General features: G+C 45.5%; 89 protein-coding genes (1 of these 89 running past the window's edge). 37 read left to right on the top strand and 52 right to left on the bottom strand.

What is annotated here, in order from left to right:
* Positions 1–136, bottom strand: partial view of a glycosyltransferase gene (locus tag QUA44_RS10220; protein ID WP_333250161.1) — the beginning only. Its footprint begins 977 nt before the window's first position; 136 of the gene's 1,113 nt are visible here — the first part of the coding sequence; it begins with the start codon at positions 134–136; its stop codon lies beyond the left edge, outside the window.
* 477 nt (positions 137–613) lie between these two features.
* On the bottom strand, positions 614–2,086 hold the full coding sequence (locus QUA44_RS10215) for a site-2 protease family protein (RefSeq protein WP_333250162.1): 1,473 nt from the start codon (positions 2,084–2,086) through the stop codon (positions 614–616).
* Between the two features lie 33 nt (positions 2,087–2,119).
* On the opposite strand from QUA44_RS10215, the gene QUA44_RS10210 reads away from it, so the two are divergent.
* From QUA44_RS10210 to QUA44_RS10195, 4 genes are all read left to right on the top strand, one after another.
* Positions 2,120–2,794 (top strand): MBL fold metallo-hydrolase, encoded by a 675-nt coding sequence (locus tag QUA44_RS10210; RefSeq protein WP_333250164.1) that lies wholly within the window; start codon positions 2,120–2,122, stop codon positions 2,792–2,794.
* A gap of 153 nt (positions 2,795–2,947) precedes the next feature.
* Positions 2,948–3,508: a sugar O-acetyltransferase gene (locus QUA44_RS10205; protein WP_333250166.1), complete on the top strand. Its 561-nt coding sequence runs from the start codon at positions 2,948–2,950 to the stop codon at positions 3,506–3,508.
* Between the two features lie 296 nt (positions 3,509–3,804).
* Entirely contained in the window at positions 3,805–4,269 is a 465-nt protein-coding gene (locus tag QUA44_RS10200; RefSeq protein ID WP_333250168.1) for a hypothetical protein, read from the top strand.
* 1,041 nt (positions 4,270–5,310) lie between these two features.
* Positions 5,311–7,611: a cache domain-containing protein gene (locus QUA44_RS10195; protein ID WP_333250169.1), complete on the top strand. Its 2,301-nt coding sequence runs from the start codon at positions 5,311–5,313 to the stop codon at positions 7,609–7,611.
* A 278-nt stretch (positions 7,612–7,889) separates the two neighbouring features.
* On the opposite strand, the gene QUA44_RS10190 is transcribed toward QUA44_RS10195, so the two are convergent.
* On the bottom strand, positions 7,890–8,489 hold the full coding sequence (locus tag QUA44_RS10190; protein WP_333250171.1) for a cytochrome b/b6 domain-containing protein: 600 nt from the start codon (positions 8,487–8,489) through the stop codon (positions 7,890–7,892).
* 197 nt (positions 8,490–8,686) lie between these two features.
* On the opposite strand from QUA44_RS10190, the gene QUA44_RS10185 reads away from it, so the two are divergent.
* Entirely contained in the window at positions 8,687–9,262 is a 576-nt protein-coding gene (locus tag QUA44_RS10185) for a manganese efflux pump MntP family protein (protein WP_333250173.1), read from the top strand.
* Between the two features lie 102 nt (positions 9,263–9,364).
* Positions 9,365–9,919, top strand: coding sequence for a glutathione S-transferase family protein (locus QUA44_RS10180; RefSeq protein WP_333250175.1), 555 nt, complete (start codon positions 9,365–9,367; stop codon positions 9,917–9,919).
* A gap of 84 nt (positions 9,920–10,003) precedes the next feature.
* On the opposite strand, the gene QUA44_RS10175 is transcribed toward QUA44_RS10180, so the two are convergent.
* The 3 genes from QUA44_RS10175 to QUA44_RS10165 all read right to left on the bottom strand — a co-directional run bounded on the left by QUA44_RS10175 (position 10,004) and on the right by QUA44_RS10165 (position 12,005).
* The gene (locus QUA44_RS10175; RefSeq protein ID WP_006634808.1) at positions 10,004–10,141 is read right to left on the bottom strand and encodes a photosystem II reaction center protein K; all 138 of its coding nucleotides are present in this window, start codon (positions 10,139–10,141) and stop codon (positions 10,004–10,006) included.
* 63 nt (positions 10,142–10,204) lie between these two features.
* Entirely contained in the window at positions 10,205–11,332 is a 1,128-nt protein-coding gene (tgt, locus tag QUA44_RS10170) for a tRNA guanosine(34) transglycosylase Tgt (protein WP_333250177.1), read from the bottom strand.
* 223 nt (positions 11,333–11,555) lie between these two features.
* Entirely contained in the window at positions 11,556–12,005 is a 450-nt protein-coding gene (locus QUA44_RS10165) for a hypothetical protein (RefSeq protein WP_265235369.1), read from the bottom strand.
* Between the two features lie 259 nt (positions 12,006–12,264).
* On the opposite strand from QUA44_RS10165, the gene cobS reads away from it, so the two are divergent.
* Entirely contained in the window at positions 12,265–13,062 is a 798-nt protein-coding gene (gene cobS, locus QUA44_RS10160) for an adenosylcobinamide-GDP ribazoletransferase (RefSeq protein WP_333250179.1), read from the top strand.
* A gap of 282 nt (positions 13,063–13,344) precedes the next feature.
* On the opposite strand, the gene QUA44_RS10155 is transcribed toward cobS, so the two are convergent.
* The 5 genes from QUA44_RS10155 to QUA44_RS10135 form a co-directional block, all read right to left on the bottom strand.
* On the bottom strand, positions 13,345–20,625 hold the full coding sequence (locus QUA44_RS10155) for an amino acid adenylation domain-containing protein (RefSeq protein ID WP_333250181.1): 7,281 nt from the start codon (positions 20,623–20,625) through the stop codon (positions 13,345–13,347).
* Between the two features lie 153 nt (positions 20,626–20,778).
* Positions 20,779–21,654, bottom strand: a complete 876-nt coding sequence (locus tag QUA44_RS10150; protein WP_333250183.1) for a cupin-like domain-containing protein — start codon at positions 21,652–21,654, stop codon at positions 20,779–20,781.
* A 284-nt stretch (positions 21,655–21,938) separates the two neighbouring features.
* Positions 21,939–27,020 carry an aminotransferase class III-fold pyridoxal phosphate-dependent enzyme gene (locus QUA44_RS10145; RefSeq protein WP_333250185.1) on the bottom strand — a complete coding sequence of 1,694 codons (5,082 nt, stop codon included), beginning with the start codon at positions 27,018–27,020 and terminating at the stop codon, positions 21,939–21,941.
* A 174-nt stretch (positions 27,021–27,194) separates the two neighbouring features.
* Positions 27,195–30,605 (bottom strand): amino acid adenylation domain-containing protein, encoded by a 3,411-nt coding sequence (locus QUA44_RS10140; RefSeq protein WP_333250187.1) that lies wholly within the window; start codon positions 30,603–30,605, stop codon positions 27,195–27,197.
* Positions 30,606–31,285: 680 nt separating this feature from the next.
* On the bottom strand, positions 31,286–33,037 hold the full coding sequence (locus QUA44_RS10135) for a hypothetical protein (RefSeq protein WP_333250189.1): 1,752 nt from the start codon (positions 33,035–33,037) through the stop codon (positions 31,286–31,288).
* A 374-nt stretch (positions 33,038–33,411) separates the two neighbouring features.
* Here QUA44_RS10135 and QUA44_RS10130 point away from each other — a divergent pair, with 374 nt between their 5' ends.
* Positions 33,412–33,630, top strand: a complete 219-nt coding sequence (locus QUA44_RS10130) for a hypothetical protein (protein ID WP_333250191.1) — start codon at positions 33,412–33,414, stop codon at positions 33,628–33,630.
* Between the two features lie 62 nt (positions 33,631–33,692).
* The gene (locus QUA44_RS10125; protein ID WP_333250192.1) at positions 33,693–33,905 is read left to right on the top strand and encodes a hypothetical protein; all 213 of its coding nucleotides are present in this window, start codon (positions 33,693–33,695) and stop codon (positions 33,903–33,905) included.
* A 179-nt stretch (positions 33,906–34,084) separates the two neighbouring features.
* Here QUA44_RS10125 and QUA44_RS10120 read toward each other — a convergent pair whose 3' ends face one another.
* From QUA44_RS10120 to QUA44_RS10105, 4 genes are all read right to left on the bottom strand, one after another.
* On the bottom strand, positions 34,085–34,495 hold the full coding sequence (locus QUA44_RS10120; protein ID WP_333309668.1) for an MgtC/SapB family protein: 411 nt from the start codon (positions 34,493–34,495) through the stop codon (positions 34,085–34,087).
* Positions 34,496–34,586: 91 nt separating this feature from the next.
* Positions 34,587–35,243 carry a hypothetical protein gene (locus QUA44_RS10115; RefSeq protein WP_333250196.1) on the bottom strand — a complete coding sequence of 219 codons (657 nt, stop codon included), beginning with the start codon at positions 35,241–35,243 and terminating at the stop codon, positions 34,587–34,589.
* 258 nt (positions 35,244–35,501) lie between these two features.
* The gene (locus QUA44_RS10110; RefSeq protein WP_333250198.1) at positions 35,502–36,467 is read right to left on the bottom strand and encodes a BadF/BadG/BcrA/BcrD ATPase family protein; all 966 of its coding nucleotides are present in this window, start codon (positions 36,465–36,467) and stop codon (positions 35,502–35,504) included.
* Positions 36,468–36,539: 72 nt separating this feature from the next.
* On the bottom strand, positions 36,540–36,896 hold the full coding sequence (locus QUA44_RS10105) for a zinc ribbon domain-containing protein (RefSeq protein ID WP_333250200.1): 357 nt from the start codon (positions 36,894–36,896) through the stop codon (positions 36,540–36,542).
* 216 nt (positions 36,897–37,112) lie between these two features.
* On the opposite strand from QUA44_RS10105, the gene QUA44_RS10100 reads away from it, so the two are divergent.
* Together QUA44_RS10100 and QUA44_RS10095 are read left to right on the top strand one after the other, a co-directional pair.
* On the top strand, positions 37,113–37,439 hold the full coding sequence (locus QUA44_RS10100) for a phasin family protein (RefSeq protein ID WP_333250202.1): 327 nt from the start codon (positions 37,113–37,115) through the stop codon (positions 37,437–37,439).
* Between the two features lie 283 nt (positions 37,440–37,722).
* On the top strand, positions 37,723–38,310 hold the full coding sequence (locus QUA44_RS10095) for an FKBP-type peptidyl-prolyl cis-trans isomerase (protein ID WP_333250204.1): 588 nt from the start codon (positions 37,723–37,725) through the stop codon (positions 38,308–38,310).
* Positions 38,311–38,503: 193 nt separating this feature from the next.
* Here QUA44_RS10095 and dnaB read toward each other — a convergent pair whose 3' ends face one another.
* From dnaB to QUA44_RS10075, 4 genes are all read right to left on the bottom strand, one after another.
* Positions 38,504–42,061 (bottom strand): replicative DNA helicase, encoded by a 3,558-nt coding sequence (gene dnaB, locus QUA44_RS10090; RefSeq protein ID WP_333250205.1) that lies wholly within the window; start codon positions 42,059–42,061, stop codon positions 38,504–38,506.
* 144 nt (positions 42,062–42,205) lie between these two features.
* Entirely contained in the window at positions 42,206–42,664 is a 459-nt protein-coding gene (rplI, locus tag QUA44_RS10085) for a 50S ribosomal protein L9 (RefSeq protein ID WP_333250207.1), read from the bottom strand.
* Between the two features lie 361 nt (positions 42,665–43,025).
* Positions 43,026–48,128: a PAS domain-containing protein gene (locus QUA44_RS10080; protein WP_333250209.1), complete on the bottom strand. Its 5,103-nt coding sequence runs from the start codon at positions 48,126–48,128 to the stop codon at positions 43,026–43,028.
* 21 nt (positions 48,129–48,149) lie between these two features.
* Positions 48,150–48,362: a hypothetical protein gene (locus tag QUA44_RS10075; RefSeq protein ID WP_333250211.1), complete on the bottom strand. Its 213-nt coding sequence runs from the start codon at positions 48,360–48,362 to the stop codon at positions 48,150–48,152.
* Between the two features lie 630 nt (positions 48,363–48,992).
* On the opposite strand from QUA44_RS10075, the gene QUA44_RS10070 reads away from it, so the two are divergent.
* The gene (locus QUA44_RS10070; protein ID WP_333250213.1) at positions 48,993–49,832 is read left to right on the top strand and encodes a glycosyltransferase; all 840 of its coding nucleotides are present in this window, start codon (positions 48,993–48,995) and stop codon (positions 49,830–49,832) included.
* Positions 49,833–49,834: 2 nt separating this feature from the next.
* Here the strand turns inward: QUA44_RS10070 and gloB are convergent, their stop codons facing one another.
* Positions 49,835–50,608: a hydroxyacylglutathione hydrolase gene (gloB, locus tag QUA44_RS10065; RefSeq protein ID WP_333250215.1), complete on the bottom strand. Its 774-nt coding sequence runs from the start codon at positions 50,606–50,608 to the stop codon at positions 49,835–49,837.
* A 645-nt stretch (positions 50,609–51,253) separates the two neighbouring features.
* On the opposite strand from gloB, the gene galE reads away from it, so the two are divergent.
* The 11 genes from galE to QUA44_RS10010 all read left to right on the top strand — a co-directional run bounded on the left by galE (position 51,254) and on the right by QUA44_RS10010 (position 63,900).
* Positions 51,254–52,252: a UDP-glucose 4-epimerase GalE gene (gene galE / locus QUA44_RS10060; protein WP_333250219.1), complete on the top strand. Its 999-nt coding sequence runs from the start codon at positions 51,254–51,256 to the stop codon at positions 52,250–52,252.
* Positions 52,218–53,093 carry a hypothetical protein gene (locus QUA44_RS10055; RefSeq protein ID WP_333250221.1) on the top strand — a complete coding sequence of 292 codons (876 nt, stop codon included), beginning with the start codon at positions 52,218–52,220 and terminating at the stop codon, positions 53,091–53,093. The genes galE and QUA44_RS10055 overlap by 35 nt, the downstream gene beginning before the upstream one ends.
* A 9-nt stretch (positions 53,094–53,102) precedes the next feature.
* The gene (locus QUA44_RS10050; protein WP_333250223.1) at positions 53,103–53,921 is read left to right on the top strand and encodes a hypothetical protein; all 819 of its coding nucleotides are present in this window, start codon (positions 53,103–53,105) and stop codon (positions 53,919–53,921) included.
* Positions 53,922–54,202: 281 nt separating this feature from the next.
* The gene (locus QUA44_RS10045) at positions 54,203–55,354 is read left to right on the top strand and encodes a glycosyltransferase family 4 protein (protein WP_333250224.1); all 1,152 of its coding nucleotides are present in this window, start codon (positions 54,203–54,205) and stop codon (positions 55,352–55,354) included.
* A gap of 92 nt (positions 55,355–55,446) precedes the next feature.
* The gene (locus QUA44_RS10040) at positions 55,447–57,450 is read left to right on the top strand and encodes an ABC transporter ATP-binding protein (protein WP_333250226.1); all 2,004 of its coding nucleotides are present in this window, start codon (positions 55,447–55,449) and stop codon (positions 57,448–57,450) included.
* A gap of 63 nt (positions 57,451–57,513) precedes the next feature.
* On the top strand, positions 57,514–58,713 hold the full coding sequence (locus QUA44_RS10035; protein WP_333250228.1) for a glycosyltransferase family 4 protein: 1,200 nt from the start codon (positions 57,514–57,516) through the stop codon (positions 58,711–58,713).
* 118 nt (positions 58,714–58,831) lie between these two features.
* Complete coding sequence (locus QUA44_RS10030; protein ID WP_333250230.1) at positions 58,832–59,782, top strand: glycosyltransferase family 10 domain-containing protein; 951 nt, start codon at positions 58,832–58,834, stop codon at positions 59,780–59,782.
* 11 nt (positions 59,783–59,793) lie between these two features.
* Positions 59,794–60,645 (top strand): formylglycine-generating enzyme family protein, encoded by an 852-nt coding sequence (locus tag QUA44_RS10025; protein ID WP_333250231.1) that lies wholly within the window; start codon positions 59,794–59,796, stop codon positions 60,643–60,645.
* 93 nt (positions 60,646–60,738) lie between these two features.
* The gene (locus tag QUA44_RS10020; protein ID WP_333250233.1) at positions 60,739–61,713 is read left to right on the top strand and encodes an Npun_R2821/Npun_R2822 family protein; all 975 of its coding nucleotides are present in this window, start codon (positions 60,739–60,741) and stop codon (positions 61,711–61,713) included.
* Positions 61,710–62,582 (top strand): Npun_R2821/Npun_R2822 family protein, encoded by an 873-nt coding sequence (locus tag QUA44_RS10015; protein ID WP_333250234.1) that lies wholly within the window; start codon positions 61,710–61,712, stop codon positions 62,580–62,582. The genes QUA44_RS10020 and QUA44_RS10015 overlap by 4 nt, the downstream gene beginning before the upstream one ends.
* Before the next feature lie 295 nt (positions 62,583–62,877).
* A complete protein-coding gene (locus tag QUA44_RS10010) occupies positions 62,878–63,900 on the top strand; it encodes an Npun_R2821/Npun_R2822 family protein (RefSeq protein WP_333250237.1) in 1,023 nt (340 codons plus the stop codon).
* Positions 63,901–63,914: 14 nt separating this feature from the next.
* On the opposite strand, the gene QUA44_RS10005 is transcribed toward QUA44_RS10010, so the two are convergent.
* The 5 genes from QUA44_RS10005 to QUA44_RS09985 form a co-directional block, all read right to left on the bottom strand.
* A complete protein-coding gene (locus QUA44_RS10005; RefSeq protein ID WP_333250239.1) occupies positions 63,915–64,865 on the bottom strand; it encodes an NAD-dependent epimerase/dehydratase family protein in 951 nt (316 codons plus the stop codon).
* A 171-nt stretch (positions 64,866–65,036) separates the two neighbouring features.
* Positions 65,037–65,519 (bottom strand): hypothetical protein, encoded by a 483-nt coding sequence (locus tag QUA44_RS10000; RefSeq protein WP_333276487.1) that lies wholly within the window; start codon positions 65,517–65,519, stop codon positions 65,037–65,039.
* Positions 65,520–65,581: 62 nt separating this feature from the next.
* Positions 65,582–67,258, bottom strand: coding sequence for an AarF/ABC1/UbiB kinase family protein (locus QUA44_RS09995; RefSeq protein ID WP_333250242.1), 1,677 nt, complete (start codon positions 67,256–67,258; stop codon positions 65,582–65,584).
* Between the two features lie 136 nt (positions 67,259–67,394).
* Complete coding sequence (locus QUA44_RS09990; RefSeq protein ID WP_333250244.1) at positions 67,395–67,550, bottom strand: hypothetical protein; 156 nt, start codon at positions 67,548–67,550, stop codon at positions 67,395–67,397.
* A gap of 211 nt (positions 67,551–67,761) precedes the next feature.
* Positions 67,762–68,919 (bottom strand): DegT/DnrJ/EryC1/StrS family aminotransferase, encoded by a 1,158-nt coding sequence (locus QUA44_RS09985; RefSeq protein ID WP_333250246.1) that lies wholly within the window; start codon positions 68,917–68,919, stop codon positions 67,762–67,764.
* A 121-nt stretch (positions 68,920–69,040) separates the two neighbouring features.
* Between QUA44_RS09985 and QUA44_RS09980 the strand changes: the two genes are divergently transcribed.
* Positions 69,041–69,826: an ABC transporter permease gene (locus tag QUA44_RS09980; RefSeq protein ID WP_333250248.1), complete on the top strand. Its 786-nt coding sequence runs from the start codon at positions 69,041–69,043 to the stop codon at positions 69,824–69,826.
* Positions 69,827–70,006: 180 nt separating this feature from the next.
* A complete protein-coding gene (locus QUA44_RS09975; RefSeq protein ID WP_333250250.1) occupies positions 70,007–70,645 on the top strand; it encodes a Uma2 family endonuclease in 639 nt (212 codons plus the stop codon).
* A gap of 59 nt (positions 70,646–70,704) precedes the next feature.
* On the opposite strand, the gene QUA44_RS09970 is transcribed toward QUA44_RS09975, so the two are convergent.
* From QUA44_RS09970 to QUA44_RS09950, 5 genes are all read right to left on the bottom strand, one after another.
* Complete coding sequence (locus QUA44_RS09970; RefSeq protein WP_333250252.1) at positions 70,705–72,594, bottom strand: hypothetical protein; 1,890 nt, start codon at positions 72,592–72,594, stop codon at positions 70,705–70,707.
* Between the two features lie 159 nt (positions 72,595–72,753).
* Complete coding sequence (locus tag QUA44_RS09965; RefSeq protein WP_333250254.1) at positions 72,754–73,428, bottom strand: nitroreductase family protein; 675 nt, start codon at positions 73,426–73,428, stop codon at positions 72,754–72,756.
* Between the two features lie 163 nt (positions 73,429–73,591).
* Positions 73,592–74,575: a GntR family transcriptional regulator gene (locus QUA44_RS09960; protein WP_333250258.1), complete on the bottom strand. Its 984-nt coding sequence runs from the start codon at positions 74,573–74,575 to the stop codon at positions 73,592–73,594.
* A 209-nt stretch (positions 74,576–74,784) separates the two neighbouring features.
* Positions 74,785–76,392 (bottom strand): adenylate/guanylate cyclase domain-containing protein, encoded by a 1,608-nt coding sequence (locus QUA44_RS09955; RefSeq protein WP_333250260.1) that lies wholly within the window; start codon positions 76,390–76,392, stop codon positions 74,785–74,787.
* A 136-nt stretch (positions 76,393–76,528) separates the two neighbouring features.
* Positions 76,529–77,917, bottom strand: a complete 1,389-nt coding sequence (locus QUA44_RS09950) for an aminopeptidase P family protein (RefSeq protein WP_333250262.1) — start codon at positions 77,915–77,917, stop codon at positions 76,529–76,531.
* A gap of 396 nt (positions 77,918–78,313) precedes the next feature.
* On the opposite strand from QUA44_RS09950, the gene QUA44_RS09945 reads away from it, so the two are divergent.
* Complete coding sequence (locus QUA44_RS09945) at positions 78,314–78,757, top strand: DUF4332 domain-containing protein (RefSeq protein WP_333225969.1); 444 nt, start codon at positions 78,314–78,316, stop codon at positions 78,755–78,757.
* A 71-nt stretch (positions 78,758–78,828) separates the two neighbouring features.
* Positions 78,829–79,188 carry a Spx/MgsR family RNA polymerase-binding regulatory protein gene (locus QUA44_RS09940; RefSeq protein WP_333250264.1) on the top strand — a complete coding sequence of 120 codons (360 nt, stop codon included), beginning with the start codon at positions 78,829–78,831 and terminating at the stop codon, positions 79,186–79,188.
* A gap of 2 nt (positions 79,189–79,190) precedes the next feature.
* On the opposite strand, the gene QUA44_RS09935 is transcribed toward QUA44_RS09940, so the two are convergent.
* From QUA44_RS09935 to QUA44_RS09900, 8 genes are all read right to left on the bottom strand, one after another.
* Complete coding sequence (locus QUA44_RS09935) at positions 79,191–79,640, bottom strand: GNAT family N-acetyltransferase (protein WP_333250266.1); 450 nt, start codon at positions 79,638–79,640, stop codon at positions 79,191–79,193.
* Positions 79,630–81,240: a cyclic peptide export ABC transporter gene (locus tag QUA44_RS09930; protein ID WP_333250268.1), complete on the bottom strand. Its 1,611-nt coding sequence runs from the start codon at positions 81,238–81,240 to the stop codon at positions 79,630–79,632. The genes QUA44_RS09935 and QUA44_RS09930 overlap by 11 nt, the downstream gene beginning before the upstream one ends.
* A gap of 220 nt (positions 81,241–81,460) precedes the next feature.
* On the bottom strand, positions 81,461–82,231 hold the full coding sequence (locus QUA44_RS09925; RefSeq protein ID WP_333250270.1) for a class I SAM-dependent methyltransferase: 771 nt from the start codon (positions 82,229–82,231) through the stop codon (positions 81,461–81,463).
* Positions 82,228–82,827 carry a Uma2 family endonuclease gene (locus QUA44_RS09920; RefSeq protein ID WP_333250272.1) on the bottom strand — a complete coding sequence of 200 codons (600 nt, stop codon included), beginning with the start codon at positions 82,825–82,827 and terminating at the stop codon, positions 82,228–82,230. Before QUA44_RS09920 ends, QUA44_RS09925 begins: the two co-directional genes overlap by 4 nt.
* Positions 82,828–82,980: 153 nt before the next feature.
* Complete coding sequence (locus QUA44_RS09915; protein ID WP_333250326.1) at positions 82,981–84,552, bottom strand: NAD(P)H-quinone oxidoreductase subunit N; 1,572 nt, start codon at positions 84,550–84,552, stop codon at positions 82,981–82,983.
* A 330-nt stretch (positions 84,553–84,882) separates the two neighbouring features.
* Positions 84,883–85,227 carry an anthrone oxygenase family protein gene (locus QUA44_RS09910; protein ID WP_333250274.1) on the bottom strand — a complete coding sequence of 115 codons (345 nt, stop codon included), beginning with the start codon at positions 85,225–85,227 and terminating at the stop codon, positions 84,883–84,885.
* Between the two features lie 201 nt (positions 85,228–85,428).
* Positions 85,429–85,947 carry a GNAT family N-acetyltransferase gene (locus QUA44_RS09905; protein ID WP_333250276.1) on the bottom strand — a complete coding sequence of 173 codons (519 nt, stop codon included), beginning with the start codon at positions 85,945–85,947 and terminating at the stop codon, positions 85,429–85,431.
* A 96-nt stretch (positions 85,948–86,043) separates the two neighbouring features.
* Positions 86,044–86,448 carry a hypothetical protein gene (locus QUA44_RS09900; protein WP_333250278.1) on the bottom strand — a complete coding sequence of 135 codons (405 nt, stop codon included), beginning with the start codon at positions 86,446–86,448 and terminating at the stop codon, positions 86,044–86,046.
* 650 nt (positions 86,449–87,098) lie between these two features.
* Here QUA44_RS09900 and topA point away from each other — a divergent pair.
* Entirely contained in the window at positions 87,099–89,816 is a 2,718-nt protein-coding gene (gene topA, locus QUA44_RS09895; protein WP_333250280.1) for a type I DNA topoisomerase, read from the top strand.
* 257 nt (positions 89,817–90,073) lie between these two features.
* Entirely contained in the window at positions 90,074–91,042 is a 969-nt protein-coding gene (locus tag QUA44_RS09890) for a hypothetical protein (RefSeq protein ID WP_333250282.1), read from the top strand.
* 1,177 nt (positions 91,043–92,219) lie between these two features.
* Here QUA44_RS09890 and QUA44_RS09885 read toward each other — a convergent pair.
* From QUA44_RS09885 to QUA44_RS09870, 4 genes are read right to left on the bottom strand one after another with little or no spacing between them, the layout of a single operon-like run.
* The gene (locus QUA44_RS09885; protein ID WP_333250285.1) at positions 92,220–92,591 is read right to left on the bottom strand and encodes a hypothetical protein; all 372 of its coding nucleotides are present in this window, start codon (positions 92,589–92,591) and stop codon (positions 92,220–92,222) included.
* Between the two features lie 45 nt (positions 92,592–92,636).
* A complete protein-coding gene (locus QUA44_RS09880; RefSeq protein WP_333250287.1) occupies positions 92,637–92,996 on the bottom strand; it encodes a DUF433 domain-containing protein in 360 nt (119 codons plus the stop codon).
* 58 nt (positions 92,997–93,054) lie between these two features.
* Positions 93,055–93,414: a DUF433 domain-containing protein gene (locus tag QUA44_RS09875; RefSeq protein ID WP_333250289.1), complete on the bottom strand. Its 360-nt coding sequence runs from the start codon at positions 93,412–93,414 to the stop codon at positions 93,055–93,057.
* A 21-nt stretch (positions 93,415–93,435) separates the two neighbouring features.
* Positions 93,436–93,606: a hypothetical protein gene (locus QUA44_RS09870; protein ID WP_333250291.1), complete on the bottom strand. Its 171-nt coding sequence runs from the start codon at positions 93,604–93,606 to the stop codon at positions 93,436–93,438.
* Positions 93,607–94,099: 493 nt separating this feature from the next.
* Between QUA44_RS09870 and QUA44_RS09865 the strand changes: the two genes are divergently transcribed.
* From QUA44_RS09865 to QUA44_RS09845, 5 genes are all read left to right on the top strand, one after another.
* Positions 94,100–94,342 (top strand): hypothetical protein, encoded by a 243-nt coding sequence (locus QUA44_RS09865; protein ID WP_333309658.1) that lies wholly within the window; start codon positions 94,100–94,102, stop codon positions 94,340–94,342.
* A gap of 535 nt (positions 94,343–94,877) precedes the next feature.
* Positions 94,878–96,167 (top strand): ATP-binding protein, encoded by a 1,290-nt coding sequence (locus tag QUA44_RS09860; RefSeq protein ID WP_333250295.1) that lies wholly within the window; start codon positions 94,878–94,880, stop codon positions 96,165–96,167.
* 7 nt (positions 96,168–96,174) lie between these two features.
* Positions 96,175–96,609, top strand: coding sequence for a hypothetical protein (locus tag QUA44_RS09855; protein WP_333250297.1), 435 nt, complete (start codon positions 96,175–96,177; stop codon positions 96,607–96,609).
* 466 nt (positions 96,610–97,075) lie between these two features.
* Positions 97,076–99,553, top strand: coding sequence for a phosphoketolase family protein (locus QUA44_RS09850; RefSeq protein ID WP_333250299.1), 2,478 nt, complete (start codon positions 97,076–97,078; stop codon positions 99,551–99,553).
* 354 nt (positions 99,554–99,907) lie between these two features.
* Positions 99,908–100,546, top strand: coding sequence for a histidine phosphatase family protein (locus tag QUA44_RS09845; protein WP_333250301.1), 639 nt, complete (start codon positions 99,908–99,910; stop codon positions 100,544–100,546).
* 41 nt (positions 100,547–100,587) lie between these two features.
* On the opposite strand, the gene psaK is transcribed toward QUA44_RS09845, so the two are convergent.
* The gene (gene psaK / locus QUA44_RS09840) at positions 100,588–100,908 is read right to left on the bottom strand and encodes a photosystem I reaction center subunit PsaK (protein ID WP_333250303.1); all 321 of its coding nucleotides are present in this window, start codon (positions 100,906–100,908) and stop codon (positions 100,588–100,590) included.
* A gap of 210 nt (positions 100,909–101,118) precedes the next feature.
* On the opposite strand from psaK, the gene QUA44_RS09835 reads away from it, so the two are divergent.
* On the top strand, positions 101,119–102,330 hold the full coding sequence (locus tag QUA44_RS09835; protein ID WP_333250305.1) for an acetate kinase: 1,212 nt from the start codon (positions 101,119–101,121) through the stop codon (positions 102,328–102,330).
* Between the two features lie 274 nt (positions 102,331–102,604).
* Here QUA44_RS09835 and QUA44_RS09830 read toward each other — a convergent pair whose 3' ends face one another.
* Positions 102,605–108,118 (bottom strand): AAA family ATPase, encoded by a 5,514-nt coding sequence (locus tag QUA44_RS09830; RefSeq protein WP_333250307.1) that lies wholly within the window; start codon positions 108,116–108,118, stop codon positions 102,605–102,607.
* A gap of 1,030 nt (positions 108,119–109,148) precedes the next feature.
* On the opposite strand from QUA44_RS09830, the gene bchB reads away from it, so the two are divergent.
* Positions 109,149–110,675 (top strand): ferredoxin:protochlorophyllide reductase (ATP-dependent) subunit B, encoded by a 1,527-nt coding sequence (gene bchB, locus QUA44_RS09825; RefSeq protein WP_333250309.1) that lies wholly within the window; start codon positions 109,149–109,151, stop codon positions 110,673–110,675.
* Between the two features lie 331 nt (positions 110,676–111,006).
* On the opposite strand, the gene QUA44_RS09820 is transcribed toward bchB, so the two are convergent.
* From QUA44_RS09820 to QUA44_RS09795, 6 genes are all read right to left on the bottom strand, one after another.
* The gene (locus QUA44_RS09820; RefSeq protein WP_333250310.1) at positions 111,007–111,390 is read right to left on the bottom strand and encodes a DUF5615 family PIN-like protein; all 384 of its coding nucleotides are present in this window, start codon (positions 111,388–111,390) and stop codon (positions 111,007–111,009) included.
* Positions 111,387–111,647, bottom strand: coding sequence for a DUF433 domain-containing protein (locus tag QUA44_RS09815; RefSeq protein WP_333250312.1), 261 nt, complete (start codon positions 111,645–111,647; stop codon positions 111,387–111,389). The genes QUA44_RS09820 and QUA44_RS09815 overlap by 4 nt, the downstream gene beginning before the upstream one ends.
* A complete protein-coding gene (locus tag QUA44_RS09810) occupies positions 111,644–111,946 on the bottom strand; it encodes a hypothetical protein (protein WP_333250314.1) in 303 nt (100 codons plus the stop codon). Before QUA44_RS09810 ends, QUA44_RS09815 begins: the two co-directional genes overlap by 4 nt.
* Before the next feature lie 67 nt (positions 111,947–112,013).
* A complete protein-coding gene (locus tag QUA44_RS09805; protein WP_333250316.1) occupies positions 112,014–112,631 on the bottom strand; it encodes a Uma2 family endonuclease in 618 nt (205 codons plus the stop codon).
* Positions 112,632–112,816: 185 nt separating this feature from the next.
* Positions 112,817–113,446 (bottom strand): Uma2 family endonuclease, encoded by a 630-nt coding sequence (locus tag QUA44_RS09800; RefSeq protein ID WP_333250318.1) that lies wholly within the window; start codon positions 113,444–113,446, stop codon positions 112,817–112,819.
* A 136-nt stretch (positions 113,447–113,582) separates the two neighbouring features.
* On the bottom strand, positions 113,583–113,789 hold the full coding sequence (locus tag QUA44_RS09795) for a hypothetical protein (RefSeq protein WP_333250327.1): 207 nt from the start codon (positions 113,787–113,789) through the stop codon (positions 113,583–113,585).
* 181 nt (positions 113,790–113,970) lie between these two features.
* On the opposite strand from QUA44_RS09795, the gene QUA44_RS09790 reads away from it, so the two are divergent.
* Positions 113,971–114,153, top strand: a complete 183-nt coding sequence (locus QUA44_RS09790; RefSeq protein WP_190659196.1) for a ribbon-helix-helix domain-containing protein — start codon at positions 113,971–113,973, stop codon at positions 114,151–114,153.
* A 274-nt stretch (positions 114,154–114,427) separates the two neighbouring features.
* Here the strand turns inward: QUA44_RS09790 and QUA44_RS09785 are convergent, their stop codons facing one another.
* Together QUA44_RS09785 and QUA44_RS09780 are read right to left on the bottom strand one after the other, a co-directional pair.
* A complete protein-coding gene (locus QUA44_RS09785; protein WP_333250320.1) occupies positions 114,428–115,015 on the bottom strand; it encodes an NACHT C-terminal alpha/beta 1 domain-containing protein in 588 nt (195 codons plus the stop codon).
* Between the two features lie 13 nt (positions 115,016–115,028).
* Positions 115,029–115,343: transposase (locus QUA44_RS09780; RefSeq protein ID WP_333250322.1), on the bottom strand; the 315-nt coding region annotated here is incomplete at its 5' end.

Below are 115,343 nucleotides of genomic sequence, written 5' to 3'. Positions count from 1 at the left end.
ACTGGGTTACATCGCGGGCAGATGGTACCAAAAGTTGTGCGTTGCAGGTTCGTACAACAATATTTTCTAATTCAAAAACTGTGTCCCAGAATACAGTTGACCATAAAGCCCGTGAAGAAACTACAAAAATATTCATAGCTAGATTTGAATTTTATTAAATGAACCCGCAGATTATACCAAAGACGAGGGGATTAGGGTAAATTCCATCGTCCTGGACGCAACAATCCTATGAATACAACCGCGGGGGGATTGCCCCTACAAAACGCTATATGTAGAGGCTTTGCGTCCAGGACTGTTTAATTAAATTTGGAATGCCAATTCCCTTGAATCGAGTTCCCAATTTACCTAGCTACTAGCTAGCAAATCTAGCCGATCGCACTTGCCGATCGCACTTATGGCAGCACTTGCAGTGGGTGAATATATCCCTTGGCAGGTGAAAATCACACATCTCTGGTCTCAATGTCAATATTAATTATGAATTTTTTACAATATGTATTTTGCCGCGCTCGTCCCGATCGCGTCTAGAAAGAGCGGGTCAATAAATGCTAAAGTCCCTAGGATTTATGAACCTTTTCCTTCTTCCTCTTTCCCCTTCCCCTTCCCCTTCTTCAGGCTAAACATTTAACCACTCAAGGAGAACCCTGGGCGCCGGCAACAAAATCATTAACAAAAGCCCGATCGCCAGCAACCCCAAAAAATCCCGCCGATTATCCAATTCACTGACATCATTCAACGCCGGTTCGTCGTTTAGTGGCGTCAAAAACAAAATAATCGCCCACAGCAGTAAACCCTGTTCCAAAAAAGAAAGCAGCAGCATACAAAGTCTAGCAACTTGCCCGATCGCCATACTCGCTCGCTGGCCGAACATCGCGTGCACGATGTGCCCGCCGTCGAGTTGTCCCACCGGCATCAAATTAAACGCCGTCACGATCAAACCCAAATAACCCGCCACCGCTACCGGATGCAAATCGATCGCAGTTTCCGCATTTAAAGCACCACCCAAGGTTAACTTGCTCAACAAAGTCATCAGCAGCGAAAAACTGGGTTTGAAAGAGTCAAAATTTAACATTCCCGACTTTTCAGACAGCGGTATAATAGTCGAATGATTCAAACCCCAAATCAACAACGGCAGTGTCGCAACTAAACCCGCAAGCGGCCCGGCAATGCTAACATCAAATAAAGCTCGGCGGTTGGGAATTGGGCTCCGTATTTGAATGAAGGCGCCAAAAGTTCCCAAGAAAAAAGGAATCGGAATAAAATAAGGCAAAGTCGTGCGAATTTGGTAAAACCGGGCAGCTAAATAGTGGCCGGATTCGTGAATTCCTAAAAATGTAATTAGAGCCAGCGAGTAAGGCAAACCCTGCAACAATATTGACGGGTTGGACTGCAAAGCTTGTTCAGTAACTCCGGCAAGTCGCGCCCCGACAAGCGTAGTCGTAAAAACCGTGATCAGCAGCAAAGCTAATGCGAAAAATGGCCGGGTTACAGATTCGGTTTTGACAGGAGTTTCCCCTGATTGGTGGCTGGGATTGGGAACTATAGCAAAAAAAGGTTGACCGCTCAAGCTGTTTTGAAATACTACTAAAAAGCGATCGCCAAAAAGCCTCTCCACATTCTCCCGAATTGCCTGATAAGCAGCCTCCGGGTTCGTCCGCAACTGTCCGCGACAAATTACAGCCTGCGGCCGAAATTCCAAATCTCGCAAAAAGTAAATTGACCAAGGAAAACAATCGCGCAAACTCGCTTCTTCTGCTGCATTGATCGGGCGCACTGGCGGTTTTGGCTTTACAGATTCAGTCTCCGAGCCTGCTACCTGCTCAGCAGTTTCGGCGGTAATTTTCTGGCGCCCCAACTGTACCAAAAACCAATACAAAAAAGGGCAAACCAGAAAAGGTATAATTACCAACTCCGGCGGTACAGTTTTGCTGCTACCGTAAACTAAAATCCAACCACCCCAAATCAGCGCGGGCGCCATCATTACCAGCCACAGCAGCCATATCGGAGTCCTGGTGATGCGGCTGGTGCCGTTCTGCAACAAGTAGTACGATATCAGCCCCAATACGAACAACCATAGTAAAAAGAACATAATATTTATCCCATTCCCTTCTGAAATACTTCCTTGAAACAACAGAGTTTAGTCTCCAAACAACCCAGGCCCGTGCTCGACAATATCCTTGCTTTCCCGCCTAACCGGGAAACTCTGGGTGCAACAGCCTATTTCATTGTAGAAAACCAAACTAACATCCTGGTGGATTGTCCCGCTTGGGATGAGATTAACCAAACATTTTTGCGGGAACACGGCGGCGTGCGACTGCTGTTTCTCAGCCACCGTGGCGCTATCGCCAAGGCGCGGGAGATTCAGGAAGCCACGGGGTGCGAGATCCTGATTCAAGAACAGGAAGCTTATTTACTGCCGGGTTTGAAGGTGACGGTTTTTGAGCGAGAATTTGTTGTGAGCGATAGAATCAAAGCATTTTGGACTCCTGGCCATTCTCCTGGTTCCTCTTGCCTTTATGATAGTGGCAGCGGTGGAGTGCTGTTTTCGGGTAGGCACTTGCTCCCCAACCGAGAAGCAGCCCCAGTACCGCTGTGGACGGCAAAAACTTTTCACTGGCCCCGGCAAATTAACAGCGTGAAGTCAATTATCGATCGATTTTCGCCGGAAACTTTACAGTATATTTGTCCCGGTGCAAATACTGGTTTTTTGCGGGGAAAAGGATCTATCGATCGAGCTTTTGAGCAATTAGCCTATCTGGATTTAGCTGTTTGTTTGCAGTCAAAACCTCAACCCTAAATGTATGCTGCAACATCAAAAAATGATCTGACGCGCTAATTATAGCGGTAAGGTGCGCCCTTACGCACCCTACATTATTCTTCAGTCTCTTAGAGAGGAAGTTCGTTGGTGAAGTAGCGGTTTCAACCGCTGATTCTTACCGTGGAAAAAACTGTGGAAAAAACCGAAAAACAAAAAATGCTCGCAGGCGAATTGTATTTAGCTGCTGATGAGCAATTAATTTTAGAGCGCCAGCGAGCCCGCCGCCTCGCCAGAACCTACAATTCTACCCGCGAAGACGAGCCAGAGAAACGGTTAGAAATTCTCGCAGAATTGTTCGGTGCAGTTGGGCAAAAAGTTGAAATCGAGCCGCCTTTCTACTGCGACTATGGCAGCAATATTTATGCTGGAAACGGATTGTATATGAATTTTGGCTGCGTGATTCTCGACTGCAATCGAGTTAACATTGGCGAGAATTTGCTGTGTGGGCCCAACGTACAAATTTACACCGCTCTTCACCCCACAGACCCGGAAATTAGACTTTCTGGCCGAGAACTCGCCGCTGAAATTAATATTGGCAATAATGTTTGGATTGGTGGCGGCAGTATTATTTGTCCAGGAGTCACTATTGGCGACAATAGCACGATCGGCGCAGGCAGTGTTGTTGTCAAAGATATTCCCGCAAACGTCGTGGCGGCGGGGAATCCTTGCCGAATCATCCGGCATCTACCTTGATGTGGTACGATCGACACACTCGTGCGATCGGCTCCTTGGAGCTTAACCAAAAAATTTTAGGTTTAGAACAGACGGTTTGAGATTTTTCACGTAAAATCCCCGAAAAAAACCGTGCGATAAATCTAAAATCTCAAATCTCAAATCGCTTAATATCAAATCCGTTAGCATCGGAATAGTAAATTCGAGTTGACTGTTGACGCCGTGAACAGTCAACAGTCAACAGTCAACATCATTCCGGTGTAACCGGAAATGATATAATTTCTCGTTCCCGGTTTCCACACTACCAAGCTTTTCTTATGACGACTGCAACAGTTTATCCCAACGCTCCTGATCTCTGCACCGACGACTACATAGCAGTCGGTGTAGCTACCTGCTTCATCAAAGAAGAAGGCGAAGTTTTTGAAGTGCAAGTAATCGAAGCTATTCCCTCAGCAGCTTTGGAAGCAATTTTGAAGGGAATTCCCACATCTTATTTAATGATTTGCGGGACGACTTTGGGAGCAGTGCTCGACGGCGAAACACCCAAAATGTTGCCAGAATTCCCGACATCAGCTCAGTTTAGCGAAGAATTTGGCTTTCGGGCGATCGCCGCAGCCCGCACTTACAAAATTCGCCCCCAAGCCCAAGTTCACATTCCCTTGGGAACAGTTCGCAACGACTTTACTTATTCCTTAGAACGCAAAAGAGTGCTCAACTCCGAGCGCGTCATTCGCACTGAAGACAATGTGAAACAGCACGAACACACTCACAAGGTTCTTTAAACAAATCCCGCAACTGGGGCAATTTAGCAGTGCCTCAGCCAGCGGATGCACCGAAAATAGTTTTGATTATTGAGATGTAAATTAAAGATTTAACAAATTTTTCCTTCATTAATAATGAAGGGAAAATTTTTAATATTTCGTTACTAAGGAATGAGAATTAAATAACTTCCACAAGTTTGTGGGATGGGCGTCCCGCCCGTCCTTTTTGGACTGGCGAAACGCCCATCCCACAATAACAATTAAAATTGTAAGTTATTTAATTCGCGCTCCTAAGCAATACTGCGGACAGTTTTTGATTGCCAAAGCACAGGGGATTTAAGCCCCCACCTTTAGGTGGATTGTTTTTAGGCAGGGGCTTAAATCCCCTGCCTAAAAACTTCGCACTCCCAAGTCAACTGTCAACTGTCAACTGTTAACAACCGCATAATAAGGGTTTCAAGGCAATTCGGCAATCGAACTATCAACGGAAGAGCTATGGTTTCAGAGTAGGAACTAAAAACAGTCTGGACTATTGATTAAGACACACACCAAACATCTCAACCTAAAATGTCTACTGCTCACATCACCTAAATAACATCAATTATTAACAACTGTAAAAAATAATTAAGTAGTTGATAAAAGTTTTTAATTTGTCAAAAATGTGGTATGATATTATTCCTGTTTAAGAAAGTGATATCAAATCGGATATCATCAGAATTAATATTACCCACCGCCAGGACACGGTAGCGCCGTGTCCCTACAATTAATCTGGGTAGGGAAACGGCACTGCCCTGTCCTTTATATCATAAGGAGTGCAACCGGAAACGATAGGAGCCGCTCGGCGGGAAAAAATGAAAAAATCCCCGCAATTATTGAATGCTAGTAGTTTAAGACTACTGGCCGGCGGGCGAGTAGATCGTAGGTGAGCTAAGGATTTCAATCTCACAAATTGGTCAAACCATGGGAAGCTTTGCGAGAGTAAAGTGGTGGAAATTAACTCGACTATTGCCAGCGGGATTAAAGGGCGAATACCATCTTGGGTACCAAACTGCGCTCTTAATTTTGGGGGGAACAGTTCTGGCAGCTAGCATCACTGGTTGTATTAGCTATCAAAGCGTTCACCGCTTGATTATCACCAAAAGCGAGCGAAATGCTTTGTTAGAAGTTAGGGAGCGGGCTAACAAGATCGATCGCTGGCTCGGCACTAGAAAGGCTGAGATCGAAATCCTCGCCAACACTACTCCCGTTCGTTCGATGAATTGGTCAGTGGCAGAGCCTTATTTAAAATCCGAAGTAAATCGACTGCAAGAATTCCAGCACTTCGCATTAATTGAACCCGACGGTTCTTATTTCACCACAAAAGTCGGCAGAGCGTTGATTAATGTGAGCGACCGCCAACACTTTAAAAAGGCAATGGCTGGGGAAGTCTATGTTTCAGATCCTACCATTTCTCGAACGCTCAAAGGACAAAGTATTGTTCCCATTTCGGGTCCGGTGTGGTCAAATTCGGCAAATTCTATTGATAAAACAGCACAAAAGCCGATCGGAGTAATGAACGGCGTCATTAGCATCGACCGAATTGCCCAAGTAGTAAGAAATCTGGAATATGGCCCTGGGACTTACGCTTTTGTTCTCAATTCTCAAGGAGTGCCGATTGTGCATCCCGACGCTCGATTAATCGGAAATATCGACAATTCTGCTCCCAGTCTTTTAGAGTCCGCAGATGCTAATTTGGCAAATGTAGCCCGGGAGATGGTTTATCAAAAAACGGGCATTGTGCTGACTCAAATCAACGACGCCAGAGTTTATGTTGCCTATCTTCCTTTAGAACAAGCTGAATGGTCGATCGCCCTCGTAATTCCCCGCGACAATCTCGAAAAAGAACTCCTTCCTTTCAAGATACTAGCAGTAGCCGCCGGCGTACTTGCCGCCGCAGCTATTTTGGCAGCAATTGTGGCGCTCAAGCTGTTTGCCCTAAATTGCATTCGCAGTCGCACAGAAGGCCTTCTCCACCGCTTGACCGGCCGCATTCGCGCTTCCTTGCACCTCGATCGCATCCTCCAAACTACAGTAGACGAACTCGGTACTTTACTGAAGCTTGATCGAGCAATTTTCGCATGGTACGACCCCCGACAAGATACTTTAGAATTTGGCTGGGAATATTGCCGGGAAGGTTTGCCGGCGGGTTTGGGAATCTTTGGTGTTCCAGGTGAGCCCTCTGGAGATTTAGCTGCACGGCTTCACCGCTGCGAAACGATACTGCTACATAAAACCGCCGCCCCTGATACCACAGCGTCTGAGGAACACGCCTATATCGAACTCACAAATAGTCACTACGCAGCAGTACCCGTACTAACTCAGAATCATCGGCTTGGATATCTGTTCGCCTGTGCAAATCGGCGGTTTGCGACTCCCGACGAAGTGGAAGTTTTGGAAGCAATTGCAGACTCGCTGGCGATCGCAATTTCCCAATCCCAACTCCAAGGGCAAATTCAAGAAGAACTCAAACTTTTGGAAGAAGTATTAGCCAAACTCAGAATCACCGAAGAGCATTTAGTACAAAGCGAAAAAATTACAATAGTGGGTCAACTAGCCGCCGAAGTTGCCCAGCAAATTAATAACCCGATTAACTTTATTTACGGCCGCCTGATTCACCTCAACGATTATATCAAAGATTTGCTCCATATAATTCGCCTCTATCGAGAACAATATCCCGAACCTGTGCCAAGAATTGCCAAAAAAATAGAGACTTGCGACTTAGATTTTATCAGCCAAGAGTTGCCGCAAATCCTCAATTTTTTGAAAACAGGAGCCGATGGCATTCGCCAGATAGTCCTGGCTTTGCGAAAATTTTCACTTCCTGACGAAGCCAACAAAGAACACGCCAACCTAAATGAAAGTATCGACAATATTTTGCTGTTGCTAGCGAGCCGGCTGGAGCAAAAAATATTAGTAGTCAAGGAGTACCACAACCTGCCACCAATTTTGTGTTATCCCGGTCAACTGAGCCAGGTATTCGCGAGCCTAATCAGCAATGCTATAGATGCAGTTAAAAGTATTGATAACTCGGCTCAAATTATTACAATCAAAACCGATATTGTCGAGGAATATACAGGCAGATTTATTGTTGTATCGATCGCCCACAATGGATCTATAATTCCACCGGAAATTCAACCCAGAATATTTGACCAGTGCCATACTAAATCCTTTAAAAATTTTGCAGGGCTGGAGTTGTCGGTTTGCTATAAAATTATTGTAGAATTGCACGGCGGCCGCCTTACAGTTGAATCTCCAGTGCAACCTAAAATTAAATCTCAAACTGGGGGCGGTGCTGAGTTTATGGTAAAATTGCCGATCTTTTGATATCGCATTTTGCCACCAGGGAAACCCGTCGCAAATCTTGCTAGCAAGCAGCGCGAAAAGCTTAATTTCGATTTGTAGTGAGGACTTTAGTCGTCATAAAAAAGAGGGCTGAATTCCTCACTACAAAGCTAATGATCATTTGTTAACAAAAATTGATAGGATAGGATTAGGGAAATAATAAAGGTGCAACCACAGCAAACAACCAGCCTCCCATTACCAAGACTTCCCCAACAATTAATAAAATATTTCTGTTCATTTTCAAATTAAGCATTTTCACATTAAGAGCGATCAACCAAAGAGCGAATTTTCTTCCACCAAGCAGTCGGCGAATCTTCCGGGCGATATGCGGCATCAAACATCGACAAAATTAGCGGCAAACCCCCCACCTTCGCACTCATCAACAAGTGCATTGCCAGACAAAATACCAATACCACCCAACCAGAAGCGTGTAAATAATACCAAACCTGCGTCAATTCCCCAGCCGGCAGCCATTCTTCCTTAACCATACTGCCAGAAGCGATCGCCCAAGTCAGTGCCAGCAACATCAACGTATTCACAATCCGGTGCAAACTGTACCACCAAATCGGTTTTCCCAACTGCGTTAGTTTCCCAAAAGAATCCGGCTGCACCAAGCGTTTTTGACCTGCGTGGAAACTATACAATGCAAAAGCCGGCATTATTCCTAACAGCAACATCTTGCCAAAAGTGCCGTGAATCCCGATAATATCTGCAATCTCAGGCACGGGTACTTTGCCAAACCGCCCATCGTAGGTGTTGTAAACCACAAATGCGCTCAAAATTGCTAAAAGGGCGATCGCAGCATTAACACCGTGCAGTAACCTGAGCAGCAGTGGCTGGTACAATCTAGATTGCGGCATCGTTAATTGTGCTAGTTGATAAATAATCTTTTACATAATACAGCTAAGCACAGATTTTTTCAACCCTGGCCAATTGTGAAATAAATGTGAGAATAAAATGAAAAAATTATGATAAAAACGCAATATTATCAAAGTTTAGTGTAAACTAAAATTGTCAAGAGGAACACTTTGTTTATAACACCGAACACTTTACAAAAATGGATGCAGCCACTACCATCTTACTTTCCTTGGGACTAGCAGCAGATGCTTTTGCTGTCGCTGTTTCCAGCGGTTTAGCAATCAAACACATGAAGGTGAATAAAGCTTTAAAAATTGCCTTATTTTTCGGAGGTTTTCAAGCTTTAATGCCCGTCCTAGGATGGTTGATCGGTCTTAGTTTTAGTTTTTGGATAACACCGATCGACCATTGGATAGCTTTTGGACTTTTGAGTTTCATTGGCGGGAGAATGATTTATGAATCGCTGCAAAGCGAAGAAAGCGAGAAAAAGTTCAATCCCTTAGATACAGGGACTTTGATAACGCTGTCGGTAGCGACGAGTATCGATGCCCTCGCAGTTGGCCTCGGATTTGCTGTCCTGAAAGATTCTATTGTTCTTGCGGTGACTGCGATCGGATTTATTACTTTCTTTTTAGCCTTTGCAGGCGTGTTTATCGGGCACAAGTGCGGCAACTTGTTTGCTAATAAGATTGAGATTTTGGGCGGAGCAATTTTGATTTTTATTGGCAGCAGAATCTTGTTTCTGCACTTGACAGAAGTGCCATTAGTCAGTTGACAGTTGACAGTTGACAGTTGTCAGTTGATAGTTGACAGTTGATGGTTGATGGTTGACCAAAAATGCTATAACAGCAATATTGCGTTAAAGGATAAAAATTCCGTGCTGAAACTTTATGGCGGAGCCCGCAGCAGGGCGTCAATAGTCCAGTGGTATCTAGAAGAAATAGCGGTTCCCTACGAATTCGTCATGCTGGATATGCAAGCAGGGGCACACTTGCAGCCAGAGTATCTCGAAATTAACCCGATCGGCAAAGTACCCGCGATCGCCGACGGAGATTTTAAACTTTGGGAATCCGGCGCAATTCTGCTGTATTTAGCTCAAAAATATGGTAAAATGCCAGACACTTTGGAGCAGCAAGCTCAAATCGTGCAGTGGGTCATGTTTGCTAACGCCACCCTCGGGCCGGGAATATTTACAGAAGCAAGTCGCGATCGCGAAACTCCCAAGTTGTTAAAACCGTTAAATGAAATCTTCGAGAAACAGCCGTTTTTAATGGGTGATGAATTTGGCGTCGCCGACGCAGCAGTCGGGTCAATTTTAGCCTACATTCCGATGATGCTAAAACTAGACCTCAGTGCTTATCCGGCCGTTGTAGATTACATCAAGCGGATCTCAGAAAGACCGGCATTCAAAAGTGCGATCGGCGGTAGCTGAAGTCAGAAAAAACAACGAAACAAAACTTAATAGCTAAAAGCAGGGGCAATGTGTGAATTGCCCCTGCTTTTGAGGAAATCAAACTTATCTAAATCCGACAGCCGCCTGCCAAACAAAAGCCAGCAGCAAGAAAAATACGGGAATGACCGGCAAAACATTAACCAAAGGCTCAAAAATCGAATAAGCTTCGGGCAGTTTTGCTAAGAGTAATGCAGCTTCCATGAATCAACCTACCTATCCAACAGAATTTTCATAATTGTCGCATATCTTCACCCAAGGCAATCATTATCGATCGACACTCGGTGTCAGCCAGTAGGCAAACTCTTCGGTAAATCGATCGGCCAAAATCGCCTCCCGCATTTTTCCAGTAAAGCGAATCAACTCCGTGACGTTGTGCAGCGCCAGCAAAGTATAGCTGAGTGCCTCCTTCGCCCGCGCCAAATGGGCCAAATAAGCCCGACTGAATTTTTGGCAGGTATAGCAAGGACAAGACTCATCCAGGGGAGCAAAATCCTCCCGAAACCGAGCATTTTTCAAATTCCAGCGTTCCCCGCGCACAAAAGCCGTCCCGTGGCGGCCCAGCCGAGTCGGAATCACGCAGTCAAACATATCTACGCCACTCGCTACAGCCAGCGCCATTTCCCGATAGGTGCCAATTCCCATCAAATAACGAGGTTTATTTGCCGGCAACAGGGGCGCAGTAACTCTCACAATCTCTGCGATCAAATCCCCCGATTCCCCGACGCTAACCCCGCCGATCGCATAACCGGGCAAATCTAAGTCTACCAACTGGTTCGCCGCGCGCGATCGCAAATCGGGGAAAACACCCCCCTGCACGATGCCGAACAAAGCTTGATCCGGGCGCGAGTGAGCCTGCATACAGCGCTGCAGCCAGCGGTAAGTGCGATTTGTCGCCGCCTCCACCTCGTCCCGTGTAGCGGGGTAAGGCGGACACTCATCAAAGGCCATAATCACGTCAGCGCCCAACTCGTTCTGAATCTCGATCGACTTTTCCGGCGTTAAATTAATGATGCGGCCGTCGCGAGGAGCTCGAAAAGTCACCCCATTCTCAGAAATAGTCCGCATTTGGCTCAAGCTAAACACCTGAAAGCCGCCCGAATCCGTCAGAATCGGGCCCGGCCAAGCCATAAATTTGTGCAATCCGCCAGCGCCTGCGACAATTCGTTCCCCCGGCTGCAAGTGCAAATGATAAGTATTCGCCAAAACCATTTGAGAACCTGCGTCTTCAAGATGTGCCGGGGTCAAGGTTTTGACATTAGCCAGCGTCCCCACGGGCATAAATTTAGGCGTTTCCACAATACCGTGGGGAGTGGTAAAAACCCCTGCACGTGCTTGAGTATGGCTGCAGTTAGCCTTACATTTAAAAGAAAATCTCCCGTTGTCTTCAGTCATTAGTCTCCGTCGATCGTTAACCGCTACTGGGCAGTCGTTGTTATCTAACCTATTCTTATGGAGATTGAGACAAAAAACCCATGACTGAGCCCAAAAACGGAGACAAGCCCGGACTTCTCTCATAGATGACCAAAAATTTTAGACCAAAATTTAATCTCCCAGATTCATCTTTCGAGTAAATCTAAAATCTAAAATCTAAAATCTAAAATCGATTGACTGACGATTAAAACGGAGAATCATCCTCATCCAATTGCAGATCCCAGTTCCCTGAGAGTACCTGATCGACAACTGCATCCAAAGCCGCAGCATCCAAATTCCGGGCGACTTGCTCTTGCAAAGGATTGGAGAGGGGAATTAAACGCAACTGTCTTCCGTCTTGAATCAGGTCAAAATAAGCACCCTCATCAGGGGACTGTTTCAGTTCTAGGTAATCAAAACTATACACGTTCAAATAAAGCGCATGGTTGGCAATCAGGGTAGAACGGTGGGGGTTGGCGAAGACTTCGAGCACGTACCCTTCGCCTTCGCTGTAAATCTTGCCATCTTGGATGTGAAGGTAGCGGACACGTCCTAAATCAAACAGCAATCTTTTGATATCGCGCTTGTTGACGACAATGCCTGTATCGATGATGCAAGGAGCAACTACCCTGTTATTCAATTGGTCGTGACTCATGGATTAAAAGCCTCTGTTGTAGTATGTTCCCGTCTTGGAAATCAGGGAGTTAGCTAGAATTCTTGGGAAGGGAAACGCGGATCTTCAGTTTAGTCATTTTAGATACGGAGCTTCGGGAGCGCTGCCGGCAGAGGTTTTCCGGGGAAAATATCTCGGACAGGAGGAATGCCCGATCCAAAAAACTAGGGTGTTACAGCTCCAATTCTGGCACACGCTAAGGGATTGACAACTGCATATCAGATGAAAAATTTTCTATCTTATGGTGGATGATAAATTGGTTCGCTCTACGATCGACTTTTTCCGGAATCAAGGCGCTGCCATTGCAGCCGCAGTCGCGTTTTATACTTGTTTGCCGGTGCCGATGTCTTGGACTTTGGAGTTTCGGGGCATTGCTCGCTTGGCTCCGGCGATCGGGCTTTTGATTGGCGGGATGCTGGGACTGGCAGATCTTGGGTTGCAGTTGTTGGGTATGCCTGCCCTGACTCGATCGGCCTTGGTGGTAGTTTTGGGCATTGCCATCACTGGCGGGCTGCACCTAGATGGAGCAATGGACGCGGCGGACGGGCTGGCTGTCCCCGACCCGGTACGCAGGCTGGAAGTGATGCGGGATAGCGTTACAGGGGCTTTTGGGGCGATGGCTGCGATCGCGATCGTCCTGCTGAAAACTGCGGCTCTTTCGGACTTGAATCACTATCGGTGGCTGGCTTTGATGGGTGTGGCGGGTTGGGGGAGGTGGGGCCAACTGGTGGCGATCGCCCGCTATCCCTATCTCCGCCCGGAGGGTAAGGGAGCTTTTCACAAAGAATCGATTTATTCTCCGTTTGATTTTATCCCAGGAGTGCTGTTGCTGCTGAGTTTGAGCGTGCTGCAAGTTGTCTTGTCGGGCGATCAGTGGCTGTTGGCAGTGGGGATGGCTTTGGGCGGAAGTGCGATCGGAATTTTTGCCGGAGCCTGGTTTAACCACCGTTTGGGCGGCCACACGGGGGATACTTACGGTGCTGTAGTCGAGTGGACGGAGGCTTTATTGCTGTGTCTTTTGGCGGCCTTGGAAGGTTAAACAGTTGACAGTTGAAAGTTGACAGTTGACAGCGAGTTTTTAGGATGGGGATTTCAACAATTAATATCAAATCCGGTAGCATCGGAATTGTAAAATCGAGTCATATAAAATCCGCCCTTAATAGTCCTGTATTCATCTCTCTCTAATCTTCCTCTGTGTTCTCAGCGCCCTCTGTGGTTAAATCATTCCGATGCAACCAGAAACGATTTGATAGTTGATAGTTCACAGCGAAAATTAGATCGGAGTTTTTGCTGTGAACTATCAACTGTCAATTGTCCAACGTTAACCTTGAGCCCGATCGACCGCAGCCTGCAATTTTTCCCCCAGTATCCGAACGTGAGGTTCTTTTAACATCCCAAGGTGGTCGCTAGGGATCTCGTGAATCTCTATTCCTCCAGCAACTACCTCGCCCCAACCCAATGCGGGATCGGCATCAAACAAGATGGCACTCTCAACCGCTTTGAAGATAGTCGCTCCACCCGAGTAAACTCCTGCTACATAGTGTCTCAATGCCTCTTCATTGAGTTCTCGATGAGTGAAGTTTTCCAGCTCGATCGGCAAGGGACGGCCGATCGCTTGGTAAAACTTAGAAGAAATCCTCCATATTTGATTAGTAATACTTTCGACTTTTCCCGCCAGATTGCTCTGAGTTTTTCGCAGAAATACACCGGGAGTCATGTGTAAAACTTTCATCGCCCGTTGACCGCGCTTTACTTGAGGCAAATTTTTAAAAGCATCCGGGCCGTAGGTATCCAACAATCCCAGCAAAGCTACCTTTTCACCTTTGGCATCAAGTTGCCTAGCTATCTCAAAAGCTACTGTCCCACCAAAAGATACTCCTAACATAAAATAAGGCCCGTGCGGCTGGAAAACTTGCATTTCTTTGATGTAATAAGCTGCCAATTCCTCAACTCGATTTGGGGGAGCCAGATTTTCATCCATAATCTGGGTAGACAGTCCCAAAATAGCCTGCGATTGCTCCAAATGATTCAGTAAAGGACGGTAAAATTCCAATCCCCTACCGAGTACGTGAATGCAGAAAAGAGGAGGTTTGTAACTCCCTGTTCCCGGTTGAATCACTACCATTGACGGAGAGGGAGACGACCATTCCGGTTCGCGGAGAATATCAGCCAATTGTTCGACTGTTGGCGATTGGAAAATTGCAGATAGTGGCAGTTTTTTGCCGAATACTTTTTCAACTTCAGCTAACAAACGCGCTGCTAACAGCGAATGCCCTCCTATCTCGAAGAAATTGTCCCTGATGCCAACTGAATTGATGCCTAAAACTTGTTCCCAAATTTGCTTCACTTGGAATTCTAATTTGTCCCGGGGGGCAACAGCAATTGTTTGATCGGGTGCAACGCTGGCAGATTGCCACTTTTGACTTGCCAAAGCGTGGCGGTCAACTTTGCCGTTGGGGTTCAAGGGCAAAGCATCGAGGAACACAAACCCAGCGGGTATCATGTAGTCTGGCAGTCTTTTTTGCAGGAAACTCCGCAGGGTATTGGCGGCGAGAATTTTGCCTGGGCCTGGGACTACATAAGCTGCGAGACATTTATTCCCTGAAGCATCTAACTGAACTGCCACAGACACTTGACTCACATCTAAATGTCCAGCCAGTACGGCCTCAATTTCTCCTATTTCAATGCGGAAGCCGCGAATCTTTACTTGATTGTCAATGCGTCCCAAATACTCGATGTTACCATCGGGCAGATAGCGGGCTAAATCCCCTGTTTTGTAAAGGTGATTTGCAGAAGGAAGAAGGCTTGAAACCGATCGCTCTTCGGCATTTTTCCATCCATCTTCTTGGTTGGCGATCAAAGGATTTGGAATGAATCTTTCGGCTGTTAAATCCGGGTGGTTGAGGTAGCCTCTGGCTAAGCCTGCACCGCCTGCATACAACTCGCCCGGAACGCCGATCGGCACTGGCTGCAAATGGCGATCGAGTATGTAAACTTGAGTATTGGCGATCGGTCTGCCGATCGGCACCGAATTGCTAATTTGACTGTCACGGGCGATCGCAAAACAGCAAGTAAAAGTCGTATTTTCTGTCGGCCCGTAACCGTTAATTAATTGGCATTTTGGAGCCTCTCTCAGCAATTTCTGGACGTGGGGAACAGATAAAACATCGCCGCCAGCCAACAGTAGACGTAAGCCCTTTAAATCCTCAATCCGCTCGTCTACCATCAAGTGAAACAGTCCGGCGGTCAGCCACAAAATTGTCACTTTATATAAACCGATCGCCTCTCCCAGCTCTGCTAAAGATGGAGTTCCTGGGGGAAAGACAACCAGTTGCGCCCCGTTAAGCAGCGCCCCCCAAATTTCCAGCGTCGAAGCGTCAAAGGAAATCGGAGCCAGTTGCAGGAAGACTTCGGCGGCGCTGAAGCTCGCATAATCGGTGTTTTTCACTAACCGCACTACCCCACGGTGGACGACGCAAACGCCTTTTGGTTTGCCTGTGGAACCGGAAGTATACATGACATAAGCCAGATTTTCCGCCTGCGCGAGATGGGCAAGATTGTCCTCACTTTGTGCGTTTATTTCCTCCCGCACCTGCTCCAAACAAACTATTTTTGCTTCAGTATCGGGCAGCTTTTCTGTTAAATGCTGTTGAGTTAACAGCACCGATAGGGCGGCATCTGACAGCATGAATTCCAGACGGTCTTGGGGATAGGCTGGGTCTAAAGGCAAGTAAGCAGAGCCGGCTTTGAGAACAGCTAAAAGCGAGACGATCGCATCCAAAGAGCGATCGAAACAAACACCGATTAAAACTTCCGGCCCAGCCCCCAAAGTTTGCAAGTAATGTGCTAATTGATTGGCCCGAGAATTTAGCTGTTGGTAAGTTAACTGTTGTTCGCCAAAAACTAAGGCTACAGCATCGGGAGTTTGCTCTGCTTGAGCCTCAAATAACTCATGTATACAAGCATCTTGAGGATAATTTGTGTCCGTGTGATTCCAATCCACTAGCAACTGCTGTTGCTCCGCTGCTGACAGCAAAGGCAACTCCGAAATTCGCCGCCGTGGATTTGTAGCAAGAGCCTCCAGTAAAATTTGAAAATGTCCAACCATCCGAGTCATGGTTGGGGTATCAAACAAATCCGTATTATATTCCAGCAACCCCTTGAGACCCGCCGCGCCCTCTTCCAAGGACAGAAGCAAATCAAACTTCGACGTCACAGTCTCAATCTCCAAAGCAGTCACAACCACACCCGGCAACTGCAATTGTTCCGTCGGAGCATTTTGCAAAACAAACATTACCTGGAACAGAGGATGATAACTGGCATTCCTGTCGGGTTGCAATTGGGCCACAACTCGCTCAAAAGGCAAATCTTGATAAGTATAAGCATCTAAAGCCACGTCCCGCACTCGCTCAATCAATTCTGCAAAGGTAGGATTCCCCGACACATCAATCCGCAATGCCAAAGTATTCACAAAAAACCCAATCAACGATTCAATATCACCGCGAGTGCGGTTCGCAATGGGGGAACCAATCACAACATTTTCCTGACCGCTGTAGCGTGACAATAAAATTGCGAAAACTGATAACAGCGTCATAAACAGAGTCGCCCCTGATTGCTGACTCAAAATGTTCAATCGCCCAGCCACTTCGGGATTGACCTGAAACAGTTCAGTGCGACCTCGGAACCTTTGCACAGAAGGGCGCGGTCGGTCAGTGGGAAGCTGCAACAGCGCCGGACATCCTGACAACTGTTGCTTCCAGTAGCGAAGTTGAGTTTCCATTACACTTTCCGTCGCCCACTGACGCTGCCAGCAAGCGAAGTCGGCATATTGGAGGGGCAGTTCCGGTAGGGGAGAAGGTTGACCTGTACTCCAAGCAATGTAGAGTGTGCTTAACTCTTGCATCAACACCCCAATTGACCAACCGTCAAACACAATGTGGTGGAATGTCACCAACAAGACATGAGATTCTGGGCCCAGTTGCAGTAGAGTCGATCGCACCAAAGGTAACTGTGTCAGGTCAAAAGTATAATTAGCTTCTGCTAGCGCTAACCGCTGCACTTCAGCATCCTGCTTAACTATCGGTAGTGCCTGCAAATCTATTACGGACAAAGTTACTGTGAGAGTGGGAGCGATCAGTTGCACAGGATCACCATCCACAGAAGGAAAAGTCGTGCGGAGACTCTCATGACGGCGCACTATTTCTATTAAACTTTGCTCCAGGGTAGCTATTTGGAGCGGCCCGACCAGGTACAGAGCGATGGGTATATTATACAAACCACTTTCCGGATCCAGTTGGTGTAGGAACCACATTCTCTGTTGAGCAAAAGACAGAGGAAATTCCTGCCGTCGGACAACCGATGGTAAAGGCGATGAAGTTTCCTCAGAATCTGACCCCCTTAACTGTTTGCTAACTTCTGTGGCTAACCCTGCTATGGTTGGGGCTAGAAATAAAGTGCGGAGTGACAAATCTACCGACAACTGATTGCCGAGGCGGAAGACGATCTGTCCTGCCATTAGTGAGTGTCCGCCTAATTCAAAGAAATTTTGGTGAATGCCAATGCGCTCAATCCCCATAACTTCGCACCAAATGCTAGCGATCGCCTCTTCTACAGAATTGCTCGGTGCCACAAAACTGCTTTCTGTTTCTGTTTCTAAAGTAGAGGGTGCTGCGGGCAAAGCGCGGCGGTCTACTTTGCCATTCGGTGTCAGGGGCATCGACTCCAGAATCACAAAAGCCGCAGGCATCATATATTCTGGCAATTTATGCTGAAGCCCATTGCGCCACGACTGCACAAGAGCTTGTTTTTGCTCAGTATTAACATTAGTTTGATTCAGCACCAAATAAGCAACAAGTCGGCGATCGCCTGGGCGGTCTTCTCTAGCAATCACTGCCACAGTTTTGACTAGCTGCTGATCTGCCAGCACTGCTTCAATTTCACCCAATTCTATGCGGAAGCCACGAATTTTTACTTGATTGTCAATACGTCCAATGTACTCAATATTCCCGTCAGGCAAATAGCGACCTAAATCGCCTGTTTTGTAAACTCGATTGGTAGTGTGAAATTTTTCACCAATCGGATTAGGAATAAATTTTTCGGCAGTCAAATCAGGGCGATTGAGATAACATCTGGCTAACCCAGCACCACTGATGTAGATTTCGCCACTGCTACCAATAGGAACCTGTTGCAAATGACTATCGAGGATGTAAATTTGGGTATTAGCAATAGGTTTGCCGATGGCCGGAGATTTATTGGTGCCGATTTCGACTAAGGCATAAGTCGAGTAGGTGGTGTCTTCCGAAGGCCCGTAGAGATTAAAGACGTACTGGATGTTTTGCTGGTAAAGCTGCTGGGCCAGTTGATTGCTGAGGGGTTCGCCGGCGAGATTGACGGTGTTAACTTGTTTTGGGATACCCATTTTCAGCAATTCTGCGATCGCCGTCGGTACTGTATTAATCAGCGTAACTTCCCCAGCCGCAGGTAAAGTGGGTAGGTGCAAAGCATTTTCAGCGAGGATGACTTTGCCACCACAACTCAGTGGCAGAAATATCTCGAAGACTGAGAGGTCAAAACAGATCGAGGTAGAAGCTAAAACGCCGCTCAATTGTTCTGGTGTAAAGACTGTTTGCGCCCAATCTACGAGAGCAACTGGACTGTGGTGTTCGATCGCTACTCCTTTGGGTCTGCCTGTTGAGCCACTGGTATAAAGAATGTAGACTAAATTGGCGGGCGAACAGCGATCGATCGGGTTTTCTGATTTCTGATCTGCGATCGCATTCCCATCTTTGTCCAGACAGACTTGATGGGCCTCCGATTTAGGAAGTTCTGCCAACAATTTCTCCTGAGTCAGCAGCACTGCCACTTGGGCATCCGAGAGCATAAACTCAATGCGTTCTTGAGGATATGCTGGGTCTAAAGGTACATAAGCACCACCGGCTTTGAGAATTCCGAATAGTGCGACAATCAGATCCAGAGAACGTTCCAGACAGATACCCACTAAAACATCTGGCCCAACTCCCAATTTTTGTAAATAGTGTGCTAGTTGATTGGCCTTGGTATTTAACTCCCGATAAGTCAGCCGCCCGGTACCAAATACCAGTGCCACTGCTTCTGGAGTGCGTTCTACTTGCGCTTCAAATAACTGGTGAAGGCATTGGTTTTCGGGATATGGTTTCTGTGTATTGTTCCAGGTAGTTAGCAATTGCTGTTCTGCTGCTGGCAACAGGGGCAATTGCCATAAAGGTTGCGTAGGATCGGCAACGATACTGAGTAATAATTGCTCGAATTCTGCTAGGTGACGGCGCACGGTTTCGGCATCAAACAGGGTTGTGTTGTACTGACACTCTAAGACGAGTTTACCGCCGGATTCCAAGGCATTGATAAATAACTCGAAATTTTCGCTACTTCTGGGATTCGAGAAATATTCGACTTGCAGGCCGTCAAATGTTAGCTGTTCACTTTTTAATCCCATATCGAGATTAAAAACTACAGAAACTAGCGGAATACGACTGGAGTCTCGCGGCAGTGTCAATGTTTTGAGCAGACTACCGAAGGAGATTTTTTGATGTTCGTAAGCATCCAACACCAACGATCGCCGATTTCGCAGATAATCAATAAACGATTTTTCTCTCTCAATGTGAGTACGTAACGGCAACAAGCTCACACAATGTCCCACAAGCTGGGTACATCCCGACACTGATTGTCCAGCAGCAGGCATCCCGACGACTAAATCGTCTTGTCCGCACAAGTCGGACAACAATATTTCAAATGCGGCCAGCATGGTAGTTAAAAAACTGCACCCAGATTTAGCCCCTAGACGTTTGAGATTTTTGACTAAAGCCGCATCCAGAGGCCAATCTTCTCGCGCTGCTTTGTAAGTCCGTATGGGGGGGCGCGGACGATCCGTGGGCAAATCTAGGATAGGAGGGGACGAGCTAAATTGTTTGAGCCAATATGCTTCATCGGCCTTCATTTCTGAACTATCGGCCTCTTGTTCCTGTAAAAATGCGTATTCGCTGAAACTTATTGATTCTGAAAGATTGGCAACAACACCTTGTTTGCGAGCTGAATAAAGAACTCCTAAATCTGGCAAAAGAACGCCCCAAGACCAGCCATCGCAAATAATGTGATGCGCGGTGAGCATCACTATGTATTCTTGCCCTTGCAGCTTGACAATTTTAGCGCGAAATAGTGGGCCGCGCACGAGGTCGAAAGATTGCCCAACTTCTTGCTGTTGCAACTGAGCGAATTGAGTTGGGCTATCACTCATCATTGACAAATCGATCAAAGGAATATCAATTTCACAAGAAGCTGCTATACAAAGTATCGTGCCATTGGGACTAAATGTCAGACGCAATGCTTCATGCCGAGCTACAAGTTCTTGAATCGAATAACGCAATGCTTCTAGATCGAGATTTCCCACCAATCGCAGGGACATTGACTCGTTGTAAGCACAATTAGCATCATCCTCCATTTGTGCAGAAATCCAGATTTCCTTTTGTGCTTCGGTCGCTGATATACACCCAGCCAACTCTCCACCTACAAACGGATCGAATTCCACAGGTGTGAAGTTTTTGTGTGATTCAAATAGTTGTTTGTTCATGGATTTTCGATGGGTTTAGATATAATTAGATCGATTTTTTTGTCATTTTACTATCTGAATTATTCTGATAGTCGCAGTATGATTTGGCTCAATTTCAGTAATTGAACTTATTAGTGGGGGCAGAATGCACCAATAAATTCAATTTCCCTGAGCTTACCGGATTCCCGTCAATTTTTCGCGAGCACTAAGCACGGCACCTGCACTTTTTAGATAGGCTTTGATCATCTTGGCTTTGAGCGAAGTTTGACCTCTGGGAATGCAACATTCGTTCGTAAAAAAGTCCCAATTTGATTCGCAAAGTTGGTCGAATGCGACGGAAATTGTTAAAGTCAGCGATCGGGCTGTGTGATACCAGCCGCAGGGGATAAACAGCGTTTCACCGGCTGATATTGTAATTGTTGTTGGCGTAGCTTCAGCCAAAAGCGGATATTTTTTTAAGTCGGGATTGTGATGGTTTTCAATCTCAGATAGCCAAGGAGCACCGGGTTTTGGGTAAAGATATTTTTGCTGTTCCGGCGGAAAGATTGTAAATTCTTTTTCCCCGTAAACTTGATTTATATACGCATAGAGTCCGAGAAAATCGTAGTGCAAATAAGGAAACGATCCGCCCGGCCCGCCGAAGAATATTTCTAAGTCGTACAAATCATTCAGCAGCATATTCGGGATTAATGGGCTGTGAGTGCGATCGGGTTGGGCAATACTCGGTCTGGGAGAAATATCAGGCTCTAAATCGGCAAAATCTTTGCGGACATTGAGTTTAAAAGGATAGGGAGCCGGATTTTCTTTTGTGGATTTTTTTAGCAAGTCGAACAATTTTGCGAGGGTGTAAATCTTGCCACCTATTTCTATTTCGCGATCGCCAAAATTTTCTTGGAAATAATCGGGCGTAAATTTTGTTAGGGCGGGCCAATTTTTGGATAAATCTGTGAAAATAACTGGTTTCCCCGGATTGCGGTACTCACTGACAAATTCCTGGTGAGTCAGGCCTGTGCGGCGGTCTATTTGAAGAGTTTTTGCTATTTGGAGCATTTGGGTTTTTCCTGTGTTGCTTATCAGATATCAAACGGTTTGTAGTGCGAACTTTAGTCCGACTCTGGGAGTGGACTGAAGTCCACACTACGAACGAAAACTATTTTCTATTTGTAATTTTTTTTGGGATTGCGATCGATCTACCGCAATAATATTGGTTCGTACTGCGGACTTGAATCCGCAGTATAAGAACGGACGGTCGTCCGCACTACGAACCTTTTTTGGGGATTGTTCAATTGTTGGTACACCAACCCCCTAGGGAATTTAATTGCCAACTTTAACAATCAATTCGATAAATTATCTCCTACTTGTAAATGTTTGCCGGGGCGATCTGGATCTGCTACGTACCAAGCGGGATTGCCGTTAGGATCTCGCCCTAATTTCGCACCGGGTACGGGAGCATTGTTGGCGAAAGCGGTTGAGGACTTTCCTCCATTAATATTACTGTGATTGTGGAATTCGATCGCCCTCACAGTTTCCCCCGATCCACCGGCTAAAAATCCGGCTGACTGCAATTCGGCAATACTGTTTTTAAATGCCTCCTTGATAAAAGCAATATCTGCGTCGGAATGGGCTAGGGTCAGGAAACACGGGCGGTGATCCCAAATGTGAATGCCTTTTTCCCGCAGCGAATAGAACAGCAGTTCTCCATGAGCAAAATCTTGCGGGTAGGTGATTTTGAACAGGGAACCAAAGTTTTTAACCGTGAAAGGTGCTTGTTCGCGATCGAACATGGCGTTCAATTCTGCAACGAATTTGTCGGTTTTGGCATTGAGATCGCGCTGCAATGAAGGCCCGCCGCGCTTCAAATATTCTAGGGATGCCTTGGCCGCTGCTAAAGTCAGGGGATGGCGCACAAAAGTCCCTGCAAAATAGGTAACGCCTACTTCCGGGAACGAGTCGTCGCCGAACTGCCAAAAACCGCCGTCTAAAGCGTCCATCCAGGCTGATTTGCCCGCGATTACCCCGATCGACATCCCGCCGCCGACGACTTTGCCGTAGGTGCCGATATCCGCTTGTACGCCGAAATATTCTTGGGCGCCGCCCGGTGCAACTCGGAATCCGGTAATCACTTCGTCCATAATGAAGGCGCAACCGGCTTGCTCGGTAATTCGGCGCACTTCGTGGAGGAATTCTCGCGGTTGCCAGTCGGGGCGGCGGCTTTGTACCGGTTCTACCATGATGGCTGCAAAATCGCCCGCCCGCGCTTTGAGGATTTCCAGGGATTCGGGTTCGCCGTAGTCCAGGATCAGGGTATTGTCAACGGCGGATTGGGGAATTCCCGGTGCTCCTGGGAGCGATCGCAATTTCTTAGTCCCCCGCACGATTACTTCGTCGAAAATTCCGTGATAGTCTCCGGTAAACGTGACGATCGTACTGTTGCCGGTGACGGTGCGCGCGAGTCGCATTGCACCCAAAACTGCCTCAGAACCGGTATTGCAGAAGGCCACGCGATCGTGCTTGGTCATTTCGCACACGAGTTCGGCGACTTCCCCTGCTAGCGGTGTTTGCGGCCCGATTTCATACCCGCGCTGCATTTGGGCGGCGATCGCTTCTGTAATAAATGAAGGCGAATATCCGAAAAAGTTCGACCCGAAACCGTTGGTTAAATCGACATACTCGTTACCGTCTTCATCCCAAAGTTTAGAACCGGACGATCGCCCCACCACGATCGGATAAACCAACTCTTTCATCGTCCGGTTAAAGCCGGAAACTACGCGCGGATCGGCGAGGTGGTGGCGGTGAGTCTGAGCGTACTGTTTCGATTTTTGGGTTCGCGCCGTGTACCGCTTGACAAATGTTTCTAAATATGATTTTTGCGATGGAGTTAAGGCACCGCGATCGGATGTGTCGATGCGGGCGGCCGCGCCGAATACTTTTTTGGGTTCGGCTGTGGGTTCGGCGGATGGTGCAGGTTGGGCGATTGGGGCGATCGTGCTGCCGTTATTGTGGGATTGCGGGATCTGTTGCACCGGTGCGGGGGGCTGCACCATTTGAGGTGGGGCTGTCGGTGTCGGCTGTGCGGGAACACCGCCACCTAACAATTCTAGGTGTCGCGACATAATCTGCAACTGCTGGCCGATCAAGTATTCGAGGTTGCTCGACTGTAAGGGTTGCAAGAGGTGAGGTTGCGGGGCGGGCAGATTTACCGGGGCGCTGGCTGCGATTGGTGCGGCAATTGGTGCTGCAATTGGTGCGGCCATTGGTGCAGGAATTGGTGCGGCAATTGGTGCTGCAATTGGTGCTGCAATTGGTGCGGGCAAAACTTCCGGCGGCAAAGATCCGTCGATAAATTCAGATAAAGTTTCGAGACTGGGGAAAGTTTCTAGTAGCTGGCGGAAGGTAATTTTAACCTTAAATTCTTTTTGCAGGTTCAGCGCTACTTGAGTCAAAGATAGAGAATCTAAACCCATTTCTAAAAAGGTCATATCGTCGCTGACGCTGCCTAAATCTTCACCAGAAGTTTCTTCTAAGATATTTTTGATTTGGGGAATGAGTCTTTCCTTGCGAGCTGGTTGTTGGGTTGCGACTTGTGAATTTGACATTGGTAATGAGTTGATAGTTGTTAGTTGGGCATCGGGAATTGGGGATTGGGCATCGGGAATTGGGGATTGGGCATCGGGAATTGGGAGTTGGGAATTCTCCCCGTCTCCCCCTCTCCCACTCTCCCCCTCTCCCCGTCTCCCCGTCTCCCCCTCTCTCCGCATGGGTTCTATCCAGAAGCGTTTGCTTTCAAAAGGATAAGTTGGCAAGGGAAGGCGATCGCGCGTTTCCTCCTGATAAAAACTCTGCCAGTCGATCGCCACTCCGCAGAGCCAAAGCTGTCCGACTGCGCTTAACAAAGCAGTCCATTCAGCATTGTTATCTGGATTATCGGTTAGAGAAGAAATAGCAACTTGCTGTTTCAAATCCTTCGATTGTTTGCGAGCCAAAGTAGCAGCCGTTGTTCTCGGCCCGACTTCCAAAAGTACGCGATTCGGATCTTGCCACAGCTCTTTGATGCCGTCGGCAAAACGCACTGTCGCCCGCAAATGCCGCGCCCAATACATCGGATCTGTTGCTTGTTCTCCGGTGATCCAACTAGCAGTTACAGTCGAAACAAAGGGGATGGTTGGCGCTGACAACTGCACTTTTTTGACATATTCGGCGAATGGTTCGACGATCGAATCTACCATCGGCGAATGGAAAGCGTGGGAAGTATGCAAGTGTTTGCAAACAATCTTTTCGCTGGTTAATTGCTGTTCAAAAAGTGCGATCGCATCTGTCGGCCCAGAAACCACGCACAAATCCGGCGCATTCACCGCAGCCACTGCCAAATCCCCACTCAAACGCCCTTCGACTTGCGTCGCCGGCAACCGTACCGACAGCATCGAACCACCGGGCAAATCTTGCATCAAGCGCCCCCTCGCAGCCACCAGCATCAAGGCATCTTCCAGGGAAAACACGCCGGCGATAGTTGCCGCGACAAATTCGCCGATGCTGTGCCCGATCGCACCTTGGGGAGTTACGCCCCAACTCTGCCACAGTTGAGCCAGCGCGTACTCTACGGTAAATATTGCAGGCTGAGTCAAGAAAGTTTGGCGCAGCGACTCGGCGGCTGTCGCTTCATCGCTACCGGGATACAGCACTTCGCGCAAATCTCGGCCGAGGTGCGGCTGCAAAATTTCGGCGCAGCGATCGACCGTTTCGCGGAATAAAGGCTCAGATTCGTACAAATTCAAGCCCATATTGACGTATTGCGCGCCTTGTCCGGGAAACATGAAGATTACCGCCGGATTTCTGGCTTCGGCGCAGCGGGTTGCTGTACGCAGCGGTGGCAGGGATTCGAGTAGCTGCACGGCATCGGCGCGATCGCTGCAAACGGCGAAACGGCGGTAATTGAAGGCTTGCCGCCCGACTTGCAGGGTGTAAGCAGCATCGGCGAGATCGAGCTCCGGGTTTTGGGCGAGGTGCGATCGCAAATTTGCGGTAGCTGCGTCTAAAGCAGATGGAGTTTTTGCCGACAGCAGCAGTAACTGTCGCGGGCGAGAAGAACTTGACGGTGCCAGCGCGGGCGCTTCTTCGATGACAACGTGAGCGTTGGTACCGCCGACACCAAAGGAACTGACTCCGGCTCTTCTGGGCGTTGTGCCTGCTTTCCATTCCGCAAGTTCGGCGTTGACGTAGAAGGGGCTGTTGGCAAAGTCGATCGCCGGATTCGGTGTTTCGTAGTGGAGAGTGGCGGGTATTTGTTGGTGTTTGAGGGCTAAAGCTGTTTTAATCAGCCCCGTGACTCCGGCGGCGGCGATCGTGTGTCCGAAGTTGCTTTTGACGGAGCCGATCGCGCAAAATTGTTTGGCTGAGGTTTCGCGTGCAAAAGCTTGAGTCAAAGCTGCAATTTCGATCGGATCGCCGAGGGGAGTTGCCGTGCCGTGGGTTTCGACGTAGGATATCGTTTCTGGATCTACGCCGGCCATCGCCTGGGCCATCGCGATCGCGTCTGCTTGGCCGTCTACGCTGGGCGCTGCAAAGCTGACTTTGGCCGCCCCGTCGTTATTTAAACCGACGCCGCGAATTACCGCATAAATTGTATCTCTGTCGGCGATCGCCTCTTCCAAACGCTTCAGTACCACAGCCCCGCCTGCGTTGCCGAACACCGTCCCTTCAGCCTTAGCATCGAATGGTTTGCAATGTCCGTCGCTAGAAAACATCCCCCCTTCTTGATACAAATAACCGCTATTTTGGGGAGCTGTAATCGAAATTCCGCCAGCGAGAGCTAAATCGCATTGATAGCTCATTAAGGCATAAAAAGCTTGACAAACTGCAACTAATGATGTAGAGCAAGCGGTATGGACGCTGACGCTGGGCCCTTTGAGATTGAGTTTGTAAGAAGTGCGGGTAGCGATGTAGTCTTTTTCATTTCCTACCATTACCTGAAACTCGCCCGCGCGGGAAATTATGTCCGATCGTCCGGCGATGTTGTTGGGAAAATAGGTATTGTTGCCCGTGCCGGCGTAAACTCCGATCGAACCGTTAAAAGTATTCGGATCGCAGCCGGCATTTTCTAGGGCGGCCCAAGCTATTTCTAAAAAAACGCGCTGCTGCGGGTCGGTAATTTCGGCTTCGCGGGGACTCACGCCGAAAAATGCTGCGTCAAAGCGATCGGCCCCGTCAATAATTCCTCTAGCTTTAACGTAATTCGGATCTTGTCTGAGATTGGGGTCAATACTGGGGTCTAGTTCTGCGTCGCTGAACAGCGTTGTGGACTCGACTCCGCCGCACAAATTTTGCCACAATTCATCGACACTTGCAGCACCGGGAAAGCGACCGGCCATGCCAATAATTGCAATCCCGTCAAGTTCTGAGTTTTCCTGTGAATTAGTCATAAGTAAGCCCCTATAATTAAACGTAAAATACCTAATATTCAACAGCTCGTTACATTATTTTTCTTCTGTCTATCCTCCTCTTTTAAATAACTAATAACCACTAACCACTAACCACTAACTAATGACTAATGACTAATGACTAATGACTAATGACTAATGACTAATGACTAATGACTACCGTCTTTTAGTAAATTGCTTCGATCGACCAAAAGCAGCTTTTTGTCGATCGGCCCTATCTTGAAATTTATTACTAGACTGATTCGTGCTCTCTCCTTGGTTTAAATAATTGGCCAATTGGGCGATCGTCGGATGCTGGAACAATTTGACAACTGGCAAGTCTTTTTCTAATAGAGCCCGCACTTGCACGGCAATTTGCAGAGTCATCAGAGAATTACCTCCAATCTCGAAGAAATTGTCATGAATCCCCACGCGATCGAGCTTCAGCAACTTAGACCAAATGCCCGCTAGCACTTTCTCCAACTCGCCTTGCGGCGCCGCGTAACCCTGGGACAGTTCTTGTCGCTGTGAGTCAGGTGGCGGCAGGGCGCGGCGGTCAATTTTGCCGCTGGGTGTCTTCGGCATCGCCTCCACAGTCACAAACACCGCAGGCACCATGTAATCGGGGAGTTGTCCTTGCAATTGGACGCGGAGGTCAGCAATTGTTAGTTGCTCTTGTGGATTGACTGCTAAATAAGCCACCAATCGTTTGTCCCCCGGTGTGTCTTCCCGCGCTAGCACCACAGCTTGTTTAATTGCCGGATGTTTTGCGAGTGCAGTTTCAATTTCTCCCAACTCGATGCGGAAGCCGCGAATTTTGACTTGGCCGTCAATCCGTCCGATGTACTCGATATTACCGTCGGGCAGGTAGCGAGCTAAATCTCCTGTTTTATAAAGGAGATGTTGGGCATAATTAGATACTTCTTGGCTTTCAGCAATCTCTGTTTTCTGTGCATCTTCCTCCAATCTAAAATCTAAAATCGGCAATCTAAAATCGTTTAAGGGATTGGGAATAAATCTTTCAGCAGTCAAGTCGGGGCGGTTGAGGTAGCCGCGCGCCAAACAGATACCTCCAATGTGCAATTCTCCAGGAACGCCGATGGGTACGGGCTCACCATTCTGGTGTAACAAATAGATTTCCGTGTTGGGAATAGGGCGACCGATCGCAGGCAGTGCGGGCCAATTTTCCGGCGGGCCGCTGAGGGTATAAGCTGTGACAACGTGGCTCTCCGAGGGGCCATATTGATTGTGCAGGGTGCAATTTTCTAGCTGCTGAAAGAAACTGGTAATGTAACGGTTGACTTGCAACTGTTCGCCGGCGGTGACTACTTCGCGCAGCGATTTTGGTACTAGCTGATAGCTATCGGCGGCTTCGGCTAAGTGTTGCAGGGCGATGAAAGGGAGAAACAATCTTTGAATCTTTTCTGTGTCGATTAGCTGCAACAAACTCCGCGCATCTCGCCGCATTTCTTCGGTGATGAAAACGAGGGTGCCGCCCGCACACCAAGTACAAAACATTTCTTGAAATGAGACATCGAAGCTGAGGGAGGCAAATTGCAGGGTTTTGGCTGCGTCTTCCAAGGTGGAGTTTTGCAGTTGCCACGCAATTAGGTTGACTAGGGCGCGGTGCGGGAGGAGAACTCCTTTGGGTTTGCCGGTGGAACCGGATGTATATATTGTATAGGTTAAGTTGTCGGGAGATACGGTGCTGGCGGGGTTTTCGGTGCTGTAATTGGCTATTTCTTGCCAGTTTGCGTCCAAACAAACGGTTCGCGCTTGATGTTCCGGCAAGCCGGACACTACGTGAGATTGTGTGAGTATAACGGGAGTTTTGGTGTCGGCTAACATGAAAGTCAGCCTTTCTTTGGGATAAGCTGGATCGATCGGCACGTAAGCTGCGCCTGTTTTGAGAATGCCTAAAACGGCGATCGCAATTTCTAAGGAACGTTCCATGCAAATCGCGACTAAAACATCGGGCCCGACTCCTAATTGCTGCAAGTAATGGGCTAGTTGATTCGATCGCGAATTGAGCTCGCGGTAGGTAAGCTGCTGTCGGCAATTGTGTGGAAAAACGGCGGCAATGGCATCGGGCGATCGCTCCACTTGGGCTTCAAATAATTGGTGAACGCATTTGTCTTGGGGATAATTTGCCTGAGTTTGATTCCACTGCTGCAACTGCGAAATTTCGGCTGCTGTCAGCATTGACAATTTGCTAATTTTCTGCTGGGGATTCGCGGCTATACTTTCGAGCAAAGTTTGCAGGTGTCCCAACATTCGGGTAAGGGCGTTTTCATCGAACCGCTGGCGATCGCCCGCAATTTTCAGCAGCAGTTCGTCTCCCCCGTAGCCGTAAACTGTTAGGGGAAAACTCGTCTGTTCTAAAAGCTGAAATTCTCGATTTTTCCAGTCACCGCCTAAAGATTGCAAGGCCGAATTAAACTGGCACTTTTCAACTACTAGCAAGCTTTCAAACAAAGCACTGCTGCGGGAGATTTCGCTCCATTCTTGAGTTTTTGCCAGCGGTACGTTACTGTATTCTTGCAGCGCATTCCATTGATTTTGCAGTTGTTTCAGCCAATCGATGGCTGGCATTTCGGGAGTGACAATTACTCTCAGCGGCAAAGTATTGATGAACAATCCTACTGCTGGTTCTATTTTTTCTGTATTTGGCGATCGACTGTTGCAAATAGATCCAAATACTACATCTTGCGAACCGGAACAGCGGCTCAAAAGTAAAGCCCAGACTCCTTGCAGCAGGGTATTCAGGGTTAGTTGCTGTTCGTGAATTAGAGAGTTTAAAGCTGCGGTAACACTGCTAGAAAGCCGGATTTCGGGAATTGTCGGCAACAGGCTTCTTTCTTGTTCCACAACTGATAAATTTTCTGGTTGGGCGGGCATCTTCCCTGTCCTGGAAAAATCGCCAACCAAAGGAGTACGATCGCCCAAACCGCTTAAGTATTGCCTCCAAAATGCTTCTGTTTTCGAGATATCTTGCTGCATTCGATGGCTGGGATCTCGATCGCTATTGGGCGGTGTTAATTCTAATTTTCGATCGCCAGTCAGGGCTTCGTACAAGGTAAAAACTGCTTGCAAAACAGTTATTGCCGAGGTACTGTCAAGCAAAATATGGTGATAAGTCCAGATGAGTTTGTATTCGGTTTCCGCAACTCGGAACAAAGCCAAACGCATCAGCGGCGGTTGAGTTAGGTCAAATCCTTGCAGGCGATCGGCTTGTAAAAATGTTGCGAGTTGGCGGGTGCGATCGTCCTGGGACAAACTGCGCCAGTCTTCCTCAACTATTGACAGTTCGACTTTTTGGTGTACAGTTTGTACCGGCACCTCTCGATCCAACCAACTAAAACTCGTTCTCAAAACTGGATATCGATCGACATTTTGGCGCCAAGCATCGACAAAAGCTGAAACATTCAATTCTTCGCCCAGGCTGCACAGTACCTGTTCGATATCTACCCCTGACTGTTGGCCTGAAAGGCCCTCGAACAACATCCCCTGCTGGATCGGTGAAAGTTGATAGGAACATTCGCTATCAGTTGCTACAGATTGGGGACGGTCGGCTGCTGGCAAAGACATACTTACCTGGGAGTATTGAACTACAAACTTCGGAACAAGTGTAACGGGATTTTTCAGACTTCTTTTAATTAACCATTCAGGCAAAAGCGCGATCGCCAGCATCTGAATGTTGTGTTTTTTACTGTAAATAAATTTTTATTCTACCAACCGAGGTCAACTAAAATTTTGCCCTCCTGTCAACTCATATTCAACCTACAAATACATTCTATGCAGATCCTTTAGCGTTCCGCAACCGTGTAATTACAGAGAATGCAGCAATAGTAAAAATATCAATTTCACAAGTCGAGGCCTATTATTTGCGATTTATTATCGATTGATTCGATGTCGGTGTTTTTTGTAACCGATGGTAAGTTTTGTAAAGTTTTCAATTACCTGTTAAGCCCGGTTCTTCAAATTCGTTAGGTTGCCAAAAACCGGGTTTCTGCGACAAATTTCGGTTAGTACCAAAAATCTAGGAATAAACCCGGTTTCTTAAATTCCTTGGGCTGGCCAGAAACCGGGTTTCTGCAACAAATTTCGGTTAGTACCAAAAATCTAGGAATAAACCCGGTTTCTTAAATTCTTTGAGCGACCAGAAAATAGCCAAAAACCGGGTTTCTGCGACAAATTTCGGTTAGTACCAAAAATCTAGGAATAAACCCGGTTTCTCCAATTTCTTGGATGACAATAAACCTAAATTTTTACGCTTTCGGCTCAACCCAAACCGTCATCCCCTCAACCCTCAAACCTTTGCCGCGAGTGCCGCAATATTGACCGTTAGAAGTAACAGGAGTATCGCCCAAATTTTGAATGTGAGCAGTGTAAGATACATCGTACTTATCGGCTTGCGGCCCTGTCAGCCGCGCGGCAAATCCCTCAATGCGCTTCGCTTTACCCCGGAAACCGGCAAGATCCCCTTCATCGATCCAAGCAGTGTCGCCAACTCCTTCAACGTGAGCCATGTACTGCAAATTTAAACCGGCAGCGGGAGGCTCTATTTTAATTTGAAATCCTTCGACGCGACGCCCTTGAGCCTTTGTACCAGCATATTCTCGATCGCTAAAAGTTCGATCGCCAATTCCTTGAATGTGCGCCAACACTTTTAAACCCACAGGCGCCACTGTTTGGGAACTCGCAGACTGCGCGATCCAAACTTTGATGCCCTCTATTCTCAAAGCTTTGCCGCGAGTTCCGCAATAATCGCCGTTGGAGGACACGTCGGTGTCGCCGATATTTTGAATGTGAGCGCTATAAAATACGTCATACTTATCAGCTTGCGGCCCGCTCAACCGCACCGCAAATCCTTCAATTCGTTTCGCTTGACCCCGAAAACCTGCCAATTCTCCTTCGCTGAGCCAAGGAGTATCGCCAACACCTTCGACGTGAGCCATGTACTCGACATTTAAGCCAAGAATTGGCGGCTCGATATTAATTTGAAAACCTTCGACGCGCAGCCCTTTACCGCGACTACCTGCGTATTCTTGAGCACCGAAAGTTCGATCGCCAATTCCCTGAATGTGCGCCAAAACTTTAATTCCCAAAGCGCCCTCTACTGCCACCGCTTGTTGAATGTTCCGAGGTGCTCCAAAAACAATGTTCCCGGAACCACTTGCCTGAAGAGACTTAGGTACTTCCACGCTGGGAACAATAATTACCTCGTGCATGGGGACAGAAGGTGCGGGGGATTCCAAAATCTGGATCTGTGGCGCAACTGTAACTTGTTTCGGTGCCACATTTCCTGACGGGATGACAATCACTTCTGGCAAAGGTTCGGCGCTGATTTTTTGTTCTGGCGCTGCTTTAAATGCGGGTTCGACTTTTGCAGGTGCTGCTTTTACCATCTCAGCAATGGTTAATTTGCCTCTGGAAATGGCTACGGCTATTTGTTTGCCAAAAGCGGCGCTGACTGTTTCTTCGAGAATGACCCACTGTTCGTCATCTAATTTGTCTTGCTGTTCCACCAGGGCGAGCACTGCTGAAACTGGGTGTTTGCCGGTGACTAAGGATTCTGCGTCAGAATGCAGTTGAGTTGGGGTTGATTCGGAAATCGCGCGCTGCAGTTCGCGGGCTTTGCCATGCACTGATTGTAAGGGGGCGAAGTCGCTTTGTTCGCGGTGGGCGATCGCCAATACTCGATCGATCACTTTCAATGCTGCATCGCGAATTTCTGCTTTACCTTCAGAAGCTGCGGCAGTCTCGACTAAGTTTTGAATGTCTTTGAGGGAAGTAATTTCCCCTGGTGCAATCGCGGATTTGTTGAGTTCGAGAGCTTGTTTTTGGACTGCAGCAAAGTTGCGGCTGTAGGCGGCTACTTCTTGCAGCAAGCTGTCAGAGGGAGGAAGGCCGGAGTTTTGCAGTTGCTTTGTGGCTTGAGACAGGCGATCGGCCAAATTAGCATAAGTTTCCGATAGTCGGGCTATTTGTTGTAGCAAATCTTTATGAGCTAGTTCCATATGTCTTGCCGTAAATATTTAACTTGCTGATTATAGACGTTGAGCGTCTTCTGAAGGTAGAAGGCAGTAGTCATTAGTCATTAGTCCCAGGGAAGAAGAAAAATGCTCCCCCTCTCCGACTCCTCCACTCGGACACTCTCCGACTCCCCCACCCAGACACCCGGACACTCTCCAACCCCCCACTCTCCGACTCATCCTCTGGCATCCCCCGCGTGATCGCCGTCACAACCCTGCAAATACTTAGTCACACTCTTCGACTCCGGCTGTCACGAGTGGCCCGTAACAATGTCACACATATCGAGCAATAGCCGTCACTGCTGATTCTGTGAAAACAGTTGATACTGAGGCTTGAACCAATAAAATCCCGAAGTGTTATGGTACTAATTCGCGATCTCGCCCAGCAAGCTCTGGCTCTAGGCTATCTAACCATTGAAGCCGAAAATCAACTGCGGCGGATGTTAACTACCACCAAGTATGACTTGGAAGACTTAAATGCTTTTATGGCTTTGCAACTAGCAGCTATGTCCGGAGGAGTGAAACAAGAGTCTCGCGAGCTGAAAAAAATTGAAATCTTTGGCGAGACGGCTTCCTAAAATTCCTGTTAGTAATTAGTTAACTTTTGATTAGTTCAAATTTAGTAAGGGACATTTCTACCGTGCAGATTCGTGAAGTTGTAAAACAAGCTATTGCCGCTGGATATCTGAGTTTGGAAGCGGAAAATCAAATGCAGGATATTTTTGCCTCGGCGAAGTGCGATTTGGAAGATTTGAATGCTTTTATGAGCTTGCAGTTAGCCGCGATGGCTGGTCGTGTGAGGCAAGAGTCTTTGGAATCGATAAATTCGCCGAACCTTTCGGAACAAAATTAATCGTCTTTATTCAGTGTTCGGGCGGGATAGATATTAAGTTATATGCCATGAAAACAGACTTAGATAATAATTTAATTTACCCTAGTTTTTATCTAATTAATTCTAATATTATTGCTATTATTTAACTCGATCGGTATGAATTTACTTCAATATTAATTATACAAAACCTTCGCGATCGACTATTTCCGACTCCGACGCTCTAAATTTTTTATAACTCTCAGAACAAACAGCGACATGAAAGCGCCAATTAATGCCAGTTGCCACAACCCGCATCCGGCCGCACTTCCTAAAGCTGCTGACAACCAAATAGCGGCGGCAGACGTGAGCCCGTGAACTTTTGGTTTGCCGATTTCCTGCTGACATTCGCGCAGGATTTCCCCGCCCCCCAAAAATCCTATCCCGGCAGCAATGCCTTGAATTACGCGCTCTACACCATCTCGTCCGTTTTCATTTTTACCTATTGCCAGCGGTATTAAAACAAACATTGCGGCACCCATACTGACTAACATATGAGTCCTCAATCCCGCTGGTTTGTTTTTGAGTTCGCGCTCCCATCCAATCATTCCGCCAACAAACATGGCCAGACACAACCTCAATAGTATGCCTAGCCAATTATCGGGAGACCACAAGTTATCGATCGACAATGTTTTACTGCAAATAATTAATCCGAAGATTCCAATCTTAGCGGAGTACGATGTCCGATCGCAATCTCACTGCCAAATCTTGTTCCGGGCGAATCACGAGCACGTCAACGCTGCGCCGCCCCAACAAGACTCCAGCTAAAGCGCCGATCCCAACGCCTCCTAATACTTCTTCAGTCGCGATCGCTTTGTCGCCGGTAATGCCTGCGAGTGCTGCTGCTGCTGCTGCACCCAAGGCTGCACCTTGCGCTACTGAACCTGTGCCAGCACCTTTTTGGACTCTTTCGGTTCGGGTAATAATTCCCGAATAGCCATCAATCCGATAGCGTTGGCGGCGGCTGATAATTAACTCTCTGGCAACAAATTGAGTACCACTTTGATTGCCTCTTCTGACAGGTTGCAGTGCCCCGACTATCTGGCTGCCTGCAGGGATTAATACTCTGCCTTGAGGTGTGCGGATGTCTCGCGCCACTGTTAAAGTTAAAGGTGCAGTTTCTTCGCGGGTGACAACTATTTTGTCTTTTTCATAGCTAACTGGAATGACACTGCCCGAGGGAATTCGGATGCTATCAAATTGTGAAATTCGTTGTTGGGCTTCTGCGGGAGTAGCTACCACCAGCGGCGCGCTGGTTCCAACTGTAATGCCCAGTGCGAGGATTGCTGCTGTTGCTGAACGCCATTTTTGAGAAGTAATCATATAAATTGTCTCCTTGCTTCGGTTTTTGTTTACTTAGGAACGCACTACTGCTAAATTTGTTTCTGGTTTCGCATTCATCTGATGTTTTAATTATGGCAGGCTGGAATTCTACAAGTTGGGAAGATAAGGTAGATAATCCAGAAGTTGAAAATTTGGAAAAATCGAGAAAATCCGCAAGACAGGGGCGATCGGGAAGATAAGGAAGATAGTCAACAGTCAGCAGTCAAGAGTCAACAGTCAAGAGTCAACAGTCAACAATTAATTGTTGAGAGCGTTTAAAGCTAGCAATCCAGCACCGAAAGCTGGTTCGTATCGGGGCGAAATAACCTTAGCTTTTGGGGCGATCGCACTTATTGCTGCTTCAAACCGACCTCGGCAATTTGCCTCCCCGCCCCACACACCTCCTACGATCACAATTTCAAATTCTTCTGTTTGGTTAAATAGCGCTGCAATGGCTATTTTTGTTGAATAGGTTAATTCTGCCACAGCATTATTGATAATGCAGTCAGCGACGCGATCGCCCTCTGCTGCAGCTCGATCGACAATCGGCGCTAAAGCTGCAATTTCTTTGACTCCCCAACCGCGCCCGTAAACGACTTCTACCAATTCTTCTAGGTTATTGAGGCCTAAATGCTTTTGAAATTTTTCCGCAAGCACGGTAAAATCTTCGCGTCCGTCATAGAACTTCAAAGCAGCTTGCAAACCCTGAAGGGCGATGTTATATCCGCTGCCTTCATCGCCTAAAATATATCCCCAACCGCCGACTCGTTTAGTTTTCCCTTGACTGTTTTGCCCAAAAACAATCGAACCGGTTCCTGAAATAACGGCGATACCCACTGGATGGCCTGTACCGCCAGCAAGTGCGATCGCGCAGTCGCTGCAAATTACTATATTCCTGGGCAGGAATGAGCGGGTTACTGGTAAAGTATTCGTCAACTGCAAGTTCTGCACTACAAATTGCACTATTTCACGATCTTTTGGACGCCCGACGCCTGCTAGTCCCAGACCAATTGCTTCTATGTTGAGATTGCCTACAGCCTCGACCTGAGCGGACAGAACTGCTCGTTCGATCGCCAATTGGATGGATTGTTTGGCTGTCTCAATTCCCAGGGTTTGATAATTTGATGGCCCTGCTTCACCCCGTCCTAAAACAAGGTGGTTGTCATCCATTAAAAGGCAGATAGTTTTAGTGCCGCCGCCGTCGATGCCGAATACGTAGCTCATGAATAATTTAGAGAATAATAGAGCAACCCAGATTAACAGAGATATGTCTATTCTACGCTTTGTACAATCCGATTAAATCGACAGAGCAATGCTAATAATAATTAAACCTAATAATGCTAACCAAACCAGATGGCGCTGACACCAATTTTTGATTGATTGCAGCCCGTCGCCACTGCTGTAAGGAATCGTCTGTGGCACAAGTGGCTCAGCTTGATTATGATAAAGGGTGCATTCTTTGGCAAAGGGACGCTGCGGGTAGTTGCAAGTGTCGTCTTCGTGGTAAATACAGGTATTGCACAGAAATTCTTCGGGTTTTGATCGATAAAGCGGGATACCCGGATGACCGAAAGCTTTGAGAGGGGTTTTGCAGTGCCCACAGGCGATCGCTCGGGAGTCTACAGGTTGGTGACAGCGGGGACACTCAGGCATTAGACAGCACGGTGATTGGGTAATTTTGTCGGCAGGCTTCTTAGCGGGTTTTCCGAACGCCCATTGGCGAGTTAGACTCGCCAGCAGGTCGCTGGATGCTCCAAAATAGAAAGGTAGGTCAGCGCTGATGTAACTTAAATTGTACAAAGGGTTTCGCAGCGACCGCAGGCGACCTGAGCCGATCGGGTATTTTGGGGCAAACAGTAGGAAAAATCTATGGATAACAATAGCAACTTACTCAAACAACTGGTAATGCTGGGCATTGGTACTACCTCCCTGGTGGCGGAGAAATTGCAGGAAGCCAGCGAGCAATGGGTCAAAGATGGCAAAATCAATCCCGAACAAGCCAAAACCTTTGTCGATGAGGTGACTGAACATCTCAAGTCTGAACAGGGAAATTGGGATACGCAGTTGCAGCGGCAACTCCGGAATATGCTGCAAGATATGGGCGTTCCCCGACAGTCCGAAATGGATGAGTTGCGCGGAAGGCTTGATCGTCTCGAACGTCAGATGCGGGATTTGGAAAACCGTAACTGGCGCTGAGTGCGATCCTCTTTGATGGCTTCGCGCTCCGCCCGATCGCACGCTTGCTGCTATCGTGTGATAAAATTGTCACCCGAACGCAGAAGGCTCAATCAGGCACTTATGTAGAAAGCAGAAGGTAGAATTACAAACATTCTGACTTCATACTTTCTTTTGCCTTTAAAATTAACTGGCAGCCGCCATCTTTTGGCGGAAAAGTTCAGATAAAATTTTGTAGTTCTGGTTGTACAAGATGTCTTAGATATCTGAGAGATCGCCGTTAAAAGTATCAGGAGGATTAATTTTGCGAGGAATTCTGGTCAGCTTGGGGGTAGTGGTGGTTTGCTTTGTGTTTTTGATAGTCGCTCAAATGAGCGGTTATGTATCCACAGCAGTGGCTTCCGAATTGAATAATCCTGTAACCGATGCTGCGCTTGAGATCCTCTCAGCGAAGTCTTTCACTGAAGATAGCTTGCTAGTAGCTGATGCTAATTTACCAAAAGAACCAGCTACTATCGCTGGCAATAACATGACTGATAATACTGAGAAAACTGTCACCACAGATTCGGGTCTGAAATATGTTGAATTGAAAGAGGGTGATGGGGCGACTCCAAAAACCGGTCAGACGGTTGTGGTGCACTACACTGGCACTTTGGAGGATGGCACGAAATTTGATAGTTCGCGCGATCGCAATTCTCCTTTTCAGTTCAAAATTGGCGTAGGTCAAGTAATTAAGGGTTGGGATGAAGGTGTCGGTACGATGAAAGTTGGAGACCGCCGCAAGTTGATTATTCCCCCTGAACTCGGTTATGGTGCTCGCGGTGCGGGCGGGGTGATTCCTCCTAATGCTACGCTGATTTTTGATGTGGAATTATTGAAAATCGCTGGCTAGGTAGCTCAGCCTAACTAAGTGTAAAATTTTTCGTTTAAAAACCCGGTTTCTTTTAAGAAACCGGGTTTCTGCATAAGTCCTGGGTAAATCGACCTAATTAAACGTAAAATACGGATCGCGAAAAAGCTTGCTGTGTGTTCCTTCTTCCTTCTTCCTTCTTCCTTCTTCCTTCTTCCTTCTTCCTTCTTCCTTCTTAAGAGCGCTTTGGAGATGCTAGATTGCGGAATGAGGTATATTGGGCATCGAATAATAGTTTGATGATGCCTGTGGGGCCGTTTCGGTGTTTGGTGATGATGACTTCGGCAATTCCGCGATCGGGCGAATCAGGGTTATAATATTCATCCCGGTAAAGCATAATTACTAAATCGGCGTCTTGCTCGATCGATCCAGAGTTATGACTGACAATGCCATCAGCTAACCAAGATTCGACACCAGGAACAGTCAAGTCAAAAACTTCCTCTTCTCCCGCTGCTGAGATATTAATCACTTCATCCCAGAACAAGTCAGAAGATGCTTTTTGAAGCAAGGAATCACTATCCAAAAGTTTGGCATAGTCTAAAACCGTTTCTCGTGAAGGAGCAAAACTGAAGTGAGAAGAACCATTGATTCCCCTGGGTTCCCAACGGTTTCCATTGCTACTGAAAACTAACTGATGCCAGTTACCTCTACTTTCGTGTCGATTGACTTGGACACCAAAATACTCAGCAGCGGTCTTTACGATTTCACTATTTTCCTCGGATGCAGTGGTATACCTGAGCGGCTGACCCTTCAGATAGCTACCATCTCCCATCAAGTGAGCTAGCAAAGAAATTTCATGTTCCTTCCAGTTAATTGGCTTCTGAGGCTCAGGAATCAATCTGGCGATCGCCACCCGACTTCCCACCTGAACCGACTTTAACTCTTGCCAACCTTGCTCTGTATAGATACGGTGTTGAGCCGTAGCCTTAAGGCTTCTGCCACTAGCTAACTTAAGGATAAAGACAGGCTTGACTCCTACTCGCCAAACCTTGTCACTTTTCGCCACCGCGATCTTTTCTAGGTGATTCATCGCCAACACCATTGGCTCTTGGCCTACTAGATCACGAATTGGCACTCGGCGACCATCCGCTAACAGCACGGGCGTATCACCAGTAACACATTCACGCAAATCCGACATCATCGGCCGCTTATTTGTCCTCGCTTCCACACTTCGACTCAACTGAGACAAAGCAATAATCGGCACGTTGAGCTCGCGGGCTAAACCTTTGAGGCCTCTAGTAATTCGAGATAATTCTTGCACGCGGTTGTCGCTGCTACCTTCCATTAATTGCAGATAATCTAGCAAAATCAATCCTAGAGCTCCGCCTTGTTCGGCTTGGAGGCGGCGGGCTTTGGATCGAATCTCCATCACGGTAATATTGGGAGTATCATCAATAAACAGCGGCAATTCTGATAAGTTGCCAATGGCTGTACTGATTGGTTCCCATTCGTTTTGACTGATTCTACCCGATCGCAAGCGGTTACTTTCTATTTTGGCTTCACTGGAAAGAATACGCTGCACTAGCTGTTCTTTCGACATTTCTAAGCTGAAAACGGCAACCGGAAATTTTTGCTGTCCAGCGGCGATGTGGTGGGCGATGTTGGTACAGAAAGCAGTATTGTGAACGCAGATGTCATTAGCAACAAAATTGTGCGTTTCCGGGATAGTTAAGTCGTAGACTTGCTTATTTCCCATCGGTTCGATCGAAACTATTTCATCCCAGTAAACCTCGCTATCTGCCAGTTGTTTCAGCCACGAATTATCTAAAGCAGTTGCTAAAACCAAAAGTCTTTCCCTGGACAGGGCACGTTTACCAACGTGAATATTTGAATAACCTTTGATGCCTGCGCGTTTTGCTAACGATGCCCAAGATTCGTTTCCTTTGGCTAATGCTAGGTATTCCCAAGCCTCGACAGGAATTAAATCGCGGTTATTGTGAGATATTTTGTTTTCTAGTGCTTCTTTTACTTTAAATAATGCTTCTTCTTTGCCAAAAATGCCAATCTCTGATATAAATATTTTGATAGATTTTACGTCAGTAATATCGATAAACCAAGCTGGATTACGAGTATTTTTGTATTTAACTAAACGCTTTTTGAGGGCGGCAATGATGCCAAATCTCAGTAGTAAATGCTGTACTTGTCTGGCTAGTTCTTCGCTGACAGAACAGTAGCCTAGTTGAGATTGACCGCTGGTAAGTAGGGTTGCCCAGCCGTCAGTTGAAAAGAGACGGTTGAGGAAAAGGGCAATTTGCGATCGTTCCAATTTAAAAACTATATCTGGTACTGTTTTCTGGTGAGCATTTTTTCCCATCAGACCTAATTCTTCTAACCAGAATCTCAGTGGGTTTTTGTGTGTGGTATGAACAGCATCCATTCCGGGCCCGGCTAGCTGTTTTGGATCTACTTCTAAAATTTCACAGGTGCGAGTAAATAATTCTTGATTGGGGAATGCAATTCCTTGTACCCAAGACGAGACTAAAATCGGTGAAACTCCCAATTTTTGAGCAAATTCTTGGATATACAAATCTTGTTCTTCGAGGACTCTGTGTAGATTCCAACCAAAGAGGTCTATTTTCTTTATGTAATCTTCTCGATCGCCGATAACACGATATTCGGGTGCGCGCCTCCCTTTATCGTTGTATCGCAGCCTAAGACCTCCGAAGCTAGCAGCAGCCTTAGCAAAGTCTTCTAGTATAGCAGTATTTCCATTGGTGAAGCGTGGCGCACCCTGTGTCAAACATCCATCGCCAATTAGATAAGCCAATAACTTAACTTCACAGTCGCGGATGGTTTCTTTACCAAAAATATTTATCTGTCGGGGTACAGCAATTTTATCGCCTGCTTGTATTTCCCCTAACTGCCGCCATCCCTTAATTGTTAAAAATGGGTGTGTTATTGTAGTTTCTATAAAGCGTCCCAGTCTTGTTGTTACCCGAAATACAGGCTTAATTCCATCATCTATAAAATCTGATGGTCTAGTTAGATGAAACTTAAAATCTTTTCCTAAAGTTAGTAATTCTGCTTGACGTTTCTGATAGATTTCTTCAATGGTAACAAGGCTTCCATCGCTTAGTAGTATAACGGACTCATCTATACAGCACTTCCCCATCGCCGGCCTGGCGGCAACGATGATTAAATCCGATCGCTGAAAGCCGCCTGTCATGGCATCTAAATCATAAAAACCGCACGGAATACCGGGAAGCGTCAGCCCTTCATTGCGATTTTCGAGGTCTTGAAATGTTTGGTTTAGTGTTTCGCCGATCGATACTAAATCTTGTTGCGGACGTTCTTGAGTAATGCTAAAAATTTGTTGTTCGGCGCGGTCTAAGACTGTTTCTAGTGGTGTTGCCGTCTCGTAACCTAATTGTACTATGTTGTTGCCAGCTTCGATTAATTTGCGGCGCTGATATTTGTCTTCAACTAAGGCTGCATATTGGTCGATGTTGACTGCTGAAACTGTACGATCGACTAATTGTGCTAATTTAGTTAGTCCTCCGACTTGTTCTAACTGGTTGCGGTCGGTTAGCGCAGTTGTTACCGTCATTAAATCGGTAGGTTGACCCTGTAAAAATAGCCCTAATGCCGATCGATAAATGACTTGATGAGCGGTGATGGCAAAAAACTCCGGTCGCAGCAGTTCGGCAATTCGGGAAATCGCTTCGGGGTCAATTAAAATGCCCCCCAAAATTGCTTCTTCTGCCTCTATATTTGTCGGCATCAAATCGCTCATTAGTTATTGAAAATCGCTCATTAGTTATTGAAAATGGGTTATGGGTTATGGGTTATGGGTTATGGGTTATGGGTTATTAGTTATTAGAAAAACAAATGACAATGCCCAATGCCCAATGCCCAATGCCCAATGCCCAATGCCCAATTACATGGGGACAACTTGAATATCAACTTCGGCGGTAACTTCGGCGTGTAGTTTGATTTCAGCTTTGTATGTACCAGTTTGGCGAATTTCGGGCAGAGTGATGCCGCGCCGATCGACTTCTTGACTGGTAGAGTTGAAAATCAGTTCTGCTACTTCTTGGTTGGTGACAGTACCAAAAATCGCGTCTGCTTCGCCAACTTGCTTGGAGATGATGAAAGGCCCGGCTGCTTCCAGGGCGGTTTTGCGGACTTCAGCTTGCTGCTTGAGTTCTAACTGGCGCAGTCTTTCTTCTTCGCGGCGGCGCGCTGCTTGCTTGAGAATGCCGGGAGTCGCTTTAAATCCCATTCCTTGGGGTACTAGGTAGTTGCGGGCGTAGCCTGGGGCTACTTCTACTACGTCGCCAGCTTTGCCGAGTTTGCTGACATCTTTGTTTAAAACTAATTGGACGCGCTTGGCCATGATCGTTGCTTGTGGGGTTTTGACTGCAACTTTTTATAATAGCGAAGTTTGAGGGGCGATCGCAAGGGAGAGTTGACAGTTGAGAGTTGACAGTGGGCAGTGGGCAGTGGGCAGTGGGCAGTTGAGAGTTGACAGCTTGCCCTGAGCGAAGTCGAAGGGTTGACGGTTGACAGGACGAAGAGTCCTTCTTAATCAGGTTCGTAGTAAGGACGAAGAGTCCTCTCCGATTGCTGCACCACCTTCGCTGTAGACGGATGAACCCACCAAAAATGATATCTCATCCTTCAACTGACAACTGCCCACTGACAACCGTCAACCGTCAACTGCCCACTGTCAACTCTCAACTGCCCACTGTCAACTCTCAACTGTCAACTGTCAACTGACTGCGATCGCCGATCGCTCGCGCTACAGTAGCAACTAACAGGGTCGGATCGATCGGCTTAGATAAATGTTGGTCAAATCCGGCTTGCAAAATTTGGCGCTCGTTCCCTTCTCCAGCATAGGCCGTTAGGGCGATCGCCAACAACTGCCGATACTCAGGCGCAAGCTGAGTGCGGATGCGATGGATCAACATATATCCGTCCATCTGGGGCATTCCGATATCGCTGACGAGCAAATCCGGTGCAGTTTGGGCGATCGACTCTAGCGCCTCAGCAGCAGAAGACAGCGAAATCACCTCTGCACCCGCTTCCTCAAGCACAAAAGCGACAAAATCTCGCGAGTCGAGTTCATCATCTACTACCAAAATTCTCAATCCAGCTAGCGGCAAAGATGACATATCGGGACTCAGAGACGAATTGACGGCTTCCGACCGCTGCCTTCTAGAATCATCATTTAATAGCGGCAATCTCACCGTAAACGTCGCTCCTAGTCCTTCTCCGGGGCTTTCTGCAAACACCGTGCCGCCGTGAAGTTCGATCAGTTGGCGGACGATCGCCAATCCCAGTCCCAAGCCGCCAAATTTGCGAGTGGTGGCGCCATCTTCTTGTCGGAAATGGTCAAAAACATAAGGCAAGAAATCGGGAAGAATGCCTTTGCCAGTGTCTATGACTTGAATTTGAGCTTGGTGTTCAATTTGCCCTAATCTAACTTCAACTCGACCGCCTTCGGGTGTGAATTTCACCGCGTTTGATAACAAATTCCACACAATTTGTTGCAAGCGAATTGTATCGCCGAGAACTTGCCCGACATCGGGATTTAAGATTGTTTGAATTTGAATTTTTTTAGCTTCCGCTGATAATTGCACGGTTTCCAAAGCAGACAAAATAATGGTTGCCACATTCACCGGAGCAACAGTTAATCTGAGTTTTCCTTGCAGAATCCGAGACACATCTAGCAAGTCTTCAATTAATTGAGATTGCAGTCGGGCGTTGCGCTCGATTGTCTCCAATGCTTTGGCTGTTTTAGCCGCGCTCAGCTTGCCACCTCTGAGCAGTTGCGACCAGCCTAAAATCGGATTTAGGGGCGATCGCAACTCGTGAGAAAGCACCGCCAGAAACTCGTCTTTAATCCGGTTAGCTCGCTCGGCTTCCGCGCGGGCAGTTTGTTCCAATTGCAGAACCATATCGCGCTCGATTTCCACTTGTTTGCGCTCTGTAATATCGATAACAGAACCGATATAACCCTCAAATTGTCCGCTTTTGGAAAATCTGGGAGCAGCTGCATCTATCGCCCAAGAATATCCGCCATCCTTACGCCCGACGCGATATTCCATGCGGAAAGGTTCCTGACGTTCGTTGGCGGTCAAAAATGCGTTCTTTGCCTGTTCTCGGTCTTCTGGATGCAAAGCATTTATCCAACCAAATCCCAAACCTGTTTCCTCAGTTTGACCGGTGAATTCATACCAGCTTTCGCTGAGGAAATTGCAGTAGCCTGTGGAGTCTGTTACCCAGACCATAAATGGAGCGTTGTTCGCCATATTGCGGAATCGTACTTCGCTCTCAAGCAACGCTGCTTCTGATTGTTTGCGTTCTGTGATATCTCGACAGACAATCACTCCGCCTTGGATTTCGCTGCTAGTATCAACCACCGGATAACCGCTGATACTGATCCAGCGACTTTCGGCATGGGGGTGGCAGACAAATACTTCTACATCATTGACATATTCACCTTTGATTGCTCTGGCTAGAGGTAGTTCATTTTCGGGGAAAAAGGTTTTTTTGTCTGCCAAAAATAGTCCGTAGGTTCTCGACCATTCCCGAGGAGATTTTTCATTTGTTAGCTGACCGAATATCCCCTCGGCGGCTTGGTTAAACAACACAAACTCCCCTTGTTGGTTGGCCAAAATCAAACCATCACCAATGCTGTCAATAATTACTTGCAGTAACTTTGTTTGTTCTTGCAGGGCGACTTCTGCTCGTTTGCGATTTGTGATGTCGCTGGAGATGCCAATCAAGCCGATCACTTCTCCCGCCTGATTGCGGTAGGGAGCTTTCATTACCAGAAATGTCCGAATGCCATCGTGAGATTCTTCGAGGACTTCTGTTTGTCCAGATTCCATAATGCGCCGATCGTTTTCCGTGACTGTGACTGCAAGTTCTACTACTGGGTATAAATCGATATCGCGACCACCAATTACTTCAGCAGCAGGTTTGCCCATTATTTCCAGCGTGGCTGGATTTGCATAAATAATCCGTCCTTCTCGATCTTTGACAAAAATTGGTGTGGGCGCTGACTCGTTAATCACGTTCAAAATCGCATTCTTTTGTCGCAGTTCTTCTTCTATGCGTTTGCGATCGCTAATATCGCTCCAATAAGCCGTAAGTCCATCTGCTGCTGGATAGGCGCTGACTTCTACATACATTTGAAGCGACGGCAAAAACTCTTCAAGCTTGACAGAAATTTGCTCGGAAACGACTCGATGAAATTCTTGATATAGCGTCGAATTCGATGCTGATTCAGCGGGAAATAACTCCCAGATCGATCGACCTAATAAGTCGTTTCTCGATCGACCGAGCAGTTTTTCAGCAGCGGCATTAACGTAGGTATAGCACCATTGTGCATCGATCGCGATAAAGGCATCCGCAATACTTTCTAGAATATTGCTGACTTGCTGATTGGCGAGCGCGATCGCGAGTTCAGCGTTTTTGCGCTCGGTGATTACTTCCGAAAAAATCATGATCCCGCCAATCTCACCGCTGTTGGTTCGCCAAGGGTGAATTTCCAAGCGCACCCAGTCTACGCAGCCATCAGCGCGGGGAAACGGTTCTTCTGGGCAGATTTCGACTGCTCCCGCCAGACAGCGCTGGTGGATTTGTTTCCAACGATCGGGCAAATTGGGAAAGATGTCGTAGTGCGATCGGCCCACAATGTTTTGAGTGCCGAGCCCGTAACTTGACAGCCAGCGATCGCTCACCAGCATATACCGCATCTGGCAGTCAAACATCGCCACTCCCACAGGCGAATGTTTGACAAACATCCGCAACTTGCTGTAGTGTTCGCGCAGAAGATTTTCCGCCTGTTTGCGATTGGTGATTTCTTGGAAAAGTATGGCGACTTTGCTGCTGTGCGGCTCAGGCGTGCGGAACGCCGAAATTTCAAACCAGCGGTTCATGACTTCCGAGCCGTGCTCAAAGCGCACTGGTTCCCCTGTCAGCGCGACTTTGCCGTAAATCTCAAACCAATAATCTTCGAGCCCTGGAATGAGTTCTCGCGCCGTTTTTCCCGTCGCTTCTACGAGTCCGGTTTGTCTCTCAAAAGCCGGATTGACTTCCAAAAAGCGGTAATCGATCGGCTTGTCGTTGTCGTCAAACAGCATTTCGATGACGCAAAAACCTTCGTCTAGGGACTCAAACAAAGTGCGATAGCGTTCCTCGGAACGGCGCAAAGCTTCTTCTGCTTGTTTGCGAGCGCTAATATCCACAAACGCCGCCACACAGCCGCGAACTGCGCCCTGTGCATAAAATAACGGAACTGCATTCACCAACCAATCTAATGCCATCCCGTCCGCTCGCACCATTTGAATTTCCACATCCCGCACTTCGGCTGCTGTTGCCACAGCCCGCTGCATTGGGAGTTCTTCTGGCGGGATTTCTACTCCGTTGCTCAGTTGTCTGAACGGAAGGATTTCGGCTTGCTCTCCGGTTGCAGAAACATTGACATCCGGCGGTAATCCGAGCATCGACTGAGCAAATCTGTTAGCGCGAATTACTTTACACTGCGCGTCGTCTGCGATCGTAATGCCAATAGGTACAGCATCAAGAATTGATTGCAGTTCGTTAACTCGTCCCTCTAGTTCCTGGTTGAGCCGTTGAATTTCTTTTTTGCTAGCTTGGCGATCGGTAATTTCTAGCACCGTTCCATTCACGCCCAGCAAGCGATCGTCCTGGGCCGAGAGCGGATAGAGACTCAACAGCCAAACCCGATCTGCTCCCGGCTGTGCTGCATTTTTCCCGCGAACTTCGATCTGCGCGATCGGAATTTTAGTTTCAATAACTTGTCTGTAAAGCGGCTCTAAATCATCTGCCATTTCTGGCAAGATTTCGCGCAATGTTTTACCGATGTGGGCGGCGGTTGGAATTCCGTTAATTTCTGCTAGGCGATCGTTGATCCGGACAAACCGCAATTGTGTATCGACAAAGCAAAGGCCGATCGGCGCGCTAGCATAAATCGCCTCAATTTCTGCAAGTTGTTGCCGCGCAGTTTGGGCTTGTTGAATAAAAGCAGCCCGATCCGCTTTCTGCTGGGTGACATCTTGAAAATAAACGGCAATTCCCGAGGCGATGGGATAAGCTCGTACTGCATACCAAGCATTGAGCGGCCCGTAAAAAGATTCAAAACTAACCGTAACTTGCTCTCTGGCGCAGCGGCGGTATTCGAGATCGAACAAACTACCCGCAGATTCGGGAAACTCTTCCCAAACGCTTTTACCAATCACCTCTTGCGGGAGTCGATTCAGCCACTGCGCCGCTTGAGAATTGAGGTAGGTAAATCGCCAGTCTCGATCCAAAGCAAAGAAGCCGTCGGAAATACTTTCGAGGGTGTCTGACTGTTGTGGTGCAAGGGTGTCAAATACTTCTTCCGGCTGAGGTTGAGCAATTTCGGTGAAGGTTGTAACTACTGCGTAGGGAGTCGATCGATCTCCCTGAAATAAAGGTTGAGAATTGACATTCAACCAAATCAATTCTCCCTGTGGCCGATCAAAGCCCATGATGACATTTAAAGATGGTTGCCCGGTTGAGAGCGCCACCATCGCCGGATGTGTCTCGCCGGGAAAATCCGAGCCATCTTGAGGCACAGTCTGCCACCGACTGGTGATAGAAGTGCATAAGAGCATCTGTTGTGCTGTCATCCCCAACAGATCCTGGGCGTGAGAATTGCACCCCTGAATGCTACCATCTGCCAATTGCAGAACCATCCCTACATCAGTTGGCAAAGGCGCGCCTGGGTAGATCGGTTTGTTAGAATCCGTGGAAACAGAGGGGTCGATTTTTGCTTGGGGTTCAGTATTGCGTGGGTTTTGCATCGGTTTCTAACAACGCTCGTTTTACTTTTGGCAAAGCCAATCGCGCTCATCAATAATAGGGAAATAACCAGAGGAACTTTTGATTTGAGCCTGGTGACACTTCAAACCTAAGATGGATGTCGATCGTTCTGGGGTAATATCGATATCTAGACAATTTATTTTATCGTAGAGTCCCACGTCTGAACCAGTTGCGGGATTCAGCACAGGCGACGGGGAATTTTCTGGCTGTTTCAAATGCCAGTTAACAGTTGACAGTTGACAGTTGACTTCGGAGTGCGAAGTTTTTAGGCAGGGGATTTAAGCCCCTGCCTAAAAACAATCCACCTAAAGGTGGGGATTTAAGCCCCTGTGCTTTGGTTAGTCCGTCTCATTATTTTTCGCGTTGCTGCATATTACCAATGGCTGTTGCTCGTTTTCGGGCGCGAACAGATGGCACTTGCACACAGGTAAATAAGTAGATGAAGCTTGAAAATACATAAGCCCTCTCTCGCAGCGAGTGAAACGAAGCAATCGCTCTTGTTACCAGAAAGAATTGGTTTAAAGCCTCTCCCTTAAAGGCGAGAAATTAAAAGAAAACTATTCATTACTCCAATCCTCTTCCTTCTAGGTAGAGGTCGCACTCATCTGTCAACTGTCAACTGTCAACTGAAGCCCGCCTTACATTCTGTTAAATTATAAACTTTATTCGCGCCTACCTACTTAGAATCCCCGTTTCTTTGTGTAAATCTAACCGGAAATTTAGGCAAGATTTTATTCGTCTCAACGTTAAATTGGCGATCGCATTTACTTCAATACAGGGTCGCCTACTTCCTTGATTCCCAACGTTTGTGTCACGTTTGCCATTCATCTCACAAACTTAATCCTATGCACATATTCACAGCCGCAGATCGCACTTATATTCTGGGCTTAGCAGCACTTCTCAAGTCTGTAGATCTGAATGTTAGCCAATCTGGGGAGGAGCAGGTCAAAATTAGCGTTGTATCTACCAGGATATCTTCACCGCAAAAGGAACAGTTACAGAATTGCTGCAAATACGAGATTGGATGGCAAGAATTGCAATCTAATTACGACCAACTTCTTTCGCTATCAGGTTCTAAACTTCCTTACGTTAAATTGGAGCCGCAAAAATATACCAAAGAAACAGAAAGGCTGATTTGGCTCGACAGCGATACGATCGTTCTGGGCAGCTTAAAGCCGCTGTGGAACCTAGATTTTCAAACTCTGCCGATAGCAGCCGCAGCCAACGTCTGGGGAAATCCGAACACTTATCAAGATCGAAACCCTTATTTCAATAGTGGTGTTTTAGTTTACAACATGAAGCTTTGGGAGGAAGAGCAACTGTCGGAAAAGTTGATCCAAAATGGTATAACCCACATTTGGGGCGATCGCGATCAAGGTGCATTAAATTCAGTTTTAGTGGGAAGGTGGAAGCAATTAGACCAAATATGGAACAACCATAAGACTGATGATATGTCAAGTAAAGTGATGCACTTTATGTCAAGACCGAAACCGTGGGAAAGCTCCGCCCCCAATCAATTATGGCTTGATATGTTGTCTCAGACACCGTTTAAGGATGAACTGGAAAAAATTCCAAATAAGTTTAAGGGGCTGTCGAGCTTTCACCTAAAATACAAAAGACTTGACAGGTGGTTGAGCGAACCGATACTCAAGTTTAAGAGTTACCTGAAGAAACAAAAACGTTAAGGTCAAAATTGGTCTTTCATGCCGCGCAATCGAGCGAAGGTTTGCACTGGATCGCGGGTGTTGGCGGCTGATTGGAGGTTGGGAGAATCCCAGCGCAAAAATGGGTTGGTCTTTTTCTCGATGCCGATCGATGATGGTATTGTAGGTTGCGATCGACTCCGAGCCTCTTTGACTTCGCCCAAACGCTGCTGTAACTCAAGATTGCCGCCATCTACACTCAGGGCAAATTGCAAGTTTTTCAGTGTATATTCGTGGGCGCACCAAACTCTCGTATTGTCCGGCAAGTTTCGCAGTTGTCCCAGAGAGGCTAACATTTGGGCGGGAGTGCCTTCTTTCAGCCTGCCGCAGCCTCCAGCAAATAAGGTGTCGCCGCAGAACAATTCGCCGGTTTCGCTGGGGTTGCTGGGGGGGAAATAGTAGGCGATGTGAGCTTTTGTGTGGCCGGGTAGGAAGAAGACTTCGGCGGTTCTGTTGGCGAAAGAAACTCGATCGCCCGCTTGTAAAAACACTTGCTGTCCGGGTATTCTGCCTCGGTCTTCTGCGCCACCGTAAACTGTAATTTGGGGAAAGCGATCGATCAGTTCCTGATTGCCCCCTATGTGGTCGCTGTGGTGGTGGGTATTGAAAATTGCGGTTAATTCGGCTCCGAGTGCTTGCAGTTGCTCTAATACGGGCTGCGATCGCGCTGGATCGACGACGGCTGCTGTGTGGCGATCGGGGTCGTGCAGCAAGAAAATGTAATTGTCTGACAGTACCGGAAGCCGATAAACCTGCATATAAAACTGCCTCTCTCGGAAAAATATTATATAATTGGATTAGTCTGAACGCTATCAGAAGGCTGATTGCAGATTTATTAAGTCCGCGCATCTATCTTTGGAAGTAAAACTATGATAGCTTATTTCTGCTGTTGAGCAAATTGATTTGCGGTCTGGTACGCAGCATTTTTCGGTCAATAAGTGCAATCAACTTTAATTATTTTAGCATAAAAGCGATCGAATAAATGCGAACATCTCAGAACAAATCGAACTTAACAATTTCTCAAAAAGTCGATCGGATTGTAGCGTCTGGCAAGATCACTCGCCGGGAACACTTAGTTTTGACTTCGGCTATCCTGTCAGATGATAAAATTTCAGAAGAGGATCGACATCAGATTAATCGGATATTTGATTATATCCAAATTGGTCGCCTCAAGTTTATCGATTGAACTTGACAATTGACAATTGACAATTGACAATTGATAGTTGACAATTGACAATTGACAGTTGACAGTTGACAGCTACCTCTACTTGGAAGGAAGAGGATTAAAGCAATGAATAGTCTGATTTTAATTTCCCCCTCAAAGGGAGAGGCTTTAAACCAATTCTTTCTGGTAAATTTACAATATAATCTACCGTTGCAATTACCAAACAAAGCAAAATAAAATGAGTACAGAAAAACCAACAATTTTGGTGACAGGCGGAGCAGGATATATTGGCTCTCACGCAGTATTAGCACTGAAAAATGCAGGTTACGGTGTGATAATTTTGGATAATTTAGTCTACGGACACCAAGACTTAGTAGAGCAGGTTTTGCAAGTAGGATTAGTAGTTGGCGATACCAACGATCGCGCCCTGCTCGACAACCTATTCGCTACCCATGACATTGCTGCGGTGATGCACTTTTCAGCTTACGCTTACGTCGGCGAATCTGTTACCGATCCAGCTAAATATTACCGCAACAATGTCATCGGCACGATTACACTTTTGGAAGCAATGATCGCTGCTGGCATCAAGAAATTTGTGTTTTCTTCTACTTGCGCGACTTACGGCGTACCTGAGCAAATCCCGCTCACCGAAGACCACCCGCAAAATCCGATCAATCCCTACGGTGCTACTAAGTTAATGGTAGAAAGGATTTTGTCTGATTTTGACGCGGCGTACAATTTCAAGTCTGTTTGTTTCCGCTATTTTAACGCGGCTGGGGCTGACCCTAACGGGTTGTTAGGAGAGGATCACAATCCAGAAACTCACCTGATCCCGCTGGTGTTGTTCGCGGCTTTGGGTAAACGAGATTCGATCGCGATTTTTGGCACGGATTACGATACTCCAGACGGTACTTGCATTCGGGATTACATTCACGTTAACGATTTGGCATCTGCTCACATTTTAGGATTAGAATATTTGCTAAATGGTGGCAAATCTGATTTCTTTAATTTAGGCAATGGCGGCGGGTTTTCGGTGAAAGAGGTGATAGAAACGGCTCGCCAAGTGACGGGAAAAGAGATTAAGGCTGTTGAGTGCGATCGGCGTCCGGGAGACCCGCCTGCTTTGGTTGGCAGCGGCGAGAAAGCCATCAAAACCTTGGGTTGGTCTCCAGAATATCCCGACATTAAGAACATTATCTCCCATGCTTGGCAGTGGCACCAAAAACGCCACAGTTAGCATAAACTCAAATAAAACAAGTGCAAAAATTGAGTTAAAAATAATGTTAAACAGTCACAAAGATTTTTGTTTTTGCACCTTAGCTTTTCGGAAAAAGTATCGCGAATTAGCCAAACAACTAGCAGCAGACTTAGAAACTCATTCTCTAGGGACGATGCTAGTTGTTTGTACTGACAACCCAAATGACTTTCAGAATTTGACGAATGTTTTCGCCTTTAAAAAAAGTCGCGAAGGTGTAGATTTTTGTTATAATGATAAACGATTTGCACTAAAAAAAGCCTTAGAATTATGTCGAGTGACAATCTTTGTGGATGCAGATACAAGAATCATAGGAAAAGTGCCGGAGAGAGAATGGATGTCAGGAATTACTTGTAAAGGGTTTATGCCCATTCTAGAACATCCACCAAATCAATCATTTCCGGGGAGAAAAGAGGCAATTCATAAATTAGCAAAAAAGCTAGAACTACCATTGAAAAAGGTAAGTTTTGTTCAAGAAAATTTGTTCGTAATTGCGAGAGACAATGGGAGAGAAATTCAGTTTATTCAAGAATGGGGAAAGATTGGAAGATTTTTTGAAGTGCAAAAAGTCAAAACAAAAGACGGTAATCCAATTGGGTTAGCAACTGCCAAAGTTGGCTGGAATATTCGTAATGACGGGTGGCAGGAACTCGCTCAAGTTATGGAGCATTCTTTTGCTCATTGGGACTGGCAAAAAAATCAAGTAAGAACCTTTTGGGATAAAGTTGGGGATAAATTGCAGTTTGAGCGTTGGCAATATCTCTATCGGTTATTAAAAACACAGTTAATTGCCTTATTAAATTTCGATTTTTACTATCGTTAGAGAAAAGATATGGATAGAGGATTTATCACCATTTTAATTGGATTGTACTCATTTCAAGACTGCATACATTTTCTAGCTTCAGTCAGGAAGTTTCACCGCGAACCAATTATTATTTTAATAGATAGAGTCCCTCTAATTTTATATCCTTTACTTCAGGTGTTTGGAAATGTGAGATTGCAGGCCGCACCGAAACACGAAAATCCGGTTTTAGCATCGCGACAAGCTAAGCTGGCTTTGTATCAACAATCTCCTTTTGAGAAAACTATTTATCTGGACTGCGATATTTGTTTGCTATCGCCAATTGATGAGGTGTTTGATTTTCTTGATGGGGTGGATTTGTTGGTGACGGAAGATGTGCAGCCTGCGATTGCTAAAGCTGCAAATTTATTAAGAGTCAAGCAGGATATTCTGTCAACTTTGCTGTCTGTCGGGTTGCCGCTAAATGAAAATAGCATTCAGTACAATGGCGGATTTATCGCTTTTACAAAAAGCAGTAAAACTCAGGAATTGTTTATAAACTTTAAGAAATATTTCGACATGGTAGTAGCGCATCAAAATGTGCTATTATTGAAAGACCAAGGAGCTTTTGCGGCGGCTGTTGAATCGGTGAAACCGAAAATGACAACTTTGTCCCCGGTGTACAACTACTTGGATAAGTGGAAAGATGTTTATACGATCGACAAACCGATTAAAGTAATGCACTGCACTTATCCTTACCGCCCTCAGTACGCGAAGAACGTGACGCGATCGCTCTTTACTAGAATAGTCGATCGCACTGCTAAAATATTTTTACCAAATCAACTTAACAATCCCTGGCGTTTAAAATAATTAAAATTGGTCGCCCAACTGCATCAAAAGCAACAAAAATCAGCGCAAAATAAAAAAAAATTAGCCTCAACATATCCGAAAATTTACCTAGAATAATCATTGCTGGCTTGAATAACAGTCTTGGTTTCATTACTGTGTTTTTTTTACCAAAAGACGCGTTGCTGCCCTTTGCCCTGGTTAAAAACCCGGTTGCTGTGGTCGGGAGTGCGTGAGTCCCCGTCGCCTTGACAAAAGCTCGGTTAAGCAGGAAAATTAAACAAATGTTTTAAACAAAATACTCAGTGAAAGTTTCATTAGTAGTGAGCGATTTGTCAGGAGGAGGTGCAATTCGTGCTTTTTTCTTAGCTCAAGTCTTGATAGAGCTTAAATGTGATGTAGAAGTTGTTGGGTTTCAGTTTGGCAAGGAATTGTATGCTAATCCTCCTAGAGACATCCCGGTATGTGCGATACCGGGTAAAAATTATCCGGGGTTTTTAATAGATGCTCAAAAACTTTGGAAAAAAATAGATGGGGATATTATTTATGCAGTCAAACCTAAACCTACAAGCTTTGGGTTATCACTGCTAAAAAAACTGGCGACTCGCCACTTTATAATTTTAGATATAGACGACTGGGAAATGAGCTGGTACGGCGGAGATGAATGGAAATACCGTCCATCTTTCAAACAACTTTATCGAGATATTTTTAAACACAATGGTTTATTGAGAGAACCAGATAATCCGCTCTATCTCAAGTGGATGGAAAGTCTCATTCACCGTGCTGATGCTGTCACCGTTGATACTGAGTTTTTAAAACAGCGTTTTGGTGGTGTATATTTGCCGAATGGTAAGGATACTGCAATGTTCGACCCTGCTAAATACAATCCTGAATTGAGCAGACAGTGTTACGGCTTGTCCGGGTATAGAGTTTTGATGTTTCCGGGGGCACCGCGACCTCATAAAGGCGTGGAGGATGTTTTGATGGCCCTCGAACAGTTAAATGAGCCCGATTTAAAATTAGCGATCGTCGGCGGGAGTCCTTATGATGATTATGATGATAAACTTGTGAAACAATGGGGGCGTTGGATTGTTAAACTGCCAAGGTTTCCAGTCGAGACGATGCCGTCCGTTGTAGCGGCGGCTCATGTTGTCGTTGTTCCTCAGCGAGAAACTCTCACAGCCGTGGCTCAGTTTCCACTCAAGCTGACAGATGGCATGGCAATGGCTAAGCCTGTTTTGTCTACGCGAGTGGGGGATATTCCAGCAATTTTAGGGGGAACGGGTTATTTAGTCGATCCGAGTTCTCCCGCTCAAATTTCACAAAAGATTCAATGGATATTTCAAAATTTGACAGCGGCTAATTTACAAGGAATGAAAGCTCGGGAAAGATGTATGAAAAAATATAGTATTCAAGCAATGAAACCGATTCTTTCAGATATAATCGCAGGTATGTAAATGTTATTTTAAAACCACTCACTGGAGGAAGAAAAACTGTCTATTATTAAAGAATATTTTGAGATGCCGTACTTTTTAGCTGGGAATGCTTCATGTCTGCCAATAAGCTACTCCTAAAATTTGCCAGACGATATCCCGGCAGGATTCTCTTAACTGTGATGCTGGGCTTTTCTGGCGCTTTATTTAACGGTATCAGCACTACTCTGATTGTACCAGTGCTTTTAAGTTTTTTAGAGGAAGCTATCGAGCTGCGTGGTGCTCCACCTCTAATTAAAACTTTGATGTATCCCTTTGAGGGAATGCCCGGAAATCAGCGTTTAATGCTGATGACCGGGGCGGTTGTGCTGGCAATTTTTTTAAAAAATGTTGCGAGTTATATCAATACTTTAGTAGCTACTTCTCTGACGCGCTCTCTGACTTTTGATTTGCGAGACGCAGGTTTGCGGTTGTTGTTAGAAGTAGATTTAGATTTTTACTCTAAAACTAAAGTCGGGGATTTAATTAATAGATTGGGCGGAGAGATTGGTCGGACTGCTAGTGCAGTTGGTACGGCCATCGGAATGTTTACTACCTCAATCACGGTTTTGGTTTTTGTGGGTCTGCTACTTTCGATCTCGTGGAAACTGACGGTGACAGCTACAGTTTTGCTGGCGTTAGTTGCTTGGGCAAATCAATATATTATTAACCGTTCCAAGCATTTTGGCCACCTGCTTTCTGAAATGTCGAAAGATTATTCGGTGAGGGTGCTGGAAACGATTACTGGGATTCGGCTGGTCAAGTCAACGGGGAACGAGGAAAGGGAGTATCAGCGGATCAAGCATTTAATTCAAAGGCGAGAACAAGCGGATTTTCAGGCTCAGGTAAATTATGCGGCGATCGCCCCAATTAACGAAGTTGTTAATTTGATAGTTATAATTTTGATTGTATTTATAGGTCGCACAATATTTGCGAATGAGATAGAGTCTATTGCTACAATTTTATTAACCTATTTATTGGTACTGTTTCGATTGATCCCTTTAATTTCACAGTTGAATAGCGGGCGCAGTCAATTTGCTAATACGTCGGCTAGTGTAGAGGTGGTTAATGATTTTTTGAGCTGCGAGGAAAAGCCATTTATGCTGAACGGTTCTGTGCCTTACACTCATTTGCGATCGGGAATTCATTTTAATAAAATATCTTTTAGTTATCCTAACCACAAAAATTTAGTTTTACAAGGAATTGATTTATTTCTACCTCACGGCACTACTTTGGCTTTGGTAGGAACTTCGGGTTCTGGCAAGTCAACTTTGGCAGATTTACTGCCGAGATTTTACGATCCTACTGAAGGTAATATCTCGATCGATGGCATGGATTTGCGCGATTTTGAGCTGAAAAGTCTGAGAAAAGCGATGGGTATTGTTAGCCAAGATACGTTTTTGTTTAATGCTTCAGTGCGCGAAAATATTGCTTACGCTAAGCCCGATGCGAGTCAGGCAGAAATTGTGGAAGCGGCGAAGGGAGCGAATGCTTACGAGTTTATCCAACTATTGCCGGATGGGTTGGATACTCAAATTGGCGATCGGGGCGTGATCTTATCGGGAGGGCAGCGTCAGAGAATTTCAATTGCTAGAGCCCTGCTGCAAAACCCGGAAATCTTAATTTTAGATGAGGCGACGAGTTCGCTGGATACGGTTTCGGAAAGGTACGTGCAAGCGGCGATCGAGAAATTGAGTTGCGATCGCACAACGTTGGTAATCGCCCACCGCCTCTCCACAGTCCAAAAAGCCAACAAAATCGCCGTGATTGATCGCGGACAAGTCGTAGAAATGGGCTCCCACGAAGAATTGCTAGCAAAAGGAGGTTACTACACTCGCTTGTATTCAGTGCAATTTGCCGAAGAAACCGCTCGCGATGAAGCTCTAATTAGAGGTTCTTACGAAATTCGCACTCGCCTGACTCCCATGATAGCTTACCTCAAAATGCTAGTAGATGAAATGGTAGACTCTCCCGAAGAAAGAGACGAGTTAATCAGAGAATCATTTCACTCTGCTGCTAATATTTTCACTACTTTAGAATTTATAGAAAAGACTATTAAGCGTCAGGCTGTTAAAAAGTAGTCAGTTGGCAGTAGTCATTAGTCAACTGTCTGCACAGTCAACAATTACCAATTACCAATTACCATGTCCAAATATTATGTATTTTTTACCAGAAATATCTTGCCGCAACCCAATGTAGCGAGCTTAGTTCAAGTTGCACACTCTGCCAATGCCACAGCAAACCTAGGTTATCCAGCAGTTTTGGTATACCTTCGTAAAGGCTGGAGTGCTTTGAATCCGGTTGATTTGCTTTTTCCTTTTCAACCCAGGAAACCCGATGACAAACTTGCCAAAATTTACAATATTCAAGATAAATTAAAAGTAGCAGATTTACCGATGCCGTGGCCGATCGACCGTTGGGACAGCAAGTGGACGAGTTCGAGTACAATAGTTTGCAAATACTACTTACCGATTCACCTGCTTAAATCGACTCAAATTGTCCACACCCGCGACTGGAACTTTGTCAAAGCAGCAGTTAAAAACGGAATTCCCGCTATCTACGAACAGCACCACCACGAAGACAAGCAATTTGAATCAGAAATTGTCCGCAATCCTCTGTTTCAGATTTCCGTAACTGTTGCCGATACAGTGCGAGACAGCATGATTTTGAATGGGATGCCGCCGGAAAAAGTAATTACGCTGCACAACGGTTTCAATCATTTGTTTCTCGCCAGACAAACAGAAGCCGCCCAGAATTGGCGACAGCAATTATTAGAAGATGACAGACAGCATTTAGCAGTTTATGCAGGCGGACTTTACCCGTTTAAAGGTGTCGATATGCTAGTGGATGTGGCCCTGGAGTCGCCGCGAGTTCAATTTGCGATCGCGGGCGGTGATTCATCCCAAGTAACAGCCTACCAGCAGTTAGCAAAATCCCAACAAGTTAACAACATTAAATTTCTCGGCTACCTCCCTCAAAATCAACTTGCTAGCTTGCTGCAAGCAGCCGATGTTTTGACTCACCCGCACTGTTTGACAGAGGCCGCGACGTTCACATCTCCTTTAAAATTCTTTGATTACATGGCATCGGGAACTCCGATTGTAGCGACGGAGATTGCATCTTTAATGGAATTTAAATCGGGAAATATAGCAGCAACTTGGTGCGAACCGGATAACCCGTACCAGTTCGCGCAAAGCATTCGAGATAGTTTAACTAAATATCCGAGGAAAAGCGAAGGCTATGCAGAAACAATGGATTTTGTCAAGCAATTTTCGTGGGAAAATAGAATAGAGAGAATTTTGAGTTATGTGGATGACCAAGTGCGATCGCAAATCATTCATTAATCCTCATCCGAGAATTTTAAAATCCGTAGGGGCGGATTTTACCACCAATCATCGCCTAAAATTAACAATTTCATAAACCCGCCCCGCCCACACGCAAAAACCAGATTTATTATTAGATATGAACCCCAAAAATATCGGCACAATCACCACCTACCCAGGCATGAACCAAAGCGACTGGCTGTGGCAACAAACCCCCCACAACTTCGGCAAATGGGGAAATATTCAAATGCTAGCAAATCACCCCGAACCAGACTTTATACTCATGTATCAATTCGACTTTCCGAAACCGCCAAAACAGCAATCCTGGATCGACAAAATCCGCCGTCCAAGCCCTCAAAACCCAGAAAATGACATTCGAGAAAAATTGCGCGGTGTCCCGAAGGAACGCATAATTTACCTAATCCGCGAGCCACCATTACCAGAAGTTATTGAAATTACCAAAGCCAACTACGAACAAGCCAAACTTTATTGCGGTTACATTTCCGGTCCCGACGATTTCGCACCAAAACCCGATTATATGCCCGCGATTTGGTATCACTCTAACTCGTTTCGAGAACTAGATGAAATGCCTGCGCCGCCGAAAACTAAACCCTGTTCTTGGATTACTTCAGGTGTTAGCCGCAGCGCCAATCACCGCCAGAGATTAGATTTTATCAAATTGCTGCGATCACAAGAATTGGATTTTGACCTTTACGGGCGAAACTTGCCAACTTGGGCGCGCGGGAACGGCACTATGAACAATAAATGGCACGCTGTCGCACCATACTATTACAACTTAGCTATAGAAAATTATGCCGAAAACGATTGGTATGTCAGCGAGAAGCTTTGGGATGCTTTGTTAGCTTGGTGTTTGCCAATTTATTACGGCGGTTCGGCGGCGGATAAGTTGTTGCCGGCGGGGAGTTTTCTGCGGCTGCCCAGTCTGGATGAGAAAGGAGTAGAATTTATTAAAGACGTTGTAGCTAATGTGGATTATTGGCATGAAGCGAGGGAGAAAATTGCCGAAGCTAGACAAATCATTCTCCACGAATTAAACTTGCTCAATTGGCTGTCTAACTTTGCATCTTAGGAAATAGCGCCATGACAGAAAACCAAAATCAACTACAAAACTATTTGCCTACCTTTGAGTTTGATGTGATAACAGTAAATTTTGAACCACAAGAAAACAGTCGCCACCGTCATTCAGCTCACTTCTTCCCCGAAGACTTAGGGAACGAAATTGTACTGGAAATGGTATCGATTCCCGGCGGCACATTTATGATGGGTTTCCCCAGCAGCGAAACAGGACAATATTATTACATAGATCCGCAGCATCGAGTCACAATACCCGCTTTTTATGCAGCCAAATATCCTATCACCCAAGCACAGTGGCAAGCAGTAATGGGAAACAATCCATCGAAGTTCAAAGGTGAAAAACGTCCTGTTGAATTTGTATCGTGGGATGATGCCGTCGAATTCTGTGGCAAACTGTCGGAAAAAACCGAGAGAAAATATCGCCTTCTGAGTGAAGCAGAATGGGAATACGCCTGTCGTGCCGATACAACAACCGCATTTCATTTTGGGGAATACATTACCACGGAAATAGCCAACTATGACGCAAGCGACCCCTGCGGATATACACCCGGAGGACTTTATCGCAAAGAAACAACAGATGTAGGGAGTTTTCCTCCGAATCCGTTTGGATTGTACGATATGCACGGCAATGTTTCGGAGTGGTGCAGCGATAGGTGGAACCAAGACTATAACGGCGCACCAACTGACGGAAGTTCCTGGGAAACTGGCAAAGATGATTACCGGGTGCTCCGTGGCGGTTGCTGGGTCAGTGAGTGTATCGGTTGCCGTTCTGCCTCTCGCGGCGCTTCCTCGGCGGGCGATAGGTCTAGTGTTGGGGGTTTTCGCGTAGCGATGGCGTCGCTTTCTCCCTCGTCTTAGTTTTCCCCCGATGACTCTTTTTTACCCTTTAAATGATTCGGCGGTTGAAACCGCAACGACACAAACAAATTCCGCCTTCGCGAGACTATAGATATGAATGGAATTTGCACGCTAGCCAACGATACAGTTTACGATCAACTAATTGCCTTACTCAACAGTATTGAAGTTATCTTAAGCTCCAATATTCCCGTCTGCATTTATCCTTTCGACGACCAGATACAGCAAATCAAAGCAGAAATTGTCAACCGTCCCAACGTCTTTATTTATGAAGATAGCGCATCTATTCAGCGATGGGACAAATTCATGGAAGCAGCCGCACCAGAGCGTTTGAACCGCAAAAAATTTCGGCTTTACGGCGCACACCGGCGCTTTTGCGCTTTCGACGGCCCGTTTGAAAAGTTTATCTATATGGATGCGGATACTTTGGTGATGAATTCCCTTAATGCGGTTTTTCATAAGTTAGAGGAATCGGATTTTGTGGTTTATGATTTTCAATTTCTATCCCCAACTAAAGTATACAATGTTCAGTCGCCAAAACTGCTAGAAGTTTTTGAGCAAAATCGGATCGAGTCGGAAATATTTTGTTCGGGATTTTACGCCAGCAAGCAAGGATTGTTTGAGCAAGATACTAGGGAATGGCTGTTAGCTCAACTGCAATCGGGCGAGGCGGAAATTCTCTATGAAGGTGCGGGAGAACAGCCGTTGCTCAATTATATGGTGATGAAAACGGGGATGAATAGCTATAATTTTGCTTATAGCCTCCCGGATGGCGAAAAAACTGGGTGTAGCGTCACTTCTAAACATTTTGAAGTGCAAGATAATATTTTGTACGACAAGGGAAACCGACTTACTTACATTCATTATATTGGTGTGCCGCCGGATTTAATTCGGAGAGTTTGTGCGGGGGAAAATATTGAGTTTCCCTATCGCGATTTGTTTCTGCATTACCGCTATCTCCGCGAACCGTCCCAGCGTCCGATTTTTGCCCAAGCGCCAAAGTCTTATACTGAGGTTTCTGGGGCGAATTTGCTACAAAGAGTGTTGAGAAGGTTGAGGATAAATGTATGAATCGCGGTATTTATATTGTTGCGAATGATAAAGTGATCGAAAGTGCGATCGCCCTTTTAAACAGCATACGTCTGTACAATTGTCAAGTACCTGTTTTTCTGATTCCCTTCGACGACAATTACCAGCAAGTCGAAGCCACACTCAGCAGTCTCCACGGGGTGCGATTGTTCCCAAATCTGGAGTTTGTCGAACAGTTTACCAGAGAAATTGGCCAAACGTTCGATCGCACTTTTTTAGCCCTTCCCAACAAAATGCGGAAACTCTGCGCCTGGTTTGGCCCCCTTGACGAATTTCTGTACATCGATACCGATATCATCGTTTTTGAAGACATCGCAGCCAACTTAAACAAACTATCAGAAGTAGACTTTTTTTGCTGCGACTACCACCACCTCAGCGAAAAACTGCGAAATGTATTTTCACCCGCTGTAAAACAACAGAATATCTTTACCGACTCACAGCTTCAAGATGTATTCAACAGCGGTTTTTGGGCTTCTAGAAAAGGAACTATTACAGAAGCGCAAATGTATGAGATTTTGCGAGAATGTTCGCAGCATCGAGAATATTTTGACTTTACTCAAAATGTCACAGACCAACCTATACTAAATTATATCATTCTTCAATTGATTTCCAAACGCTGCAACCTTGTGAAAGATTCAGCAACCGAACCGGGAAGCTGGGCTGGTTCCAAGCATTTTCAAGAAATAGATTATGTTCTTTATGACAAAGGTAAAAGGTTAAAATATATTCACTGGGCTGGAATACCAATTAAATCGGGTAGTCCTTATTGGCAACTTTGGAAACATTATCGTTATCTCAATGAGGAAAAACCAAATTTAGTGCAAAAAATATTTCGGGTTTTCAGTAGGTGAGGATAAACTCCTATGTTGTATCATTATCAACAAGCTGGGAAGAACAGGCAAGATGCCTGTTCCACAATTCATAAATTTTGTTGTATTTTTAACACCAAACAAGCTTTGAATAACAGGCAAGATGCCTGTTCCACAATTCATAAGTTTTGTTGTGTTTTTGACACCAAACAAGCTTTGAATAACAGGCAAGATGCCTGTTCCACAATCAATCAATTTTATTTCTTGTGGTGTGGGCATCTTGCCCGCACCTAAAAAGCAATATATATGCGCTGGGTTACTTATTCACTAAAAAACTATGACTGATGGCATTTATATTCTAGCAAACGATGTTGTGTTCGACCACTTAGTCGCTTTATTAAACAGTCTCGAAGTCAACGGGGCAAAAAATATTCCTGTTTGTATCATTCCCTATGATAATCGAATGAAAAAAGTGCAAGTAGAAATTGCAACTCGTCCTCATGTCACCCTGTTTGAAAATACCGATTCAATCATTTTCTGGGAAGACTTTGCGACTCAAGTTTGGAAAACCCATGCAAAAGCTCAAAAAGTTTGGCAAGCTAAAGGTTGGAAACCAGTTCAATGTTTGGAAATGCACCGAAAATTATGTTGTTTCGACGGCCCTTTTGATAAATTTATCTATTTTGACGCAGACACTCTGTTAATGGGTTCTCTAGATTATATTTATCAAAAGCTTGATGATTTCGATTGGGTAGCAAACGATTTTCAATACAAATCTGACCTCAATTATATATTTGATTTATCGTCCCCCAAATTGCCCCAGATTTTAAATTTTGACGAACTGCAATCTCATACTTTTTGTGCGGGTTGGTTTGCGTCAAAAGCCGGGGTTTTAAATCAAAATAATTGCTCTCAACTTTTAGAAAAATTAACATCAGGAGAAGCGGAAATTATGTCTTTACGAGGCGCAGACCAATCTTTACTTAACTATTTAGTCGCCCGCAGCAAAATCTCTTTTTACAACTTTGCTTATCATCAACCTGCACTGGTAACGGGAAATCATTGGTCTTCTCAATTTGATGTGATAGATTATGTTCTGTACGATAAAGGGCGACGGTTGACTTATTTGCACTACATGAGTATTTCGGCTGCAAAGTTTAGTCGATTGTGTGCTGGCGAAGATGTGGAGATTCCCTACCGAGACGTATTTCTGCACTACCGATATTTGAATTCGCCGGAAACACAGCCAAAACTCGCGCCTCCAAATTTGTTGGTTCGCTTGGGGAGAAATCTCAAAAGTTGGGGAATTCAAAAAGTTAACAATGTTCAATTTAAGTTGCGGAATTTCTGGGATAGATAGCATCTAACTGTACTCTAACTGTACACAGACTGAATCCACTCCCATTCGCGCCTTAAACCTTCTTCTAAGGCAACCTGCGGCTGATAACCTAAGATTTTATGGGCTTTAGACACATCCGCGCTAGTGTGCCGCGCGTCTCCCCTCGCAGCTTCGGTAAAATCTATCCGAATAGGTCTCGCGACAATTCTCTCTATTGTATCAATAACTTCTTTCAAAACCACCCGACTTCCCCCACCAATATTAAAAACTTCCCCCGCAGCTTCCGCAACCTCAGCCGCCGCTAAATTCGCCGCAACGCAATCGCTGATAAACGTAAAATCCCGCGTTTGCAATCCGTCGCCGAAAATTGAAATCGCCTCATCAAACAAAATCGACTTAAAAAACTTGTGAAAAGCCATATCGGGGCGCTGTCTCGGCCCGTAAACAGTAAAATAGCGTAGGGAAGTAGTAGGAACGCCAAAATTTTTGTAATAAAGCCCGCACAAACGTTCACCGGCTAATTTCGTAATTCCGTAGGGAGAAACAGGCTGCGGACAAGCATTTTCATTCGTGGGAAAAGATTCAGCATTACCGTAAATTGAAGACGATGAAGCATACACAAACCTTTGCAAATTTGGCGCATCTTTTGCCGCTTCTAACAATACTTGGGTGCTGTTAATATTGCGTTCCGTATAACTGCGGAAACCGTCGCCCCAGCTAGCACGAACTCCTGCTTGCGCCGCCTGGTGAAAAATTACCTTAGCATCGGATAAAAGACCTCGCCAATTCAGAGACAAAATATCGCTTTCCACCAATTCAAAACCAGGATACTTATCAAATTGTGCAATATTCTTGCGCTTTAGAGCCGGATCGTAATAATCGTTGAACTCGTCAACACCTATCACTGTCTCCCCTCGATTTAAAAGAGTTTCTACTAGATTAGAGCCGATAAATCCTGCTGCACCCGTAACAATAAAATTACCCATTCGATTTTATATTTTATATTTTATACAGAAATTCCTGCATAAATTGTGAGCCTCTTCTTTCTCTTCCTCTGCGTTCTCTGCGTCCTCTGCGGTTCAAAAAGCATCAAATTAGGATAACATTAGAGAACTATCAACCCCTTCCTTCTCAGAAAAGAGGTTGATAGCTAACTCTCATTGTTCAAAAGAATCCAGATCCAGCGCTTTGGAACCTCCGCGTTCTAACTCGATCAAAAGCTTACCTAGCTGAGTCCAAACTAGCCAGCCCGTGAGTAGCGTCAGTGGCAAAGCTAGGGCATAAGAAAGTAGTTTTGGAAAGCCAAAAATCTCCATTCCCGAAGCTAAAAATACGCAAATTCCGCCAGCCATTCCCAGAAAAGGCATCCGCAATGGCAGCCCTTGCAGGTTAGCCAAAGTGCGAGTAGAACGATTTTTAGACCACAGTTGTACGGATTGTTTGAGAGTTGCTTCAAATGCTACACCGGAGGCCATACCTGCTAGCAGTCCAGCCGACATTAAAAAATAGGGAGGCTCTGGAAAATAATACACGAATAATTCCTTAATTTGGGTAATTGGAAATTGGGAATTGAAAAATTGGGAATCGGGAATTGGGAATTGGGAATTGGGAATTGGGAATCGGGAATTGGGAATTGGCAAAAGTAGAATTATTTTTCTTCCTTCTTCCCTCTTCCTTCTTCCTTCTTCCTTCTTCCTTCTAATTAAAGCCGAGTTAGCGCCGCTGCTCCTGCTGTGGAAAACTCCGTCAAAGCGCCTAGAGCAACGTTGAACAGGCGACCGGGCTGCAAATCTTCCTTGACTAAGTTCCACAGGCTGCGAACTTCTTCGGTGTGGATTCGATCGTCCTCAATCAAAGCTAACATTAGCTGGCGTCTCAAAAACGACCCTTCCTCTGACAGCAAAAATTGCAAGCCTAGTTGGGCGGTGGGGAGCAAGTCGAAACTGCGATCGGACCTAGCGATCGCGATCATCTCCTCTAACCTGTTCCACTGGAATTTGCCATCTTTGAATAATACCTCAATCAGACGCCGCCGCAGAGCCGGAGATTCTCCGTTCAACAAACGCCGCGCTACATAAGGATACGCCACCTCGACTATCTTGAAATCGGGATTCAGCGTCAGGGCCAAACCTTCTTCTGTCACCAGAGAGCGAATAATTAAGGCAAATTTCGCCGGCACCCGGAAAGGATAATCGTACATCAACTCCGAAAACTGGTCTGTAATCGTCTTGAAGTTAAAATCTGACACATTTTCGCCGACGATATCACCCAGTACAGATTCCAACGCCGGAACGATCGGCATAATATCTGTATCTGGAGTCAAAAAGCCCAGTTTGACAAAATCCTTGGCTAATTGTAAGTAATCTTTGTTGATCAAATGAACGACAGAATCAACCAAAGTTTCTTTAGTTGTTTCTTCCATCTGATCCATCATCCCAAAATCAATGTAAGCCATGCGGCCGTCCGCTAAGGCAAACAGATTTCCCGGATGGGGGTCAGCGTGAAAAAATCCGTGTTCCAGCAACTGCCGCAAACTGCTGCGGACTCCGACTTCAATTAAACTATCGGTATCCAAACCTGCGGCTTTAACACGTTCTATATCTGTCAGCTTGATGCCGTCAATCCATTCGAGAGTCAGAACGCAATTTGAAGTATAACGCCAGTAAATACTCGGAACTTTTACTGTGGGGTCATCGGCAAAATTTGTAGCAAATTTCTCGGCGTTGCGGCCTTCATTGATATAATCAATTTCCTCGAATAGTTTGATACCGAATTCATCGACTATTAAAGAGAGGTCGTGGCCGAGATTCAGCGGCAGCAACGGGCCCAACAATCCAGCCGCCCAGCGCATTAAATAAAGGTCAAGGCTCAAGACTGGCAGCAAATTCGGTCGCTGAACCTTGACTGCTACTGCTTCCCCGGTGAGGAGGCGAGCTCGGTAGACTTGACCAAGACTTGCTGCGGCGACAGGTTCGGGGGAGATTTCGCTATAGGTTTCGCTAATTTTGCGATCGAGTTCCGCTTCAATAATCTCGAAAGCGCGCACGGAGTCAAAGGGCGGCAATTGATCCTGAAGTTTGATCAATTCTTGGAGAAAGTCTTTGCGGATCAAATCCGGTCTGGTAGAAAGGGCTTGGCCGACTTTAATGAAAGTGGGGCCCAAGCGAGTGAGTATTTGTCGCAGGTGGGCGGCCCGTTCCGGCTGGTGTGCTGCGACTTCGTGCTGCCAACTGTCCCACAGCATCCCCAGCACAAAGCCCGCAAAAGACCAAATAACGGTAATTGCGCGCCAAATTGCTTTCCAAGGACGGTTGCGGTAATACTGAGCGATCGCTTGTGGATCGTAGCGTCTAGCCTGAGTGAATTGATACTGAGGCACTCGTTTATTTTCCTCTTATCTTATGAAAATTACAGGTTAAATTGAGAATTGGGCATCGGGCATCGGGCATCGGCGGGCATCGGGCATCGGGCATCAGGCATCGGGGATGGGAAGTCGAAAATTAAAAGTTAAAACATTAATTATTCTTCCTTCTTCCCTCTTCCCTCTTCCTGAAATCCGTTACATCCGTTACATCCGTTACATCCGTTACATCCGTTACATCCGTTACATCCGTTACATCCGTTACAGAATCCGCTGCCGAACTTCCTTCTTCATCATTGACCGATCGCATTGCAAGTTTTAGGCGAGCGGAAAATGCACCCGTTCGAGGCGGATTGCTAGCCTAAATTTGTTTCTTTTCATTAAATATAGTACATAAAAGTACAAGTGATCGGTCAAAATACTTAACAGCTCTCCCTGACCGGTGCACATTCTCACAGCACTGCAACCCTGCAATTCTTTTCTCCTCCTGCATTTCCCTCGCTGATGCCATCGCACCAAAGCTACCGGATGCGATCGGCCTTTGCCAAGCAATCTTTCAGCCCATAAATCGTCCGCTCTTGTTGATCCCTCGACAGTTCCGGAAACATCGGCAAAGACAAGACTTCGCGACAAACTTGCTCAGCCTTTGGCAACTGACCTGCTTGATAACCCAAAGATTTGTAAACAGGTTGCAGGTGCAAAGGTAACGGATAGTAAACCATCGAACCGATGCCGCATTCCTGCAACTGAGCCCGCATCCAATCTCGAAAATTGCCCGAGGGATTTTGCGCGTCTTCTGGACTTGTCAGCCGGATCGTGTATTGATTCCAAACTCCTTTTGCTTCCGGCAATTCTTTGGGGACGGCAACTCCGGGCACGCGGGAGAGAAATTCGCTGTAAAGTGTCGCTTTCTCCTGCCGCTGGGCATTCCAACTGTCGAGATATCGCAATTTAATGCTGAGAATCACCGCTTGCAGGGCATCTAAACGGCTGTTGTACCCGATTTCTTCGTAGAAATATCTAGAAGACTGTCCGTGTTCTTTGAGCACTCGCATCGAAGCTGCGAGGGCTGGATCATTTGTCGTCACCGCCCCACCGTCACCGCAAGCGCCTAAATTTTTGGTCGGATAAAAACTGAAGCAGCCGACATGACCAATGCTGCCGACTTTTCGAGACTGCCACTCGGCCCCGACAGATTGGGCGCAATCTTCAATTACGGCTAAATTGTGCCGCGTCGCAATTTCCATCAACCGAGTCATGTCTACCGGTTGGCCGAAGATGTGGACGGGCATAATTGCCTTGGTTTTGTCGGTAATTGCCGCTTCGAGGAGTTCGACATCCAGATTAAAAGTCCCGCTGTCAATATCGACAAATACTGGAGTCGCGCCGACGGCGCTAATTACCTCAGCCGAAGCAAAAAAGGTAAAAGGAGTGGTAATGACTTCATCGCCGGGGCCAATTTTGAGAGCTCGCAAGGCCAAAATCAGCGCATCGGTGCCGGAGTTGCAGCCAACGCACTCGGAAACGCCGATGTAGTCGGCGAACTCTCGTTCAAAACTCTTCACGGCCGGGCCGCCTACATAGCCGCCAGAGGCCAGCACTTTTTGCACCGCAGCGGTTATCTCGTCGCCAATCTGCGCGTATTGGCGGGTTAAGTCGAGGGGGGGAACATTATTCACTCTTCACACCATAAATTTCAACCATTATCAAAGCAAATTCTTGCAGCAAAACTGTTTTCCAGAAACCTTTATTCAAATATCTTATATTTGGACAGGTAAACAATCACGTTATCGAAAGGGTATGCCGGATTTAATTCTGCTAGATTTTACAGATTTGGGTTGGGCTTTGGGGATGGTGGCGATCGCGATCGGGCTTTCGGCGTGGCAGGGATTGGGGCTGGAGGGGGCGATCGCGATCGCGGCGGGGCGCACCCTGATCCAGCTAATCTTAGTCGGGTACGTGCTCGCAGTTGTATTTGACCCCGAGGGGAAAAATCCTTGGCTGGTTTTAGCAGTTTTAGCAATCATGCTGACAACAGCTAGCATGGTTGCCAGCAACCGCATCAGCAAAAAAATCAAGAACTTACTGCCCTTAGTTTGGGGTTCAATTTTTATCAGTACGGCCTTGACTCTCGCCTATACAAACTTGCTAATTTTGCAACCTGACCCTTGGTACGAACCGCAATACCTGATTCCTTTAGCGGGTATGATTCTGGGCAATGCCATGAACTCCGGGGCGATCGCGGGCGAAAGACTTGTCAGTACAGTTAATAGCAGCCAGTTAGAAATAGAAACCCATTTAAGTTTAGGTTCCACGCCGCAGCAAGCAGTAAAACAATATCGCAAAGATGCCATCAAAGCTGGATTAATCCCGCTCTTAAATACAATGACGGTGGTAGGAATCGTAACTTTACCCGGAATGATGACTGGTCAAATGCTGAGCGGTATCAGTCCTCTCGATGCAGCATCTTACCAGATTTTGATTATGTTTGTGTTAGCGTTGGCAACTGTAATCGCAACTCTGCTGTTGACTGAGGGATTGTCCCGGAAGTTTTTTAATCAAGATGCACAATTGATAAAATGGTAATTGGGCGTTGGGCATTGGGCATTGGGCATTGGGCATTGGGCATTGATAATATAATGTAAGTAGGAACTTGCATTTGGCACTATTTTTAAGAACAGGCAAGATGCCTGTTCCACAAAGAGTGAGTTTTATTGTGGGGTGGCCCGAAGATCCCGCCCTGGCCATCACTAAGGATAAACAGCCATGATTCCAACTCCCAATCCACCAGTAACCTTTGAAGAATTTGTCGAATGGAAACCAGAAAACCGACGTTACGAACTGCACAACGGAGGGATTATTGAAATAGCCCAGCCACCGGGAAAACATGAAGAAGTTATGGGTTTCTTAGCCTCGGAATTAACTCTTGAATTTGTCAGGCTAAACCTTCCGTACCTAATCCCAAAACAAGCATTAGTTAAGCCACCAAAACAAGAATCCGCTTATTCTCCAGATATTTTGATATTAAACCGCCCAAATTTAGCATCAGAACCTATGTGGAAAAAATTCTCAACCGTGACTCAAGGGGCATCAATTCCGCTGGTTATAGAAGTCGTTAGCACGAATTGGCAAGATGACTACATCAAAAAAGTAGGGGAATATGAACTAATTGGGATTCCTGAATACTGGATTGTGGATTATCTCGGTTTGGGCGGCCGCAGGTTTATCGGGAATCCCAAGCAACCGACTATTTCGATTTATCGGTTGGTTGATGATGAGTATGAAGTTAGTCAATTTCGGGGAGATGAGACAATCGAGTCGCCCACTTTTCCAGAGTTGAAATTGACGGCGCAACAAGTTTTTCAAGCGGGATTGACTGCGGGTGAAATTGCTGGGGATGCGTGAGTGTAAATATTGCGATCGTTCAGACAGATTTTTTGCCCTCACGCACCCTACAACTACAACTACTTCGGTTCGTGACTCCCAATCCGCTTGCCTTCGCCATCGTACACCTGCATAGGGATTTTGGCGTTTTCGGCGATCGCCTCCAAGGCCTTTTGCAATGTTTCAACGTGCTTTTCTACAGCTTGGCGAGTCTTCACAGCATTGTTGTTGTTTGCTTGGATGAAGGTTTGTTGCAGTTTCTGCACGTAATCTGGAGTCATCTGCACCGCAATCAAACCTTTGCTAACAGTATAGTCGCAAATCTTGGGGTTGCCCTTACAAGTTCTATCTAAATCGGTGCGGGCTTTTTGCAGGTTTCTTTCTTCCTGTAACCTTACTTCTGCTTGCTGCAATGACGTTTTGTAGGAAGCGATCAGCGGTTGGGCTTTCTGGGAATAAGAAGTTGCAGCAGGCACTTGCTCCGCGTAACTCAAAGCTCTCCGCCAGGATTCTGATGCTTTAAACCAGGCGTTTTTGCCCTCAAAAATTTGAGCTTCCGCTGCTAAAGTCACAGCTTGAGTATACGCATTTTCCGAAATTCCTTCGACATTTTTGCGCTCGCGAGCTTCGGAAAGTTTGGTTTCGTATTTGGGAACTAACAGTTTAGCTTGTTGGTAAGATGTCGTGTTCGTGGGAATTTCTGATAGGATGTCGAGGGATTCTTCCCAACCTGCTTGCACTTGAGCCCAAGTCTCGGCTGTCTGAGCTACTGCTTCGCGAGCTTCTGCTATTTGGGCTGTATTTTTGGCGGCGAGCAGTGTTTTTTCGGCTTGTTTCTCTGTGCTTAACTGCCGATTTCCAGTTGCTACATTCTTCCGGTATTCTTTTGACTTTCTTTGAGCAAAGGGATAAGCTGGGCTGTCTGGGGGGATTTCTCCGAGCTCGGCGATCGCACTTTGCCACAGAGCTTGCGATTCCTGCCCGTTCTCGGCAGAATAAGGCGGATTTTGGGTTTTATGGGCTGCTGACTGTGCGAGGCGCGCTGCATCGATCGCAGAGTTTAAATTCTGATTTTGCGAACGGTAGTTTTCCAGGGCGCTTTGAGCTTCACCGCGATGAATTGACCAGGAGGGAATCGGTTCCAAAAGGGCGATCGCCTGTTTTAACTGTCGCTGCGCTTCTTGGGGGCTGTTGGCAACTTTTGACGTTTTCAGCGTCTTCGTCGAATTCTCGCTCAACTGTTTGGCATTAGCTAAAGCAGGACATCCTCCGATGACGCAGGGCCGGCTCAGCATATAATAACCGCCTGCCAAAACTAGCGCGGCGACACTGATGATTCCTGCTGCAGCCAGCATCGCCAACGGTGAATGCTTGGGTTTTTGGGCAACTGTGACCACTTCCATATCCAGCGGATTGAAGGGATTGTCTCCAATATCTGCCGGGATTGCAGCTACCCTAAAGGCGATCGGCTCGGAATTGCTGGAACTCTCAGGCAAATTGGGGAAATATTCTTCATCCCACGCATCTTGCCCATCCATTTCTAATGGTATCTCCTCCTCTACATCCGCCGTCTGGGCCACATTTTTGGTTAAGACTATCCCGGTTTCTTCTGCCGGGGTATTCTCCGTTTTTTTGAACAACTGCACTGTTTTTGGTCTTGACAAAACAGGGTTGTGCATGGCAAAAGAATGGAAAGCATAAGGCTGTTTTTGCCCGGTAATTTTTAGGCAAAGTCCAATCTGTTGAATTGATTCTGGTTCAATTTCGAGAATTGCTGCTTCTAGCACCGCAAAAGTCGGTTTTGCTTTGAGAACTAAACTGCGCGGGTGTTCTCCCACAACCGTTAAAGATTCATCTCGAAAATCGCAACTAATATAAAGCGGTAAATTTTTAAATCCGGCTGCTTGTAAGTGCTGCTGCAATTTTACTTCTAGAATTTGTGCGTTGCTTTGTCGCGTTGCTACTGTCATATTTTTTCCTCTCTCTGAACTCACCACTTTCGATTTTAGATTTTGAATTTTAGATTTGAGATTGCGGAACTGTCGGGATTTTTGATTTGTTTGAACTTGGGCACCGATTCATTCCAAATCTTAACTCTTAAAATTCAAGTTTCCACAAAATCTCAACTCTCAAATCTCAACTTGCAACGCCTTTCCATAACTTTCGCTGTAATAAACTTGAGTCACGTCAAAACGCCCGCCGTATTGTTTTAAAGGTTCTGCTGCATAACCGAGCGGCAGCAAACAGCAAACATCTACTTCTTCGGGAATTTGAAAGGCTTCTTTCACCTTAGCGCTGACAAAACCTTCCATCGGACAACTATCTACCCCAAAACTTTTAGCTGCAATCATTAAGTGGGCTACTGCGAGCATTGTATGTCTGTTTGTCCAAGCTTCTAGGGAGTCGAAGCAGGGACGGTTCTCGAACAATTGCGGGATTGCTTGCCGCATATAACCGGCTAAATTGTCATTCATTGCGCCTGTGGCTTTGCCCAATGCGATGACGGCTTCGGTGTTTTCGGGCCCGGCAGCGCGTCGATCGCCACAACAGATTAATACTGTTGGGGCTTCTACCACTTGGCGCTGATCGAAGGCGCAAGCTTTTAATTTTTCCTTGCTGGCTGGGTCTTGAAGTACGATAAACCGCCAAGGCTGCAAGTTGTAACCAGAGGGCGATCGCACTCCCAAGCGCAAAATCTCTGCCAATATTGCTGGGGGAATCGGATCGGGTTTGAAACTGCGCGCGGCCCGTCGGCTTTCGATCGCCGTTTTAACATTAATTGAAGGTTGGATTTCAATTGGCATGGATAATTGGTAATTACTAATGGGTAATTGGTAATGGGTAATCGAGAATTGAGAATTGGTTATTGGAAATTAGAACAACAACTATCAACTGCTAGCTGTCAACTATCAACTGCTAGCTGTCAACTGTCAACTGTCAACTGTCAACTGTCAACTGTCAACTGACTTACCCCAAGCCCAACTCGCGCTTGAGCAAATTAATCGACTTAGAGCCGATGTAATTTTCGGAGCATATCAGTTGCGGGGGACGAATAATATCTTCTCTAGCCGCATTGATGGCAGCTTTTACTGTAGCAAAACTCGGTTGATCGCAAAAAATTGTTCTGGCCGATCGCACGATCGAGTTAATCTTGTACTCGTCTGACACCAAAGCCGTCATCACCAGCAAATCCTCTCCCCGGATGCTGTGGATGATGACTTCGGTCGATCGTAGCATTCCCGGACTCAGGCTAACGAGACCCAAATAACTGTCTTTCGGCAAACCCCCGACTAGCTGGATTTCCTGGCTGTAGTCGTAGATGTCTACAGGAATAACTCGCACAGAACGCGGTGCCGAAATCGATTCTGCTTCTCCGATAAAATATCGACTCGTGATCACAGTTCCCGAAGAGATTTGATCCAAAAAAGTACCTAGCTGTTCCATCGGCACTAACTGTATGGGAATACGAAGAGCTTGTTCGAGTTCTTTCGCCATCAGTTCACCCACGCCGATGTCTTCTGTGGGGGCTGTGACGACCACGCGGGCGCTGCACCTGAGCCGCCAGTCAATTTCGGCCAAAAATAATTCCCTCGCTTGGTTGAGCGTACAGCCCTGTCCCAGCAGTTGATCGATACTTCCTTGCACTATTTTGTTGGCAAGGGGATATTCTTCGAGGATCGGAGATTTGAGTTTGTTGCCGTGTTCGTTGCCTTGAGCGCGGACGTAAATGCCCGATCCTGCTTGGGCTTCTACGAGTCCGGTATTTTCGAGCTGGCGGTATACTTTGCTGATGGTGTTGCGGTGCAAACCTGTCTGCATGGCTAGCTGTCTGGTGCTGGGCAAGCGGTGTCCGGGCGGAAATTGTCGCGAGGCGATCGCAAACCTGATTTGATTGAATAGTTGGGTGGATGCTGGAATATCGCTATCGGTTTGAATATGAAATTGAACCATTATTAAAGGCTCCGACGACTTCAACTTAGTATTTTTATAACGTCGAGTACCGCGCCTAGGATTGCTCGGATATCTCTGTCTATAGCATAATCTTATTTGGTTGATCTGCAGCAGCCGTTCTACCACAGGACGATCGCGCCGAAGAAGGGATTAATCGCAGCCTCGGGAATTTCCCTCAACAATCAGGTACTTTCCAGTTTTAGTTTTATTCACTCTTCGATTTTGAGCTCGCTTGCTATTTTTATACCCGTCAGGAAATAAGTTTGCATTTGCCCTTTACCTTTAATCTCAATCTCGCCACGATCTTCAAATTCATATTTATCCTGCAGCAACTCATAAGTATAGTGACTGACTTGAATGCGACCTGGTATGCCGTGAGATTCCATGCGGCTGGCTGTATTCACGGCATTTCCCCACAAATCGTAAATGAATTTTTTAGTGCCGATTACCCCCGCTACCACCGGGCCGCTATTAATCCCGATGCGGAGGTCAAATTTCGCGTCTAGCTTCACATTTAATTCTTTAATTGCTGCTAGCATATCCAGCCCCATTTCGGCGATCGCCTCTGCATGGTCTGGACGTTCAATGGGAAGACCGGCTGCTACCATGTAAGCATCCCCGATTGTCTTGATTTTTTCTAAGCCGTGCTTCTCACTCAGTTGGTCAAAAGCTGAGAAAATTTCATTCAACAAGTACACTAATTTAGTGGCGGACATGGTGGTAGAAATTTGGGTAAAATTCACCAAGTCAGCAAAAAGAATTGTGGCTTTTTCAAACTTGTCTGCAATTACCCCCGGTTCGTGCTTCAACCGATCGACGATCGGTTCGGGCAAAATATTTAGCAGTAAAGTTTCAGTTTTTTTCTGTTCTTTCCTGAGTGCAGATTCGATCTGCCTGCGCTTAGTTATATCATGAAAAAACACAGAAATGCCGTCGTGAGAAGGAAAAACCCTGACTTCCAACCACACTTTTAAGGGACGATAATATTTTTCAAAAGCCACTCCAATTTGTTTGGCTACAGCTTCATGATACTCTTTATAAAAATCAGAATTTACGAATTCAGGAAACTCTTCCCAAAAATTTTTACCATAAAGTTCTTCCTGCGAGCGCTTCAAAAATTGGGACCCCTTGTAATTGATGTAAGTAAATCGCCACTGAGTGTCGAAAGCAAAAAAAGCATCGCTCATGCCTTCTAAAAAATTGACAATTTGCTCGTCTGTAGAACGGAGTTTTTCTTCTACTTGTTTTTGCCTGCTCTGTGCGCGCTTTAATTTAGTCAGATTGATTCGCAACTCCATGTGGTTGATAATTTGCCTTCCTAAAGTCCGCAGCGCTTCTAGCTGTTGTGGGGTGAGATTACGAGGAACTGTATCTATCGCGCACAAAGTGCCGATCGGATAACCGTCAGGAGTTACTAGCGGCGCGCCAGCATAAAACCGAATATTGGGATTGGAAGTTACTAGCGGATTGGCGGCAAAGCGATCGTCATCTAGAGCATTGGGTATAACTAGCAATTCGTTGGGATTTAAAATAGCGTGGGCGCAAAAAGCTGACTCTCTCGGAGTTTCGGGCGCTTCCAGACCTACTTTTGATTTAAACCACTGTCGGTTAGAATCTATTAAGCTTACTAAAGCAATAGGAGTGCCGCAAATATAGGAGGCTAAAGCTGTTAGATCATCAAAAGCTGCTTCGGCTTCTGTGTCGAGAATGTTGTAGCGGTGAAGTGCTTCTAGCCTCTCTTCTTCGTTGCTGGGCAAAGGTGCAGCTTGCATCGGAGGCCGCGAGGATACAGGTTTGCGAATGCGTGGAGGCCTCATTCCTAATAATTTTCCGACTTGCGAGACCAATTTTTTAACTAATATCAAAAGACTTTTTTGCCAACCTTTATTCATCTTTATTTATTTATTTTCACCCCTGATGGAACTGCGTATGTGCGATCGAACTCGGCTCTACTTACGTATTTACCGCCACTAACTCCTCAATCTCCGGAGCTTTTGTTGGCAATTTCCCTGTCAATACTTCTCTACCCTCATTGATGACAAGTATATCATCTTCTATGCGTATGCCCCGCACGTCGGCGAATTTTTCCAACTCGTCCCACTTTACAATATCTTTATATTTGGCGCGATTTTCTGGGTTATTTAAGATTGCCGGAACTTGATAAAATCCGGGTTCGATCGATACCAGCATTCCCGATCGCAAAACTCGATTCAGCCGCAAAAATCCCAAGCCAAAGCGACTGCTTCTCGTTCTTCCTTCTTCATAGCCAGCCAAATCTCCTAAATCTTCCATATCGTGGACATCCAAACCGATTAAATGTCCGATACCGTGAACAAAAAACAGCGCATGAGCATCCATTTCTACCAAATCTTCAACATTGCCCCGCAAGATACCCAAATCCACCAATCCTTCCGTCATGATTCTAGCAGCTAACAGGTGAATGTCTTGGTATTCAACGCCCGGACTAATTTTCTCTATACAAGCATCGTGCGCCGCCAAAACCACATCATAAATCGCTCTTTGAGTCTGAGAAAACTTGCCAGAAACCGGCCAAGATCGAGTCACATCAGCCGCCCATCCCATTGATGTTTCTGCACCAACATCTGCTAACAGCAAATCTCCGGTTTGTAGGGGATTGTGATAATGTTCACTGTGCAGCACTTCTCCATGCACAGTAACGATACTAGGATAGGCATAGGTCATATTTTTGGAGATGATGACACTTTCCATTGCAGCGCGCACCCCTGCTTCAATTTGAGCATTTCCAGTTGCCGCCATTCCCGCTTTGTGAGCTTCTACGGTGACAGCCGCAGCTTGACGCAATTCGGCCAAACTAGCTGCGTCGTGGCTCAGGCGCAGAGATACGATCGCCTGAGTTAATTCTAGGTCGATTCCGGTTGGCGAGTTGGGCGGTGCCAGAGGGCGATCTAGAATTTGAGACTGTTGCAACTGAGTCCAAGAATCCTGAACGGCGATCGTTGCTGCATTTGTCGCTCGCGATTTCAATTCGGCCATTGGGAAAGCAGCATCAGCCCCAATTAGTTCGGCAATTTCTGCTCTTTTCGGCATTTCTCCGTGCCACAGCGTGCTGCTAGCAGGTGCCTCATCTAAGAACAATTCTAATTTGCCCGATTCTAAGCGAATGGCAGCATTTTCTAAGGGCAAACCAGCAAAATATAGAAAGTGACTACTGGCGCGAAAGGGATAAGTAAGTGCCGGATAATTGCGAGGAATGCTGCGCCCCGCCCATAAAATTACCGGAAAATTAATTAAACTAGCCAGTTTTTGCCGCCGTTGGTGTAGAGTATTAGTTAACAAATCATAACCTTGTGTAATTGTCATGGGTAAAAACCTATAATTTTGAGTTGGGTTGGCAGTCAGCCACAAGTTTTTGCATTCTCAGCATTAAAGCACTAAAATTCTGAGGGCAAACTTGGCAGCAATTTTCGCAAAAATTGTCATCGGGAACTTCTTTTTTGCTAGCATTTATAGGCTGTCTTTTTTATAGTCTTTGTCGTCATCGCCGGGATGATTTGGTTAAGCAGTAAGCCTGATCCACAGGTAGGAAAAACAGGCTGAAAGTGCTACTCCGCAGGCAATTAGCAGAAATGTCACAACACCCGCAATTAGTCAAATTCCTTGGTCTGGTTTTTGTTGATTGGTTGACGTGAGCAATCGCCTCTATTGACTGTTTGATATTTTAGACTTTAAAGTATAAGTAAAATTCACTGAAAAAACATGAAAATTTCTCACAAAGCTCCTCAAACTTCAGCGCAAGTACGCGATTGGCCGATCGCACACTTACCGGGATTGAGCAAGGAAAACCAATCTCAACTGGAAGAGTGCAGCATCACCACAACCGGACAACTAATTCGCATGACGAAAACACCGGCGGCGAAAATGTTGCTAGCCCATCAATTACAGATTAACATTCAATATGTTAATAAATGGGTAGCGATGGCAAATTTGGCTCGAATTCCGAGTGTAGGCTGTCAGTATTGCGGGCTGTTACTTCACGCCGGCGTTGCTTCTCCGGCTCAATTGGCTCAAATGCCCGTGGAAAGATTACACCAACAAGTTTTAAGGCTGCACGTAGCGACAATGCAGCGCAATGACTTGACTCCTTCAGTCGATCGCGTGCAAAAATGGGTTCAACAAGCTAGATTAGTCAGTAGCCATTAGTCATTAGTTAGTTGTCAGTTGTTATTAGCCAACAGTCAACAGCCAACAGTCAACAGTCAACAATTATTATTATGTCAATTCAAGTTTACGGAATCCCCAACTGCGGAACCTGCAAAAAAGCTTTCCAGTGGCTCAAAGATAGCGATGTTAATTACGAGTTCATTAACACCAAAGAACAGCCGCCGACACGCGAAACAATTCAAAGCTGGGTAGCTGCTTTGGGTTTTCAACCCATGCGAAATACTTCCGGTCAATCTTACCGCGCTTTGGGCGACGACAAGAAAAATGGGACGAGCGAACAGTGGGTGGAGGCTTTTGCTAAGGATGCGATGCTGCTGAAACGTCCTCTTTTCGTTAAAGATGGAACGGCTGTTTTAGTAGGTTTTAAAGAAGATGTAATTCGAGAAAAATTGGGGCTTTCAAGGGGATGAGTTCAGCCTGTTGTTCGCCGCAAAAACTTAAGTTCGCCCACATCATCTGTGAAACCCCAACGCTCGTAAAACGGCATCATGTTCGACAAACAATTAAGATAAAAATGCTCGACAGCTTGCAGTTCGGGATGAGTTAAAACTGCATCCATCAACTTCGCACCCAGTCCCATCTTTCTGTGTGTCGGCTTGATAATGACATCAAAAATCATGGCTCTGTAGAGGAAATCGGTGATGACGCGGGTAATGCCAATTAGCCGTAGCTTGCGGGGCGGGACGCCATCGCTCTCATCGACAAAACCAATGATAACATCAGTCGCCGCCAGCATTTTCACAACATCCTCCCGCGTCCGCTTGTCGCTCCAAAACTCGTTTTTGTATAAATCCATCAAGTCGGACACCTGGCTTTCGGTCAAAGTTTCTACAATTAGGTGCTTATCCATTTTATCGGTCATACTCTACTTTACCGTAATCTAGTTTAATTGCGCGATCGGCTAAATCAAAATAGCGGTCATCGTGACTAATCACAAACACCGTTTTCCCCCGCCGCTTCAACTCCGGTAGCAACTGCTTGTAAAAAATATCCCGGAAAAACGGATCTTGATCAGAAGCCCATTCATCAAACAAATAAATCGGCCTATCCTCCAAATACGCCGTCAGCAAAGCCAGCCGCTTTCGCTGTCCCTGAGACAAAGCCGTAGTTGACAAAACTCCATCTTTCACCTGAACTTTATTATCCAAATGAAACTCTCGCAGATATTCAGCCGCCTGCTTGTCCAAATCGTGATTAGTCAGGCCCAAAAGCCTTTCAAACAGATAGAAATCTGAAAAAATCGCAGAAAAATGCTGCCTGTACCACTCTCGATTTTCCTCAGTAACTGGCTGGCCATCTAGGAGAATTTCTCCCGATTCAGGAATGTACAAACCAGTGATTAACTTAGCCAAAGTAGACTTACCGCTGCCATTACCGCCAATTATAAACACCAATTGACCGGGATGAAACTTCAAATTAAGCTCGCCCAAACTAAAATTGCTGTCTTCTTTTTCTCCCGGATAGCTGTGAATTACTCGATTTAACTCCAGCGTCTCCCACTGAGCCGTGTCAGGCAGTTTAACCGTTGAAGTTATCTCAGCTTGACTCGCCAAAGCCAATCCCATTCTCTCTATCTTTTCCACAGAAGTATTAGCACGAAAAAGCGCCGGCAACCTTTGCAAAATATTGTTAAACGGAGACATCAAATAGGTACTTGTCAGAATGTAAGCTGACAAAACCGGAGTTGAAACAGGCACAAATTTGGGTAAAACAAATAACAACAAACCCATCAGCATAAAAAACAGCAACTGCCCAACTCCCATCGCAACTGCACCAGTATTCAAAGCAGTCACGTTATAATTGCGGGAAGCATCAGCACTCCCCTGCAATTCTTCCGTAAAAAACTCTTGGCGGCGCAAGGAATGCAGTTTTAGTTCCTTAATTCCATCAGTAATACTGCGAAAATGCTTAAACAACATATCTTGTTCTTCTCTAGCTAAATCGAAGAATTTTCGCATTTTATTGAGCAACAACTGCACCGTGCCAATCGTCAGCACCATAAAACAAAATACAACAACAAAAACTGTACCTGAAATCGTGCTTAAATAAGTTAAGCAGCCGATAACAACGGCGATATCAACACAGAGAAAAGGAATCAAAAATATAGTATTAGAAAGCGTTCCTACATCATCTGTGAGAGTTGCCAGCAAGCGGTTAGCGCCCAACTCTTCCAAATTCCGCAAAGGAGTAGACAAAATGCCACGGCTCAAACTCAGCCGCAGATTGTAAACAGCTTCTTGAGAAAGGTAGATTAACAAAAATTGCGATATGACTCCGGCGACGAGAGCCAAAACTGCTAATCCGGCAAAATACCAGACTAAATTCTGATTTGAATTGTCGCTAATGGCGCGGTTGATTAGAGCAATTAACATAGCGCTGCAACCGCCGCTGATTAAGCCTGTGAGTATGGCGATAGAAACATTTAACCAAGAAGCTTTTAACAGTAACCGAATTACATTCATAGAAGTTTATTGAGGTTAATTTTTGACAGTAGTCAGAGCTCGATCGCACACTTACCTATTTTGCCAATTTTTTCCAGATTTAGGGGCAACCACGGGGGGATTGCCCATACAAAAAACGATATATGGACACTCTGCGTCCATGACTGTCTATTTGGCAAATTTTTTCCAAAAATGTCCTCATCTTCTCTACACATAGCGCGACAGATTAGGAACGAAAACTTTAAATCTTAATCCCGCTAGCGTAAATAAAATAGCTTTCTGTTACCTTAACTTCGGCTTTAAACCCGATTTTAGCTAATTTTTCTAAAAGCGAATCCGGCTGGTAGTAAACTTTAAAAACTTGAAATTCTCGACCGTCATTTAACTTGCGATTTTGGCAAATACTGGTTTCATCCTTCAGAATATGATTTGTGGCTGAAGATGTTTCTTCAAATAAAGAGTCAACGATAAATACTTGTCCCCCAAAGCGAACCGATCGGTAAACTTTTCCCAAAAACTCATCCACTAAAGTTGGGGGTACGTGAGAAAACCAAAAAGCAAAGAAAACTAGATCGTACTCCCGATCGGGTTCCCATGAAAATAAATCGATCTGTCGGTAAGTAACTTGAGAAGCATTTAGCTTTTGGCGGTTAATTTCGATAACTTCTGGCGCGGCATCAAAAGCATCGAGATCCTCGCCCACCTGCAAAAGTTCAGCAGTCCAAATACCCGTACCGCAAGCCAATTCTAAAACACTTGCAAATTTGCCAAGTTTATGCAAAGCACTTTTAACAACGGCAACCTGATTAAACCAACGCTGGTTAAATTCCGCTCCGCGATCGTAACGACCTATTCTGTAAAACCATTCATCATATTCGCTAGCTCTGGCACGGTAGTAATCAACTTGTTCTTGGAGGTTTTCTCCGATTGTCATGTTCCTTTCCTCATAGCTATATTTTGGTTGGCCAGTCATAAAGTTAAGCTTCGCATCCCCCACTAGGATGAATTTCATTCCTGTACTTCCCTTTCCTGGGTTTCAAATACAACCAGCTCATAAATATCGAGCATGGACATTTGCACTTCCATTGAAGCGAAGGAAACTATTGCTGATTCTCCCTCATATTCCCGAAACAACCATTCATTTGATTCTGTTTTAATATATTGTGCGACTAAAAACTCAGATTGATAGACTAACACATATTCACGGAATTCAGGGATCGATCTATAAAACCGAAACTTATCCTCCCGATCGAAATCCTTGGTAGACTTAGAAAGCACTTCCACAATCAGCACAGGATTGAGTATTTCATCTTTCCGTCCCTCTGTGCAAACTAATTCTCCTTCAACTACCATCACATCTGGATAAGTCCCGCGTCGATACCGAGGAATCCACAACCGCAAATCGCTCATAAATGGTCTGGCATTCTTTCCCCGCAAAGCAGATTTTAAGAAGGCATAGATGTTACCTATTATCTGGCTGTGATTAATACTACCACCAGTCATTTGTACAATTTCTCCATCGCGGTATTCATTTCTAAACTCAGCAGTTTCCTCTAACTCCCGGTACTCATCTGGAGTATAAAACTTTTTCTTACTTTGTACTAACATTGTTGCCTCTGTACTAACTTTTATCTGCGTTAATCTGCGTTAATCTGCCTACATCTGCGGTTAAAAATCATAATTAACAGTATATCACAACAAAAAAGAAACGCCCAACTTCAAAGAGTCAGGCGTTTTCCACTATTTCAAAACCAGGAAAAATTAATCCCGGCGAGACACCAAATTCGATTCAATTTTCGCACCCACAACAGGTTGCACATGACTCAATGCCGACTGCAGCATGGGAGTTTTGGTAATAGCATCATTAGCCAGATTAAACAAAGGATTCGACAGAATACCCGCCAAAGTTGTCGCAACCAAAGTCAGTACAACGCTGACTTGCAAAGGCCGCATTCCTTGAAGGTTCCAGCGAACTTCGGGATAATTCTTCACCGCGTCCGACATCTCTTGAGGTTCTTTTACTACCATCATCTTGACAACGCGGATGTAGTAGTAAATCGAAATTACGCTGGTAATCAATGCCAAGATAACTAAGCCGTAAAGTCCTGCTTGCCAGCCGGCCCAGAACAGATAGATTTTGCCGAAGAATCCAGCCAGCGGCGGAATTCCGCCGAGAGAAAGCAGGCAAATACTCAATGCTAATGTTAGCAGCGGGTCTTTTTGGTACAAACCGGAGTATTCGCTGATTTGGTCGGTTCCTGTCCGCAGGGAGAAGAGGATGATGCAGGCGAATGCGCCTAGGTTCATAAACAGGTAAACCAACAGATAAAATATCATGCTGGAGTAACCGGCTTCGGTTCCTGCAATCAAACCAATCATTACAAAACCGGCTTGGGCGATCGACGAATAAGCCAAAAGCCGCTTCATGCTAGTCTGGGCGAGGGCAACTACATTGCCCAACACCATGCTGAGTATGGCTAAGGCTGTGAATACGAAGTGCCACTGTTCGATAAGTGCGGGGAAAGCTGTTGTTAACAAGCGGATTGCTAGGGCAAAACCGGCGGCTTTGGAACCCACAGAAAGGAAGGCAACAACGGGTGTTGGCGAACCTTCGTAAACGTCTGGAGTCCACTGGTGGAAGGGAACTGCGGAGATTTTGAAGGCGATTCCGGCGATCGCAAAAACCAACGCAATCACCAAACCGAGAGATTGACCTTCATTCACAGTAGAAAGGTTGGCCGCGATCGCGCTTAGCGTAGTTTGACCACCAGACAACCCGTACAACAACGAAAGTCCGTAGAGAAACACCGCCGAAGAAGATGCACCAATTAACAAATATTTCAAAGCAGCTTCATTGGAACGCGGGTCGCGTTTTGTGTAACCCGTCAGCAAATAAGACGAGATACTCAGAGTTTCCAACGAAATAAAAATCATCACCAATTCATCAGCGCCGGAAAGGAACATTCCCCCCAAAGTAGCGGTAAGCAAAATGCCGATAAATTCCGCTAAAGCAGTACCAGTTTGCAGTACATAACGGACGGATATCAAAATAGTGACAGCCGCAGTCAAAGCGATAATTCCGCGAAACACCAAACTCAAGGCATCGCTATTAAAACCGCCCAAAAACGAGATGGTATTAACGTTATCCCACTGCAAACACAAAGCAGCGACGGCGGCCAGCAAACCCGCAACGGCAACGTAGGGAGTCCAATTAGAGGAACTGCGGCCCACGATTAAATCGCCGACGAGAACCACCAAGAGGGTGATGATCACAATTCCCTCTGGCAAGATAGTTCCAGCATTTAGCTGGGCAGCAAGAGTAGCAAAATCCATATTTTCAGGCTGGTTGGGTAGTACAAGCCGAAATGGCTGTAATGGGCTGTGAACTTGTAAAAATTCTTTACCAAACACAGATTGTAGCGGATTACAGCTTTGCCAGCTTAGTTGGGCGGGTGTTTGTTGCTGTTGAGTCGGCGGGGGAGTCTGCCACAAAAGCGATCGCACTGCGGAAAAATCGCCATTGCGGCCGATCGGGCAAATTTTTTTTCCTTCACCCCTTGACACCGAGGCAACGTAAGGCGTTTAGGATTGATTGATTGGCGATCGACTCTGAACAGAAAGGACGAAAGGTATGCAACCTGCAACGGGCTGACTGTCGCTTTTTCAAGGGTAACGGAGGGCGATCGCCAAGGCTGCTGATGCCGCTAGCGCTGCTGCCGATCGAATGTGATTCCAGATTGTCCAGTTAACAAGGTAGCTGGCCCACAGCCTCGCGCCCTCAGCGCTGCCTGGATCGACTTTTGCCAGCGCATCGTTCAGCGGTACATTACAGGCGATCGTCACTCCCACCGTACCGACGAGATACAACAAGCTACCGATCAGCAAATAGATAGCACCTGTTTGAGGCCATTTGAATGAGGAGAAAGCCAGAAAAATGCAAGCCGCAGCCGTTCCAAACAGCGCCGTCATAAACAATGGATTGATGACTGCAATATTGATCGATTGCATGGCCGCAATCCCCTGCGCCGGCGGGAGTCGGCCAAGGGCGTTCATCACGAAGGTTGAGAAGGCGAAAAAGACTCCGGCTATCAGGCCACAGCCCAGTACCGCGAAAAGTTTCAATATCAAAAGCGACTGGTGAGGAATTGTCATAAAGCCTCTTTTCTGGTGCGATGCTTCTGTACCGGAGCAGGTTATTGAGCTAAGTCTTTACTGCGGTGCGATCGCCCTTTGATTCTCCCAATCTGCTCGGTTGAGGCGATAAACAAAGCAGTCATCGTCGCCAAACTGTCGCGGTTCCACAAATTGGAAACCAAAACGTTCGTAAAAGCGGTGGGCGCGGGTATTGTTGGCAAGCGGATCGATCAGTACAGCCGTCACAGCAGAGTCGGCGAAACATCGAGCAAGTGCAAGCTGCATCATTTGTGTTCCGTAGCCTTTGCTCAATTCTTTCTCCTCTCCGATCCAGATATCAATGGCGCGGAGATTCGCAGCAACATCATCACCCCAATAGTGACTCTCCTCAAGTGCCGGATCGATAATTTGGATAAATCCGATCGGGCGATTGTCGATTTCAGCAATCAATTGCTCCCTCCAGTCGGGAGTGCGATCGAGTTCTATCTCCCAGTGCCAGTCATCGTTCGGATCTGAGACAATTATGTGAGGTTGCTCATCCCAGCGTCGCAATAAATTTAAATCTGCGGGGGTAGCGGGGCGTAAATTTATCATGGCTTGTTTGCATCTAAAACTTGTTGCAGCTTTGCTGTCGCGCACAAACGATCGCCTCTTTGGCAGACATCTGCAGTTTTGCGAAAGAGGCGATCGCTAAATCACGGAAACCACTGGATAATTATAACTTTCTTTGACCACTAAACCGTCCTTCCAATATCCAATAGAAAGCTGGTTGCTCTTCGTGTCAATTATTTGACCGTCTATTTTAGTGGTAAAGTCATTATACCAATTTGCGATTACTACAAAATCATAATCTTTTTCGGCGGCCACAGCAATGTCTTGACTAATTAATTTTGATTCTCTAAATTCCACCAACATCTCATTGAAAAAATATTCTCTCCCTTGACGGCACGCTTCTTTACCCTTGGTAACAGTTCCGTCACCTTCAATCATCACAATATCTTCGGAGTAATATTTATCTAAAACTGCGGATGTTTGAAAACTAGCGACCAAGTTATTGATATCTGCTAGCTTGAGCTGTAGTTCTTCTAATGTCATAAAAAATTACTTCACGCGATCGACAAATAGGGAGCATCTGAGTTTGGATTTCACTCTCGTTAAGAGTCGGAGAGTTCGTTAGATATGACTGCGGGCACTCAATCGCTTTCCTCGGAATGAAAATATCTGCGTTGCATCTGTGTGTATGTGCCTCACATCTGCGGTTGAATTATCAATCGAAAATTTACACAAATTTGTAAGGCGCTCCCAAAATGGTATCAAAAATTAGTCCCACAATATTCTGATGTTAGCTGGCGAGTGCGATCGCCAATCGGTCAAATAGTCGATCGCGCTTCTAGTCTTTTTGCAGGGAAACCATCAAATCTATCCCAATCTAAAATCTAAAACTTAAAATCTAAAATTGAGGAACCATCCGCCCGCATCCAACAGTCTCAGCATCCAGTTACCTGCAATTCTGCTACAGTCAGTCATGACATCCCCGTGCATCTTCCAGAGACAAGGGTTCCCAGCCTCTGCGCCGACTGCAGTAAAATCCCATCAGCTTGTCACCTGGAACCCGATCGGCAATAACTTAAAAATTAAGGTAGTTTGAAAATAATCGCCCAAAGTTCCCATAAGCCTTGACATCCGACCTACACTCTGTAAATTAGACACTCTAACTGCGCCGCCATCCATATTTAAAAGATGCCATGTCAACCTTAGTCATCGTCGAATCTCCCACAAAAGCCCGTACCATTCGCAACTTCCTGCCCTCCACCTACCGTGTAGAGGCATCTATGGGCCACGTCCGCGACCTCCCATCCTCCGCCGAAGAAATACCAGAAGCCGTTAAAGGAGAAAAATGGGCGCAACTAGGCGTCAACGTGGAAGCAGACTTTGAACCGCTTTACGTCATCCCCAAAGATAAAAAGAAAATTGTTAAAGAACTCAAAGACGCCCTCAAAGACGCCACAGAACTGATTCTAGCCACTGACGAAGACCGAGAAGGCGAAAGCATTTCCTGGCATTTGCTGCAAATCCTCAAACCCAAAGTCCCCATCAAGCGGATGGTATTTCACGAAATCACCCGCGAAGCCATCCGCGACGCCCTCACCCACTGCCGCGATATCGACAATCGAGTTGTACAGGCCCAGGAAACTCGCCGAATTCTCGATCGACTCGTCGGCTACACCCTATCTCCGCTACTGTGGAAGAAAATCGCCTGGGGTTTGTCCGCAGGGCGAGTCCAGTCCGTCGCAGTCAGGCTGTTAGTACGCCGGGAACGGGAACGCCGCGCCTTCCGCCAAGGTAGCTACTGGGATTTGAAAGCCGTTTTGGAAAAGGGCAAAATTTCCTTCGATGCCAAACTCGTCACAGTCGGGAACGTGAAAGTTGCCAACGGTAGCGATTTCGATGAAAATACCGGACAAATTATCGCAGGCCGCCGCGTACTTTTGCTCAACGAAGACCAAGCCAGGGCTTTACTCTCGCGCATTCAAAACAAACCCTGGACTGTTAGCAATCTCGAAGAACGGCCAGTCACCCGCAAACCCTCGCCGCCGTTTACGACCTCGACTTTGCAGCAGGAGGCTAACCGCAAGCTGAGGCTGGGTGCGCGGGAAACCATGCGAATTGCCCAAAGTTTGTACGAACGCGGTTTTATCACCTATATGCGGACGGATTCGGTGCATTTATCCGAACAGGCGATTACCGCCGCCCGCAGTTGTGTCCAAGAACTGTACGGTAGCGAATATCTCAGCCCCCAACCGCGCAAATACACAACCAAAAGCAAAGGTGCCCAGGAAGCCCACGAAGCTATCCGCCCGGCCGGCAGCACTTTTCGGACTCCGCAGCAAACGGGATTGAGTGGCGTTGACTTCCGCCTCTACGATTTAATTTGGAAGCGGACAGTCGCTTCGCAAATGGCTGATTCCCGCCAAACTCACGTCACGCTACAAACTCAGGTAGAAGATGCCGGTTTCCGTTCCAGCGGGAAACGCATTGATTTTCCCGGCTTTTTGCGCGCCTACGTGGAAGGTTCCGACGACCCAGATGCGGCTTTGGAAGACCAAGAGGTGATTTTGCCGGCGCTGAAGGTGGGGGATAAACCTAATTGCAAGGATGTGGAGGCTGTGGGGCACGAAACTCAACCTCCCGCCCGCTATACGGAGGCTTCGCTGGTGAAGATGCTCGAAAGCGAGGGGGTTGGCCGTCCGAGTACCTATGCGAGTATTATCGGTACTATTGTCGATCGGGGATACGCGAAATTAATAGCTAACGCCCTGATTCCCACATTCACCGCTTTCGCCGTCACTACTTTATTAGAAACGCATTTCCCCGATTTAGTAGACACGGGTTTTACTTCCCGCATGGAACAAACCCTCGATGAAATTGCCACCGGTGAGGCGAAATGGCTGCCGTATTTGCAAAAGTTTTATATCGGGGAAATGGGACTTCAAACCCAAGTTAAGGAACAGGAAAGTCAGATTGACGCGAAAGTTGCCCGAACTGTGGTATTGGAGAATATTACGGCGAAAGTTTGCATCGGCAAATACGGCGCTTACCTGGAAGCTGAAAGCGAAGAAGGCCCGGTGAAAGCATCGATTCCGCAAGATTTGACTCCGGCTGATTTAGACCCGGAAAAAGTTGAGTTTCTGTTAAAGCAAAAGACGGAAGGCCCGGAAAAACTGGGTCTTCACCCGGACACTGGGGAACCAATTTATGTGCTGATTGGCAATTACGGCCCCTACGTTCAGTTGGGGGATGTTTCGGAAACGAACAAGAAACCGAAGCGTTCTTCTTTACCGAAGGGGACTGATAAGGATAGCGTGACGGTTGATATGGCGGTGAGTTTGTTGACTTTACCTCGGTTGTTGGGGACTCACCCGGATACGGGGGCGAAGGTGCAGGCTAATTTGGGGATGTACGGGCCTTATGTTGTTCACGACCAGGGTAAGGTTGGTAAGGATTATCGATCGATCAAGCCGCCTGATGATGTTTTGACGATCGAGATCGATCGGGCTTTAGAGTTATTATCGCAGCCGAAAGCCGTGCGTGGCAGTAAATCAGCGACACCTTTGAAGGAATTGGGCGCGCATCCAGAGTCGGGAGAACTGTTGAATGTTTACGATGGCCGTTATGGGCCCTACGTGAAACACGGCGATATCAATGCTTCTTTGGCTAAGGATGAATCTGTGGAGAATTTCACCTTACAAAAAGCATTGGATTTGTTAGCAGCGAAGGAAGCGGCGGGCGGCGGAAAATCTAGCAGTAAGTCGAAGAAGTCTAGTAAGAGTGCGGCGAAGTCGGAGACTGCAACTGAGAAGACTGCGGCGAAGAAAACCACTGCTAAGAAGACGACGACTGCTAAGAAAACGACTACTAAGAAGGCGGCGACTGCGACGGCGACTAAGAAGAAGACAACGTGAATTTAGTGTAGTTTTCACTGATCGAGAAACCCGGTGTGCACGGGGGGAGGGCTCCAAGTGCGATCGGGTTTCTTTGTTGTTACAATACTGGATAAATTTAGGTTTGTAGTCAGGACTTCAGTTCTTAAAATTGGGTTTGAGTGTAGAATGGCATAAGGTCTATTGAATGCAATTAAGATATAGACGGTGGCGCGGAACGATAGACTCGAATCATTAGAGGTTATCTCAGGTGTTGAGTCCGCATTATGGAGGAAAATATGGTTGGATCAGAATTAAGGCTAGCTACGTTTAAATCTTTGTTGTGTAAAATTAATTTATATGAGAAATCAATTCTACACAATGGTTATGAAAAGCTTGGCACATGTAAGAATAAAAAACGTTTGGATGGTTTACGTAACTCAATCAATGGCGAAGTAAGTCAAATACTAAATGAGCTAAAAACTGAAGGTATCGATCATCCAAGAGAAGATTTTTTATGGGGAGAGCTTATCGTTTGTTTAGAAAATGAAGGGGAATTTAAATCTTTCGTCGTTGAGTTGAAGAAAATCAGTTTAGAGATATTTCAAGAATCTGAGATCCTTAATATAGCTAGTATAGCTAACTTTAATTTTACACGAGAATGGATGTTCCCGACATCAACAGCCGATGTAAGGAGTGACATAACTATTATTAATTCATTTGTGGAAGGCGATTTTTCAAATATCGATGACTTATTCGTCGATAGACTCATGGACAATGAACGTGTAAAGAAAACTTTAAGTGGTTGGCAAAAATGCCCAGAAATATCTAAAAGGCTCCCACTTATTGAAGAGGCGATAGAAGCACATATAGACAAAAAATTTTATCTCAGTGTTTCAGCTTTAATTCCCCAAGTAGAGGGATTATTGAGAGATGCACTACAGATTAGGGATCAGAATATTGACTTTACTTCAATACGCAAAGAGGATATAAGAAGAGCTACTTGTGCTCTAAAAGATTCCTGGAAGTCACATTACGACTTGCCAGAAGCAACATTGCTTCTAGAATCACTACCTGATGCTGTGAGCGATATTTATGAAGAATATGATGCTACAAAATCTGTACCAGGCAAGCTTTATCGTCATGGAGTTTGTCATGGACTTCAGACAGATTTTAATTCTAAGAAAAATTCTATCAGATTAATCTTGCTCCTTGACAGAATCATTTTTTTCTATGTAAGATATCGCACAAACCCACCCTATGCCTGACCGCGCGCTGGTCTAAAATCTCCTCAGCCACCAGAAAGGGGATATGTGCGATCGACTTTCACGACAAAACTGCGGCAATCCAGAACTAGAAAGCGTACTATACCGCAAATCCCCCACACTGGAAAATTTTAATACTTTGCTTGACTAAAACTTGACACAGATCCAAACCATGAATTATATTAGACGTATGGATGCAGCAGACATGATCTAATCATGACATCCCGTTACCCACGAGGGTCAAGGAATTCCGGTAAAGACGTTCTGAATACCAAAATTTATATTTTGGCGAAGGCTCCTTAAGGAGCCTTTGTTATTTTAAGGCTTCGGTAATTCCTTATTCTGCAATAAATTTTTGGCTATGACGAAAAAGCCCACTTTCTTTACTTTACCTATGCCTTCGTATATAGGATAAGCACTGTGTATGTGTAATCTCAGCCTTTTACTTTCTCTAAATGCGGCAAAAGCAACGAAATACTCAACCTCTATACCGTTTGAATCCAAAACTTTAACGATGGCAAATTTTCCAGGGAGCATCTCAGTTTTGCATTTACAGTGCGAGCGTCCCCGCTCGCGTATTGTACAATACGCGAGCGGGGACGCTCGCACAACCATAAAAAAAATGCTTTTTACAAAACTGAGATGCTCCCAATTTTCCATACCCAGCGTGACAAACTAAGGTTTCGTTCTCGCCCAATGACTCGACAATACTCGGTAATTGCGTTGAGAGTTGGTATCTCTCAAAATTAAACGTTCTGGACTCTCTCGGCCCATTATAGATCAATACCTGTGATTCTTTGCTAGAAATATCATCAGAATCTTTAGTAAAACAATGCAAACCATAAGTTACTATAAATTTGTACGTGCTTATATTTTTTTCGTCTCTTTTGTCAAGATACTCAACCCAGCGAGCATTAAGATGCGATAAATCATAAATTTCACCATTAAATATAAAATTTTCCCATGATGTAACTTCTTGGACGGTATTGAACTTCATGCTTATAAAATAGAATTTATGCGATTTATGAATTAGGTATATATTTGCTATTATAGTAGTGCCAACGAGCGATGTGTGAAATTTTGATGATTTTCTTGAGTAGAACTTGACTCGACACAAAAAAACGATTTTGAGCTTGTGCGCGAACTCTGGCTCTAACTTGTTCAGAAATCGCCATTTTGCTTATCTTTTTAATGGTTCCAGCAAGCCGCGCCGCACAGCTTCATTTAAGGCTTGAGCTTGTCGCAATAGTCGAGTTTCATATATGTGGATTAATGCCTGCAATTCCTCGCGTTCTACAGATGCGATCGTACCGGATTGTTGGCGGTCTAGCAATTCACTCAATCTTTGTTCTTGGACTGGTTGCAGCCGGAGTTGAGTCTGAGTGATTACTTCTGAATCAGACAGTGCTGATACTGGTTTAGAAGTTGGCAATAAGAAAATTTCCAGAGTTTCTACTAGAATCTCACTGACGCTGCGGTGGCGTTGCTGCGCTAGCAATTCTGCTTGGTGATAGACTTCATCTGGCAGATTTAGGGTGATTTGGGCGGTCATAGGTGCAAAGCTATGAAACGAATATTTATATTATGCCATATTTTACTAATTGATATTTTCAGGTGTATCTAAGATTTCGTCTGCCTCGTCATTCTCGCGGATAGCTATTTCAATTTCATCTGGGAAAGCGGCCGCGTAAGCCCAGGCATTTGCTAAATCAGTAGCAGTTAGTGTGGGATAGTTCTCTAAGAGTTGGGATTCGTTCATACCCAAGTGGCGAAAACTCACCAACACCCAAACAGGAATCCGAGTCTTTATAATACAAGCATCACCGCCGCAGACACCGGGAGTTTTGCTAATTCCTTGCCAGGTGTTAGCTAAATTTTGGGTTAATAATTGGATAACTTGAGCTTTCTCGCTTGGCGTCAAGGCTAGGAGTTGTGCTTCTAATTCTTGAATTTTCATACAACCTGTTTGATTTATGCAATATGTATGTATTTACTATTGTAGCGCGATCGTAGGTTTACGGGATATTGTCAGGTGTATCTAAGATTTCGTCAGCCTCGTCTTGCAGTCTAATTGCTTCCTCAATTTCGTCAGGATAAGCGACCGCATAAGCCCAAACATTTACTAAATCAGCAGCACTCAGATGGGGATAGCAATCTAGGATAAAAGCATCGGTAGCGCCGTCATTGCGATAGCTTGCGAGTAACCAAACGGGAATGCGAGTATTGTCAATACAAGCATCGCCGCCCATCACAGCGGGAGTTTTTGTAATAGACCGTCCGCTGTTTTTTAGACTCTGAGTTAAGATGCGAATTGCCTCTGCTTTCTCTGCTGGCGTTAAGGCAAGAAGTTGCGCTTCTAATTCTGGGATTGTCATAGAGCTTATTTGATGTATGAATTATGTATGTATTTTATATTGTAGGGCGATCGCCCTATCCCTGACCTCGCGTTGGTCTAAAATATCCTCAGCCAGCAGAAAGGCGATATGCGTGATCGACTTTCCTGCCCGTATAATCCCGCCGTCGTGCCGCAGCGGGCCCAAAAACTCGCAGCAAGTCGAAAAAGTCAACTAAGACGGCGGCGAAGAAAAACAACTGCTAAAAAGACGGCGACTAAGAAAAAACCCCAGTGAAATTAGTTTACTTTTCACTCATCCAGAAACCCGCTTTATTAAAAAAAACCGGGTTTCTTTATTTATAAAATACTAGAAAAACTTGCAAAAATAGGTTTGTAGTAAGGACTTCAGTCCTTAAAATTCTCTTCTCTTACGAATGTGTCATAAACGTCTTCGCGGTTCGATCGCCCGCCCGGATTTTTTTTGAGACATATCAACTCAAACTCTTGTCAAGCCTAGCTTTTGGGCTGGCTTGTCACCAGCCGGCAAAATCAGCCTATTTACTTATTGACAATTGCTCCTCTCTGTTAAATTGTCAGGGATATCACATAAAAGTTAAAAAATGTATCAAAAACAACAGAAAGTACCGAATGTTTTATGTAGGGGTCTACAATTAAGAAACGAAACAAGATTAAGAGGCGCGATCCCTATGGATATGAATATGGATATGAATGAAAACCTCGACTGGGAAGAAGCATTTGAGTACCGAGCGGGCTTGACAGTAGAATTGAAGTCCCAACCAGGGGTTTTGCATACGATCGCTTACTATGAAGTGATGATGGTACCGCCCATCTGGTTAGAAAATGACCCGCGTCCCCGCTATCCTCACGAACTGCTAGTCGTTTCCCACCAGCCAACTGTCTCCAATATTTGCCGGATTTCAGAGTGTCCTGTTTTAGTCGCCTCCTAGGTTTTTTCAGCCGGAAATATCGGCGATGGCATCTAGCCAGCAATCAAACCGATGCAGTGATTTTCGGATTGAGATTGCTTTAATTTAGTTTTTGGCGATCGGCTAAGTAGTCGTAGGGTGCGCCGCCATGAACAACCCCTAACTTGCATATCGACAATCTCACAGATCCGCACCTGTGCCATCCAGAGCCGATGTAAACAAACCCAACACTTATTTTCTAGCCAAACTTTGTAAAAATGGTATTATTTTAGGGTTTCGGTAATTCTTTTCCCTATCAATAACCGGACGTTGGTCTAAAATCTCCTCTGCCACCAGAAAGGCGATATGCGCGATCGACTTTCACGAAAAAACTGCGGTAATCCAAAAGTATATTGGTACAAATGGTATTAATCCATCTTGATATTAATGAGAGTTGTTTGAGGTTTTTCCTAGGGTGACTAATTCGGTTTACTAACACAAAAGTGACAACTTTAACCATAAAAATTAAATTGGTATGTTAAGATGATAGAAGCCCTTAGCATACTTGATTTCAATTATGGCTGAAAAATTAATAATTAGAAACTTTTGTGGTATCCAAAATTTAGAAATTCAAATCAAACGAATAAATATACTTATTGGCCCTCAAGCCAGCGGTAAAAGCGTTTGCGCTAAACTTCTATTTTATTTTAAGAACTTTGTATGGGAAATTTTATCTGTTGTAAATAATGAGCAGACAAAACGCAATCTAGATTCAAATTATTCCAAGACGTTTGAGGAATATTTTCCTCCTGATTGTTGGGGAAAACAAGATTTTTTCATCAGGTATGAAATTTCCAATGTTTTTATAGAAGTTAGTAGAAAACAGGATACCAAAGGTAGAATTTCCCTCAGATATTCAGATTTTTTCAAGAAAGAATTGGCAGACCTACGCAATTTGCTAAAAAAAGGAAGAGAGAAAAGCTCGGAAATAGCTCCTAGTTTTGATATTATTTATAGTTCACTTTTCAGCCAAAAAATTTTAAAAGATCACTTAGTAGAAAGTTTAGGCAGGTCCATTGGTCGAGAGGCAGCCTTCAATCAGCTTTTTATTCCTGCTGGTCGCTCATTTTTCTCTAATCTTCAGAGCAATATTTTTTCTATTCTGTCAAGCAATAATACCTTAGATCCATTTCTAAGATCGTTTGGCTCAACATACGAAGGGATAAAAAATTTGCGTATACAATATAAAATTGATCCTGAAGATAAATATACAAAAGATATACTAGAGGAAATAAACAGGCTCATAGAGCAGTCTTTATGTGGTAAGCATATACAGGAAAAAGGCAAAGATTTTCTGGAGGTGGCAGATGGAAGACGTATTAGTATTGCGAACTCATCTTCCGGTCAACAGGAAACATTGCCTCTGACAATTATGCTAGCTGCACTACCTTTACTAGCTTCCCCTCCTGTCGGTCAGACAGTGTATATTGAGGAGCCGGAAGCGCATTTATTTCCAAGCGCACAGCGTAATATTGTCGAGTTGATCGCTACTGTCTTTAATTGTCGCAAAGAGCAACTTCAATTCTTTATAACTACCCATAGTCCTTATGTCCTGACAGCGCTTAATAATCTGCTCCAGGCTGGGCTTCTTTATGAAGAGTCCAGCGAAGATATACAACATCAACTAGAAAAGATTGTATCTAGATACAAATCATTAGATGTTGACGACATCTCAGCCTATGTTTTGATGAATGGAAAATGCAATAGTATTGTGTGTCCTGATACTGGGTTGATCGATGCGCGAGTCATTGATTCTGTTTCTGATGAACTAGCTATTGAATTCGATCAACTTCTCAACTTAGTTTGAATCGTATATGAAAAGTCTTCCAGAGTGTGAGAAATATAAATCCGACACCAAGATTGTCTTGCAGGAAAAAAAAAGTAAAATAACGTTCCTCAACCCGAATCAAGACGAAATATTAAAAATTAAGGTTGATGGCTGCGTTATTAGTGACAATGAGACTTTGCGTTGCGACTACGCACTCATTCCTTCTGCTGCAGTAGAAATATATGTAGAGTTGAAAGGAAGCGATATTGAACAGGCGGTTAAACAAATAGAATCAACTATTAAATTACTTTCGGAAAATCCCCAAAAGATTAAGAAGCTATGTTTTGTCGTGTCTACACGAGTGCCACAACAGACAACAAGTATACAACAGCTAAAAATTCAGTTTAAGAAAAAATTTAATGCTAGTTTCCGAATCAAGAATATTCAAGATGAGTATGATTTAAGTACCTCCACAAGCTAAGCTAACGAGAACTTTGATATGACGAACATACAAAACTTTAGCAGAAAAGGAGTCAGCGGACAATTCGCCTGCATAAATAAAATTTAATTCACATATAAATCCTTACGAGTTCTACCTTGAGAAGTATCTTTTTGGGGACTTGCACAGCACATCCGGCGACCCGCTGCACATACGTATCAGGTACACAGTGCACCCTCTCCGCAAACTCTTGTGTAAATCCTATTTTATATTACTGAATTCCTTGATCCCCGAAAATCTCCATCTTTCTGCCCTCAGAATTGTGCGATGTTTAGCCAGAAATTAACATTGATTTAAACTTTTATGTAGACATAAACGAGCTAGAATTCAATAGTTTGCGTGGAAGACATGGAGTTTAAATACAAAATGTCACAAATAACAAATTAATATCGATCGCACTTCTAGATCGCACTTTACAAAACAACCAAAACTCAGGAGTCAACAGCCGATGATGCTAGAAACCACCGAGATCCCCCAATTAAAGCCACTTTCCGACTCAGAACTGCACAAAATGAACGCCTACTGGCGGGCCGCAAACTACCTATCCGTCGGACAAATCTATCTCCTCGACAACCCGCTACTCAAAGAACCACTCAAACTCGAACACGTCAAACCGAGACTCCTCGGACATTGGGGCACCACTCCAGGCCTCAACTTCATCTACGTTCACCTCAACCGCATCATTAAAGCCCAAGACATCAACGCCATCTACATCGCAGGCCCAGGACACGGCGGGCCCGGCTTGGTCGCCAACACCTATCTCGAAGGCACTTATAGCGAATATTACTCGAACATTTCTGAAGATGAAGAGGGGATCAGGCGGCTGTTCAAACAGTTCTCATTTCCCGGCGGTATCCCCAGCCACGTCGCGCCGGAAACTCCGGGTTCGATTCACGAAGGCGGCGAACTCGGCTACGCCCTCGTCCACGCCTACGGGGCGGCTTTCGACAATCCAGATTTGATTGTGGCGGCTGTTGTCGGCGACGGGGAGGCAGAAACCGGCCCGTTGGCTGCTAGCTGGCATTCTAACAAGTTTCTCAATCCGATTCGCGACGGGGCCGTGTTGCCGATTTTGCACCTCAATGGCTACAAAATTGCTAATCCGACGGTGTTGGCCCGCATTCCGCAGGAGGAATTGGAAAGTTTGATGGTTGGTTACGGCTACAAACCTTATTGGGTGGAAGGTTCAGACCCGGAAACGATGCACCAGTTGATGGCTGCAACTATGGATGCGGCGATCGGTGAAATTAAGGCGATTCAGGAAAAAGCCCGGACTGAAGGTTGTACCGATCGCCCGCAGTGGCCGATGATTGTGATGAAAACTCCCAAAGGCTGGACTGGGCCCAAGGAGGTTGACGGTAAGAAAACTGAGGGCTCTTGGCGATCGCACCAAGTCCCGTTAGCTGAAATGGCTTCTAAGCCGGGACACGTCCAACTCCTGGAAGATTGGATGAAAAGCTACAAGCCCGAAGAACTCTTTGACGACAAGGGTAAACTGATTGCAGAATTGGCGGAACTTGCACCCAAGGGCGATCGGCGGATGGGGGCAAATCCCCACGCTAACGGCGGCAAGCTGCTGCGAGACTTGAAAATGCCGGAATTTGCAGACTACGCCGTAGACGTGCAGAAACCTGGCACTGAGATGGCAGAAGCAACCCGCGTCTGCGGCCGTTTCCTGCGAGATGTGATGAAACTCAATCAGGAAAACGCGAATTTCCGAGTTGTCGGGCCGGATGAGACAGCCTCAAATCGCCTCGATCCGGTGTTTGAAGTGACGAGTCGGGGGTGGATGGCTCAAACTTTACCGGAAGATGACCACCTCTTCACCCCCGACGGCCGCGTGATGGAAGTCCTCAGCGAACATCTGTGTCAGGGATGGCTGGAAGGCTATTTGCTGACAGGAAGGCACGGATTTTTCTCTTGCTACGAGGCGTTTATTCACATCATTGATTCGATGTTCAACCAACACGCTAAGTGGTTGAAAACTACTAGCGAGATTCCTTGGCGCAGACCGATCGCCTCTTTGAATTATTTGCTGACATCTCACGTTTGGCGGCAAGATCACAACGGTTTTTCTCACCAAGATCCGGGTTTTATCGACCACGTAATTAACAAGAAAGCGGAAGTTGTGCGGATTTATTTGCCGCCTGATGCGAACACTTTGCTGTCAGTAACTGACCACTGTCTCCGCAGCCGCAATTACGTTAATGTGATTATTGCAGGGAAGCAGCCGGCTTTGCAGTATTTGGATATGGATGCTGCGATCAAACACTGTACGACTGGCCTCGGTATTTGGGAGTGGGCTAGCAACGATCGAGGCGGCGAACCGGATGTGGTGATGGCTTGCGCGGGCGATGTTCCGACGCTGGAAACTTTGGCTGCGGTTGATATTCTGCGCCGAGATTATCCCGAGTTAAAAGTGCGGGTGGTAAATGTGGTGGATTTGATGACGCTGCAACCTACTAGCGAACATCCCCACGGTTTGTCCGATCGCGATTTTGATGCTTTGTTCACGAAGGATAAGCCTGTGATTTTTGCTTTTCACGGCTATCCTTGGCTGATTCACCGCTTGACTTACCGCCGGACTAATCACTCGAATATTCACGTTCGCGGTTACAAGGAAGAGGGTACGACTACTACGCCGTTTGATATGGTGGTGATGAACGATCTCGATCGCTTCCATTTAGTTGGTGATGTACTCGATCGCGTTCCGAAACTGAGTTCTGTAGCAGCTTACGGCAAACAGGCTATGCGGGACAAGCTGATCGATCACAGGCATTACATTAGGAAACACGGCGATGATATGCCGGAAATCCGCGATTGGAAGTGGCCTCACGGTGGCGCGGTTTCGTCGGATGCGCCGAAGGAAACTAAAGGTTCGGAGGTGACGGGAGATCAAGGTGTGCGATCAGGTGCACCGGGTTAATAGGTTCGTAGTGAGGACTTTAGTCCTTCTTCCCCTAATTATATGAGGACTTTAGTCCTTCCATTTTTTCCCTAAGTCCTGTTAGAATGAATCATATTAATTCCGGTTGGATCGGAATTATTTAACCGCAGAGAACACAGAGGAAGATTAGAGATAGATATGGGAAAAGTTTGGATTATTATTGATAAGGAGTTTTAAAAACTCTTTTGCTAAGCTGATAAAATTCAAATACAATCAAGATCAAATCCGTAAGTATCGGAATTATTCATCTCTCTCTTCTCTGACTCTGCGCCCTCTGCGCCCTCTGTGGTTAATAAAAAAAAATCCTGTTCACCAATGAAATAAGATATCTATATGAGCTTAAAAATTTACTTTCTGCGACACGGTGAAACAAATTACAGCAAGACGGGCGGCTACTGTGGCGACCTCGACGCAGAATTAACACCGGAAGGTTCTATGATGGCCGAACAATTTGCTGCAACTTACGCAAAATTGCCTTGGAATGCTGTTTATGTCAGTCCCATGAAACGCACAATTGCTACGGCTAAACCTCTTTGCGATGCTGTGGGAATTGAAATGCAACTGCGCGATGGATTGAAGGAAATTAAGTACGGCAAGTGGGAGGGTGAAACAGTTGAATTTGTCCGCGAAAAATATGCTGAAGATTACATTAATTGGTTGACGGAACCGGCTTGGAATCCACCGACTGAGGGGGAAACTTCTGTGCAAATTGCTAGCCGATCGTCCTTAGTGATTGCAGAAATTCAGGAAAAGTACAAAAATGGTAATGTTTTGGTAGTTTCCCACAAGGCGACTATTCGGATTATTCTGTGCAGTTTGTTGGGGATAGATTTGGGAAGTTACCGCAATCGCATTGCCGCTTTAGCAGCTTCTGTGAGTGTTGTCAAGTTTGATGTGCGCGGGCCGATGCTGGAGGTTTTGGGCGATCGCTCTTACATGGATGAAACTCTCCGCAATTTACCCGGTACTTGAGATTGGCGGTAAGGTGCGGGGACGCACCCTACAATCTGAAACTAAAGTGCGCCCAAGTAAGACAATCCTAAAATCGTACCTGTTCCCAGAATATGACCGAAGCAGAGACTTCCGATAAGTGCACCCAAGCTCAAACCGCCCACCAGATTCGCTGAGGGCGCGGCTGGGCCTGTGTGGGGATTTTTGATGGTTAAGCTGCCGAAAGCAATGGCTGCAACATTGCAAATAATCATAATTAAACCGATTTCGGGGCTCCACTCTACGGTTCTGGCGCTAACGGTTAGTAAAATTGTTGGCAACATGGCGATCGCATCCTTAATTTTTAGTGCATCAAAATCTGATGATGAAGATATATCAAACAACAGCAACCCGTGGCTACAGATCGAATTAATTTTTAATAATTTGACATATTCCTTAACAAAGATATAATTAGTGAATAGCTAACAATTAATACGGGTAGCCAGCAACCGGATTTTTTAGCAAAATACACAGGTTCCAACCAGCAGAAAAGGTAAAAATCCTGTTTCTTAGGTCGGAGTGCGTAAGCCCTGAATTACAAATTACAAATTACCATGAAAATCCTAGTTTTAAACGCAGGTTCTAGCAGTCAAAAAAGCTGCTTGTACGAACTAAACGATCAGCTTCCCGATCGCCCGCCACAACCTCTCTGGGAAGCAAAAATAGACTGGACTCACCGCGAAAATGCCGGGGAGTTGCAAGTCAAAACTGCTGCGGGTCATAGGTTTGAGGAAGAATTTACCTCAGATTCTCGCGCCGGGGCGATTTCTCGAATGCTGGAGACTTTGTGGCAGGGGGAAACTCAAGTTATTAATAGTTTAAACGAGATTGATATTGTCGGCCATCGCGTCGTACACGGCGGGGAAAACTATCAGCAAAGTAGGCTGATTTCGCCGGAAGTAAAACAGGAAATTGACCGTTTATCTGAGTTTGCTCCCGTCCACAATCCGGTTAATTTGGAAGGCATCGAAGCAATTGAAAAAATACTGGGAAATGTGCCGCAAGTTGCAGTTTTTGATACGGCTTTTCACGCCCAATTGCCGCCCGCTGCGTTTGTTTATCCTGGGCCCTACGAATGGCTGGAAGAGGGGATTCGCCGCTACGGTTTTCACGGCATTAGCCATCAATATTGCACTCGCAGGGCTGCTGAAATTCTCAACCCCGATTCGGCGGATTTGCGGCTGATTAGCTGTCATTTGGGCAACGGGTGCTCTCTGGCGGCGGTTCTCGGTGGTCGGAGTGTTGATACTACGATGGGTTTTACTCCTTTGGATGGTTTGATGATGGGAAGTCGATCGGGGGCGATCGATCCTGGTATCATAATTCATCTGTTAAGGCGATCGCACTTGACTGCTGAGGAACTAGATAATATTCTGAATCGGAATTCTGGTTTAAAAGGAATTTCCGGGGTTTCTAGCGATATGCGGCAAATTTTGGCAGCCATTAAAGATGGCAATTCTCGCGCTCAACTTGCTTTGGATATTTACGTGCACCGTTTGCGGGCTGGTATCGGGGCGATGTTGGCGAGTTTGGGCGGGTTGGATGCTTTGATTTTCACTGCGGGTGTTGGGGAAAATTCTGCTGTTGTGCGGGCTGCCGCCTGCGAAGCTTTTGGATTTATCGGGTTAAAATTGGATGGTGATAAAAATCAACAGTCGCTGATCGATCAAGATATTGCGGCAGTGGATTCAGCGGTGAGAATTTTGGTAATTCACACGCAGGAGGATTGGGAAATTGTGCGAGAATGCTGGAAACTTTATCACTAACTTATTTGATGAATTCCTTCAACAGCGATGCCCACTCAGCTTCGCAGAAGGTCAACAATCACGAACAGCGCCACCGAAATAGATCTAATTCATCTGCGTTAATCTGTGTTAATCTGCCCTCATCTGCGGTCAAAAAAGAGAATGTATTAACCGCAGATGACAATGGATTGACTCTGATTCACGCAGATAAAGAGAGGTAGAGACGTTTATTCTTCCATTTTCCCAGAAACATCATTACTCTTTCAGCCATGCTGTGGGTTGATGGTGGCGCCGGTTACAAAACTTGCCTGGGGGCGATCGGAATTTCAATAATAAACTCGCTCCCCTCTCCGGGTGCAGAAACGCAAGTCAATTTTCCGCCATGAGAACTGACAACAATCGAGTGAGAAATAGACAATCCTAAACCCGTTCCCGAACCCACGGGCTTAGTTGTAAAAAATGGATCGAATATCTTGTGCAGCACCTCAGTGCTCATCCCTGGCCCGCTGTCAGCAATTTTAATTATCGCTGAATTCCTGTCAGTCACCTCTGTAGAAATTGTAATCGTAGGCTGTTGATGAGAGTTTTCCGGGCAATCTCTTGCTACGAGGAGAGCATCGATCGCATTTGTCAAAATATTCATAAATACCTGATTCAACTGAGACGCATAACAAGTAATTAGTGGTAGCGTGCTGTAATTTTTAATCACCTCAATTCCCAAACGCCCGCCCTCTTTTCTCAGGCGCGGTTGCAGCAACATCACCGTACTGTCGATGCCTTGATGAATATCTACCGACTTCATTTGCGCTTCGTCGAGGCGCGAGAAATTCCGCAAGCTTAGCACAATATCCCGGATTCTTTCCGCTCCTACTTTCATGGAATCCAGCAGCTTTTGCAAATCCTCGCTCAAAAATTCCAGCTCAATTGTTTCTATTTCTTCTAGAATTTCATCAGCCGGTTCTGGATAGTGCTGCTGGTAAAGCTCAATCAATTTTAGCAAGTCTTTAACGTATTCGCTAGCCGGATTAAGATTGCCGTAGATAAAACTTACAGGATTATTAATTTCGTGAGCTACACCAGCGACCATTTGCCCCAAACTAGACATTTTTTCCGTTTGAATTAATTGAGCTTGAGTTAGTTTAAGTTCGCGCAAAGTTTGTTCTAAACGCTCGTTCTTTTCATTTAACTCCTGCGTCCGTTCTTGTACTTTCTGTTCCACAGAATTGTAAAGCAAAGCATTTTCCAAAGAAATAGCCACTTGGGAAGAAAGCAACCTTAAAACTTCCAATCTGTGGGGAGTAAATGCTCCGACAGTCAAATTGTTTTCTAAATAAAGAATGCCGATCAGTTTGCCTTGATTGATTATTGGAGTACACAAAATAGATTGCAGTTGGTGTTTAGCAATGTAAGGATCGGCTGTGAATAATCCCTCAGCCGCCGCATTGCTCAACACCAAATCCGAGCGAGTCCTTTCCACGTAATTAATCACCGTCACAGGTAAATCATGATAGTCTCCAACAGGCGTAAATTGCAGCACAGCTACATCTTCAGCAAATACTGACGCTTTAGCTGAAATCAACAGTTTACCATCTCTAACTAAAATCAGAAAACCTAATTGAGCACCCGCATTTTCTAAGGAGATTCTCATCAAAGAAGCCAGCAACTTATCGAGGACAATTTCGCTAGAAATCGCCAGAGATGCTTTCATTACCGTTGCCAAATCCAGCACTCTCGCATCGCTGCCAGTAGAAGTATGAATAGTTGTGGTAGTTTGATTGTTGTTAAAACTTCCGTTGAGCGGCGTCATTTCCCGCAACTGCGGATACTTCTGTTCTAAATCTTCTACTTTGCGAACTGCACCCCAGCGCAAGTAGCAGGAGTGAGCTTCGCGCAAGTGGATTTTGGCATATTGATACTTGCCTTTACTCAACCAAAACTTAGCTGCTAGTTCATTAGCTAGCGCTTCATTTTGAACAAACTCATTGTCTTGGGCTAAATTTATAGAGAAATCGTACAATTCTACAGCTTCTGAATCTTTCTTGGAAATTCTGGCTATTTCTGCTTGTACTAAAAGATACTTGTGCAGAAAATTTTCGGCACAGTTGTCTGCCCAAATTTTCATCTGTTTTTGGTTTTCCTCTAACTTTTCCAAGTATTCCTTTTGCTTCTCTTCTGAAACATTTGGGAAAACCGCGGCTAAAGTTAGAGAAAAGAAAAAATTCCATTCGGTAGCGGGTATCGCTCCGGTAATAAAAGATAGCTGTTTTTCTACTTCAAAAGCTAGTTGTAGCGCTTCATTGAAGTTGCCGTACCAGTACATTACCTGGCATTTGCGAATCTGATAAAGGCAGAGCGAGTACAAATTTTGATGAGCTTGACAGTTGTGTACGTATTCAGCTTCGCTGATATCTTCGCTTTCAAATACAAACTTTTCAGGAGTTAGTTTGCTCAAGTTACGCAGGATTAACTCTACCCCTAATAATATATCGGTTACGAGCTGATTTTTGGTTTTTTGGCTGAACTGCAAATATCTGCTCGTGTCGGCCAGAATTTGCGAGATTTCTTTACCTTGAAAAAATGAGTTAGCTATGCGGTTGGACAGGATATAACCCGCATACTCTAAATCTCCTGATTCTAAAGCTGCTTGATATCCTTCATTGCTGATAGCGTGGGAATCTTTGATGTGATTGAACCAGTAATAAAAAATACTTACCAGGGATGAACAAGCTCTGCACTTCAAGCCGATATTGCCAGATTTTTCGCTGAGATTCAGCGATAGCAAGCCGAATTGATACGCAGCTTTGTAATCTCCCGAAACTGCGTTTAAGAACATACCGTAGCCAGCATAGCAAAGAGAGGCTTCGGGTACTAAACCGTATTGTAGAGAAAGATTGACTCCTTTTAAAACGCTGACTTTCCACAAGTCGGGATTTTTGAGGTACGCCGATGTGAGCAAGTTTGTAATTAATTTGACTGCAACTTTTTTGTCGGGTACAGTCATTTCGGGGGCGTCAATCAGGGAAGCTATTTCTCTACCTGCTAAAATATTTGTGGCTGCTGCAAACTCTTCGGATATGACTTTTTGCAGCCCGTCTAGTGGCAAGTCAATTCCAAGCAAGTCCAAAGCTTTGATTCCTGCTTTAACGGCTTCTTCGTACTTCGCCCGCAGGGTATACTGTACGATCAGCAGGTTGTAAATTTCTACCTTTTCTAAGGGCGATCGCGCTTTTTCCAGAGTTATATTAATAAATTCTTCAGACTTCTCGAAATAACCGTTTAAATACTCAACATTTGCCCGCTCCATGTGCAAGGCAAAGGCTAAATCGTAGTGGGCATCCCAAATATCAGCGCTCAAACCGTCCATGCCTGCGGTCAAATACTGCAAGGCAGCAACATAAGCAGTGGCATCTTTGGCTCTGCGGGCGGCGTCTAAATTCAGCGTTGCCAGTTCAATTAATTCTCGATCGTCTTTAATTAGTGATCGAGCCACATTCAAGTGATCGACTAATTCAAAAATTCTGTCAGCGCGATATTCAGCCGGGGTGTTTTCTAGGATTTGCCTGCCTATTTTCAGGTGAACTGCCTTTTTTTGCGAGTCGTCGATCAGAGCGTAAGCTGCTTGCTGTACGCGATCGTGCAAAAATTTATAATTCAGAATTAATAGCGGAAACAGCACGTAATCTAATGACTTGCTTTCCAATTCCGAAGTTGGCAGAATCAGTCCAGACTTAATCGCTGGCAACAGGTGAGAAAAAGTTTCCGAGGCTTCTTTTTCATGAATTAAAGAAAGAGTATTCAAGTCAAATTCGTTGCCCAAACAAGCCACTAAACGCAAAACTTGCTGCGTTGAGCTTGGCAGTTTTCTCAATTTTTGTACCATCAAATCTACTACATTGTCAGTGATAGCGCACTGCTCAATTTGAGTCATATCCCAATGCCAGCCGCCCTTGCTCCCCGACTGTGGCGGGTGAAAAACTAGCAAGTTTTCCTGATACAATGTTTGCAGGAATTGATTAACAAAAAAAGGATTGCCGTCGGTTTTATTGATTACCAATTCAGCTAACGGTTTGACAGATTCTCGATCGCTGTGCAAAGTTTCCGCAATCAAATGAGTTATGTTTTCCACCCCCAGCGGCGACAAAGCAATCTGATTAATGATAGCTTCCTGATTTCGCAGCGTCTCCAAAGTCATCATTAAAGGATGAGTAGGACTCACTTCATTATCTCGATAAGCACCAATTAAAAACAGATATTGCGTAGCTTCATCTGTCATCATCAATTCGATCAGCTTGAGAGTAGCCGAATCAGCCCACTGCAAATCGTCGAGAAAAATGACCAGCGGATGTTCTGGCTGGCAAAATACGCGAATGAAATTTTGAAATACTAAATTAAAGCGGTTCAGAGATTCCGTCGGCCCCAATTCAGCTACAGGAGACTGAGCTCCGACAATTAGTTCAACTTCGGGAATGACATCAATAATAATTTGCCCGTTTTGCCCAAAAGAAGTGCGGAGTTTTTCGCGCCAAACTGCTAATTGAGCCTCGCTTTCAGTTAACAGTTGCCGCACCAATTCCGAAAAAGCGCTGACAACGGCCGAGTAAGGAATAGTCCGCTTGTACTGGTCAAACTTTCCCCAAATAAAATATCCACGCCGGCGGGTAATCGGTTTGTCTAAAATCTTCACCATTGCAGATTTGCCAATACCGGAATAACCGGCAATCAGCATCATCTCGCTGCGGGATTTATGCTGTCCTCTAGCCAGCACTGACAAGGGAATTTCTTTTTTCGATTTGCTCTCTTTTTTGATGACAGAAATTTGAGAGTCGTCGATGCGGTAGCCTCGATTATTTGTTGCTGCCACCCGTTCAAATGCCGCTAAAAGAGTTTCAACTTCTCGCTGTCTACCGTAAAGTTTTTGAGGTATTTGAAATTTGTCGGAAATATCTTGGCTGCCGAGAGTAAACTCAGAAACAACCCCAGATGTTTGCCACTGAAACAGGCAGGATTCCAAATCGGCTTTTAGCCCCCAAGCACTTTGATAGCGCTCCTCAGCGGTTTTTGCTAACAATTTCATCACAATATCTGAAACAGCTTGAGGAATTTCTGGGGCAATTTCAGCGAGAGGTACTGGCTGTTTGGCTATGTGACAGTGAACTAACTCCATGGGATCTGTAGTGGGAAAAGGGAGTTGTCCTGCCAGGATTTCATAAAAGGTCACGCCGAGGGAATAAAAGTCGGTGCGGTAATCGATTACCCGGTTCATTCTGCCGGTTTGTTCGGGCGACATATAGGCTAAAGTGCCTTCTAAAAAATTGGGATTTTTATTTGGAATATTTTCCAGGTTGGATGCTGTTGAAATGCTGAAATCTATGAGTTTAACTTGTCCTGTAGCTGGATTAAAAACTATATTAGAGGGATTTATATCTTTATGAATTACATTTTTTCCATGAATTTCGCCCAAAGTTTCCGCAACTTTGATGGCAGTAGTCAGAAATCCTAAAATGGTAAATTTTTGAGAACCCATAAATATTTTTAAAGATTCCCCGCCAAAATCTTCTAAAATCATTGCCAGACTATTTCTAACCTGTTGCAACTTATACACTTTCACAACTCCGTCCAACAGGCTTAAGTTGGCAGTGATCTCATATTCGCGCTTGTATCTATTCAGTTCTTCAGGAGTCGGATAGTCTTCTTTGATAAGTTTGATAATAACAGGTTGGTTGTTCTGCTCGTTGTGGCCGCGGTAAACCAGGGAAGTGCTGCTTTCATAAATGAGAGCGAGAACTGCAACGCCGGGAATTGCCATCATAGTTGGGTTCTCTCAAATTAGGTGTGCTTGGTCAATGTTACAGGACTGACGCGCGGCGGGCGAGAAACCGGGTTTCTTCGTTGCTAGTCGTTGACAAACCCAAGATTTTATCGTGTAAATCGGGTTTCTTTTCGTAAATCCTATGTTATTCTTCATTATCGCTCAAGAGCTATCTTTTGGGATGTGTGGGAAAGCAGGCCTTGACAGGAAAGAGCTACTGCTGACAAAAGCACGCTGGGGCTTTCGTCAGCAGTTAGGCAAACAAGATCACAAATACAGGATTTGTGCAAGGATTTACTCTAATGCTCGATCGCCATGCTGGCAACTAAATCATCTCAGATTCCCAGCCATCGCTGGACTTTAGTGGAGCGTCACCACATCTCGTGAAAATACGCAAGTGCTGAAAGATTTATTTTTTCCGGTGATCTGGCACTAATTTGGGGTGCTTTAAAAAAACCGGCCGGTGCAAATCTTAACTATAATTCGCGACCGAGGCGCGGAGGGAGTTAAGTGTTGCTTCGGAAGCTGCAATTTCCTGGAGTTCTATCTATTTTGACCGATCGATTAACCTGCATCACAGGGGATTTAAGCCCCCACCTTTAGGTGGATTGTTTTTAGGCAGGGGCTTAAATCCCCTGCCTAAAAACTTCGCACTCCGAAGTCAACTGTCAACTGTCAACTGTTAAAATACTAACTGACCGTTTGACTAGAGTAAATTTGACAAAAAATGCAGAATTATTGCACCTTGTCTGGTGCGCGGCAGCGAACCCTACATTAATCAAATTTGCCTAACTCTTAAGAAAATTTGAGGAAAGATTAAGAATTATTGCCATAAAACCAAGGTAAAGTTGTTTGAATTGCGACTCAAATGCCAAGCAGACAAAGCGTTTGAGCCTTTTCCAAATCTGTAAATCCTCAGAAAGTTAGTATTTCTCAAGGATTCATCCGGTGAGAAAATCAGAAACAACCTTAAAATTTAGCAGTAATCGCCCGATCGGGCAAATCTCAACCAACACCAGGAAAAATACCTATGAAATTGGCTTATTGGATGTACGCAGGCCCAGCCCACATCGGCACTTTGCGCGTGGCCACTTCCTTCAAAAACGTCCACGCCATCATGCACGCACCGATTGGAGACGACTATTTTAACGTCATGCGTTCCATGCTGGAGAGGGAACGGGATTTCACCCCGGTAACTACCAGCGTCGTTGACAGACACGTACTGGCGCGGGGTTCGCAGGAACGGGTGGTGGACAATATCACCCGCAAAGACAGAGAAGAGCACCCAGATTTGATCGTGTTGACTCCGACTTGCACCTCCAGCATTCTACAAGAAGACTTGGAAAACTTCGTGGAGCGAGCTCAATTGGATGCTAAGGGCGATGTATTGCTGGCGGATGTCAACCATTACCGCGTCAACGAATTGCAAGCTGCCGATCGCACTTTAGATCAAATCGTCCAATTTTACATTAACAAAGCCCGCAAAAAAGGCGATTTAGTAGAAGCCAAAAGCGAAAAACCATCTGTCAACATTATCGGGATGTCTACGCTGGGTTTTCACAACCAGCACGACTGCACTGAGTTGAAGCGTTTGATGGCAGATTTGGGAATTGAAGTCAACGAAGTTATTCCCGAAGGTGCTTCGGTTCACAACTTAAAAAGACTGCCGCGGGCTTGGTTTAACCTTGTTCCTTATCGAGAATTGGGGATGGCAGCCGGGGAGTATTTGCAAAAGGAATTTGGCACGCCGATGGTGGATATTACGCCGATGGGTGTGGTAGAAACTGCGCGTTGTATTCGTAAAATTCAGCAAGTTTTGAACGCTCAAGGTGCTGATGTTGATTATGAAGCTTTTATCGACGAACAAACGCGGTTTGTGTCCCAGGCTGCTTGGTTCTCAAGGTCGATCGACTGCCAAAACTTAACCGGCAAAAAAGCGGTCGTATTTGGCGATAATACCCACGCTGCGGCGATGACGAAGATTTTGGCACGCGAGATGGGAATCCACGTTGTGTGGGCTGGAACCTACTGCAAACACGATGCTGATTGGTTCCGGGAAGAGGTAAAAGGGTATTGTGATGAAGTGCTGGTGACGGAGGATCACGGGGCGATCGGAGATGCGATCGCCAAGGCGGAACCTTCCGCGATTTTCGGCACGCAGATGGAACGCCACGTGGGTAAAAGGCTTGATATTCCGTGCGGTGTGATTGCTGCGCCGATTCACGTTCAAAATTTCCCGATCGGCTACAAACCATTTTTGGGTTATGAAGGTACGAATCAGTGCGTAGATTTGGTCTACAATTCCTTTACTTTGGGAATGGAAGACCACTTGCTGGAAATCTTCGGCGGCCACGATACTAAGGAAGTAATTACCAAGGGTATTTCGGCAGATTCTGATATGAATTGGACGAAGGATGGACAGGCGGAGTTGAATAAAATTCCTGGTTTCGTGCGCGGTAAGGTGAAGCGAAATACTGAGAAATTCGCCCGCGAACGAGGTATTGCTTTAATTAATGCTGAGGTGTTGTACGCGGCCAAGGAATCTGTCGGCGCGTAGTTAGTTTGGTGAGGGCGTCTGTTGTGGATGCCCTTGCCGATATAAAATCTTGGACAGATCTCTTTCAACCCTTAATTTTGGAATTACTTCAGTGATTTTGAGAAGGAAGATTATTTCAGCATTAATTGCAATTGTTCTTATTAGCGGAACCGTTTATCTTGGCATTCAGTCGGGAAAAGATAATCGTTTTGTAATTTGATTCGGTATTGCCTCTGCTATTGCCGCCCCCGTTGGTCTCAACTTATTTAGTTACGAAAAAGGTTTAGCTGTACGGATGTATCCAATAAAAAGTTGATTCTTGAATAAATTTATCCATTATTTCTGCCCGCATTTACTCAGATTCATCTTCCGATATTGCTTGATATTCCAAAAGCTGTTCCCCTCGGATAATCCACAATTTACCCGCAACTTCTGCGGCATCCAATCCGCGAATTAATATTTCTACTGCCGCTTGCAAATCTTGCGGTTTCGATTGAGAAGGCAGACGCAGTAACACAATCCCAGAATAATCAGAAGGATTGTAGCGGAGGCGATTGCCAAACCCCCTATCCAAAGTCACCAAACATCTATCTTCCCTCCGACATATATCAATTAATAATTCATCCGGTGTTGAACTCAAATTTTGTTCCCGTACAGTCGCAACATCATGGCCAGCCAAACGTAACATCGAAACAACGCGGATGCTGCCCAAATTTTCATCAAGTTTTAACTTCACTTTAAAACTACCTTTTTTTCACCCAGATGAATTTCGACATAATAATCTCTTGCCAACTCAGCCCCATAAGCAATGCAAGCCAAAACATCTTCTCGTTCAATTCCCGGATATTCCTCAAGCAATTCTTCCAAAGTCATGCCGCTAGCGAGAAAGTCAAGAATCAGAGAAACCCAGATGCGATGGCCGCGAATACAGGGTTTGCCAAAGCAGATATTCGAGTCGATTGAGATGCGAGACAGTAAATTATTTTGAGTCATGTCTTTTCAATTAGATATTTTCCATTTTCTGGCAGATCGTAAATAATTGTATCCCAATTAATCAGTTCTTGATTTTTTATTGATGATGCTTTGACGACTAAGACTCCACCAACATAATGAACCTCGCACTCTTCATCCATATTTGCTGGTTGATTGTTGCCAGTTTCATCTGGCGGCGAAGCTACTTCCTGCTGTCTCCGCTGCCATAACAGGAAATCAGCAAAGTTGAGGATTTCTTGCAGTTCTATTTCAGAGAAATTTTTCAGTTTTTCAACAAGTTTTTCTTTGAGAGGTATCACGGCTATTTTTTTCCTTGCTTAACACGACCGCTAGATTCAGTTTAACACGAGGCAACTGAGATCGCCCTCACACCTCATTCTGATTATTCTCTTTTTCAACTTCCTCAAAATTGACTTTCTTATAAATAGCCGATAGAGGAACTTCAACCTCGAAGGAATTAAACACTAATGCGGTATCTTCCTCATCATACTCGGAATACAACCATCTTTTATTCTCGGTTTTAGAATACTGCTCAACATTAATTTGTGTTTGGTCAATCAGAATGTATTCTCGAAAACTAGGAATAGTTTTGTACAATTTAAACTTGTCACCTCGATCGTAATTTTTAGTAGACTTTGATAAAACTTCCACAATCACTTGAGGATTAGTAATCATGTCTGTGCGATTGTTGTGGTACTCAGGTTCCCCAAAAATTACCATTACATCGGGATAAGTGTAAAGTCGCACTTTTGGAACCCACAGACGCACGTCACCGATGAAGACATCATACTCTTGTTCTGGAAGAGCCAAATTTAAAGCAATGTAAACGTTTCCTGCGAGCCGATTGTGATTTGTAGATCCGCCTGTCATAGGAATAATTTTTCCGTCGAGATATTCGTTTTTGTCTTCGGCTGTTTCTTCCAGTGCTAAATATTGCTCCTCTGTGAAGTAACGTTGCTCGGTTGTTGGCAAAGTGGTTGTCATGAAGATATTCTCCCACAAGGATGTTGAACAAATACTTTTTTTGAGTACGCGCGGCGAAGCTATCCCGTAGGGAATCGCTCTTTTAAATAATAACCCAAATTCCATACAATCGGTATAGAGAGCCGATCGCCCGCCAGAAACATTGCTAAAATAAAATTAGTCGATCGCACTTTCAGACAACAGTCTTATTCTTCCGCACTCTCTTCTGGCTCATTTTCCGCCTCAAAATCAACCTTCTCGTACATATCTGCCAGCGGCACTTCAACTTGAAAAAAATTAAAAACTAGCGCTGTATCCTCTTCATCGTACTGACTGTACGACCATCGCTTGTTTGCCAACTTACAATAATGTTCTATATAAACTCGCGATTGGTCAATTAGAATATACTCTTGAAAGGTCGGCAGCGTTTGATAAAACTGAAACTTATCGCTGCGATCGTAACTTTTGGTAGATTTTGATAAAACTTCAATAATAACTTGAGGATTTATTACCGTATCTTTGCGATTGTTGTAATACTCAGGTTTCCCTAAAATTACCATCACATCGGGATAAGTATAAAATCGCTTTTTCGGCATCCACAGGCGCACGTCACCCATGAAAACATTATAATCAAGTCCCTTAAGAGCAAGACGTAATGCTATACTCATATTCAGGGAAATGTGATTGTGATTTGTACTTGCACCTGTCATGGGAATAATTACTCCGTCGCAATATTCACTTTTGTACTCTGCTGTTTCTTCCAGAGCTAGATATTCTTCTGGAGTAAAGTATCGCTGTGATGTTGGCTGTTCTGTTACTTGTAGAGTAGCTGTCACGGTTTTTTCCCAATTCAATTCATATCTTGCGTCCAGTCTAACATTGCCCAAAAATGCGATCGCCCGAATCAAACATTCGGGCGATTAAGAGCCCGATAGCTTCGCCGCGCGTACTTTCAGAGAGTCGCAACCAAAATTAATCGATCGGATCGAAAACAAGAGTCAATCGAGCACTGGGAAGCAGTTGTTTGAGAACTCGCAAGTGACCCTCTGCATCTGACCAACTGCGAAAGCGACCCACAACGACCCTTTGCAGATTCGGAAGCAAACGAACAACGATCCACGGTTTGAGACGTTTTTCATACCGCATAATAGATGTATCTCCTTTGTTAATTGGAGCCATAGCCAGTCCTTGCTTTCCACGGCCCGGGGCTGGCTTTTGACTGATCCGGAGTCGGATTAGAGGAATTGTAACATAATAAGCCCAAATTTGTGTCACTACATTTTTAAGACCAGAGTAACAACACGATCGAGAGCCTAAGCTTGTACCATTAAAAGCGTTAGTCAACAAACCAACTTTTACATTGAGCAAGCGCGTTCACGTCACGTTTCCTGATTACGTATATGAAGCTTTAGATCGATGGGCTGATAAACAAGGCAGATCCACAGCTAACCTGATAGCCTTTCTCGTGGAAACGGCTTTATTGGAAGCCCAACAAAGGGGAGAAGTACCCTCTGGGCCAGAAAAACCCAAAAGCGAGACTTAAAAAGTTCCGTCGTGGTTTACGGGTGCGTATCACCCGATCGCACTTATAGTTCAATACGGTTCACTTAACACTATTTATGCCCCGGAGATCCCCCTAAATCCCCCTTAAGAAGGGGGACTTTGAGGGCATTCTTGTCCCCCCCTTTTTAAGGGGGGTTAGGGGGGATCTGTCTTAAGTGAACCGTATTGCAATATAAACAAACCAACACAAATTTTGTACTAAAATTCTGTAAAAATGGTATTAAAATCCAACTATATCAGATGAGCAAAATCGATCAACTTTCCCATACAATTTGGCAAATCCACCGCACAATCGCTCCAATCAAATCCGATTGACTGGGTGAAAAAGCTGTCAGCGAATGCGCGTTATTCTCGCTAACAATAGCAATATTGCCGTCAAACTTGCTTAAATCGTTGACAAATGTCTCGCTAAATCCTGTCGCCTCTTCCCCCCGCGAGTTGTAGAATACTAAGATGAAAGATTTCTCGCTATCCATCAGCAGCAAATCCCAATAAGTTTGTAAATCTGCCATTGTTTTCGGTGTGCCATCCTCACTTTTGGGACAGCCTTGTTTCAGCATTTCGGTGTAAATCTTGGCGGCGGGGTTGTCGGGGTTGATGAATTTTTTGCTGTCGATGCACAAAAGTTGGATTTGATTGGATAATTCGGCTTGATTATTGATTTCTCTGGCAATGTCTTGGGAGAAAGTTTGCCAATCGGGAACTTCAGGATGGGGTGTGGTGGTTGGATGGTGCCATGCGTCATAGAAGGTGCGGTAAGGGAGATTTTGGGCACAGTGCCAGATGACTTGGTAGGAATTGTTGTAAGTAGGTAGGCGGGAAAAAACATATCTATGTAACAAAACATTAAGTTACCTAATTGGAGTTAAACTTAAGACGTTGTGTAGTGTAGTTTCCCCTTTGTCCTCTAACTTCTACTCCATGAATTACGGCGTAGGCGAGTTCTAACTCATCATCAAACATTTGTCCTGCCAATTCATCTTTTTTAATGTGTTGCCACTCCAATTCAATGGGGTTCATTTCCGAACAATACTTGGGCAAAAAGAAGATATATAAACCTTGATTTTCCCAATGCGGCCATAACTCTTGGACTTCTTTACATCGGTGTATTGGGCCGTTGTCTTGTACGATTACTCTCCGTCGTCCAATCTCCGCAGCTTCCTGGGCTTC

This window comes from Microcoleus sp. N9_A2, assembly GCF_036701775.1.
GTDB lineage: Bacteria > Cyanobacteriota > Cyanobacteriia > Cyanobacteriales > Microcoleaceae > Microcoleus.
This window is presented reverse-complemented; position numbering and strand designations above follow the sequence as displayed.

Bases quoted from the DNA above. Each gene is read 5' to 3' on its own strand.
- QUA44_RS09975 (WP_333250250.1), top strand. From the start codon at position 70,007: ATGATTCCAACTCCCAATCCACCAGTAACCTTTGAAGAATTTGTCGAA.
- gloB (WP_333250215.1), bottom strand. From the start codon at position 50,608: ATGCAGGTTTATCGGCTTCCGGTACTGTCAGACAATTACATTTTCTTG.
- QUA44_RS09880 (WP_333250287.1), bottom strand. From the start codon at position 92,996: ATGAAAATTCAAGAATTAGAAGCACAACTCCTAGCCTTGACGCCAAGC.
- bchB (WP_333250309.1), top strand. From the start codon at position 109,149: ATGAAATTGGCTTATTGGATGTACGCAGGCCCAGCCCACATCGGCACT.
- QUA44_RS10215 (WP_333250162.1), bottom strand. From the start codon at position 2,086: ATGTTCTTTTTACTATGGTTGTTCGTATTGGGGCTGATATCGTACTAC.
- QUA44_RS09905 (WP_333250276.1), bottom strand. From the start codon at position 85,947: ATGATAAATTTACGCCCCGCTACCCCCGCAGATTTAAATTTATTGCGA.
- QUA44_RS10165 (WP_265235369.1), bottom strand. From the start codon at position 12,005: ATGAGTCACGACCAATTGAATAACAGGGTAGTTGCTCCTTGCATCATC.
- QUA44_RS10105 (WP_333250200.1), bottom strand. From the start codon at position 36,896: ATGCCTGAGTGTCCCCGCTGTCACCAACCTGTAGACTCCCGAGCGATC.
- QUA44_RS09925 (WP_333250270.1), bottom strand. From the start codon at position 82,231: ATGAAATTCATCCTAGTGGGGGATGCGAAGCTTAACTTTATGACTGGC.
- QUA44_RS09910 (WP_333250274.1), bottom strand. From the start codon at position 85,227: ATGCAATCGATCAATATTGCAGTCATCAATCCATTGTTTATGACGGCG.
- QUA44_RS10140 (WP_333250187.1), bottom strand. From the start codon at position 30,605: ATGTCTTTGCCAGCAGCCGACCGTCCCCAATCTGTAGCAACTGATAGC.
- QUA44_RS09955 (WP_333250260.1), bottom strand. From the start codon at position 76,392: ATGAGGCCTCCACGCATTCGCAAACCTGTATCCTCGCGGCCTCCGATG.
- QUA44_RS10055 (WP_333250221.1), top strand. From the start codon at position 52,218: ATGCTTGGCAGTGGCACCAAAAACGCCACAGTTAGCATAAACTCAAAT.
- QUA44_RS10025 (WP_333250231.1), top strand. From the start codon at position 59,794: ATGACAGAAAACCAAAATCAACTACAAAACTATTTGCCTACCTTTGAG.
- QUA44_RS10015 (WP_333250234.1), top strand. From the start codon at position 61,710: ATGAATCGCGGTATTTATATTGTTGCGAATGATAAAGTGATCGAAAGT.
- QUA44_RS09835 (WP_333250305.1), top strand. From the start codon at position 101,119: ATGAAAATCCTAGTTTTAAACGCAGGTTCTAGCAGTCAAAAAAGCTGC.
- QUA44_RS10110 (WP_333250198.1), bottom strand. From the start codon at position 36,467: ATGAGCTACGTATTCGGCATCGACGGCGGCGGCACTAAAACTATCTGC.
- QUA44_RS10115 (WP_333250196.1), bottom strand. From the start codon at position 35,243: ATGATTACTTCTCAAAAATGGCGTTCAGCAACAGCAGCAATCCTCGCA.
- QUA44_RS09815 (WP_333250312.1), bottom strand. From the start codon at position 111,647: ATGACTCAAAATAATTTACTGTCTCGCATCTCAATCGACTCGAATATC.
- QUA44_RS10145 (WP_333250185.1), bottom strand. From the start codon at position 27,020: ATGACTAATTCACAGGAAAACTCAGAACTTGACGGGATTGCAATTATT.
- QUA44_RS09960 (WP_333250258.1), bottom strand. From the start codon at position 74,575: ATGGTTCAATTTCATATTCAAACCGATAGCGATATTCCAGCATCCACC.
- QUA44_RS10155 (WP_333250181.1), bottom strand. From the start codon at position 20,625: ATGAACAAACAACTATTTGAATCACACAAAAACTTCACACCTGTGGAA.
- QUA44_RS09900 (WP_333250278.1), bottom strand. From the start codon at position 86,448: ATGACATTAGAAGAACTACAGCTCAAGCTAGCAGATATCAATAACTTG.
- QUA44_RS09890 (WP_333250282.1), top strand. From the start codon at position 90,074: ATGGTTGGATCAGAATTAAGGCTAGCTACGTTTAAATCTTTGTTGTGT.
- QUA44_RS10080 (WP_333250209.1), bottom strand. From the start codon at position 48,128: ATGCAAAACCCACGCAATACTGAACCCCAAGCAAAAATCGACCCCTCT.
- QUA44_RS10050 (WP_333250223.1), top strand. From the start codon at position 53,103: ATGGATAGAGGATTTATCACCATTTTAATTGGATTGTACTCATTTCAA.
- QUA44_RS10130 (WP_333250191.1), top strand. From the start codon at position 33,412: ATGGTACTAATTCGCGATCTCGCCCAGCAAGCTCTGGCTCTAGGCTAT.
- QUA44_RS09945 (WP_333225969.1), top strand. From the start codon at position 78,314: ATGAAAATTTCTCACAAAGCTCCTCAAACTTCAGCGCAAGTACGCGAT.
- QUA44_RS09885 (WP_333250285.1), bottom strand. From the start codon at position 92,591: ATGACCGCCCAAATCACCCTAAATCTGCCAGATGAAGTCTATCACCAA.
- QUA44_RS09965 (WP_333250254.1), bottom strand. From the start codon at position 73,428: ATGCCAATTGAAATCCAACCTTCAATTAATGTTAAAACGGCGATCGAA.
- QUA44_RS09845 (WP_333250301.1), top strand. From the start codon at position 99,908: ATGAGCTTAAAAATTTACTTTCTGCGACACGGTGAAACAAATTACAGC.
- QUA44_RS09935 (WP_333250266.1), bottom strand. From the start codon at position 79,640: ATGACCGATAAAATGGATAAGCACCTAATTGTAGAAACTTTGACCGAA.
- QUA44_RS09855 (WP_333250297.1), top strand. From the start codon at position 96,175: ATGAAAAGTCTTCCAGAGTGTGAGAAATATAAATCCGACACCAAGATT.
- QUA44_RS09875 (WP_333250289.1), bottom strand. From the start codon at position 93,414: ATGACAATCCCAGAATTAGAAGCGCAACTTCTTGCCTTAACGCCAGCA.
- QUA44_RS09930 (WP_333250268.1), bottom strand. From the start codon at position 81,240: ATGAATGTAATTCGGTTACTGTTAAAAGCTTCTTGGTTAAATGTTTCT.
- QUA44_RS10100 (WP_333250202.1), top strand. From the start codon at position 37,113: ATGGATAACAATAGCAACTTACTCAAACAACTGGTAATGCTGGGCATT.
- QUA44_RS10040 (WP_333250226.1), top strand. From the start codon at position 55,447: ATGTCTGCCAATAAGCTACTCCTAAAATTTGCCAGACGATATCCCGGC.
- QUA44_RS10135 (WP_333250189.1), bottom strand. From the start codon at position 33,037: ATGGAACTAGCTCATAAAGATTTGCTACAACAAATAGCCCGACTATCG.
- QUA44_RS10010 (WP_333250237.1), top strand. From the start codon at position 62,878: ATGACTGATGGCATTTATATTCTAGCAAACGATGTTGTGTTCGACCAC.
- QUA44_RS09795 (WP_333250327.1), bottom strand. From the start codon at position 113,789: ATGGCTCCAATTAACAAAGGAGATACATCTATTATGCGGTATGAAAAA.
- QUA44_RS09850 (WP_333250299.1), top strand. From the start codon at position 97,076: ATGATGCTAGAAACCACCGAGATCCCCCAATTAAAGCCACTTTCCGAC.
- galE (WP_333250219.1), top strand. From the start codon at position 51,254: ATGAGTACAGAAAAACCAACAATTTTGGTGACAGGCGGAGCAGGATAT.
- QUA44_RS09805 (WP_333250316.1), bottom strand. From the start codon at position 112,631: ATGACAACCACTTTGCCAACAACCGAGCAACGTTACTTCACAGAGGAG.
- QUA44_RS10150 (WP_333250183.1), bottom strand. From the start codon at position 21,654: ATGCTCCAAATAGCAAAAACTCTTCAAATAGACCGCCGCACAGGCCTG.
- cobS (WP_333250179.1), top strand. From the start codon at position 12,265: ATGGTGGATGATAAATTGGTTCGCTCTACGATCGACTTTTTCCGGAAT.
- rplI (WP_333250207.1), bottom strand. From the start codon at position 42,664: ATGGCCAAGCGCGTCCAATTAGTTTTAAACAAAGATGTCAGCAAACTC.
- QUA44_RS10020 (WP_333250233.1), top strand. From the start codon at position 60,739: ATGAATGGAATTTGCACGCTAGCCAACGATACAGTTTACGATCAACTA.
- QUA44_RS10035 (WP_333250228.1), top strand. From the start codon at position 57,514: ATGTCCAAATATTATGTATTTTTTACCAGAAATATCTTGCCGCAACCC.
- QUA44_RS10190 (WP_333250171.1), bottom strand. From the start codon at position 8,489: ATGCCGCAATCTAGATTGTACCAGCCACTGCTGCTCAGGTTACTGCAC.
- QUA44_RS09980 (WP_333250248.1), top strand. From the start codon at position 69,041: ATGCCGGATTTAATTCTGCTAGATTTTACAGATTTGGGTTGGGCTTTG.
- QUA44_RS09865 (WP_333309658.1), top strand. From the start codon at position 94,100: ATGAATGAAAACCTCGACTGGGAAGAAGCATTTGAGTACCGAGCGGGC.
- QUA44_RS09860 (WP_333250295.1), top strand. From the start codon at position 94,878: ATGGCTGAAAAATTAATAATTAGAAACTTTTGTGGTATCCAAAATTTA.
- QUA44_RS09950 (WP_333250262.1), bottom strand. From the start codon at position 77,917: ATGACAATTACACAAGGTTATGATTTGTTAACTAATACTCTACACCAA.
- QUA44_RS10005 (WP_333250239.1), bottom strand. From the start codon at position 64,865: ATGGGTAATTTTATTGTTACGGGTGCAGCAGGATTTATCGGCTCTAAT.
- QUA44_RS09990 (WP_333250244.1), bottom strand. From the start codon at position 67,550: ATGCGATCGGTCAATGATGAAGAAGGAAGTTCGGCAGCGGATTCTGTA.
- QUA44_RS10070 (WP_333250213.1), top strand. From the start codon at position 48,993: ATGCACATATTCACAGCCGCAGATCGCACTTATATTCTGGGCTTAGCA.
- QUA44_RS09920 (WP_333250272.1), bottom strand. From the start codon at position 82,827: ATGTTAGTACAAAGTAAGAAAAAGTTTTATACTCCAGATGAGTACCGG.
- QUA44_RS10030 (WP_333250230.1), top strand. From the start codon at position 58,832: ATGAACCCCAAAAATATCGGCACAATCACCACCTACCCAGGCATGAAC.
- QUA44_RS09830 (WP_333250307.1), bottom strand. From the start codon at position 108,118: ATGATGGCAATTCCCGGCGTTGCAGTTCTCGCTCTCATTTATGAAAGC.
- dnaB (WP_333250205.1), bottom strand. From the start codon at position 42,061: ATGAGCGATTTGATGCCGACAAATATAGAGGCAGAAGAAGCAATTTTG.
- QUA44_RS09970 (WP_333250252.1), bottom strand. From the start codon at position 72,594: ATGACAGTAGCAACGCGACAAAGCAACGCACAAATTCTAGAAGTAAAA.
- QUA44_RS09940 (WP_333250264.1), top strand. From the start codon at position 78,829: ATGTCAATTCAAGTTTACGGAATCCCCAACTGCGGAACCTGCAAAAAA.
- QUA44_RS10185 (WP_333250173.1), top strand. From the start codon at position 8,687: ATGGATGCAGCCACTACCATCTTACTTTCCTTGGGACTAGCAGCAGAT.
- QUA44_RS10200 (WP_333250168.1), top strand. From the start codon at position 3,805: ATGACGACTGCAACAGTTTATCCCAACGCTCCTGATCTCTGCACCGAC.
- tgt (WP_333250177.1), bottom strand. From the start codon at position 11,332: ATGACTGAAGACAACGGGAGATTTTCTTTTAAATGTAAGGCTAACTGC.
- topA (WP_333250280.1), top strand. From the start codon at position 87,099: ATGTCAACCTTAGTCATCGTCGAATCTCCCACAAAAGCCCGTACCATT.
- QUA44_RS10175 (WP_006634808.1), bottom strand. From the start codon at position 10,141: ATGGAAGCTGCATTACTCTTAGCAAAACTGCCCGAAGCTTATTCGATT.
- QUA44_RS09915 (WP_333250326.1), bottom strand. From the start codon at position 84,552: ATGGATTTTGCTACTCTTGCTGCCCAGCTAAATGCTGGAACTATCTTG.